Origin of the sequence: Variovorax rhizosphaerae (genome assembly GCF_037889975.1) — a bacterium.
In the GTDB taxonomy this organism is placed as follows: Bacteria; Pseudomonadota; Gammaproteobacteria; order Burkholderiales; family Burkholderiaceae_C; genus Variovorax; species Variovorax rhizosphaerae.
Genome location: NZ_JBBKZT010000006.1, coordinates 171,458 through 286,800, shown reverse-complemented (window position 1 = coordinate 286,800; position 115,343 = coordinate 171,458). Strand labels below are relative to the sequence as shown.

Sequence of the window (115,343 nt, the reverse complement as noted above, 5' to 3'; positions counted from 1 at the left end):
TCGCATGGCACGGCAACCTCGCGCCGGTGAAATACGACACGGCGCACTTCATGACGATCGGCTCGATCAGCTTCGACCATCCGGACCCGTCGATCTTCACCGTGCTGACCTCGCCGAGCGATACGCCCGGGACCGCCAACTGCGACTTCGTGATCTTCCCGCCGCGCTGGCTGGTGATGGAAGACACCTTCCGTCCGCCCTGGTATCACCGCAACCTCATGAGCGAGTTCATGGGGCTGGTGTACGGCGAATACGACGCCAAGCCCGGCGGCTTCAAGCCGGGCGGCGCGAGCCTGCACAACTGCATGGTGCCGCACGGCCCCGACGAGGAAGCCTTCACCAAGGCCAGCAACGCGGACCTGAAGCCGCAGAAGCTGGACAACACGCTGGCCTTCATGTTCGAAAGCCGCTACCGCTTCCTGCCCACGCAATGGGCGTTGTCAAGCAATTCACTCGACCAGGACTACGCCGACTGCTGGGCCGGCCTCAAGGACCAATTCAAATCATGACCGCCATCAACGAAACCCACGACCCGAAACTGCGAAGCTGGGTCGCCACGGCCAACGTGTCTGGCTGCGACTTCCCGATCCAGAACCTGCCTTTCGGGCGCTTCCGGCCTAAGGGCAGCAAGGAACCCTTCCGCATCGGCGTGGCCATCGGCGATCGCGTGCTTGATCTCGAAGCTGCGCACCTCATCGACCATGCCGACATGAACCTGCTCATGGCCGCCACGGCAGAGGAGCGCGCCGCCTTGCGCAAGAGCCTGTCGGAAAGCCTGCGCGAAGGCAGCCCGAAGGAGAAGGAGTGGCAACTCGCGCTCTACGCGCAGGCCGACGTCGAGATGACCGTGCCCTGCCGCATCGGCGACTACACGGACTTCTACACCAGCGTCCACCACGCGACCACGGTGGGCAAGCAGTTCCGTCCCGACAACCCGCTGCTGCCCAATTACAAATGGGTGCCGATCGGCTACCACGGGCGCGCCTCGTCGATCGGCGTGAGCGGGCAACAGTTCAAGCGTCCCAAGGGGCAGACCAAGCCGGCCGGCTCCGACCCGGCGGCTGCGCCGGTGTTCGGGCCGAGCCTGCGCCTGGACTATGAGTTGGAACTCGGCTGGTTCGTGGGCCGGGCCAATGCGCTGGGCGAGCCTGTGCTGATGGCGGACGCGGAGTCGCACCTGTTCGGCGTGACGCTGTTCAACGACTGGTCGGCGCGCGACCTGCAAGGCTGGGAATACCAGCCGCTCGGGCCCTTCCTGTCGAAGAACTTTGCAAGCACCGTGTCGCCGTGGATGGTGACGCTGGAGGCGCTGGCGCCGTTCCGTGGCTCATTCGAACGCGCTGACGGTGACCCGCAACCATTGCCGTACCTTGATGGGCCTGCGAACCGCGAGCGCGGCAGCTTTCACATCACGCTGGAAGCCTGGCTGCAGACGAAGAAGATGCGCGACGCGGGTGCGGCGCCGGTGCGGCTGTCGCAGACGGATATGCGCGACGCGGCCTACTGGACGCCGGCGCAACTGGTCGCACACCACACCGTGAATGGCTGCAACCTGCAACCAGGCGACTTGCTGGGCTCTGGCACCTTGTCCGGCCCGGCGCCGGATCAGGCCGGGTCGCTGCTTGAACTCACGGTGGGCGGCAAGCAGCCGATTTCGCTGCCGAATGGTGAAGTGCGCGCCTTCCTGGAGGACGGCGACACCTTGACCCTGCGCGGCTACTGCGAACGCAACGGCGCAGCGCGGATCGGGCTGGGCGAAGTCAGCGGGACGGTGGTCGGAAGCTGAGCGCGCGATCAGCAGTTGGCGCGGATGCTGCGGATCAGCGTCTTGTCCCCGATCACTTCGGTCTGGACGATGGCTGTGGCTTCGCAGGTGTTCTTGGTCGCGCGATATCGGTAGCGGGCTTCCACCCGCCCCGCGCCCAACGGTCGCACCGAACGCAGCGCAAGCGGGTCGCGCAAGGAGCGGTAGAAGCGCGTCATTCCCGCCTCACTGAAGGGTCCGACGCCGCGCTTGGCCGGCGTGATGAGCGCGGCGGCGGCTGATCCGTCGCCGACGGACAAGGCGATGTAGAACTTCTCGACCGTGCGCGCGGCTGCTTCGCCGGTAGGCGCGCGCGCGGGCAACGCAGAAGGTGTAGCACCTTGCGGCGATGGCGCGGACGCATTGGCCGGCGCGGGTGTCGGTGACGTCGCAATGGACGGTGTTGGCGGCGAGGTTGGCGCGGGCGGCGTGGCAACGGGTCGATCATCCAGCCGCGGCGCGGCGCTCGGTGAAGCAAGCGCCGGAGATGACGCTGGCGGACTCGCCGGGATGCCGGCCGCCGGAGTCGCGCGCTCCGAACTGCCGGTCGCAGGCCGTGCGATCAGGAAGAACCAGGCCATGAAGGCGCCGATCAGCGCCAATGCGCCCGCGCCCAGCCAGAGCCACAGCTTGCGCGGATCGTCGTGGCGCAAACCGCCAGCCGCATGGTCGGTGACCAGCGCTTCAATGGCCGGCTGCCTGGGCACCCGACCCCGAGCGGTCTCCAGCATCGACGGCCCGGTTGCCACGAAGCCAGGCAATCGGCGCGCACAGCCGATGCAGAACATGGCGGTGTCCCGATTTGTTGCCTTGCAGGCATCACAGACGACGGTCAAGGTGCAGGGCTTTGAAGAGATGAATGCTTCAAGGCTATATGACGGCGCCCTGTTGTATGTCGGACGAATTCGCTCCGGACCATGCTGCTGTCGATGCCGGGCGGGCCTCGTCGGCGGCTGAGTGGACAATTGCGCCCGCACAGTCCCCACGCACCCGAGATACCCCGCCATGTCCAAACTAGACGACCCCCTCCACGACGCCGAAGTCGGCTCCCGCGACAGCACCATCGACACCACCCGCATCGACGACGTGCGCATCGGCGCCGTTCGTCCGCTGATCACGCCCGCCTTGCTGCAGGAGCGCGTGCCGGTGCGCGACAACACGCTGGCCCTTGTTGAAAGCAGCCGCGCGAAGATCGCCGACGTGCTGCATGGCCGCGACGACCGCCTTGTCGTCGTGGTCGGGCCTTGTTCCATCCACGACCATGACCAGGCCCTCGAATACGCGCACCGCCTCAAGGCCGTCGCCGACGAACTGCAGGACGACCTGCTGATCGTCATGCGCGCCTACTTCGAGAAGCCGCGCACGACAGTCGGCTGGAAGGGCTACATCAACGACCCGCACCTGGACGGCAGCTTCGCCATCAACGAAGGCCTGGAGCGCGCGCGCCGCCTGCTGCTGGAACTGACCACGCTGGGCCTGCCCACCGGCACCGAGTTCCTCGACCTGCTGAGCCCGCAGTACGTGGCCGACCTGATCGCCTGGGGCGCCATCGGCGCGCGCACCACGGAGAGCCAGAGCCATCGCCAGCTCGCCTCCGGCCTGAGCTGCCCGATCGGCTTCAAGAACGGCACGGACGGCAGCATCAAGGTGGCGGCCGATGCCATCCTCGCGGCCCGCGCGCCGCATGCCTTCATGGGCATGACCAAGATGGGCATGGCCGCGATCTTCGAGACGCGCGGCAACGACGACTGCCATGTGATCCTGCGCGGCGGCAAGACGCCCAACTATTCGGCGGCCGACGTCGCGGCAAGCTGCGAGGCCTTGCGCGCCAACGGGCTGCGGGAACAGGTGATGGTCGACCTGTCGCATGGCAACAGCAGCAAGCAGCACCAGCGGCAGATCGTCGTGGCACAGGACGTGGCCGGGCAGATCGCTTCGGGCGACAAGCGCATCACGGGCGTGATGATCGAGAGTCACCTCGAAGAAGGGCGGCAGGACCTGGTCGCCGGCACGCCGCTGAAACACGGCGTGTCGATCACCGATGCCTGCATCAGCTTCATGCAGACGGTGCCGGTGCTGCATGAGCTGGCTGCGGCGGTGAAGACGCGCCGCAAGGGCTGAGCGGGACGTCAGCGAAAGAACTCGCTCGGCGTCTGCCCGAACTGCCGCTTGAACATCGTGGCAAACGCACTCGGGCTGTCGTAGCCGGCGGCCAGGGCCACGTCGACGACCTTCTCGCCGCTCGCAAGGCGCTCCAGCCCATGCAGCAGCCGCGCCTGCTGCCGCCATTGGCCGAAGGTCATGCCGGTCTCGCGGGCGAACAGGCGCTGGATGGTCTTGGCATCGACGCCAAGGCGCTGGCCCCAGTCGTCGAGCGTGGTCGGATCGTCGGGCGCTTCGAGCAGGCGCGTGCAGATGCGTTGCAGGCGGGGCTCGTCGGGCTGCGGCAGGTGCAGCGGCAGCACCGGCAGGGCGTGCAGTTCGTCGAGCAACAGGCGCATCACGCGGCCATCGCGAGACTGGTTCGCGTAGCCAGGCGTGATCGCGATCGCGGCCAGGATCAGTTCGCGCAGCAGCGGCGAAATGCCGACCACCGCACATTCGCGCGGCAGGTGGGGCGTGGCACCGGGCCGCACATAGACGCTGCGCATGTGGACCTCGCCGATGCAGCGGATGCTGTGGCGCACGCCAGCCGGCATCCAGATGCCGCGCGTCGAAGGCACGATCCACTGGCCGCCCTGCGCGCTGACCATGATCACGCCATGCGCTGCGTAGACGAGTTGTTCCTTGGCATGCGCATGCCAGCCGATGACGCGGCCGGGCGGATAGTCGTTGGGGTGGCAAGTGACCAGCGCCTCGCTGCGGTCGACGTCCGCGAGGAAATCCGGGTCCGGCATCGCGGGCGGGTATTTGCGGGAGCTTGCCATGTCCTTTTTGCGAAGAGCGGAGCCCGATTGGCGAGAGACAGGCATCGATCGTACCCCTAGCATCGCGTCTGCTCCAACTTTCAACTGCGCGCGTTCCGTGCGCGCGATCCAGGCTCTTCATGTCCAGCGTCCTTCCTCCCAGCGGCACGATTCCCGCGGCACCGGCGACCGCGCCCGCCGCCCAACGGACCGCCTTCCGCGTGCTCGGCGCCATCAGCGCGTCGCACCTCATCAACGACATGATGCAGTCGCTGATCCTGGCGATCTACCCGGTGCTCAAGGGCGAGTTCAGCCTGAGCTTCGGGCAGATTGGCCTGATCACGCTGACCTACCAGCTGACGGCTTCGTTGTTCCAGCCGCTGGTGGGTCTCTACACCGATCGCAAGCCGACACCGTATTCATTGCCCATCGGCATGACTTTCACGCTCTCGGGCCTGTTGCTGCTCGCCTTCGCACCGAGCTTCTGGGTTGTGCTGGTGGCTGCGGCGCTGGTCGGCACGGGTTCGTCGATCTTCCATCCGGAGTCGTCGCGCGTCGCGCGCATGGCCTCGGGCGGGCGGCATGGCATGGCGCAGTCGCTGTTCCAGGTGGGCGGCAACACGGGCAGTGCGCTTGGGCCGCTGGTCGCGGCCATCGTCATCGTGCCGTACGGCCAAACGAGCGTGGCCTGGTTCTGCCTGGCCGCGTTGCTCGGCATTGCGCTGCTGATCCAGGTGAGCCGCTGGTATGCCTTGCACCACGCTGCCGCCAAGGCCCGTGCGGCGCTGCGTCCTGCCGTGTCGCCGCTGCCGCGCGGCAAGGTCATCGGCGCGATCGGCGTGCTGTTGCTGCTGATCTTCTCGAAGTACTTCTACATCGCCGGCATCAGCAGCTTCTACACCTTCTACGTGATCGAGAAGTTCGGGCTCTCGGTGCAGAGCTCGCAGTACCACCTGTTCATCTTCCTGTTCGCCTCGGCGCTGGGCACGCTGATCGGCGGGCCGGTGGGCGACCGCATCGGGCGCAAGCCGGTGATCTGGGCTTCGATCCTCGGCGTGGCGCCGTTCGCGTTGCTGTTGCCGCATGCGGACCTGTTCTGGACCACGACGCTGACCATCCTGATCGGGCTGATCTTGTCGTCGGCCTTCTCGGCCATCCTGGTCTATGCGCAGGAACTGATCCCGGGCAAGGTGGGGATGGTGTCGGGCCTGTTCTTCGGCTTCGCCTTCGGCATGGGCGGGCTGGGTGCCGCGATGCTGGGCTTGCTCGCGGACCACACGAGCATCGACTACGTGTACCAGGTGATCGCGTACCTGCCGCTGCTCGGCATCGTGGCGGTGCTGCTGCCGAACATCGAGCGGAAGAAGGCCGCGCACTGAGGCGTCCCGCCGGTCAAATCGTTCAAGCGGGAACTGTGGCCTCGATGGCCGCGTCCCGCGATGGCCCTCGGCTCAGCAATCGCCCGTTCGCGCTGATCACAGCGACATCGACGAACTGGTTGCTTTCGCGGTTGCCGCGGCCGAAGTTGAGCTTCCCGCCGCCGAGGCCAAAGCCCTCGACGCGTTCCATCGATGCCAGCACGGCGGCGCGTGTCGGCGACGGCCCGGCGCGGCGCAGGCCTTCGCCGGGCACGCAGGCGTCGGCATGGCCTTCCTGGCTCTGCAGCGAGAACTCCTTGTCGCCGCTGGCCAGCATATCGGCCTGGTAGCGTCGCGCGAACGACCCGGCGTGGCATCAGCGACGAATACGGAAAACGGTGCGTCCATGAACGAAATCGAAAGTTCACAAGCCGCGCGCCGAGCACACCGCGATACTCGAATCTCGTTCGAGACAAAGGAAAAAAATGACTGGAGACATGACCCGCCAAACCCTTGGCGACCTGCTGCGCCGCACCAGCCGCCGCTACCCCGACAAGCTCGCGATCCAGTGCGGATCGACGGCCTGGACCTACCGCGAATTCGACGCCGTTTGCGCCCGACTGGCCAACGGCCTGGCTGCGCAGGGCGTAGAGGTGGGGGACCGCGTGGCGGTGCTCTCACGCAACTCGCATGCGTTCGCGGCTTTGCGCTTCGCCGTGGCGCGCATCGGCGCGGTGCTGGTGCCGGTCAACTTCATGCTCAATGCCGACGAGTCGCGCTACATCCTCCAGCACGCCGGTGCACGCATGCTGTGCGTGGATTCGGAAGGCGCGGCGTTGGCAAGGTCCGCCATCACCGACACGCAAGTGCAAAAGCTCGTGTGGCTGCCCGGCGAGCAGGTCTCACCGCCGGAGCCCGACATGCTGGCCTTCGACGACCTGCTGCTCGACGGCCCCGCGCCCGAGCGCGCCTTGAACGGCGCGATGCTCGCCCAGATCGTGTACACCAGCGGCACGGAGTCCCGCCCCAAGGGCGCGATGCTGACGCACGACGCGGTCATTTCCGAATACGTCACCTGCCTGGTCGACATCGAGCTCACTGCCTCGGACCGCCTGCTGCATGCGCTGCCGCTCTACCACTGTGCGCAGCTCGACGTGTTCCTCGGCCCCTCGGTGTACGTGGGCGCGACCAACATCATCACGAGCAAGCCTACGGCGCCGAACCTGCTGGCCATGATGGTTGCGAACGGCATCAATTCCTTCTTCGCGCCGCCCACGGTCTGGATCGCTTTGCTGCGGGCGCCGGAGTTCGCGCAGACCGACCTGTCGCTGCTGAAGAAGGGCTACTACGGCGCCTCGATCATGCCGGTCGAGGTGCTCAAGGAGATGCCGCAGCGCATGCCGCACCTGCGCCTGTGGAACCTCTACGGCCAGACCGAGATCGCGCCCGTGGCCACGGTGCTGAAGCCCGAGGACCAGCTGCGCAAGGCGGGCTCGGCCGGCAAGGCGGCGCTCAATGTCGAGACGCGCCTGGTCGACGACGACATGCAGGACGTGAAGCCGGGCGAGGTCGGCGAGATCGTGCACCGGTCGCCTCAGCTGCTGGCCGGCTACTTCAACGACGCGGAGAAAACCGCCGCCGCCTTCCATGGCGGCTGGTTCCACAGCGGCGACCTCGGCACGATGGACGACGAGGGCTACATCACCGTGGTCGACCGCAAGAAGGACATGATCAAGACCGGCGGCGAGAACGTTTCCAGCCGCGAAGTGGAGGAGGCGATCTACGGTGTGGAAGGCGTCTCGGAGGTCGCAGTGATCGGCGTGCCCGACCCGAAGTGGATCGAGGCCGTGACCGCCGTGGTGGTGCTCAAGCAGGGCGTGGACATGACCGAGGCCGACGTACTCGCAGCTTGCGCCGGCCGGCTCGGTGGGTTCAAGCTGCCCAAGCGCGTGATCCTGACGGAGGCACTGCCGAAGAACCCGACGGGCAAGCTGCTCAAGCGTGAGCTTCGGTTGATGTACGCGGGCGGGACCGGGGTCGCACAGTAGTCAGGTTGGCTCGGGGCGACCGGGTAAACTGCCCGGTTTTCTCCTCTGGCGATATGGTGCAAGTGTCACGGCGCCCAGGTGTCACCGGATCGGCGCTCATTCGCTTGCTGACTCGACTGACCGAGCACGGCGTCCCCGAATCGAAGCAAGCCTTCGCGGAGCGATTGAGCCAATGGCTCCGATGGACCGACGCCATCTCGTTGTCCTCCGCGTTGAACAGCCCCCCGGCGACCGCGCGCACCGGCGCACGCGCAGCCTCCGCCAGTGCGGAGGAGCGGGAATGCGCGCGCGTGCGAAGCGCGCTGACCAAGGCCATCACCGAAGGCACCGCCTTCTCGGTCGACGACTTCGCGCCGTACCGCCAGCGCTACATCGCGCGACAGCAGGCGATGGAGGCGGGCATCGCGCCCTTGCGCGGTCGGTTGCGGACGGTGCTGGCGGCCAGGTCGCCGGCGATGGCGCGGCTGGCGTCGGTGGATGCGGTGATGGAGCAGGCGTTGGACCCGCATGAGCAGCGCTTGCTGGCGACCGTGCCGTCGCTGCTGGATAAGTATTTCAAGCGTTTGCGGCAAGCCCATCAGGCGACGCAGGCGCATGAGACAGATGAGGCCGCGCAGGCGGTGGCTGGCGATGCGCAGGCGGCTGACGGGCCGGGCAAACAAACGAGTTCGCCCGTTCAAACCCAGCCCGCCGCGTGGCTGGACGCGTTCGGCAAGGACATGCAAGGCGTGCTGCTGGCTGAACTGGATATTCGATTTCAACCGGTCGAAGGGCTGCTGGAAGCCCTTCGAACATGACGAAGTGACCCTCCCGACATGAACAGATCTCTTCATTACGCCGCCTTCCTCGTGGGCCTGGCCGCAGTGTGCTGGGTCGGCGCCGGCTACATCGGCACCAACCATCTGGCGCTGGTGATCACCTTGCTGGTCGGCGCGTTCTACCTGATGGGCGCGCTGGAACTGCTTCACTTCCACCAGGCCACGGACACGCTTGCGCGCGCGGTTGCGGACAAGAGCGATCCTCCGGCGAGTCTGGGCTCATGGCTGGAGCAACTCCATCCGTCGTTGCAGAACCCGGTTCGCCTGCGCGTCGAAGGCGTCCGCGTCGGCTTGCCCGGCCCGGCCATGACGCCTTACCTGGCGGGGCTCCTGGTGCTGCTGGGCATGTTGGGCACCTTCCTCGGCATGGTGGTCACGCTGAACGGCACGGGGATCGCGCTGGAGAGTGCGTCGGATGTGAATGCGATTCGCTCTTCACTGGCTGCGCCGGTTCGGGGTCTGGGGCTGGCCTTCGGCACCTCGGTCGCGGGCGTGGCTGCGTCGGCAATGCTGGGGCTGGTTTCCGCCCTGTGCCGGCGTGACCGGCTGCGGGCAGCGCAAGCACTCGATACGCGCATTGCGACGAGCTTGCGCGTCTTCTCGCTTGCGCATCAGCGCGAAGAGTCTTTCAAGCTGCTGCAGCGGCAGGGCCAAGCGATGCCTGAGTTGGTGGACCGACTGCACGCCATGCTCGAGGCGATGGAGCGCCAGAGCCTGGCATTGAACGAGCGCATCGCTTTCAGCCAGGACAACTTTCATGTCAAGGCGGAGGCCGTCTACTCGGGCCTCGCCACCTCCGTAGGCCAGTCGCTGAAGGAAAGCCTGACCGAAAGCGCCCGCGTGGCCGGCGCAACGATCCAGCCGGTCGTCGAAGCGGCGATGGCGGGGATTGCGCGCGAAGTGACCGCCTTGCACGGCACGGTCGAGCACAGCGTGCAACAGCAACTCGATGGCTTGTCGACGCGCCTGGAAGCCACCACGGGCGCCGTGGCGGACATCTGGAAGACCGCGCTCGCCGAGCATCAGGGCGCCATCGCGGCGCAGTCCGGTGACTTGCGCAGCTCGCTTGAAGGCTTTGCCCAGGCCTTCGAGCAGCGTTCGGCTTCGCTGGTGGAAGGCGTCGCGGCTCGGCTGGAAAGCACGGCCACCAGCGTGTCGGACACCTGGGGCCAGGCGCTCGCGGAGCACCAGCGTGTCAGCGAGAAGCTGGCGGGCGATACACATCAGGCCCTGGCATCGGCCGCGTCGGGCTTCGAGCAGCATGCGGCATCGCTGGTAGACGGCGTCGCGGCACGCCTGGAAAGCACCGCGACCAGCGTGTCGGACACCTGGGGCCAGGCCCTCGCGCAACATCAGCGCGTGAGCGAGAAGCTGTCGGGTGAGGCGCAGCAGGCGCTGGCGTCGGCCGCGGCGGGCTTCGAGCAGCACGCGGTTTCGTTGCAGCGCACGGTCGACGAGGCGCATGCCCATCTGCAAGCGGAGATGGCGTCGCGTGACGAGCAACGGCTGGCCGCCTGGACCACCCTGCAGGCGGGGATCGCCTCGCGCGACGAACAGCGCTTGGCGGCCTGGACGCAAGCGTTGGAAGCGATGGCTGGTTCGCTGCAGCAGGAATGGCAACAGGCGGGCGCACGCGCCGAAAACCAGCAGCGCGAGATCTGCGACACGCTGGCCCGGACCGGCCGCGACATCTCCGCCCATTCGGAAGCCCACGCCAGCAAGACGATCGCTGAGATTACACATCTCATGCAGGCGGCCTCGGAAGCGCCCCGCGCGGCCGCCGAAGTCATCGGCGAACTGCGCCAGAAGCTGTCCGACAGCATGGTCCGCGACAACGCGATGCTGGAGGAGCGCAGCCGCATCCTCGAAACGCTGGAGACCTTGCTCGGCGCCGTGAACCATGCCTCCACCGAACAGCGTGCGGCGATCGATGCGCTGGTAGCGGCGTCGGCGGATGTGATGGAGCGCGTCGGCACGCGATTCACGGACAAGGTCGAGGCTGAAACCGCGCGACTGGCCGAGGTTTCCGCGCAGGTCACCGGCAGCGCCGTCGAGGTGGCAAGCCTGGGCGAGGCCTTCGGGCTGGCGGTGCAGTTGTTCAGCCAGTCGAACGACAAGCTGGTGACGCACCTGCAGCGCATCGAGAACGCACTGGGCAAGTCCCTTGCACGCAGCGACGAGCAACTGGACTACTACGTGGCGCAGGCGCGGGAGGTCATCGACCTCAGCATCATGTCGCAGAAACAGATCGTCGAAGACCTGCAGCAACTGGCCAGCCAGCGCACCCTCGCGGGCAGTGAAGCGTGATGAGCGAGGACGCGATCGACGCCGGCATCGAGCCGACGGTGCCGGTATGGGCGGTCTTCGGCGACCTCATGTCTGGCCTGCTGGGCGCTTTCGTGCTGATTCTGGTTTGCGTGCTCGGCATGCAACTGGACCTGGCGACGAAGCTGGAAGCCGAGGTCAAGCAACGCCAGGCCGAAGAACAGCGCCGCGTGGCGCTCGAGAAGGCGCTGGAAGGCCCACTCGCCGCCGGCCGAGTGACGTTGAACAACGGCCGCATCGGCATCAGCGGCAGCGTGCTCTTCGCTCTCAACTCCGCGGAGCTTCAACCCGAGGGCCGGCAGTTGCTGAAGAGCCTGGCCAGCCCGCTGGCCGCATACCTGAAGTCGCGCGACGAGATCCTGATGGTCAGCGGCTTCACCGACGACCGCCAGGTGCGTGGCGGCAATCGCCAGTTCGCGGACAACTGGGAGCTGTCGGCGCAACGTGCGTTGACGGTGACGCGATCATTGATCGAGGACGGGCTGCCGTCGGGATCGGTGTTTGCGGCGGCGTTCGGGTCCGAGCAGGCGGTGGCGTCGAACGCGGATGCGGATGGGCGGTCGAAGAATCGGCGCGTAGAGATGGCGCCGACACCGCGGCCTTCGAATGCGATCGTTGTCGACAAGCCCCGTGGGTAGCGACCTGTCGACCGGAAGTGTTGTGGCGGTGGCTGAGTTGGGCCTCGGCGCGACGTTGGAGGCATGGCGCAAGCAGGGTGCCCATCGGCTGGACCCCGTACGCTTCAAGTTCATCGAGGCGATGGCAAGGAGGACGGTTGCGCACAGCGGCGAGGTGCGGCGGCTGTTGGATGACAAGGTCGCCGGGCTGCTGCGGGCGTATGGCGAAGACCTTGCCAAGGCCGGCCCGCCGGCGCCGCGTTCCGCCTCCGTGCGTGCAAGTCCATCCAGCGAGCCCACGCGCGGCCCGCTTGCCGAACTCGTCCAGCACATCGGCCGGCAGGCGCCGTCCCCTGCGCGCAGCCCGACGGCAGTCGCCGGTGCTGTGCCCACGCCCGAAGGCGCGGGTGAACTGAAGTCACTCAGCTACTTCCGAAGCACCTGGTCCAGGCTCAGCGCCGACCGGCGGCTGACACAGTCACTGGCCAAGGTTCCTGAGAACGCGGGCCCCCTCAACTCGCAGCACCTCGTGCACCAGGCGCTGACGTTGATGCGCGACCTGTCGCCGGAATACCTCAACCGGTTCATGGCCTATGTGGACACCTTGCTGTGGCTGGAGCAGGCGAATGCGGGCGGTGGCTCTGCCGGGGCGGACAGTCCGCGGACCGACGCGCCCAGGAAGACCAGTCGCGCTCGATCCGGATGAACTTGCATTCACGGCTTCCATCACGGCTGATCGGGCGACAGGAAGCTTGTCAGGTCAGCTTCTCGATGCGTTCGATCCGGTTCGACTGAAGTACTAAGCCGTTTGGCACCCGGCGACGCGCGCAAACACCTGTACGCCCAGGGTCGCCATGCACCTATATTGGGTTCGTCGCAAAACAATCAGGGGATCCGGACATGCAACCCACGCATCGATCGCACACGGCCGTTGCCGGGCTGCAATGGCTGGTCCGGGCTCTCTTTTTCGGGGCCTTGCTGGCGCTGGCCGGCTGTGGTGGTGGCGGCGGTGGCTTTGCTGGCGTTGGCGGGAACCTCGCGGTGCCGCCCAAGATCATCATCGACAGCGACTACAACACGATGAGCGACGATGGCCAATTGGGCGTCATGGCCGCGCAACTGCAGGCCAAGGGCCAGCTCCAGGTGCTGGGCATCACCGTCGTTTCGGGAAACCAGTGGCTCAAGCAAGGCGTGGCCGATGCGCTCAAGTCCATGGAACGGCTCGGCATGGGCGACAAGATCGGTGTCTACGAAGGCGAGAACTACGCGCTGTCGCACGACTGGGCCACGATCCAGAAAGAGCTCGACGCTGGCGCGGCCAAAGATGGCTACTACGGCGCATGGAGCGCGAGCAAGACGGCGCCGACCGATGCCGAACTCGTGGCGCCGCCCGATGGCTTTGCCACTCGCACGAAGGTGCAGTCGCAGGGTGCGGTGGACTTCATCATCAGCACGGTGAAGGCGAACCCCAATGAGGTCACGATCCTGGCCATCGGGCCGCTGACCAACATTGCCAAGGCCATGCGCAAGAGCCCGGAGATCGTGCCCTTGATCAAGCAGATCATCTACATGGGCGGCGCTGTGCACGTGCCCGGCAACACCACGAAGACGGCGGAGTTCAACTGGTGGTTCGATCCCGAGGCCGCGCAGTACGTGGTGCGGCAGCCCGTGTCGCAGGCGGTGGTGCCGCTGGACGTGACCGACACCGTGCTGCTGACCAAGCCGGTGTACGACCGCATTGCGAATGCCGCCAAGCCGACCATCGTCACCGACTTGTTCAAGCAGATCATCGGCCCTGGCTTCAACGGCATCGGGTTCGAAGGCGATCCCTACTACACCTTGAACGTGTGGGACACGCTGACGATCGCCGTGATGGTCGATCCCTCGTTCGCCACGCAGTCCAGCGAAGAGTATCTCGATGTGGTGAACGAACCCGGCGCAGCCAACAACGGGCAATCCATAGGCTATCCCGCGCAGCCTGCCGGGCCTCGGCTGCAGAAGATGAAGATCATCAGCAAGTTCGACAATGCGCGCTTCTTCAACTTCTACGTGGACCTGCTGACGCGCCCTGTGCCGATCCCATGATGCGGGCTTGCCGGAACGGCTAGAACGCGACGCCGGCGTAGAGCAGCACGTTCATGTAGGGCGTGCACTCGCCCGTGCGGACCATGGCCTTGGCGTCGGCACAGAGTTGCTTGAACCGGGCATGCGGAAGCATCTCGATGTCGACTGGCTGCAGCGGTGCACACCATTCGGGCGGTTGCGAGCCGCCTGCCGCGCAAGCCTCCAGCGCAATGACCGCACGCTCGACCTGCAGTTCGCTCAGCACGGCGGCGAGCACATCGGCAAAACGCGGCACGCCCGGCGTGACGGCCAGGTCGATGCGCTGCGGCCCCGGCGGAATCGGAAGGCCGGCGTCGCCGATGACCAGCAGGTCACCGTGACCCATGCCGGCGATGACACGCGACAACTCCGCATGCAGCAGTGCAGTTCGTTTCATGACGGCAATGCGATCAAGCGAGATCCGACCAGGGCGGTGAGGGCGGCAATGCGTCGGCTTCCTGCGCCGTCGGGATCGACACCTGTGCGCCGATGCGCGTCACGCACACGGCGGCGGCGCGAATGCCTCGTTGCGTTGCCGCGGTCAGGTCCTGGCCTTGCGCCAGCCCGACTGCCACGGCACCCGCGAAGGTGTCACCCGCAGCGGTCGTGTCCATCGCCTGCACCTGGACGACCGGGTGGAATCGCTTGCGCCCTTGCTCCACCGTGACCACCCCGAGCGCACCCAGCGTGACGACGACGCGCGGCACGCCCCGTGCGTGCAGCATCTCGCCGGCCGCGGCAGCTTGGGCCGGGTTCGTGACGGCGCAATCGGCATAGGCGGCCGCTTCCACCTCGTTCACGACCACCGTGTCCAGCTGGGGCCAGAGTTCGTCCGGCAGTGGCTGCATCGGCGAAGGGTTGAACAGCACGCGGCAACCTGCGCGGCGCGCGGCGGCAACGGCTTGCAGCACCACCGGAAGGGGCGATTCAAGCTGGGTGACGAGATAGGCGGCGCCTTGCAGGTGACGTGACAAGTCATCGTCGTCCAACCGGAGGCGTGCATTGGCGCCAGCCAGCACGACGATGCGGTTCTGGGCCGAGTCCTCGAGCATGACGAGCGCGCGGCCCGTGGGCGCCTCGTCGTCCAACTGCAGCGCATCGATGGCGATGCCGTTCCACGCCAGCGCGTCGCTCATCGCTTGGCCCTCGGCGTCGCGACCGATGCGCGCCAGCATCTTCACCTTGCCGCCTTGGCGCGCGCAACTCACCGCCTGGTTGCCGCCCTTGCCGCCGGGCAGCATCGACAGCGAATGGCCGATCAGTGTCTCGCCGGCCTCGGGTGCACGCGGCACACGCAGCAGCAAGTCCATGTTCAGGCTGCCAAGCACGACAATGTTCGGCTGCGCGATCACCGTGACGTTCCTCGATAGGGCGCGGTCGAAGCGCGCACGCGCAGTTCCGGCTGCAGCATGACCTTGCGCGGACTCTGCCGACGCCCCTCGATGCGTTCGAGCAGCATGTCCACCGCCATCGTTGCAATGCGCAGCTTGGGCTGGGCCACGGTCGTCAGGGGAGGGCAGGTGAAGTGCGCCAGTTCGATGTCGTCGAAGCCGACCAGCGAGATGTCGTCGGGCACCGCCACGCCGCACTCGTGCGCCGCGCAGAGTGCGCCGATCGCCATCAGGTCGTTGGCGACGAACACCGCGCTCGGTCGCGGCTCCATGCGCAGCACCGCATGCATGGCGGCGTAGCCACTCTCGCTCGTGAAATCGCCTGCAAAAAGCAGCCCTGCGCTGGGCACGCCAAGCCCAGCCAGCGCCATGCGCCAGCCTTCGACGCGCTGGTCGGCCGTGACCACGCCCGCCGGCCCGCTGATGCAGGCAATGCGGCGGTGGCCCAGCGTCGTCAGGTGCTGGACGGCCAGCAAGGCACCGTGCATGTGGGCGGTCTCGACCAGGTCGCAGGGCAGCGTGTCGATCTCGCGGTCGACCATGACGGCGGGAACGCGCAGGCCGCTGAGCATGCCGGGCAGGGCGGGGTCTTCGCCGGAGGAAACGACGATCAAGCCATCGACCCGGCGCTCGGCCAGCACCTGCAGCACCTTGCACTGGCGAAGCGGCTCGTCATCGGTGTTGCACAGGATCAGGTTGTAGCCCGCGCCGAAGCAGCGGTCTTCAATGCCGCGCACGATCTCGGCGAAGTAGGGGTTGGAGCTGTTCGGAATCAGCATGCCCAGCGTGGCGGTGGCACTGCGTTGCAGGCTGCGGGCCACGGCGCTCGGCACGTAGCCCAGCTCGCGGATGGCTTGCTCCACGCGGGCGCGGCCCTTGTCGCTGACAAAGCGCGTCTTGTTGACCACGTGCGACACCGTGGTCACCGAGACACCAGCCTGGCGCGCCACGTCCTTGATGGTCGCCATGCTGCGTCAGCCCCGGTCTGCGCGCCGCTGGCGCAAGGTGTCGACGATCACGGCCACCACGATCACGCAGCCGGTGATGATGCGTTTGCTCGGCTCGCTGGCGCCGACCTGGGCCAGCCCCGCCTCGAGCACCGCGATGATGAGCACGCCGATGAAGGTGTTGATGACCGAACCGCGTCCGCCCATCAGGCTGGTGCCGCCGATCACGACGGCCGCGATCACGCGCAATTCCATGCCCTGGCCGGCATTGGGGTCGGCCGCTTCCAGGCGAGCCGCCTGCATCAGCCCGGCAAGGCCTGCGAGCAGCCCGGTCAGCGCGAACACGATGATGCGTACGGGTCGGGGATCGACACCTGCGAGGCGCATCGCTTCCTCGTTGGTGCCGATGCCGACGACGCTGCGGCCGAACACCGTCCGTGTCAGCACCAGTTGCCCGACGATCACCAGCACCACCGCGAGCACGAAGGACACCGACACGCCGCCAATCCACGGCGCGGCCAGTCCGGCAATGCGATCGCCCACGTACTGGGTTCGCGAGCCGGTGACCAGGTAGGCGCCGCCGCGCACGACCTCCAGCATGCCCAGCGAGACGATGAACGAGGGCAGCCGCCAGGCCACCGAGACCGAGCCCAGCAGCAGCCCGCACAGCGTGCCGGATGCGAGTCCCACCAGCGCGGCGGCCGGCGTGCTCCAGCCCCACTGCAGGATCGCCATGGCGCTGAGCGCGGCACTCAGCGCCAGCACCGAACCGACCGACAGGTCGATGCCCGCGATCATCAGCACGAAGGTCATGCCCACCGCCATGACCGCGAGCGCGGGAATCTCGTTGACGATGGCCACGAAGGTGTCCGTGGTGAAGAAATACTGGCTCAGGCTGCTGAACAGCGCGATCATGCCGACCAGCACCACGCCCAGGCCGAGATAGGTGCCAAGCTGCGCGTTGATGCCGTTGCGCGCGGGCAATGCTGCACTCATGCAGTGGTCTCCTTGATTGTTTTCTCGCTGGCGGCGCTGAATGCCGCAGCCAGCAGGGATTGTTCTGTCCATTCGCCGCGCTCGAACACCTGCACCAGGCGCCCGCCGCTCATCACGCCGATTCGGTCGCACATGTCCATCAGCTCGCGCAAGTCACTGGAGACCATCAGCAGCGCACGGCCGTCCGCCGCCATGCGCTCCAGCTCGGCATACAGGTCGGCCCGCGCGCCGATGTCGACGCCACGGGTGGGTTCGTCGAGCAACAGCACCTCGCAGTCGCGGTGCAGCCAGCGCGCGAACACCACCTTCTGCTGGTTGCCGCCGGACAGCGCGGACACCGCCTGCTCTTCGTCGCGGCAGCGCACGCGCAGCTTCTGCACCAGCGCCTTCACGGTGCCGCTCTCTTTGGCCGGCTGCAGCCAGCCCGCCTGCGAGACGGCGCGCAGGTCGCTCACCGTGGTGTTCACGCGGATGGGTTGCGGCAGCAGCAGGCCTTCCGACTTGCGGTCTTCGCTGACCAGGCCGATGCGCTGGCGCACCGCCTCGACGGGGCTGGACCATTGCGGCGCCGGCTTGCCTTCGCGCGTGAACAGTTCGACGGTGCCGCGGTCCGCCTTGTCGGCGCCGTAGATCAGGCGCAGCAGCTCGGTACGGCCGGAGCCGACCAGGCCTGCCAGCCCGAGCACTTCGCCGCTGTGAAGGTCCAGGCTCACGTCCCGCACCACCTGCGCGCGGCCCAGCCCGCGCACCTGCAGCCGCAGCGGGCCGGTGGGGCGCCGGGGTCGTTGCGCGCCGTCATCCACGGCGCGGCCGATCATGCGCTGCACCAGGTCGGCTTGGCTCACACCCGCCATCGGCCGGTCATCCACCAGCCGGCCGTCGCGCAGCACGGCGACCCGGTCGCAGATGCGGCGCAGCTCTTCGAGCCGGTGCGACACATAGATGAGCGCCACGCCCGCAGCCGCCAACTCGGCGATCTGCCCGAACAGGCGTCCGGTCTCGCGTGGCGTCAGCATCGCGGTCGGCTCGTCCAGGATCAGGATGCGGGTGTCGTCCTGCAGGTTGCGCGCGATCTCCACCATCTGCTGATGCCCGATGCCCAGGCGAGACACGGGCATGTCGGGATCGATGTCGGTCAGGCCGATGCGCGCGAGTTGGCGCTCCGCAAGTTCACGCAGACGGCCGCGTTGCAGCCAGCCGCCGCGGTTCGGCAGATGGCCCATCAGCAGGTTCTCGGCGACCGTGAGGTTCGACACCAGCCCCAGTTCCTGCATGACCATGCGAACGCCCTGCGCCTCCGCCTCGCGCCGTGAGCGCGGCGCGAAGGGCTGGCCACCCAGCTGCATCTGGCCGCGCGTGGGCGTGACCAGGCCGCAGATGATCTTGGACAGGGTGCTCTTGCCGGCGCCGTTCTCGCCGGTCAACGCCAGCACTTCCCCGGCACGGAGTTCAAGGCCCACGCCGTCGAGCACGGTCGCGGCGTAGTCCTTGCCGATGCCTTGCAGCGCCAGCACCGGCGCAGGCGAGGCGGCCATGGCCGTGCTACTTCGAATCGCGGGTGACCAGCACCACGTCGGTCTTCACTTCCGCCGGCATGCCCGATTGCGGGGTCTTGGCCGCCAGGGCCTTGAGAGCCGTCTCGATGCCGAACACCGCCTGCTTTGCGGCGAACTGGTCCGCTGTGGCGAGCACGCGGCCATCCTGGAGCATGGGCTTGATGGCGCTGATGTTGTCGTAGCCGACGACGGTCACCTTGCCGGTCTTGCCCGCCGCCTTGACGGCTGCGACGGCTCCCAGCGCCATGGAGTCGTTGCCGGCCAGCAGGGCCTTGAGGTCGGGGTGCTCGCGCAGCATGCTGGAGGCCACGCTGTTGCCCTTGTCGATTTCCCACTGGCCCGACTGCACGCCGAGCACGGTGACGTTGGCGGCCTTCATCGCGTCCTGGAAGCCCAGCGTGCGCTGTTGCGCATTGAAAGTGGTGGAGACGCCTTCGATGATGCCCACCTTGTCGCCAGCCTTCAGCGTCTTGGCCAGGGCATCGCCGACGAGCTTGGCGCCGGCGCGGTTGTCCGGGCCGACGAAGGGCACCTGCAAGCCCTTTTCCTTGAGCGCCGCGGGGTCGAGTTTGTTGTCGATGTTGACCACCAGCACGCCCTTGTCGACAGCCGCCTTGATGGCCGGTACCAACGCCTTGGAGTCGGCCGGGGCGATGACCAGGGCGTCCACCTTTTGCGCCACCATCTGCTCGACGATGCGGATCTGGGCAGCAGCATCAGTTTCGTCCTTGATGCCGTTGGCGATGAGGGTGTACTCCTTCGCATGCGCCTTCTGGTGGGCCTTGGCGCCTTCTTCCATGGTGAGGAAGAACTCGTTGGCCAGCGACTTCATGACCAGGGCCACCTTGGGAGGGTTTTGCGCCCATGAGGGGACTGCGGCCAGCGAACCTGCCAGCAAGAGTGCGGCGGTGAGCGTTCGACGCTTGAAGTCCATGTGTCTCTCCTTCCTGTGCTTTTTATTGAGGGAAGGCTCAATATAGAGACGCAAAAACGTTTGCGCAAACGTTTGCGGATGGGGGGTTTCCCGTAGTCGCCGGCAGGCGGCGGGTGGGCAGCGCTCACTCTCAATCAAGAGGGTCCCAAGCCGCGAACGGAGGGCGACTCGAACTGCGGGAAAAATCCACATAGCCCAAGTAGTTCGAACCGAGGTTCGCCCTACCGAATGAGGATCACTCTGCAAATACTTCTTGAAGCGTGGCCAACGTAGCCGCCAGGGTCTTAGCCGTTACGGCGCCCAACTTCTTCGCCAGGCGTACCTTGTCAACCGTTCGAATCTGATCCAGCAAGATCAGGCCCTTGGTGCCCCCGTGTGTCAGCGCAATCCGGAAGGGGGCGGTGAAGCCCTTGGAGGTCATCGGCGCCACGATCACGGTCCGCAGGTGATCGTTCAACTCAGAGGGTGAAATCACCACGCAGGGTCGTGATTTCTTGATCTCGCTGCCGACGGTGGGGTCGAGATTGACAAGCCAGATCTCCCCGCGCTTCACCAGGTCAGCTCCGCGTCATCGGCATTTCCGAATTCGCCCATGACCAACGCGTCGTCGCCCTTGGCAGCCAGCGCTTGAGCGGCTTCCGCCCATCCGGAGCGAGCCGGCCGAGGTGCCCTCCTCAAGACGATGGCGCCATCCTCCACCGTCATCTCCGCCGCATCCTCATCGGCGAGACCTGCTTGAGCAAGCAGTGGTTTTGGAAGGACGACGCCTTTGCTGTTTCCGAAGGGTCTGATGGTGACTTGCATGAAATTTCCTGTTGCAACAATGTTATTCCTTTTCGAGCTCCCAGGTCAAGTTATGACATTGTGTGGACGCAAGGCGTTCACGGCCCCCCCCCGCGCGCTTACCTCTTCCGTCTCATGTCCAACGTTTGTGCCACATGGTCTGGCGAAAGCGCGACTGCATGCCCATCTCGCGCCAGCCCAAAGAAATCAACCCCGCCGATCTGTCCGCCCTTGAGCACGATTTCCAGCCCGTCGCGAACCTTGGCGCTCGACCATGCGCGGCACAGCGGCGCACCGGGGGCCAGTCCCGCTGCCACGGTCAAGGCCTGGATGTCGAGGGCGCTGGCGACTTCGCCTGAACTGTCGCCACCGGCCACGACGACGCGCGTCAAGCGCACCCGGTCGAGCAACCGGCGCATGACCTCCGCAAGTGCGGTGCCCACTTGTCGCGCCGCGTCATGGCGGCCCAGGCCGGCTGCTACGGCAAGCTGGTTGAAGCCGGTGACGCTGGGGTCTTCAGGTCCCTCGGCGCTGAAGACGATCGCACTCGTGCCCCGCTCGATGGCCGTCGCTGCAACGGCGACAACGCGTTCGATCTCCGCTTCACGCGTGGCGCTGCCGAGCGCTTTGTCCAGTTGCAGGCGCTCTGTGAGGAAGCCATTCGTCCGGGCCCGCGCGATCTGCGACGCGGTGACGGGCGAGCAACTGCCGCTGACCACGGCAATGGCCGACGCGGCCTCGGCGCCCGGAAGCGAAGGCTCGCGGGGTATCAGGCCCAGTTCGCGCCAATGCGCCGCCAGCGCGTACTGCAGGCCGGAGGACGAGGCGCTGAAGAGCCCGTTGCCGCGGTTCTCCCAGACCAGCCGGCCTGCGGCGGCTAACGTGTGCTCATCCAGCACGTCGACAAATACAACTGGCACGTCGTCGGCCTGGAGCTTGTGCACCTGGCTCGCCGCTTCGCCGTTGCGCAGCTGCACCATGTCCACGAGCTCGATACGCCGCGGGGTCTGCATCGCCAGGTGGCGGCGCAGGTCGGACTCCGCCATCGGCGTGACCGGATGACGCGACATCGTGGGATGCCGGTCGATCCGGTAGCCCACGCCATCGACGGCCGCGAACAGATGGCCGAAGACCTGGTAGCGCTTCAAGCGCGGCGCCCCGACGATCGTGGGCGACCAGCGACCCGGCATGCAGTTCACGCCCAGGTCGATCGCGCACCCGATCGAGCCGATCGACGGGGAAGAGTCGAAGGTCGAGCAGACCTTGTACTGCAGCACCGGTGCCTTCAACGACGCCAATGCGGCAAACGCCTTCGGCAGTTCGCGCTGCATCCACTCGGGATCGCGGCCGCGCGATGAGCCCGCGATGCCGACGCACCGCGCTTGCGGAAAGCGGGCGAGCATGTCGGGCGTTGGCAGGTCGAGGAAGAGGACTGTCGGTATGCCGGCGGCCGTCATGGCCTCCATCGAATCGGTCGACCCCGTGAAGTCGTCCCCGTAGTACGCCAGCAAGGGCCCGTCTGGCAACTGTTGCTCGGCCTGCGTCATCGCCAGAACTCCAATGCGCCGGCCAACGCGGGCACGCGGGTGGCGCGCGCTGCGAGCGTCTCGCCGGCCACCGCGGCTTCCCAGGACGCACGCAAGGCTTCCACGCCGGCCGACACGCCCTGCGGGTGCCCGAAGATGCCGCCGCCGGCCGTGTGGATCAGGTCGGTGGTGCCGAGTGCCGCGTAGGTGTCGTGCGCCTGCAAACCCGTTTGCCCTGAGCTGAAGACCGGCATCGCCGTGAGGGCCGCGCTCGGCATGACCGGCGCGAGCACGGAGCGCGCCGCCGCGATCACGCTCTCGTCCGGTTCGCTGAACTTGTTGCGCAGCCCGTTCACATGCAGGTGGTCCGCACCCGCCAGGCGCCAGATCTTCTGCAGCGGCGCATAGTCGAATCCCAGCGCCGGCGAGCGCGACAGGTAACCCCAACCTGCCCGATGCGCGTGGATCGGCAACTGCGAATGGCGTCGCAGTTCATGCAGGCCGGTGATGCCCACCGAGTTGAGGCAGACCATCACGCAGGTACCGCCTTGTGCAACCACGTGGTCATGACGCCGCTGCATCTTGTCCAGATCGCCCGTCAGGTTGAAGGCCACCATGACCTTCTTGCCGGTGCGCTCGGCATGGTGGTTCACGACGCGCATGACCTGGGTTACGCGATCTTCGAAGGGGCAATGCGGACCGTCGGCCTGCAACTCATCGTCCTTGATGAAGTCGATGCCGCCCGCGACCAGTTCACGTACCTGTTGCGCCGTTTCGGTGGGCGACAGGCCGACGCTCGGCTTGATGATCGTTCCGATCAGCGGTCCCGTCGCGACGCCCGCGAGGCGCCGCGTGCCTTCGATGCCGAATGCCGGCCCCGGATATGCGGCGGCGAACGAGGGCGGCAATTGCAGGTCGAGCAAGCGCAAGCCCGTGACCGCGCGCAGTTCGTAGAGATTGCCCGCGATCGTCGCCATCAGGGTCGGCAGGCAGGCGCCGAGGTTCTCGATGGGCCACGACAGTTCCAGCAAGCACTGCGTGTAGCGCGCCGATGCCTTCGGCGTCGGCAGGCTCGGCGTCGTGGCCGTGCCGAGCAACTCGATGCGTTCGACGCGTGCGCCGGAGCGCGCCTTCAGTTCCGGCGTCTCCGTGGCCAGGGCCACGAAGGTGCCGCTGGACTGTTCCCCGGCGATGACCTCGGCGGCGCGCGCCGGGTCGTCGCTGGTTTCCAGCCAGTAGGTGGCATGGATGCGTTCGCCCATTTCGTTCTCGAGTTCAGGTGATCCGGCGGATGCTTTCCGCGATCTCTTCGCGGTCGAACACCTTGATCCAGTCGTCGCGCATCAGGCGCGGCTTGCCGAAGGTGATGGCCTTGTTGCAGGCATCCGAGAAAGCGCCGGGTATCTCGTTGAAGATCACCGCGCCAAGGATGTTCATGTGGCCCAGCAGGAAGTCGCGCGCGCATTGCTCGGGCACGCCGCGGCGGACGGTTTCGTCCATGGCATCGCGCATCACTTGCAGCAAGGTGGCGCACACCGTTTCCGACAGGCCCGGCTCCAGGATCGCCATCTGGTCGACCGTGAGGCGGTACGAGCGCAGGATCGGTTGGTAGATGGTCTTGGCCACGTCCTCGCCCAGGTCGAAGGCGGATTCGGGGCCCTGCATCAGCGCGCTGGTGATCGACTGCTTGGCCGCGCCGCCGCCGAAGTAGTCGCGGCGGGCTTCGGGCTCGGTCTCATCGTTGTAGATGAGCGGATGGCAGGGATGCGCGACGAAGTAGGTCAGGTCCTTGCGATCGGGCAGGTGGCCGGCGAAGGGCGCGGCTGCATCCAGCGTCATCACCATGGTGCCGGCCTTGAGCTTGGGCGAGATCTCGTGGGCGATCTTGCCGATGAGGGTGTCGGGAATCGCGAGGATCACGACGTCGGCCGCCTCCAGCGCGTCGTCCACGCTCACGCAGTCGATGCCGAGTTCGTCCTTCAGGCGCTTGCGGCCGGCCTCGCCGGGCTCGACGTGCTTGACGCGGTAGGTGGACTTCAGCAGGTTCTTCGACAGGCGCACGCCCATCTTTCCGCCGGCGCCGAAGAGGGCAATGGTTTCGTTCATGATGTTCAGGTCTCCAGGGTTGTTGAGGGAATGCCGCTCACTTGGCGTGAGCCTGTGGCTTCAGTGAAAGAGGGGAAGGATTGGCAACGGGCGATGAGCGCGCCGCACGGATGCTCATGACCAGCACGCCCGACAGCGCCATGAAGCCACCGACGGCGAACATCGGCACCTGGTAGCCACCCGTGGCGTCTTTGAGTGCACCGGTGATGAAGGGCGCGGCGAATCCGCCGAAGTTGCCGAAAGTGTTGATCAATGCAATGCCGGCAGCCGCACCCGCACCGGTGAGGAAGCGCGAAGGCAGGGCCCAGAAATTGGGCAGGGCCGCAAAGATGGCGCAGGCCGTGACCGTGACCACCGCCACCGTCGCCGCCGGCGACTGCATGAACAAGGCGCACGGAATGCTGACGGCGCCGATGAAGGCCGGGATGCCGACGTGCCAGTTGTGCACGCCATGCTTCGTCGAATGCCGGCTCCAGAAGAACAGCGCCAGGGCGGCGGGCAGGTAGGGAATAGCCGTGATCAGGCCCTTCTGGAACACGTTGAACTTGGTGCCGAACTGCGCCTCGAAGCCCCCGATGATGGTCGGCAGGAAGAAGGCGAGGGCGTAGAGGCCATAGACCAGCCCGAAGTAGATGAGCGCATAGGCCCAGACACGCGGGTCCAGCAGTGCCTTGCCGGCGTGGCTGCCGTGGCCATCGGCCTTGGAGCGGTCTTCCTTGGCCAGCTCGTTGCTCAGCCACTCGCGTTCGGCGGCAGTGAGCCACTTCGCATCGGCGGGCTTGTCCGTCAGGTAGAACCAGGCGATCACGCCGACCACGATGGCCGGCACGGCGACGCCGAAGAACATGATGCGCCAGCCTTCCAGCCCGAACAGGCCGTCGGCGCCGATCAGCAGCGCAGCCAGCGGCGCGCCGATAAGCGTGGTGAGCGGTTGCGCCAGGTAGAACAACCCGAGCACGTGACTGCGGTGCTTCGATGGAACCCAGAGGCTCAGGAACAGGATCGCGCCCGGGAAGAACCCGGCCTCCGCAACGCCCAGCAGGAAGCGCAGCCAGTACAGGCCCTGGACGCTGCTCACCCAGGTGAACAGCAACGCGATGACGCCCCAGGTGACCATGATCCGCGCCATCCAGCGACGGGCGCCGAACTTGTGCAGCGCCAGGTTGCTGGGTATCTCCAGCAGGATGTAGCCGACGAAGAAGATGCCGGCCGCGAAACCGAACTGCGCGGCGGTGAGCCCGAGGTCCTTGGTCAGCCCGTTGGGGCCGGCGAAGGAGATGGCGGTGCGGTCGAGGAAGTTGATGAAGAACATCAGGGCCACGAAGGGCACGAGCCGCAACGAGACCTTGCGGATGGCTGATTTTTCGATGTCGGGCGTGGTTGAGCGTTGATCCACGTTGTCTCCTGTTGATGGTTGAGTCGCTCGAGTTGCGTCATTGTTTTTTCGTGATCGCATGAGTTGGTGTGATGAGTACACCATAACAAATAGAAAATCCATCTAAGGGTTAGCCCGAAGCCACTTCATAACAATTCTTGCGCGCGGAAAAGCCCGTGATAAGGTCATCAGACCACGCCCCTCCGGGCGCGACGCGAGCCCCCAAGTGACCGAAACCATCCAACGCCGAAAGATCTACCAGGAGGTTCTGGACCGCCTGATGGAGCGCATCCGCTCAGGCGCGATCGCGCCGAACGCGCAACTGCCGTCTGAGCGAGAACTGATGGAGGAATACGGTGTCGGGCGGCCCGCGGTGCGGGAAGCGTTGCAGGCGCTGCAGCGCTCAGGCATCGTCGAAATCATTCACGGCGAGCGCGCGAGGGTGGTGGTTCCGACGGCCGAGCGGCTGTTGTCGCAGATTGCCAGCGGTGCGATGCACCTGCTGCGCACGCAGCCCGGGACACTGGAGCACTTGAAGGAAGTGCGCCTGTTTCTGGAGACCGGAACCGCACGGATGGCTGCCGAGCGGGCATCGGAGGAAGACGTCGCACGCCTGAGGCTCGCCATCGCGAAGCACCGGGCTTCCATGGTGGACCTGGAGCGCTTCATCGAACTCGACATGGCCTTCCACCGCGAGATCGCCGAGATCAGCGGCAACCCGATCTTCCCGGCCATCGTCGAGGCGATGTTCCGATGGGCCGGGGCGTACTACCAGTCGCTGGTGCGTGCGCCTGGCGCCGAGGAACTCACGCTCGCCGAGCATGAGCGGATCGTCGATGCGATTGCGGCAAAGGATCCGGCCGGCGCGGCGGATGCGATGCATGCGCATCTGAGCAGGGCGAACAGCCTTTACCAGCAGCTCATGCGGCCGGATGAGTTGGCGGGTATCGCCAAGGGTGCGAACAAAGCCGATGTTCGCGACCGCGCAGACCGCTATTGATGGCAGCGGTCTTGCTTACGCTCAGCCCCTGACCATCCCCACCACCTTCTCCCGCAACCGCCGCATCCCGCGGATCCAGCGGTCGTAGTCCGCAGTCTTTCGCTGCAGGAAGGTCAGCACTTCCGGATGCGGCAGCACCAGGAAGCGTTCCTCGCGCATCGCGTCGATCACCGCGCCAGCCACGGCCTCGGGCGACACCGCACCGTCACCGAGGAAGCTCTGGCTGCGCTGCGATCCGTCCGCGCCCATCAGCATCGGCGTCAGAACGCCTTGCGGGCACAGGCAACTCACGCGGATGCCCTGCGCGCCGTGCGCGATCGACAGCCATTCGGCAAAGCCGACAGCCGCATGCTTGGTGACGGAGTAGGGCGCGGCGTTCACCTGGCTCAGCAGGCCGGCGGCCGAAGCGGTCTGCACCAGGTAGCCTTCGCCGCGCGCCAGCATCTGCGGCAGCACGGCGCGCGCCGCGTAGACGTGCGCCATCACGTTCACGTCCCAATGGCGCTGCCAGTCGACGTTGGCCGTGTCTTCGTCGCCACGCACGATGATGCCGGCGTTGGAGCAGAACACGTCGACCTGGCCGAAGCGTTCGGTCGCGGCCTGCACCAGCGCCTTCATTTCCGCCTCGACTGCGACGTTGACGCCGACGCCCATGCCGCCGATGGCTTCGGCCACGCGCTTGGCACCCGCTGCATCGAGGTCCGCCACGACCACGCCGCGCGCGCCTTCCTGCGCGAAGCGTTCGCACAGTGCCTTGCCGATGCCCGACGCGCCGCCGGTGACGACGACGACCTTGCCCTGGATGTTCATTTGAATGCTCCGTCAGCAGGTCACGCCGCCGTCGATGACGAGGCTTTGCCCCGTCATGAAGGAGCCGGCCTGCGATGCCAGGAACACGGCCGCGCCGGCGATCTCGTCGGGCTCGCCGATGCGGCGCAGCGGCGTGGTGGCGGTGCGGTGCTTGAGGCCTTTAGGGTCTTCCCACAAGGCGCGTGCGAAGTCGGTCTTGATGAGGCCCGGCGCGATGCAGTTGACGCGCACGTTGTGCGGCCCGTATTCCACCGCGAGATTGCGTGCAAGCTGCATGTCCGCCGCCTTCGACACGCAGTACGCGCCGATGATCGGCGAGCCGCGCAGACCGCCGATGGACGATACGATGATGATCGCTCCGTCCTTGCGCTCGATCATCTGTGGCACCGCGAAGCTGATGAGCCAGTGGTTGGCGATCACGTTGTTCTCGAGGATCTTGCGGAACTGGTCGTCCTCGATGCCGGCTTGCGGGCCGTAGTAGGGGTTCGACGCCGCATTGCAGACCAGGATGTCGACCTTGCCGAACTGGCGGTTGGTTTCATCGACCAGGTTCTTGAGATCCTGCTTCGACGAGATGTTGGCCGGCACCGAGATGGCCGAGCCTTCACCATGCTGGCGATTGATGGCGTCGCGCACTTCCTCGCAAGGCCCGGGTTTGCGCGAGGAGATCACCACCTTGGCGCCGTGCTCGGCGAGCCGCTCGGCGATGGCGCGGCCGATGCCGCGGGATGAGCCGGTGACGATCGCCACCTTGCCCGTCAATGAAAACAGGGACATTCAGCTACTCCTGGAGGAAACATGAGGCCTGCGTGCGCGAGGCGTCGGGGACGATAGCAGAGGTCTTTCGCGCGGTCTTCCCCGGCATGCGGCCGGACAGTCTCGGAGGCGACGGTGGCTCGCGCGGTCCGCTGCGCTCGGTACTGAAGGTGTGAAGATTTGGTAGCAAGGGCGCCAGCCGGGAGGCCGGTTCGCGGAGCGGAACTACCCTCACGTGCAATGACAACCAAGTTGCGGCGAGGCTGACAATTGCGCGAAGCGCTTGCAATGCCGGAGCCAACACCGCAGGCCCGAGATCGGTGGCCGCAGTAGAAAAACTCACACCTTCTCAGACGAAGTGCTTTCTCAACGTGTGGACTTGCCCGCCGTCGCCGTGCCGTGCGCGCCTTTGCGCAGGTCGGACGACACGCCGGGAACGAGCAGGGGCGAGCCTTCGCCGACCTGGTCTTCCGTGACGATCAAGATGTTGTTGAACTGGGGCAAGGGACGCTCCGGTGTGCCAGACGATGGCCGCGGTGAGGGCTTGACAGCCGTTCTTCAGATCCCGATCGATGGGGGCCGTTGCCGCAAGCCGGCGCCGTCCAGGGATCACTCGCCTTCGTCGATCTCCAGCAGCCTGCCGCCGGTGTAGCGATAGAACAGATCCGACGCGACCGATTCCGCGGCACGCATGGCTGCGTCTTCTGCGACGCGGAACTCCATGACCAGGCGCATGACGCGTTGGAGGGTGCTCTGGTAGATGGCGCCTTCCGTGTCGAAGCCCACGGCAGCAAGCAGATCCATCGCGCGGACCAGCTCTGCATGAATGACGTTGAAGGGGCGAAAGTTGTGTTCCATGTCGTTCTCCTTGTCTGCCACTGAGTTGCAGCAAGGCCGGAACGGGTTCTCATTGATTGGATGCGACGCTTTGCGAACGTCCTGGCCAGACGGACACGCCTCGCCTTCCGTGCAGTTGTTCACGGCTTGTGGGAGACGCGCGACAGCATCGGCGCGCACCTCTCCGCAGGTGACGGCCGAGGTCGCCGCCTTCGGCCCTGACGCAGCGCGACGCCGCCATTCACCCCGCGCCCGCACTCCCATCCCGCACCGCAAACACATCCACCGGCGCCGACTTCCCATGAAACAGCGCCGGCCCCAGCGCCTCGACCGCAATACGCCCGTCGATCGCATGGCAGGTCGCCGGGTCGATCAGGATCGCGCGCTGCGCCAGCTTGGTGTGGGCTTCCAGCCGCGCGGCCAGGTTCACCGTGTCCCCGATGCAGGTGTACGTCGCGCGCTCCTGCGTGCCGGTGTAGCCGGCCACCATCTCCCCGGTGGCGACGCCCACACCGATCCGTATCTCCGACTTGTGCGTGGCGGTGCGTTCCAGGTTCAGCAGCCCGACCATCTCGACCATGTCCATCGCTGCGCGCACCGCGCAGCCGCCGTGGTCTTCCAGCGGTAGCGGGGCGCCGAAGATGGCCATGAGGCCGTCGCCGATCATCTGGTTGACCACGCCGCCGTGGCTGGTGATGGCCTCGAACATCAGCGTGTAGTACGTGTTCAGCAGGTCGATCGTTTCCTCGGGCGACTGCGACTCGACGATGGCGGTGAAGCCCCGGATGTCGGAGAACATGACCGTGCCCTGCACGCGTCGGCCGCCGAGCGCGAAGCCGGATTGCTGCAGGTCCTGCGCCACCTCCGAGGTGGCGAAGCGGCGCACCATTTCCTTCAACTGGTCCCGCAGCCGCTTCTTCTCCAGGCTGGCACCGATGCGCGCCTTCAGCAGCACCGCGTTGACCGGCTTGTGCAGGTAGTCCTCGGCACCCAGTTCGATGCAGCGCACGATGTCGGCCACGCCTTCGAGCGAGGAGGTGACGATCACCGGCAGGTCGCGCAGCCGGGTGTCGGCGCTCAGGTGCTCCAGCACCTCGAAGCCGGTCATCTCCGGCATCTCGATGTCGAGCAGCATCAGGTCGAAGGCGCCGTTGCGCAGCATGTCCAGGGCGATGCGGCCGTTCTCGGCGGTCTTGACGCTGTGGCCCTGCAGTTCGAGGCTGCGGGTCAGCAGCAGGCGGTTGACCTTGTTGTCGTCCGCGACCAGCAGGCGGGCCGCGGAGGGGTTCTGTTCAGACATGGCACAGCGCCTTGAGCGAGGCGTCGACGCGCAGGTATTCGAGCATCAGCGCATCGAGCGCTTCGGGCGGCTGCGCCGCTGGAAGGCCGCCGAGTTCCAGGTCCCGCGCCATCGCGCCCAGCGCGAGCGCACCGAAGGTGAGGCTGTTCGACTTGAGCGAATGCGCGGCCCGGCGGAAGGTGTCGGCATCGCCCGCGGCCTGCGACTCGCGCAGTTCCTTCAGCATCTGCGGCGCTTCTTCCAGAAAGGTCTGGACCAGCTCAGTCACGAACTCGGCGCCGGCGGCCTCTTGTAGTTCGGCGAAGGTGGCGGGGTCGATGGTGGGGTCACTCATGTCGGGGTTCCATCAATCGTTCTTGTGTACAAGGCGCGCGCCAATTCCAGATGTACCACCGGACCGGCTTTGGAGGACCATTGGTGTTGCCCCCCGCAGGAGGTTGGAGGAGCGACACGCAGTGCGCGGATCCTGGTGGCGAGCAACACGCGGATCCTGGGGGCGAGCAACATGTTCGTCATCGTCGGGGGACATTGTTCAGCGCCTCCACCAGCCTGTCGACGCGGATCGGCTTGGTCAGGTAGTCGTCCATGCCGGCGGCCAGGCACATCTCTTGGTCGCCCTGCATGGCGTTGGCGGTCATGGCCACGATGCGCGGGCGTTCGCCGGGTTGCATCAGGGCGCAGATCTGGCGCGTGGCGTCGAGGCCGTCGAGTTCGGGCATCTGCACGTCCATCAGCACCACGTCGTAGTCCTGCCGCTGCACCGATTCCACCGCCTCGATGCCGTTGGAGGCCAGGTCGGCGCGGTAGCCCATCTGCTGCAGCAGGCGCATCGCGAGCTTCTGGTTGACCGCGTTGTCCTCGGCCAGCAGGATGCGCAGCGGATGTCGCGTCGCCATGGTCGGGTCGATCTGCGGCTTGGCGGAGACGCTGGGGGCGGCCTTGGGGGCGGGCACGTCGTGGTGCGCGAGCAGGCCGACCAGCGTGTCGAACAGTTGCGACTGGTGAATCGGCTTCGACAGGTAGGCGTTGAAGAGCACATCGCCTTCGGCGCCCACTTCGCGACGGCCCAGCGAGCTGAACAGCACCAGCGGCAGCTTGGGTTGCCGGGGGCGGATGCGGCGGGCGAGGTCGGTGCCGTCCATCTCGGGCATGTGCATGTCGAGGATGGCCAGGTCGAAGTGCTCGCCCTGTTCCAGCCAGCGCAGCGCCTCCAGCGGCGACGCCGTGTCGCGTGCCTGCATGCCCCACTTGTCGGACTGCAGCGAGAGCACGCGGCGATTGGTCGCGTTGTCGTCGACGACGAGCACGCGCTTGCCCTGCAGCTCCGCCTGCACGCCGGTGAAGATGCGCCGCTTGCTCGGCGGCATCTCGGCCACCGGCGCCTCGATGGTGAAGTAGAAGGTCGAGCCGGTACCGGGCCCGTCGCTCTCGACCCACATGGTGCCGTTCATCAGCTCCGCCAGCCGCTTGCTGATGGCCAGGCCCAGGCCGGTGCCGCCGTACTTGCGCGTGGTGCTCGAATCGGCCTGCGAGAAGGACTGGAACAGCCGGCTCATGCCCTGCGGCGACAGCCCGATGCCGGTGTCGCGCACGGCGAAGGTGATGCCGGCCCGGTTGGCGGGCCGGGCGGTCGAGGTGACGGTCAGCACCACCTCGCCGGTCTCGGTGAACTTCACCGCGTTGCTCAGCAGGTTCAGCAGGATCTGGCGCAGCCGCGTGAGGTCGCCGCTGATGCCCAATGGCACGTCGCCCTCGAACACGTAGGCCAGGTCCAGGTGCTTCTCGGTCGCCCGCGTGCTCACCAGGTCCAGCGCCGACTCCACGCAGTCGCGCAGGTCGAACGGGTGGGCCTCGATGTCCATGCGGCCGGCCTCGATTTTCGAATAGTCGAGGATGTCGTTGATGATGGTCAGCAGCGCATCGCCGGAGTCGCGGATGGTCGACACATAGTCCTGCTGCTCGACGTTGAGCGGCGTGTCCAGCAAGAGGCCGCTCATGCCGATCACCGCGTTCATCGGCGTGCGGATCTCGTGGCTCATGGTGGCGAGGAAGGCGCTCTTGGCTTCGTTGGCGGCCTCGGCGGCGGCGCGGGCCTCCTGTGCTTCCTTGAACAGGCGCGCGTTCTGGATGGCGATGACGGCCTGGTCGGCGAAGGTCTCGAGCAGGCTGATGTCCTTGTCGGAGAAGGGCGTCGGCGGCCGTCGCACGACCTGCAGCGCGCCGACACCGGTGTCCTCCCACAGCATCGGCGCGACCAGGATGGAATAGCTTCCGACCAGCTCGGCTGTTGCACGCAGGCCCTTCGGCACGTCGGGGTCGTTCCGCACGTCCGGGTAGTGCAGCACCTTGCGCTTGTGGATGGCATAGCCGTGGATGGAGTCGCGCACCGGCCTCGGAAACTGGGCCCGGATCATGGCGTCGGACACCTGGTCGATGTGTGCGATCTCGGCGTCGAAGTGCATCAGCCCGTCTTCGCCGATCAGCGCGATGCCGACCTGGCCGTTGGTGAACAGCCGCTGGCAGCTGTGCAGGATCTCCTTGAACACGGGCCCGGTGTCCGACACGGAACTGCTGATCACGCGCAGCACGTCCGAGGTCGCGGTCTGCCGCTCCAGCGCTTCCTTCGTCTCGTTGAACAGGCGCGCGTTCTGGATCGCGATCACGGCCTGGTCGGCGAAGGTCTTCAGGAGCTTGATTTCCTTCTCGGCGAAGGGCTCCGACGGGTCGCGCGTGACATGGATCGAGCCGATGTTGCGGCTCTCCCAGATCAGCGGCGCGACCATGATCGCGTAATTGCCGACTTGCTCGGCCACCGCGCGCATGAACCAGGGCAGATCGGGCTCGGCCAGTGCATCGGGGATGTGCAGTACCTCGGTGCCGCCCATGACCAGGCCGATGGGCGAGCGGTCGATCGGCCGCGGATAGAACTTCTCCAGCACCTCTCGGGCCGCGCCGCGGTGCGCGCCCAGGTACACCTGCCCGTCGCTGCCGTTGAGCGAGATGCCCAGTTGCGAGCCGGAGAACAGGCGCTGGCAGCTCTCCAGGATCTTGTCGAACACGGGCTGCGCGTTTTCCATCGAGCCGCTGATGACCTGCAGCACGTCGGCGGTGGCGGTCTGTTGTTCCAGCGCCTCGGTGGTTTCGTTGAAGAGGCGCGCGTTCTGGATGGCGATGACCGACTGGTCCGCGAAGGTCCTGAGCAGGGACATCTCGACCGCCGTGTACGGCTTCGGCGACGTGCGGCAGACTAGGATCGAACCCAGGCCGTGGTCCTCCCAGAGCATCGGCGCCAGCAGCAGCGAGCGGATGCCGGCCTGGAGGGTCATCGCGCGCAGCGGCTCGGGCACACCGGGGTCGGTCTGGACTTCGGGGTAGTGCAGCACGCAGCGGTCGTCGATGGCGAGTTGCGTGCCGCTGCCTTCGAAGGCCCGCGTTTCCTCGGGGTCGCGGCTTTCGCCATAGGGGCCGATGGCGCAGGCCAGGTGAAGCTGGCCGTCGTCGCCGATCAGCATGGTCGCGAGTTCGTCGCTTGCGAGCAGGTCCCGGCAGCTCTCCAGGATCTTTCGGAACACCGGCTTGGCATCGGCCATCGAGCCGCTGATGACCTGCAGCACTTGGGCCGTCGCGGTCTGGCGCTCCAGCGCCTCTTGCGTCTCGTTGAACAGCCGCGCGTTCTGGATCGCGATCACCGCCTGGTCGGCGAAGGAGCGCAGCAGGGCCAGCTCCTTGTCGTTGAAGGGCCGGGGCGGCACCCGCACCACCGACAGCGACCCGATACCGCGGTCGTTCCAGATCATCGGCGCGAAGGCGATCGAGCCATTGCCGACCGAGCGCGTGGCGGCCTTCACGGGCTCCGGCACTTCCTCCGACCCGAGCAGGTCAGGGTAGTGAAGGATCTGCCGCCTGGCGATGGCACGCCCGGTGAGCGTGTTGGACAGCGGCTGCGGCAAGCCCCGGAACGCGCGTTCATAGAGCGTGCCCATGCGCGCGCCGGGATGCAGCATGTCGTCGTCGCTCACCAGGTAGATGGCGGCGTCCTCGATGGACAGCAGCCGGGCGCAGCTCTCCAGGATGCGCTCGAACACCGGCGTGGTGTCGTTCACCGAACGGCTGATGACCTGCAGCACCTCGGAGGTCGCGGTCTGGCGTTCCAGCGCCTCGCGCGTCTCGTTGAACAGCCGCGTGTTCTCGATCGCGATCACGGCCTGGTCGGCGAAGGTGCTGGCGAGCTTGGTTTCCTGCTCGCTGAACTTGCCGGTGGTCGCGCGCAGGATGCCGATGCTGCCGATGGCGCGGCCCTCTTTCATCAGGGGCACGAACAGGCCCGACTGGTAGCCCAGCGCCAGCGACAGGTCCTTCATGCGCGGGAACTCCTTGGCGCCCTCCCGCGTGTCGCCCACGTTGATGAGGCGCGCGTCCAGGATGCAGGCGCCGGCTGCGCTCTGGCGGTCCAGCGGCCACGGCTTCAGGAAGCCGCCCTCGCGCTCGCCGCGCGTGCCGTCATCGGCGAAGGCGACCACCTCGATCATGTCGTCGCGCGGCACCGCGAAGGCCACCCCGCGCCCGTCGAACAGGCGCTGGCACGCTTGCACGATGGCATCGAACACCGGTTGCGTGCGCGTGGGCGAACTGCTGATGACGCGCAGGATGTCCGCAATGGCAGTCTGCTGCTCCAGCGCCTCGTTGGTTTCGCGGAACAGACGCGCGTTCTGGATCGCGATCACGGCCTGGTCGGCGAAGGTTTCGAGCAGCGAGATTTCCTTGGCGCTGAAGCCGGTGGCCGGCTTGCGGATCACGTTGAGGTAGCCGATCGGCTGGCCCTTCCAGGCCATGGGCGCCACCAGCTGCGAATAGGCTCCGATGTTCAGCGTCTGCGCGATCTTGCGCACCGACCAGTGTGCTTCCGGGTCCAGCGCGTTGACGAAATGCAGCGTCTTTCCGGCGCGGATGCCGCGTTCGAAATCGGTCGACGGAATCTTCGTCGCGAAGATCTTCTGCAGCGTCGGCAGGGCAGGGCCATGGTGCGCGGCCAGTTCGACGAAGCCGTCCGCGCCCAGCAGCAGGATGCCTTGCTCGTTGCTGCTCAGCAGCTTCTCGCAGCTCGCCAGGATCTTGTCGAACACCGGCGCCGTGTCGGCCACCGAGCCGCTGATGACTTCGAGCACTTCGGAGGTGGCGGTCTGCTGCTCCAGCGCGTCCTGCGTCTCGCGGAACAGGCGCACGTTCTCGATGGCGATCACCGCCGGGCCGACGAAGGATTCGAGCAGGCCGATGTCCTTGTCGTCGAAGCCGTCCAGTTCCTTCTGCAGGACCGCCAGGCCACCGATGGCGCGTCCCTCGTGCAGCAAGGGCGCATAGAGGCCGGAGCGGAAGCCGCTGCCCAGGCCGAGTTGCTGCAGCATGGGATGGTGCGCGAGCGCGGCCAGCAGGTCGGGCAGGTGGATCACGCGCTTCTCTGCGACGCAGGTGCCGATAGGGCTGGTGCTGTCCACCGGCAGGACCAGGCTGGGGAGGCCGCCATTGCTGGCCCGGGCGTGCAGGCCGTCCGCCTCCACCAGCCACAGCACCACGCGGCTGTCGTGCAGCAGCTTGCCGCAGTTGGTCACGATGGCATCGAACACCGGCTGCGTGTCGGTCATCGAGCCGCCCAGCACGCGCAGCACGCGCGCGGTGGCGGTCTGCCGCTCCAGCGCCTCCTGCGTCTCGTTGAACATCTGGACGTTCTGTATCGCGATGACGGCCTGGTCGGCAAAGGTCTTGAGCAGTTCGACCTGGTGGCCGGTGAACGGCCCCGGCGCGACGCGGGTCACGCTGATCATGCCGATCGACACGTCTTCATGCACCAGCGGCACGTTGGCCTGGCCGCGCCAACCGCGTTGCTGCGCCAGCGCGCGCAAGGTGTCGGAAACCTCGGTGTTCGACTCGATGTCCTGCATCAGCAGCGGCTGGCCGGTGAGCAGCGGACCGTAGATGTAGTCCGAATCGACCGGCACCGGGAAATACGCTTTGAGCGCCTGGTCGCCTTCCTCCGTGGTGGCCGTGTAGGCCGAGAGATGGACCGAGTCGCCGATGCGCCGCAGCAAGGTCGCCGACAACCCGCCGACCAGTTGCCGCGCACTGTGCACGATGGCGTCGAACACCGGCCGCACGTCGGCTGGGGAGCTGGCGATGACCTTGAGGATCTCCGCCGTGGCAGTCTGGCGTTCCAGCGATTCGCGCGTGGCATTGACCATGCGTGCGTTCTGGATTGCGATCACCGCCTGGTCGGCGAAGGTCTTCAACAGCTGCGCTTCCTGCTCGGTGAAGGGCGCAGGCGGCCGGCGGATCACGCACAACGTGCCGATGCCGCGGCCTTCCCATTGCATCGGCGCGAACACCTGCGAGTAGTTGCCGATGCCGAGCATCGCGCAGACGTTGCGCACGCCCTTGGGCGTGTCGGCGCCGTCCATGACGTCGTCGTAGCGCAGTACCCGGTTCTCGCGGATCGACTGGTGCACGGGCTCGTCTCGCAGTTGCAGCGGGAAGATGCGCGCCGCCGCTGGTGCCGACTCGCCACGATAGGCGGCTATGCACAGCAACTGCCGTTCCTCGTCGATGGTCAGGACGCTGAGCTCCGAGCTGCGGAACAGGCGCGCGCAACTCTCCAAAATCTTGTCGAACACCGGCGCTGCGTCGGCCACCGAACTGCTGATGACCTGCAGCACGTCGGAGGTCGCGGTCTGGCGTTCCAGCGCCTCGCGCGTCTCGTTGAAGAGACGCACGTTCTCGATCGCGATCACGGCCTGGTCGGCGAAGGTCTGCACCAGCCCGATCTCGGCTGGCGAGAAAGGATGCACCTCGTTGCGCAGCAGCGAGATCACGCCGACGGCATGCCCGTCGCGCAACATCGGCACGGCCAGTACGGTGCGGAAGCCATTGCGCGCCTGCAGCTCGCGCACGTCGGGGTATTCGACATCGATCAGGGGCACGACGTCCTCGACGTGCACGGTCCGGCGTTGCGCGAACGCGCGGCCCGCGATCGAGCTGCTTCGAAGGGGTAACTCCATGCCCGCGCCATCGGCGTACTCCGGACCGTAGCTCGTCATGGCGCGCAGCTTGCCGTCGAACACCAGCCACACCCGGCTGCCTTCGGCGCGGCACAGCAGGCCGGCGCGCTCGGCCACGGTGTCGAGCACCGGCTGCACGTCGGTCGGCGACCCGCTGATGACCTTGAGCACTTCGGCGGTGGCGGTCTGCCGCTCCAGCGCCTCACGCGTCTCGTTGATGAGCCGCACGTTCTCGATGGCGATCACGGCCTGGTCGGCGAACAACTGCAGCAGGTCGATCTGCCGTTGCGGTGTCTTGCCGGGCTCCGGCCAGGCCGTGACGATCACGCCGACCGGCTCGCCGTCCTTCAGCATGGGCGCGGCGATCATGCGGCGCCGGTGGCCGGTGCTGGCGAGCGTGCGGTCGTAGTCCGGATCGGCCCAGGCGTCGTCGTTGCTCAGCGCCCGGCGCTCGAGGATGACCCGGCCGTTCATCTGGTGCAGGTCGGGCGGCGCCGGCCACATCGTGCGCGCCGCTTCCAGCGCCTCCGGGGTCCAGTTGCGCGTCGCGGCCAGACGGACCAGGCGGCCGTCGTAGGCGAAGATCGAGGAGGAGGGGCCGTCGAACAGCCACATGGTGCAGTCGAGGATGGCCTCGAACACCGGCATCACGTCGGTGCGCGATTCGCTGATGACGCGCAGCACGTCGCTGACGGCAGTCTGCGATTCGAGCGACTCGGTCAGTTCGGCGGTGCGCTCCTCCACCTTGTGCAAGGCCTGCGTGGTCTCGTTGAACAGGCGCACGTTCTCGATGGCGATGACGGCCTGGTCGGCGAAGGTCTGCAGCAGCGTGACCTGCTGCTGGTCCCAGGCATCGGGCTCGGCCCAGCCGACGGTGATGGCACCGATGGGCTCGTCCCCGCGCAGCATGGGCACCGTGACCTGGCTGCGCGTGCCCAGCGCCGCGATCATCTGCAGCGACAGCGTCGGCACGTCGTTGGGTTGCTGGATGTCCTTGACGAAGTAGGGCTTGCGGGTGCGGATGACGACGCCGGCAATGGTGTCGTCGCCGGCGTCCCGCGGAAAGATGCGGTTCAGCTTGCGCAGCTTGACCGGGCTGACGCCGCCCACGGCCACCATGTGGATGGTGGTGCCGTCGTAGCGGTAGACGCGGCCCATGCGCGCGTTGCACAACTGCACCGCGCGCTCCACGATCACGTCGAACACCGGTTGCACATCGGTCGGTGAACTCGCGATGACGCGCAGGATCTCCGCCGTGCCGGTCTGGCGTTGCAGGGCCTCCTGGGTCTCGTCGAACAGCCGCGCGTTCTGGATTGCGATCACCGCCTGGTCGGCAAAGGTCTTGAGCAACGCGCGCTCGCCCGGCGTGAACGGCCCGATCTCGCTGCGCTGCATGCTCAGCAGGCCGATGCCGCGGCCCTCCCACATCAGCGGGGCCGCCAGGTTCGCGAAGTTCTGGCCGAGCCGTTGCGCACTGAGGCGCAGCATCGGCGGCGCATCGAGGGCGGCCAGCACATCGGGAAACTCCACCACGTCGCCGGTGCGGAACGCGTGTTCGGCGGAGCTGTCGGCCAGCGGCATCGGATAACTGGCCTGCATCGCCAGAGCGAGTTGCGCGGCACGTTCCTCGCCGATCACCGCACGGCCGGCCGCGGTCATGTGCCAGCGCTTCAGGGCGAGCTGGCCCTGGGCGTCGACCATCGTCAGCGCGAAGGAACTGACGTCGAACAGGCGGTCACTGCACTCCATGATCTTGTCGAACACCGGTCCGGTGTCATGGACGGACTTGCCGATGACCTGCAGCACCTCGGCCGCCGCGGTCTGGTGGGCCAGCGTCTCCTGCGTCTCATGGAACAGCCGCGCGTTCTGGATCGCGATGACGGCCTGGTCGGCGAAGGTCTTGAGCAGCGCCCGCTCGCTGGGCTTGAACGGGCCGACCTCGCCGCGCTGCATGCTGAGCAGGCCGACGCCCTTGCCCTCCCACATCAGCGGCGCGGCCAGGTTGGCGAAGCTCTTGCCGATGAACTCTGCATAGCGGCGAAGTGCCGGCGGGGCGTTCGGATCAGCCAGCACATCGGTGTACTCGACCAGCGCGCCGGTGCGGAAGGAGGCCTCGGCCGCGGTGCCGACCAGCGACATCGGGTAGCTGGCCTTCATCATCGGCTCGATGGCGTCGATGCGTTCCTGCGCGAATTCGGCATGGCCGGCGGCCGTGACGACCCAGCGCGTGAGTTCGAGCTGGCCGTTGGCGTCGAGCATCATCAGGCCGAAGCCGCTGGCATCGAACAGGCGGTCGCAAAGCTCGAGGATCTTGTCGAATACCGGCCCGGTGTCGGCCACCGACTTGCCGATGACCTGCAGCACCTCGGCCGCGGCGGTCTGGTGGGCCAACGACTCCTGCGTCTCGCCGAACAGGCGCGCGTTGTGGATCGCGATCACGGCCTGGTCGGCAAAGGTCTTGAGCAGTGCGCGATCGTGCGGCTGGAACGGGCCGACCTCGGTGCGCTGCAGGCTGAGCATGCCCAGGCCCCGGCCTTCCCACATCAGCGGCGCGGCGAGGTTCGCGTAGTTGAGGCCGGCGATCTCCGCGTTGCGGCGCAGGGAGGGCGGCACGTCCGGGCCGTGCAGCACGTCGGCGATCTCGACCAGGTCGTTGCGCTGGAAGGCGAGCTCGGCGGAGGTGTCGGCCAGCGGCCGCGGATAGATCGCGCGCAGCTGCGCGGCGAGCTGGTCCGCACGTTCATCGCCGACCATGGCGCGGCCCTTGCTCGACATGCGCCAGCGCGTGAGGTTGAGCAGGCCCTGCGCGTCGACCATGTACAGGCCGAACGAGGATGCGTCGAACAGGCGGTCGCAGCATTCGAGGATCTTGTCGAACACCGGCCCGGTGTCGGCGACCGATTGGCCGATGACCTGCAGCACCTCGGAGGCCGCGGTCTGGTGGGCCAGCGCGCGCTGCGTCTCGGCGAACAGCCGAGCGTTGTCCAGTGCCGCACTCATGCTGCCGGCCAGCGTCTCCAGCAGGCGGATGTCGGAGGTGCTGAAGGCGTGTTCGCGCTGCATGTCGGCCAGCGAGATCATGCCGACCGCCTTGTCGGACACCACCAGCGGCACCAGCACCTGCGACTTGGGATAGCTGGGGTGGTAGGACAGCCGGACGGAGCCGACCTTCAATGCCTCGGCCTCCAGGTTCTCGTCGACCAGCAGCGTGCGCTTCGTGCGCAGCACCTGCGCCCCAAATCCGGCCGGCGCCATCGACTCCATGCGGAAACGTTCGCCGCGGCGGCCGATGAAGGGATAATGCAGCAGGTTGGTCGCGGCGTCGTAGATGCGGATGCCCACGTCGGCCTGCGGGAACACCTGGCTCAGCTTGTCGCCGACCGCGTCGTACACGCCTTGCAGGTTCAGTTCGCCGGCCAGGGTGTCCTGCACCGCGGCGATGATGGCCAGCTCGGCATTGCGCGCCTCGGTCTCCTTCAGCAGGCGCTGGGTTTCGTCGAAAAGGCGGGCGTTCTCCAGGGCACCACTCATGCTGGCCGCGACGGTCTGCAGCAGCCTGATCTCGTTGGGGCCGAAGGCGTATTCGCGCTCGTGGTTCTGCAGGCCGATGGCGCCGATCACGCGCTCGGTGCCGATGATCGGAACGCCGACGACGGAGTGCGCCCAGTCGGTGCCGGGCGAGGGGCCCATGCCGATGCGCGACTGTTCTTCACGCGTGTTCGCCACGCCGACCTCGCCGGCCAGGAAGATGCGCTCGACCGGATCGCCCGGCTTCATCACGCGCGGCGGCAGCAAGGGCAGTGGCTGGTTGTGCTCGTAGCGATAGAGCCCCTGGACCAGGCCGGTCTTCTCGTGGCGCCAGATGATGGAGATGTCGCCCGTGTGGAGCACCTCACGCAGCTTGTCGCCGACAAGGTTGATGATGTCCTGGAAGGGCATGCGGGCCGCCACGCCCTGCTGGATGGAGTGGATGAGCGCGAGTTCGCCGGCATGTTGGGCGAGTTGATCGGCGCTTTGGGCCAGGTTGCGCGCCTGGGTCTCCTGGCGGCGGATGTTGGCCAGCACGGTGGCGGCCTGGCGGGCGAGTAGGTCGAGCGCGTTGCGGTGCGTGGTGTCGAAGCGCCCCAGGGTGCCTTCGATGTCGGCATAGAGGTGGCCGAGCAGCTGGTCCTTGTTGACCAGCGGTGCGATGAGGCAGGAGCGCTGGTCGATGGGCTCGGCGCCCTCGGGGCCGTGCCGCAGGCTGGGCTTGCGCGTGCGGCGGGTTGCGGCCAGCCAGGGCTCGATGGCGGTCAGGAGGCCGCTGGCTTCTTCATCACCCGGCAGCTTCGCACCGGCGATGTGCAGGCTGTCCTTGCAATCGAGCACCAGCAGCACACGCTGCGCGCCAAGGAGCGCCATGGCCTCGTCGACCAGCGCATCGCGCCATTCGCCTTCGTCGCTGCAGGCGCCCAGTCGCAGGCCGCTCTCGACCAGGCGCGCATCCATCGAGGGTGGCCCCGACCGGGTCTTGGGCATGTTCAGGGGTCGCGTCCCGTGGTGAGGGGATAGCCGTTCTCACGCCAGGCCTTCATGCCGCCGTCCAGCGCGACCGCATGCGCGAAGCCCATCTCGCGCAAGGTGGCCGCGGCCAGCGTAGAGATGTAGCCCAGCTCGCAGCAGGCCAGGATGCGCCGCGTCGGGTCGGGCAGCTCGGTGTTGACGCGCAGTTCCAGCTGGCCGCGCGGCAGCAGGCGGGCGCCGGGGACGTGGCCGCCTTCGTAGGCATCGCGCTCGCGCACGTCGAGCACGATGAGGTCGTCCTCCTTCGCCTCCACCCGCGCCTTGAGTTCGCCGAGCGACATGAAGGGCACAGTGGCGGTGGCCGCGGCCAGAAGGTGCGCCACGGTCTTGCCGCCGCTCATGTTGGTGCGCAGCGCCTCGGTGATGTGGGTGGGCATCGTCAGGTTGAGCGTGTTCATCATCTCGACGAACTCGCTGCGCTCGCGCTTCTGCAGGCGCGGGTTGTTCGCCAGCTCGTCGGCGATGGTGGAGTGGCTGCGGCCCTTGTAGTCGTGTGCGGGATAGACCTTGAGCGCGGCGTCCAGCTTCAGCAGCTTGTTGAACAGGCTGTCGTGCAATTGCTCCGGGTCACCGCTCGGCAGGTCGGTGCGGCCGGTGCCGCCGATCAGCAGCGTGTCGCCGGTGAAGACGCGGTCGCCGACCTGCAGGCACATCGAGTCGGCCGTGTGGCCGGGCGTGTGTAGCGCGCGCAGGCGCAGCTTGCCGACCACCACCATCTCGCCATCGGCCAGCCGCATGTCGACGAAGGGGGCCGGACTCTTGCGGTGCATGATCACCGGCACGTTCAATTGCCGCGCCAGTTCCTTGGTCGCGGAGAAGTGATCGGCATGCGTGTGCGTGTCGATCAGGTAGCGGATGCGCACGCCGTCGCGCGAGGCCAGCGCGATGTAATGGTCGATCTGGCTCAGCTCAGGGTCGATCAGCGCGGCGGCGCAGGTGTCGTCGCAGCCGATGAGGTACGACTGGCAGCCGCCGGTCGCGATCTGCTCGAAGACCACGCCGGCTCAGCCCGGCTGTTTCACCACGCGCAGGTAGGGCTTGGGCGCCTTCCAGCCGTCGGGGAACAGCTTCTTCGCATCGTCGTCGGACACCGAGCCGGCAATGATCACGTCCTCGCCCTTCTTCCAGTTGGCGGGCGTCGCGACCTTGTGCGCGGCGGTGAGCTGCATCGAGTCCAGCACGCGCAGGATCTCGTCGAAGTTGCGGCCCGTGGTCATCGGGTAGGTCAGCATCAGCTTGATCTTCTTGTCGGGGCCGATGACGAAGACGGAGCGCACGGTGGCATTGGTGGCGGCGGTGCGGCCCTCGGAGGTGCCCGGCTCCTCGGCCGGCAGCATGTTGTAGAGCTTGGCGACGGCCAAGTCGGTGTCGCCGATCATCGGGTACTTCGGCCGATGGCCCTGCGTTTCCTCGATGTCGTTGGCCCAGCGGTCATGGGCGTCGACCGGGTCGACGCTCAGGCCGATGAGCTTGGCGTTGCGCTGGGTGAACTCCGGCTCGATCCCGGCCATGTAGCCCAGTTCGGTGGTGCAGACGGGGGTGAAGTCCTTGGGATGCGAGAACAGGACGGCCCACTTGTCGCCGATCCAGTCATGGAACTTGATCGGGCCCTGGGTGGTGTTGGCCGTGAAGTCGGGAGCGGTATCGTTGATGCGCAATGACATGCCGGTTCCTTCTGCAAGTGGTCTGGAAAAGTGAGGTCCGCAAACGGTGCCGATTCAGGCGTTTGGTGCGCTTGCACCGCCCGAGTAGAACGGAAGTACACCACTTTCCCGAAGCGGAAACAAGCGGGGTCATCCGCCCCGCGGGCGGCCCGGGCGCGGCCCGGTCCTGGGGCCTCAGCTGTTCAGCGCGGACCCGCCGAGAAGCTGGCCAGTTCGCCCGGCTTGCGCAGCATCTTGTCGACGTCGGCCGCATGCAGTTCCTCGACCTGCACCATCTGCCGCGCGAACTCTTCCAGCGCGACGGAGCGACCTTCCACCACCTCCAGCAGGTCGCGATAGAGTTGCAGCGTGCGGCTTTCGGCGGCCAGCGATTCGCGCAGCATGGCGCCGATGTCGGTCTGGTGGGAGTCGAGCAGCGAGCCGATCGCCAGCGAAGGATAGGCGCCCAGCGTGGTGATCCATTCGCCGACCTGCTGGGCATGAATCAGCGATTCGTCCGCCTGGCTGCGCAGCCAGGAGACGATGGGTATGCGGCCAAAGCCGAACACCAGGAAGGAATAGTGCGTGTAGCGCACCACCCCGGCCAATTCGTCTTCCAGGATGCGGTTGAGCACCGCGACCACTTTCGCTTGATCGAGCTGTTCCATGTCGTCACCGTTCGTCTCGTGTGGGGGCGAGATTATGCGCGGCGACTATCGGACAAGAGCCACGCGATGTGCAATGATTCCCTGCGCTGCTGCGATTTTCGCGCCGCACAATCACAAAAGGAGAGACGACATGGCAGAAGAGGCAAACAACCCTATGGGTGAGCTGAACAAGTTGCTGGAGCAGTTCAAGCTGCCGGGCGTGGACATGTCCGCACTGGTCGAGGGAGGGCGGAAGGATGTCGAGGCATTGGTCGCGGCAAACAAGTCGGCCTTCGAATCGATGCAGGCGATGGTGCAGAAGCAGACCGAGATGCTGCAGCAGGCCGTGGCAGGCGTGCAGGAGCATGCCAAGAACGCAGTCGCTGCCGGCCTGGATCCGGCAAAGCAAGGCGAACTGGTTCGCCAGGCCTTCGAGAAGACACTGGCGGACATGAAGGAACTGGCCGAGATGGCGCGCGACTCCCAGTCCGCCGCGATGACCCACATCACTCAGCGGGCCAACGAGCACATGGCTGAAATCAAGAAGCTGATGGGCTGAGTTCCCTGGCATACGCGGCCTGCTCGAAGGCCGCGTATGTCTGCATGAAGCGCGGGTCCGCAAAGGGCAGGGCCTGCGTCATGATCAAGCCCGCCAGGTCGGCGCTTCGGTCGAACCAGAAATGCGTGTTCAGCACGCCCGCCCAAGTCTGTGACCCGGCCGATCGGCCACCTGGCACATCCTCGTCGACACGCATGAAGGCCATGCTGTGCGACTTCTTCAAACCCGGAAACAGCTCCACATCCGCCGTAACCGCGGGGTTGGCTGACTTCAGGATCGGGATCTGCACCGAACCGATCTGGTTCTGCAATAGCGCGTCGATGGTTTCGCTGCGCAGGATGCGGCGGCCGTCCAGCTCCCCACCGTTGAGGTACATGCGCAGGAAGCGCAAATAGTCCGGCGCCGTCGAGTACAGCGCATGGCCCATGCCGTAGAACTCGGGCTTGGGCGGCGGCGCGATGTCGAAGTCGGCGAACTCGCCGTCGGCGCCACGGATCTTCACGCCGGCGAGCCTGCTGCCCCAGGCCGGGTCGGGCTCGAAGCCTGTGTCGCGCATGCCCAGCGGCTCCAGGATCTCCTCGCGAACGAACTGGTCGATCAGCCGGCCGTCCACCTTCTCGACCACCTGGCCCAGCCAGTCGATGCCGATCCCGTAGTCCCATTGAGTGCCGGGATCGAACTGCAGCGGATATTTGAGCGACCGCCTGAGGCCGGACAGGATCCCCGGAAACTGCGTCGCCTCCATGTACTTCGCGACCTTGGCATTCCAGAACTCGTAGGCCAGGCCCGAGGTGTGCGTGGCCAGGTGGCGCACCGTGGCCTTGGTCCTGGGCGCGCGGAAAACGGGACCGTCCGGGCCCACCGATTCCAGCACCTTCATCTCGGCGAACTCGGGCAGGATGCTCTCGACCGTGGCATCCGGGCTGAGCTTGCCGCGGTCCATCAGGATCATGGCGGCGGTGCTGCCGACGGCCTTGGTCATCGAGAAGATCCGGAACACCGTGTCGATGGTGGCCGGGTGTCCCGGGCTGGCGTCGCCGGCAGCGCCGCTCCACAGAACACCCTCGCGGTTGCCGAGGGTCGTGACCACGAAGGGCACGTCCTGGCGTGACACGGCATCACGAATGACGCGATCGAACTCACTCATGCTTTGTCTCCTGTTGTTGGGATGCGAACTTTGCGCCTCTTTTTGGTGTTTTGACAGGACTTGCCGAAAGCGCCAAAGGGCATGTCTCGAAGTGTTAACACCCCCGGCAAACCGCGTGGACAATAGCCCCCTCGAATTCCCGATCCACGCCTGTCCAACGTACCCTGAGGCCAACAATGACCGCCGGAAAATCCCGCATCATCTACACGCTCACCGACGAGGCGCCCCTGCTGGCGACCGCATCCCTCCTTCCCGTCATCCAGACTTTCGCAGCGCCTGCCGGCATCGAGGTCGTCACCAGCGACGTCTCGGTCGCAGCCCGTGTGCTCGCCGAGTTCCCCGAACGCCTGACCGAGGCCCAGCGCGTGCCCGACAACCTCGGTGAACTCGGCCGCCTGACCCAGTTCCCCGACACCAACATCATCAAGCTGCCCAACATCAGCGCATCGGTGCCGCAACTCGTGGCCACCATCCGCGAACTGCAATCCAAGGGCTACGACCTGCCGGACTTCCCGGAAGACCCCAAGACCGATGAAGAGCGCGCCATCCTGTCGAAATACTCCAAGGCGCTCGGCAGCGCCGTGAACCCGGTGCTGCGTGAAGGCAACTCCGATCGCCGCGCGCCGGCCGCGGTGAAGAACAACGTCCGCAAGAAGCCGCATTCGATGAGCAAGTGGAGCCCGGCGTCACGCACGCACGTCTCGCACATGCACGACGGCGACTTCTATCACGGTGAAAAGTCGATGACGCTCGACAAGGCCCGCGACGTCAAGATGGACCTGGTCACCAAGAGCGGCAAGACCATCCTGCTGAAGAAGAAGGTCGCGCTGCTGGACGCTGAAGTCATCGACAGCATGTTCATGAGCAAGAAGGCCCTCGTGAAGTTCTACGAGGACGAGATGGAAGACGCGCGCCAGACCGGCGTCATGTTCTCGCTGCACGTCAAGGCGACGATGATGAAGGTCTCGCACCCGATCGTCTTCGGCCACGCCGTGAAGGTCTTCTACAAGGACGCCTTCGCCAAGCACGGCAAGCTGTTCGAGGAACTGGGTGTCAACGTCAACAACGGCGTGAGCAGCGTGTACGAGAAGATCGAATCGCTGCCTTCGTCACAGCGCGACGAGATCCGCCGTGACATGCATGCCTGCCACGAGCACCGGCCTGAATTGGCCATGGTCGACTCGGCCAAGGGCATCACCAACCTGCATGCGCCCAACGACGTGATCGTCGATGCGTCCATGCCCGCCATGATCCGCCAGGGCGGCAAGATGTGGGGCCCGGACGGCCGTCCCAAGGACACCAAGGCCGTGATGCCCGAGAGCACCTTTGCTCGCATCTACCAGGAGATGATCAACTTCTGCAAGACCAACGGCGCCTTCAACCCGGTCACGATGGGCACCGTGCCCAACGTCGGCCTGATGGCGCAGAAGGCCGAGGAATACGGCTCGCACGACAAGACCTTCGAGATCCCTGAAGACGGCGTGGCCCGCATCGTCGACATCGACACCGGCGAGGTGTTGCTGGAGCAGAACGTGGAAGAGGGCGACATCTGGCGCATGTGCCAGACCAAGGACGCGCCGATCCGCGACTGGGTCAAGCTGGCCGTGAACCGCGCGCGCCTGTCGGGCATGCCGGCCGTGTTCTGGCTGGACGAATACCGTCCGCATGAACTGGAACTGATCAAGAAGGTCAAGACCTACCTGAAGGACCACGACACCACGGGCCTGGACATCCAGATCATGTCGCAGGTGCGCGCGATGCGTTATTCGCTCGAACGCGTGATCCGCGGCAAGGACACCATCTCGGTCACCGGCAACATCCTGCGCGACTACCTGACCGACCTGTTCCCGATCATGGAACTGGGCACCAGCGCCAAGATGCTGTCGATCGTTCCGCTGATGGCAGGCGGCGCGATGTTCGAGACCGGCGCGGGCGGCTCGGCACCCAAGCACGTCAAGCAACTGGTGGAAGAAAACCACCTGCGCTGGGATTCGCTGGGCGAGTTCCTGGCCTTGGCCGTGTCGCTGGAAGACCTGGGTCAGAAGACCGGCAATGCCAAGGCGCTGGTACTGGCGAAGACGCTGGACGCCGCCACTGGCATGCTGCTCGACAACGGCAAGGGCCCGTCGACTCGGGTCGGCGAACTCGACAACCGCGGCAGCCACTTCTACCTGGCGATGTACTGGGCCCAGGCCCTGGCCGCGCAGACCGAGGACAAGGAGCTGCAAGCCCACTTCGCCCCGCTGGCCGAGGCGCTCACTGCGGAAGAGCAGAAGATCGTCGACGAACTGAAGGCTGCGCAAGGCAAGCCCGCGGATATCGGGGGCTACTTCAAGCCGGACATGGAGAAGCTGGCGGCAGTGATGCGGCCGAGCGGGACGTTCAATGCGGCGTTGGAGGCGATGGGGGCCTGACGCCGCCTCGAATTCGGGAAACCGGAAGGCGCAGAAGACAGAAGATTAATCAGCCTCCAGTGACAAGACGAATGGATATTCGACATTGGAGGTTTAATTGCCAATCTTCTCGGGGAGTGTGATGTCCAGTTTGTATAAGATCCGGCCGGCGCCTGCCCGTACACAGGCGTTCCCGTGACTCCACCCCACAGTCCGATTTAATTTTGAGGCCCGTCGGCTTCGAGCAGTTACTCCGGCGGTGTCAAGCCAACATACCTAGCCCCCAAAATATCGGCAAAATCCTTTGCTTTGCGAACCCAGTCCTCAGGCGGGGCGCGAGGGTAGTCATGGTACACAGTGGCCAGACAAAAAGAAGATGAATCTTGTTTGCCATCTTCGGCCGACATCGCGACGGCAAGAAAGACTCGGAGAGATGAAGGAGAACTGTCTGCAATTTGGACCCAGGAGAAACCAATAACGAGGTCGCTCAATGGAGTTCGCACCAGCTGGTCCACATGCTCGTCATAGCGCATGCGGCATGCGGAGATCAACTCATTGGACCAGCCATTGATTATGGTGACACTTTGCTCGGCCATGGGCGGCTGTGCATCTGTGTATCGAATCGCTAGACCAAGTCCCGCCACGACACTCAATCCGAGCAACGCCATGCCGCCGGCATTGTTACCTTTGAGTAGGCCCGACATGAATCCGAGCAACATGCCAACGATCAAGCACCCGAGTGTTAAATATGTCCAATGCACAAAGAGTTCAGCGTGCCGCGCCCATCTTCCAAGCCAAAAATTTGTGTAGCTGACAACAATCGGGACACCTTGATTGAGCTGCCTTTTTAGATTACCCGTATTAGAAATTGAAATTTCCGAATAATTTAATAGCTTACGGTGCGGTTGCGGCAAGCGATCAGCCAAAGCATCAAACACGGCCGTCGCGGAAGAAATATCCGCATTCGAAAGATGACGTGGCGACATAGCCATCAATGTCGCTTGCATATATCCGGCGGCATGATGCGGATGTTCGAGAAAATAACCCTGCTCTCGATCTTCATAGGGTTCTCATGCAATTGAGTGATCTTGCAAGCGATGTGTGCTGTAGCGAATACGTGTCTCATCGAAAATGCTCAAAGTCTTTCAGTATGTTTGGGAACAGAATGATGTTGCAGGCGTTTAATCCCGCCGAAAAAATATCGAGGCCAATGGGCTTGCGTTCAGCCCGCTTTGCCTCTTACGCCTGTCGTTGAAACTTATTCCGTGCTCCGTCCATCGGTGCAAGGCACACCGAATTTTAGAGAGCCGTCCGCTCAGAAGTTGGCGCGTTCTCAGACTCGCAAGCTGTTCCGAATGCAGGTTGAACGCATTTCGCAACGACGACCACGTTTGCGGCGCTTTCGGCACCACCAACTGCCGCGCCGCCAAGTCGCGCTGAGCGCCGGGCTTGGTCCCTCAGCGATGCGAGGAGGCGTGTCTCAGCGGGACCAGGTTCACGCAATTCACAACGCCACCTTGATGACCGTGAAGTCATCCTCCAGCGCCCCCGGCTCATGCGCCTTCCGAGCAAAGTCCAGCAGGCTGTCCAACTCGGACTTTTCATTGAGCACGGGCTGCGCATGGATCTCGGATAGCTCGGAGAACGCCAGCATCGTCCCGTCCTGCCGCGTGAGCTCGTAGGCGCCGCCGCTGAAGATGAAGAGGCGGGCAGGGGACTGCAGTACGCACAAGTTCCGTGAAACGCGCTGCGGGCGAAATGCCAATGCAGGCGCCTGAAGCCTGCAAGGGTCGGGCTTCCCCCAGCGCATCACCATGCGGCGAGGTCGCTGTGGGCGCGCGTCAACTCCTGGTTGGCGGCTTCGAGCTGCGCGATGAGCCGGGCCTCGCGCTGGCTCAGCAAGGTCATGTCGTAGGCCTTCTGCTGCACCAGCCGGGTTTCCTCCCATTCAGTGGTCACGTCGAGCAGCAGCACCCAGACGGTGCCATCGCCGTCGTCCGCGAAGTCTCGACGCTGTTGCCGGTCTTGGCGCTGGTGCGTCGGAAGGTCCAGCCGGCAGACACCGGTTGCTCGACGCGCTCCGGCGGGATCGCCCAGAGGGCGCGGCGCCGATCTCGGCTGTGATGCGCGACTGGATCGATGCGGCCGTCTCCAGCGTTTCGGGCCGCGTGTCTTCGAAACGATCAGGTCTCCGATGGCGCCGAATAGCGCTTCGAGCCAAATATCCTGGAACTCGGACCAATGGCTGGGGCGGCTATCCGCGAAAGAAGTCGCAGTTCATTGGGTCGACTGAAATTAATTGTCAATTCGCACGTCTTCGTGTGATAGCCGTATCCGTCCCAGATTGCAAAATATTTCACGTACCGCCTATCTCTTGCACGAGCGGGGAGAGATTTTTCTCGTATTGAGGAAATTGATTGGAGTTGGAGGCAGTCGGTTGTTTCAAAATTCATGCAGCCGACTATTTTAATTCATCTTGAGAATTGTGAATTGAATGTGTCCATTGCGTCAATGTCGCATCCGATGCGACCGAGCGCATCGAACTGTCCAATCCATCGATTTTCAGGATATTACCTACCATGAACAAGAACCATCGCGTTGTCTGGAATGAGTCTGTCGCCGCCTATGTAGCGGTACAGGAAACGGCCAAAGGCCGGGGCAAGTCCAGTGTGAAATCCGGCATGAGGCGGGTCGCCTCGCGCTTCCTCAGCACCGCAGCCCTGATTTCGGGGTCGGCACTTGCAGCGGACGCCACCATTGCTCCGAACTGGGATACCAGTAACAGCAACGAGGTCGGTGCAGTCACGTTCAACACACCCGGTGAAAGCAATTTCACGGGCAATGCGGTTTTCGTGAACACGGGAAAGGCCGGTGCAACCGACATCGCCAATGCAATGGCAAATGGCTACGCCACAGGTCCCGATCTGAGTGGCCTGCAGCAATTGATCGTGGGCGGAAAGGATCGATCCATTTCTGTCCTTGATCCTGTCACCGGAAATATGACAGCAGTGCCGGTCTACAGCTCGACGGCGTTCGCCCAGGGTGCATTTGGAACCGCCTTCCCGGGGTCCAATACCGTCAACGCCGTTGTTATTTATCCCGCAGACTCGATTCCCTATATCGACGTACGCCTCGCCACCGTGACCAACGGCAAGCTCAACGTCGACCTTGGCACTACGAGCCTGGAACTGGGCGCCACCAAGCAAACCGCCTTGGTGCTGGTCGACGCCACGGGAGGCAACAAGGCCGACGCTGTCTGGAAATCCAGCCAGGTTCTCAACTTCGGCTCCAGCGCCTACACCACCGCGACTCCCGGCCAAACGGCCGGGTACGACAGGACGCGCGACGCCGCGAAATACAACGGTACGTTCTCGATCACCGACGTCAAGGGCAATGCGACGAATCACACGGTCACCGACCTCGCATCGCTCAACCAGTACAACGACTGGCTGATCGACGAGATGAAAGCCGGCCGCCTCGACTATTCGACGTACGAGGCCAACGTCAAGCGCGCCTACACGCTCACGCCTGTGACGGTGCGTATCTCCCCCATGGGCGTGGGTAACACCTTCCCTGCTGACCATCCCCTGTACCAGCCGGTTGGTGACCGCGCCCTGATGCAAGCGAAAGGCGCCCAGGCGACGGCAACGATCGATTCGGGTGCCAACATCACGCTCAAGCAGGGGACTGCGTTGCTCGCCACGGACGGAGGCGCCGTGGTCAACAATGGCCGCGTTGCTCAGACACTCGATGAAAGCGTCGCGTTCGACATTCGCAGCGGCTCCAATGGCGTCAACAACGGCGTCATGACGGTCGGCTACGGCTCGACAGATCCCGATGCCAAGGTCGGTACGGGGACGGTGTATTTCAACGCATCGAACAAGGTCACCGATGCCGGCTCGGTGTTGACCAACAAGGGCATCATCAATGTCGGTGCCACCAACCGGGACGCACGCAATCTCGGCTCGATCTTCGTCACCATCGAAGCATCCGAGAACGGAGAGTTCGTCAATGAAGGCGCAATGAATCTCGGCGTGAACGACTCGCCCCTGTTCAACCCCGTGCAGGGTGTACGCGTCAGCACCGGTGCAAAGGCGACCAATGCCGCGACGGGCGTGATCTACCTCGGTCGGGGTTCGAGCACCGACATGTCGGGTGGCAGCATGGCTGCCGGTGGCGCCGACACCACCATCAATGCAGGTGGCAACGCAATGATCGTGCGTGGTGGCGGCACGGGCATCAACGACGGCCGCATCGTCATCGGCAAGGGCATGCAGGATTCAACCGCCATGCGGGTCGATTTCGAATCGGGCGCTTCGAAAGTGCCCGCAGTCGCCATCAACAACGGCACGATCGACGTCAACGGTGCGCTGAGCGGTTCGCCTTTGCAGAACCGAGGCATGTGGGCGAACGCAAGCGGGGCTTCGGTCGTCGAAAACGTCGGCGTCATCAACCTGAATGGCGTCAATGGCGTCGGCATGAAAGCGAACGCCGGCGGCACGGCCACCAACACCGGAACCATCAACCTGGGCACGTCGACGAATGCCAAGCTGCCCAACTATGGCTTGTGGGCAGAGGGGGCGAACAGCGCTGTGACGCTGACCGGTTCCGTCAACATGAACGGCGACAACGCCATCGGCGTTCACGCACGCGATAGCGGAACGATCACGGTCGCGGGCGGTGACGTCAATTTCAACAATGGTTCGCGCCAGGTCGGCTTCTTCGCACACGGCGCAGGGTCGGTGGTGGACGTCACCAGTGCGCCGGTCAGTGGCGCGCTCGATGTGTCGACGAAGGATTCGACGCTGATTCGCGTCGAGGACGGCGGCAAGGTCAACGTGAAGGCCGCAACGCCGCTGGTTGCCTCTGGCGCCGGCTCGACTGCGATCCAGGCCACGGGTGTCGGCTCGACTGCGAATCTGGACGGCACGAACATCACCGTTTCGGGCAACGGCGCGACAGCGCTCAAGGTCGAAGGGGGCGCAACGGGGTCCATGTCGGGCGCAGCGCTGCTGACCCTGAAGGACGGATCGATCGCCGTGGCAGTGGACGACAACAAGTACGACCTGGCCGGCAACAAGGTCGCCACCGGTCAATCGACCTTCACCAACACAGCCAATGTCATGGTGGCCAACGCGAGGGATGTGACCGTCTTCCAGGTCAAGAACGGCGCCGAACTTGTCAACGCGGGCAACATCGACGTTGCGCACGGCACGGCCATCGAGATCACGGGCGCAGGATCGGTCGTGAGTCCGGACGCCAGCGGCAAGCGCGGCACGATCACCATGCATGACGGCAAGGCCGGCATCTGGGTGCACGACGGTGCCACGCTGACCACTTCCGACACCATCACGGTCGACAACGCCGCATCGGGCGTGCTTGTGGGCACCGATGCAGGCAAGGTCGTCCTCACGAAGGACGCGCAGATCATCGGCACCGGCACGGGCTTCGGCAACCTGGTCACCAACCAGGGCGCCGCAGGCAATACCTTGCTGGACGGCACTTTCCTTGAAATGCAAGGCAGCGGCGCTGCCCTGCTGACGGAGAACAACCTGGACGCTGCCTCGCACGGCACGATCCTCGTGAGCAGCGCGACGGGCGGCAAGGGCCTGGCCCTGACGAATGCCGACGGCAGCGCAACCTCGGGCAACCTGGTGGTCGGGAATGCCTTCGACATCAGCGTGACGGGCAATGGCTCAGGCGTCTATGCCAACACCACCGGCGACCTGACCGTGACGAGCAAATCGGTCAATGTCAGCGGTGCGGGCCAGGCGGTCCTGGTCAAGTCGGCCGGCACGGTCACGATCGACCAGGCCGCGACCCTCACGGCAACGAACCCTGGCGCGGTGCTGGTCGCGGGTGCGCCCCGGACCCTCATCAACCACGGAACGCTGCAGGGCGTGGCGGGCTCTGACGCGGTGCGCCTGGACGACAGCGGCCATGCCTTCGAGAACAGCAACGGCGGCAACATCACCGGCAACGTCGTGATGGGCAATGGCACCAATATGGCACTGCTCGCCGACAGCACGATCACCGGCAACTTCGTCGGTGGCACGGGGCAAGACACCGTGACCGTGCGAGGCAATGCGGCGACCGTTACCGGCGCTCTCGACGGCGGCAAGGGCAACGCGATCGACACGCTTGTCTTCGAGGGCTCGCAACGCACCATCGACGCCTCGAACAACATCGCCAACTTCGAGAACGTCAACCTGACGAATGGCTCGGTGCTCACGCTGAAGACGGCGATCAAGCTGGACGACAACCAGGCCGATACCGGCGTGGTGACGATCGACCCCACCAGCACGCTGGCAGTCGCAATGAACAGCGCCTTCGCGCTGAACAACAAGCTTGCCGGCACCGGCACGGTCACGACCGACACCGCCGGCCAGGCCTTCGACTTCACGTCGAACGTGGGCAACGCGTTCGCCGGTACCGTCAAGCTCGGCGACAGCAGCTTGGCGCTGGGCGGCGCCAACACCACCGCGCTGCAGAACGCCACGCTCGAACTCGGCGACAAGAGCATCACGGCCGTGGCCGATGGCGACCAGGCGATCGGTGGGCTGACCTTCAATGGCGGCACCGCGAAATTCAATGCCACGGCACCGGATTACCGGGTGGCCGCGTCGACCATCACGACCCGCACGCTGGACGCCAGCGGCGCCGGCAACGTGCAGATCAACGTGCCGGCACCGTATGTCGCCTCGACGCCCACGGTGGACACGCGCGCGTCATTGCTGGAGCAGGATGACGCCAACATCGGCATCAAGCTCATCAACGCGTCGACCACGGGCGGCAGCGGCGGTGCCCTGGTGCTGCAGGATCAGGACGGCCAGCCGATCTCGGTCAAGCGCAGCGTCGACATCGCGCAAGGCGGCCAGGTGGTTGCCAAGGGGGACTACGACTATCGCCTGACGACGCTGAAGGACGATGGCCTGTATGTCAATTACGGCCTGACGCAACTCGACCTCCAAGCCGGCCAGTTGCTCTCGCTGCAACAGCGCGCGGGCGCTGTCGACAACGCGGCGGACATGTCGGCCAGGATCACCGGCGCGGGCAACCTGGGGATCGACGCCGGCACGGGCACGGTCTCGCTGTCGAACACGACCAACGACTACACCGGCGTGACCATGGTCAGCACCGGCACCTTGAAGGCGGCTGCCAACAACGCGTTCGGCAAGACAAGTGCGCTGTACCTGACGACCGGCACGGCTGCCGAACTGGATCGCTACGAGCAGACCATCGGTACGTTTGCCGGTGAATACGGCTCCACGCTGGATCTGCAGACCGGCACGCTCAACATCATCGACGGCGGCGACGCCGACGGCATCCTGAAAGGCTCCGGCCGGTTCAACGTCAACGGTGGCACGCTGGCCGTCTCCGGCTCCAATGCGGAGCTGGCAGGCGCAACCTCGATTGCGAGCGGTGCGGCTGTGAAACTCAAGCAGGCCGATGGCCTCGGCAGCAGCACGATCGCCAATGCGGGCACGCTGACGCTGGACGGTGCGCAGGGCACGCTGGCGAACACGATCAGTGGCACGGGTCAGGTCGGCCTGGTCAACGCGGCCGCCGTCAATGTCGCCGGCGACAACAGTGCTTTCTCGGGCCAGTTCTCGACCGCGGCGGGCACACGGCTGACGGTCAGCGAAGGCGCGAACCTCGGTACCGCCAAGGTCGCGAACGCGGGCACCTTGGTACTCGACACGGCCAACGATTGGGCGCTGGCCAACGCCGTCGCCGGCAGCGGCAACGTCGTCAAGAACGGCGCGGGCACGCTCACCGTCGGCGACAACGTGCAGCACACGGGCGGTACGAACATCAATGCCGGCGCCCTGATCGTCGGCGGCACCCTTGGCGCAGTGGGCGCCGGCGCAGTGAACGTGGCGCAGGCCGCCGTGCTGTCGGGCACCGGCACGGTCAACGGACATGTGATGAACAGCGGCACGGTGGCCGCGTTCAACGCGCTGCCTGCATCGGCAGGCGCTCCCAACAGCACCTTGACGCTGGCCAGCGGCTTGACCAGCAACGGCATCGTGAACCTCGCCGGCCCGGCCAGCACGACGCCTGGCAACGTGTTGCTCGTGAAGGGCGATTACGTGGGCAACAACGGCCGGTTGGTGATTCGCACCGTCATGGGTGACGACGCGTCGGCGACCGACAAGCTGGTGATCGATGGTGGCAATGCCTCCGGCTCGACTGGCGTGGTGGTGAAGTCGGCGGGTGGCATCGGCGCGCAGACGCTGCAGGGCATCCGTGTCGTGGAAACGCGCAATGGCGCGACCACGCAAGCCAACGCCTTCTGGCTGGACGCGAGTTCCAGCGGCTATCGCCAAGGCGTGGGTACGCTGGCCGTGGGCGCCTTCGACTACGGGCTGGTGCGCGGCGGCAATGGCGGCAAGGCGCAGGACTGGTACCTGAGTTCGGCGAAGCCGCCGGCCCCGGTCATCGAGGGTCCGGGCTTCGAGCCGCCGGTCGATCCGGTTGGGCCCGGCGTCCCTGTCGAGCCACGCAACCCGCGGGAGCCGGTCGCCGGGGGACCGATTCCCGAGCCCGTGGCAGCCCAGGTGGCGGCGCCGGCCATGCCGGTCTACCGCCCCGAGGTCGGTGCCTACCTGGCCAACCGCCAGGCCGCCATGCAAATGTCCGTGCACACCCTGCACGAACGGCAGGGCCAGGCGCCGGGCATGGAAGGCAAGGACCTGAAACAGTCCAGCGACAGCAACGGATGGCTGCGCGTGGTGGACACGTACAGCAGCCGTGACGGCCTGAACCCGTCATCCACGCTCGCCGACCGCACCTATCTGCTGCACGGCGGCGCCGATGTGGCCCGTTTCAGCGACGGTGGCGAGGGCAGTTTCCGCGTCGGTGCGATGGGCATGTATGGCAGGACCGACAACACGTCGACCAATGCGAACCTCATGTCTGCGACGGGTTCCGTCAACGGAGGGAGCCTTGGCGTGTATGGCACCTGGTACGGCAAGCAGGACATCCTGTCGGGCCCGTATGTGGATGCCTGGATCCTGGGCGGGCACTACAAGAACAAGGTACGGGGCCTGGGCCTGGCGCAGGAGTCGTACAGCGCGAACAGCATTTCCGCATCGCTGGAAGCGGGCTATTCGTTCAAGATTTTCGACGACGGCAAGAGCCAGATGTACGTGGAGCCGCAAGCCCAGGTCATCGTGCAGAACTACCGGGCCAGCAACCACACCGAAGCCACCGGCACCATCGTGTCGGGCATGAAGGACACGAGCGTGACAACGCGCCTGGGCGTCCGCGTGCATGGACACACGGAGAACGACAACGGCAACAAGATGATGAGGCCCTTTGCCGAAATCAACTGGTGGCACGGCAATGGCTCGGACGCATCGATGATGTTCAATGCGGATCGTGTGGTCGATGGCATGCCGTCCAATCGTTTCGAGGCCAAGGTGGGCCTGCAGGGCAACCTGACGAAGAACATCAGCGCATGGGGCAGCATCGGCGGTGAGGTCGGCGCGAAGAACTACCAGGCAGCGAAGGCGCAAGTCGGCGTCAAGTACAGCTGGTAAGCGCACGCCGGCCGGGGCAGCCGAGCGAGTGAGTCCGGCAAGAGTGGCTGGAATCCGCAGCTGGATACGCGATGTGTGCCTTGTGGGGCGTGGCTGAAAGGCTGGAGGCGCGCATCCGGCGATGCTTCTTTCAGCGGCGGCAAGGTGGTGCAGCTTCGGCATGCTGCAGCGTGCTCCCAGGGCAGTCGCTGCGGTTGCGGGTTGCGGGCTGCCGGGCAAGGCCAAGGCGAGGGCCAAGGCCTGCGGGTCACAGTGCCAGCTTGATGATCGTGAAGTCGTCTTCCAGCGCCCCCGGGCCATGGGACTCCCGCGCAAAGTCCAGCAGGCTGTCCAACTCGGACTTTCCGTTGGGCACGGGCTGCGCAAGGATCTCGGCGAACTCGGAGAACGCCAGCATCGACCCGTCCGGCCGGGTGATCTCGTAGGCGCCGTCGCTGAAGACGAACAGGCGGGCAGGGGACTGCAGCACGCATTGCTGTTCCTGGAAGCGCGCCGCTGGCGAGAGGCCGATGCAGGTGCCTGAAGCCGGCAAGGGCCGGGCTTCCCCCAACGCTTCGCCATGCCCGCTCACCGCGATGGCCGGCGGGTGGCCGGCGGAGGCGTAACGCAGGGCGCCCGTCGCGCGGTCGTAGACGCCGTACCACACGGTGCTGAACAACTCGCCGTGCCGCTCCATCTGGTAGGCCTGGTTGAGCGCGGTCAACACCTCGGCGGGGCTGCGGAAATCCGTCTTCTGCAGCGCTTCGGAGCGCAGCGTGTCGGCGACCGCCACCGAGAGCAATGCCGAACCGACGCCGTGGCCGCAGACGTCGATCAGGTAGATCGCCAGGTGCTCCGTGTCGATCCAGTGGTAGCCGAAGGAGTCGCCGCCCAGCTCGGTGGATGGAACGAAGCGCCAGTCGACCGTGAAGGGTTCCGTCAGCGGATCCGGCAAGACGGCGCGGACGTAGCGCTCGGCATCGCGCAGTTCCAGTTGCAGCCGGTCGTGCGTGAGTTGCAGGGCTTCGCGGGACGCGGCGAGGTCGTTGTGGGCGCGCTTGAGTTCCTCGTTGGCGGCTGCGAGCTGTGTGTTGAGCCGGGCCTCGCGCTGGCTCAGCAAGGTCATGTCGTAGGCCTTCTGCTGCACCAGCCGCGTTTCCTCCCATTCGGCGGTCACGTCGAGCAGCAACACCCACACGGTGCCGTCTCCGTCGTCCGCGAAGAAATGGATGTCCGCGATGCGCCCGCTGGGCATGGCCATGGAACGGATCAGGAAGGGTGTCTCCACCAGCGGCAACATGCCTTCGAGCAACGGGATCTGGTCGCCTGCGGGAAGGCCGAATTCGAGGCCGTCCAGCCCATAGTGCGCGAGGTGGCCGCCGGCCTGCACCAGGGTTTGCGTGTCGTCGACGACCAGGTGAGCGAGCATGCGCTGCGCATCGATCAACAGCAGCAGCGAGTCGGAGATCCGCGCGGGGAGGTCGAGCATGTGACCCGCTATTTCGCCAGGCGAGCCGCCAGTTCCTGGAAGGCGTCCTCGACGCTGTCGCCGGTCTTGGCGCTGGTGCGTCGGAAGGTCCAGCCTGCAGACTCCAGTTGCTCGACGCGCTCTGGCGGGATCGCCCAGTCTTCCACCAGGTCGGCCTTGTTGAGCAGGGCGAGGAAGGGCACGGCACCGATCTCGGCGGTGATGCGCGACTGGATCGATGCGGCCGTCTCCAGCGTTTCGGGCCGCGTGCCATCGATTACCAGCAGATAGCCGGCCGCGCCGCGCAGGTAGCTCACGCGCACGGCCGCGACGGCGTCTTCGCCGGCGATGTCCCACAGGATCAGGGCCATTTCCTCGGCGCCCACCGTCATGACCTTCTTGTCGATCTTCACGCCGACGGTGGTGAGGTAGGTGTCCGAGAAGATGGTGTCGACGTAGCGGCGCACGAGGCTGGTCTTGCCGACGCCGAAGGCGCCGAGGAGGCAGATTTTTTTCTGGAGCATTGGGTTCCGATTGACTGCCGTTTCAAAGGTTCTATTCGCCTGTGCTGACGACAAAAGACACGCGCCGGTTCATCGACAGTTCGTCCACGCTGGCGCCGGGCTTCAATGGCTCCAGCGGACCGGCGCCGCGCACCGCGAGCAAGAGTGGATCGACGCCGCGTGCCCGCAGCATGGAGCGCACGACTTCGGCGCGGCCCAGGCTCAGCGCCAGGTTGGAGTTTTCCTTGCCGGTGGCGTCGGCGTGGCCGACGATGGTCACCTTCACCGGGAAGCCGTGGGTGCGCGACACCTGGATCAGCTCGCGCATTTCCTCGGCGGCGCCGTCGAGCATGCCTTCCTGGCTGCCTGACGGGCGCGCCACGTTGTTCTCGAAGTGGATCAGCCGCGCCTCGATGGCGTCATGCAGGCGCAGGTAGTCCGGGTCTTGCACGTCTTGCAGCGCGCTCAGGTCGACCTTCGGCGCGCCGGCCGGCAGGGTGAGCAGGAAGGCGCGCGCCTTGTCCGTCCAGTATTGGGGCGCTGTGCCGCTGGCGCGCACGCCAGTGGCGTCCTGTGTCAGCGTGACAGTCGGCGGTGGATTCAGGGTCGCCTGCATGCGCTTGAGGATGATGGCCGGATGCAGCGCCTGGTACGGCTCCCAGCGACCGGCGACGCGGGTCGGGTCCAGCTTGGTCTTGGCGAGCAAGTCTTCGGGCTGGGCGGCGAGCGGGTCGCGCAGGCCGGACACCAGCCACTTGCCGCCGCGGCGGTCGGCATTGGTCACGACGATGCCGGGTTGGGCCTGCAAGGACTCGACATAGCTGTCCACGCGCCGGCCCTCGATGACGCGCAGCGTGAGCCAGTAGCCCAGCGCAATCAGCAGCGCCAGCGGGATGATCCACAGCAGCGGGGAGAATTTCCGTTGATGCTCGGCTCCCTGCGAGATCAGGCAAGGCCGCAGCCGCTCGCCCGCTTGCTCGAGGGGCTCGGTGTCGCCTTCGAATTCCTCGAGCGGTGCCGCCCATTCGGCATGCACCGCGGCCAGCGATTCGCGCAGCCGCACCCGCAGCGATGGCGGCGGATTGCCATGCACCACCGCAGCGAGGAAGGCCGAAGGACCTTCCTCGATCCACAGCAGCATGTCGCCGAGGCGGAGCGTGTCGATGCCGCCGCTGTTGGTGCCGCCGCTGGCCGATTCGTCGAAGGAATCGCGTACGAAATCCTGGATGGCGGAGAGCATCGCCGAGACCAGTTGCGGGTCTTGCGTCGACGCATCGTCGCGCGACACATGCGAGATCAGCAGGCCCGTCTTGCGATGGATCATGAAGATGTGGTCGACCCGGTACACGGCCGTGTGCTTGAGCACCACGTCGCCGAAGGTCGTGCCGCTGCGCCAGGCCTCGATGCGCCACTTGAGTCCGCGCCAGGACAGGCTGTACTTGAGCGCCTGGTTCAACGACTGGAGCGAACCATCCAGCGTCTCGGCAATGGCCTTGCGAATGGCCGGCCCCATCACCGGGTACAGGATGTCGACCATGGTGCGCGGGTTCTTGCGGATCGATGCCTGGGTGGCCCGCTCGACCGTCGGTGCGATGACCTGGCCCAGGTGGTCGCTGCGCGACGCGGCCAGCGTGAAGGCGGCCGGAAGCACCGAGCCCACCGCATCGGCGAACTCGCGCGGATCGTCGAACTTCTGCTGCAGCCGGGCCAGCGCCGCCTTCTCGCGCTCCATGAGCACGTCGCGCAGCGCGTCCATGCGCGGGTCGTCCTCCAGCCGCGCGGGCGGAAGCTCGATCGCGATGTCGGGGTTGACGCAGCGCGCCAACTCCAGCAAGAGGCCGGCCAAGCGCCGGCTCTGGTCCTGTTCCGCCGCGCTGCGGTGTGCGCTCGTCGCGGCAAGCGACAGGCGCGCGTTCACGGCGCAGCCGCCCCTGCGTGCAAACGTGCGGTGTGAATCAACCGCCGCCGTTGGCGCCCTTCGGCGACACGTCCTGGTTCAGGCACTTGGCAATCTCGACGAACAGCCCGGCGAGCAGGTTGCGATCGGTTTTGACGTTGCTGAGCTCGGAGAACATGCGTTCCATGGTGGCGCGGGAGTCGTCCTGGCGCTTGCGCATCTCGTCGCGCAGGCCCTGCACCTCGTGGCTCAGGCGGTCCGTGAAATCGCGCTCATGACGCGCGAGCTGGTCGGACAGCTGCGCCAGGCGCTTTTCCAGTGCCTGGGTGTGGTCGCGCAGGCTGCGCTCCAGTTCCTTGTCGGCATCGGCGCGCAAGTCCTTTTCCTCGCGGAACTGGCCGGCGACGGATTCGAGCTGCTTCTTGATCGTGGATTCGAGGTTGCTCAGGCTGCGCGACGACTCCGCTTCCATGTCGCGCAGGCGGAGCTGGAAGCGCTCCTCCATGATCGAAAAGCGCTTGTCGTAATCCTGCATCTGGTTGCCGAACAGCAACTCGCGCATCTTGTCGACACCGGACGTTTCGCCGCCGCTGCCGTTGGTTTGGCCACCCATCGCGGCCTGGGCCGCCAGGGCGCCTTGCACGTCGATGGTGGGTAGTGGTTTGCCTGCTTGTCCCATTTTTAAAGACTCCTCGGTTGGTGGATTGGTTACGCCGTGTGCGCCGGCGCCGCGATGCGAATGGGGTCGGGCTTGTCAGGAGGGCGGTGCCGTCGGCCGGAACAGGAGCGTCAGGCAATTGCGACCGTCTTCGTAGCGGTACTGCACGCCGTCCGAGAACTGGCGCACGATGGGGATGCCCCAGCCGCCGATCCGTGCGTCCTGCAGGTTGGTGGCGTGCGAGGGCGTGGCAACCTGCCGTGGATCGAACTTGCTGCCTTCGTCTTCGACTTCCAGGGCAACGTCGTCGCCCTGCCAACCCAGGCGCAGCAGGATGCGCTGTGCGCCGTCGCCGCAGGCGTGGGTCACGATGTTCGTGACCACCTCGGTGGAGCAGAGGTCGATGCAATGGGCGATCTTTTCCGGCAGGTGCTGGTGCTCGGTCCAGTCGTGCACCCAGGCGTTGACCCGCGGGAGTTCGCGCAGTTCGCTGTCGACGATCAGGGAAGCCTCCGGCTCCCCGCCGTTCGTGGACATCAACGGCTTTCGGAGGAGGCCATCAGCGCGCTGAAGGCGGAATCGACGTCGGGGTAAACCGGAATGATCGTGTCGATGCCGGCCATCTTGAGGACCTCCGCCACGAGCGGTTGCGGGCTCGCGAGGACCATGCCGCCGCCGCGCGACGACTGGGCCCGCGCGTTGATGACGAGCGTGCGAATCCCGATGGAAGCCAGGAACGACACCTCGGACATGTCCACCACGGCAAGAAGCTTGCGGGATGCGACCATCGCCTTGAAGCGGTTGTCGATGTCGTGCCCGCCAATACTGTCCATGCGCCCAACCAGGCTGATCTTCTCGATGCCATCAGCCAGTTGTTCCCGTCTCAGGTCCATACGATCTCCGCAGTGGATGTCGATGTCGAACGTTGAGCCAGCAGGAGCCTCCGACACAAGAATCGCCTGATCCGTCGGTCTTCTTGTACAGAATAAAAACCGGGATTTGTGCGTCTTGCGATCAACAAGCAGGATCGTCGTCAAGCATACGCGCAAAGTATTACTACGTCACTAACTTGGTATCCCCAAAATGGACGAAAGCGGTTCGTAAGGGCGGTACTGCTTTCGCGCCGATCCGGTCGCGCGACACGATGGTTGCGGGAACGGGGCGACGCGAGGCAAGGGTCGACGGGCAAACCCCGATGAGAAGGCGGCAATGCGCCTTTGAGAATGCATCGACCCACCACCGGAACGTTCATGCCAGCCCCCCGCCTCACGCGTCGCGCCTTCAACCTGTCCGCAGCCGCTGCGGCCGCTGCCGTTGCGGCGCCATCCTTCGCGCAACCTGCCTGGCCCGGCAAGCCCATCCGCATCATCGTGCCGTACACGCCGGGCGGCTTCACGGACCAGATGGCGCGTCTCGTGCAGCCGGGCCTGCAGGCGCAGTTGGGCCAGAGCGTCATCATCGACAACAAGCCGGGCGCCAATAGCCTGATCGGCGTGGATGCGGTGGCCAAGTCGCCGCCGGACGGCAGCACCTTCGGCGTGGTGATCGCGGCCTATGCCGCCAACACCACGCTCTATCCCAAGCTGCCCTACGACCCGGGCAAGGACCTGGTGGGCGTGTCGCTGATGGGCGTGTCGCCGCTGCTGGCGGCGGTCAACAACAACGCACCTTTCAGGAGCGGGAGCTGATCGACTACGCCCGTGCGAACCCGGGCAAGGTGAGCTTCGGTTCATCGGGCAACGGGTCGGCCGCGCATCTCACCACCGAGTTGTGGAAGTCGCTGACACAGACCTACATGATCCATATCCCGTACCGCGGCGCGGTGCCCGCGTTGACGGACTTGATGGGTGGGCAGATCCAGTTGTTCTTCGACGCGCCGACGGGTCTCATCGCGCAGGGCAAGGCAGGCAAGGTGCGCCTGATCGGGGTGGCGAGCGAGCGGCGCCTGCCCGTCGTGCCGGACGTGCCAACTTTCATCGAGCAAGGCTTTGCGGGTTTCACAGGCAGCACCTGGGCCGGCATGCTGGCCCCGGCCGGCACACCGCGCGAGATCGTCAAGCGGATGTCGGACGCCGTGGCGCGCATCATCAAGTCAGACGAAACCAAGGCCAAGCTCGACGCGATGGGCACCTTCCCCGGCGGCGGCACCCCGGAGGAGTTCGACGCCTTCATCACTGCCGAAACGCGCAAGTGGGGTGGGGTGATCCGGACGGCGGGTGTGAAGGCGGATTAGGGCGCGTCGACGCCCAAGCTCGACAGTGTGCCGGGCGGGCCGGTTCGCTTCGGCGCGTCGAGCCCCCTAGAGACTGAACGTCACAAGCCTGAATTCCGGGTCTTCCGCAAAGAGCTTGACGGTGAACCCCATGTGCCGCATGAGTTTCAGCATGTCGTGGTTGGTGGTGAGCACCAGCCCGTCCATCTCGGACAGGCCCTTGTCCCGGGCCACGTCCATGATGCCTTCCATGAGCCGCGAGCCCAGGCCCTTGCGCTTGTAGGCCTCCGCGACGACCAGCGAAAACTCGCAGCTCGCCTTGTCCGGATTGGTGGCGTAGCGCGACACGCCGACGATGTATTCCATGTCCTTGGACGTGCCGTCGTCGGCCAGGATGCGTTCCTGCACGACCGCGACCAGGGCCATGTCCCGGTCGTAGTCGATCAGCGTGAAGCGCGACAGCATGGTCGGCGGCAACTCGTGGAACTGCGAGACGAAGCGGAACCACCGGCTCTCGGGCGAAAGCTCCCGCACGAAGTTCTGCAGCATGTCCGCGTCGTCCGGATGCACGGGCCGGAGCGTGCAGGTGCCGCCGCCGCGCATGACGAACTCGCGTTGGTAGCGGGCCGGGTAGGGCAGGATCGACAGGTGCTGGTAGCCGCGTGCGTAGCCGCTGACCGCCTGCGGCGTGTTGCCCACGACGATGCGGGCATCGACCGCGATGGCGCCGGCTTCGTCCACGATGATGGGGTTGATGTCCATCTCGCGCAGCTCGGGCAGTTCGCAGACCATTTCCGACACACGCAGCAGCACGTGTTCCAGCGCTTCCATGTTGACCGGGCTGGCGCCGCGCCATTCGCGCAGGGTCTGGGCCACGCGGGAGCGCTCGATCAACCGGCGCGCGAGGAACTGGTTGAGCGGTGGCAATTCCATCGCACGGTCGGCCAACAGCTCGATCATGGTGCCGCCCGCACCGAACACGATCACCGGGCCGAACGGGTCGTCGGTGACCAGGCCCACGTAGATCTCGCGGCCGCGCCGGGCCGCTGCCATCTTCTGCACGGTCACGCCATGGATGCGCGCGGCGGGCGCCAGGCGCTTCACACGGTCCATCAGCTCGTTGAACATGTCGCGCGCGCCGGCGCCGTTCATGATGTTCAGCGCCACACCCTCGACATCGGTCTTGTGGCTGATGTCGGGCGAGTCGATCTTGAGCGCCACCGGAAAGCCGATCTGCGTCGCCAGCATCATGGCCTCGTTGGCGGAGCGCGCGAGCACCGTGCGGGTGATCGGGATGTGGAAGGACGAGAGCAGGGTCTTCGACTCCATCTCGGTGAGCACGGTGCGACGTTCGGCCAGCACGCTGTCGATCAGCAGGCGGGCGCCCTCGATGTCGGGCTTGGCTAGCGGTGACAGCGGCGGCGGCGTCTGCTGCAGCAGCATCTGGTTCTGATAGAACGACGCGATGTTGCCGAACGCGCCCACCGCCGCCTCGGGCGTGCGGAAGGTGGGTATGGCCGATTCGACCAACACCTTGCGGGCGTCGCCGACGGACGCGTCCCCCATCCAGCAGGCCAGCAGCGGCTTGCGCATCGGACGCGGGAACTCGGCCAGCGTGCGCGCGACGGCGGCCGCGTCCTCTCCGGTCTTGGGTGAATAGATGGCCAGCACGCCGTCGACCTGCTTGTCGGCCGCGGCAACGTCGATGGCAGCCCGGTAGTGATCCGGCCCGGCTTCCTCGGACACGTCGATCAGGTCCGTCAACGTCGCATACGGTGACAGCAAGGGTTTCAGCTTGTCGATCGATTCGGTCGAGAGCTTGCCCAGCTCCAAGCCGATCTCGTTGACCCAATCTGCGGCCAGCACACCCGGCCCACCGCCGTTGGTGACGATCGCCAGCCGCTGCCCCACCGGCCGATAGCGCGAAGCCAGGCACTTGGCCGCCGAGAACAGTTCGACGAACGAGCGCACCCGGACCGCACCGGCACGCCGCAGCGCCGCGTCGAACACATCGTCGCTGCCCACGGTGGCACCGCTGTGGGTGTGCGCTGCCTCGTTGCCCGCCGGCTTGCGGCCCGCCTTCAGGACCACGACCGGCTTCGCATGCGAGGCCGAGCGAAGCGCACTGATGAAAGGGCGGGCTTCCGAGATGCCTTCGAGGTACACGACGATGCTGTGTGTGGCGCTGTCGTCGGCCAGGAAGTCCAGCACGTCCGCGATGTCGAGCGCGGTATGCGGCCCGAGCGACACCACGTTGGAGAAGCCCACAGCGTTCTGGCGCGCCCAGTCGAGCATCGCCGCGGTCAGGGCGCCGGATTGCGAGACCAGCGCCAGCGGGCCGGCGGATGCGAGCGGGCCGACCGTGCTGGCATTGAGGCGCAGTGCGGGCCGTTGGATTCCCAGCGAGTTGGGGCCCAGCAGGTGGATGCCCTCGCGGATTGCAACCCTGCGCAGTTCAGCGGCGCCATCCGGACCGATGCCGGACGAGACGACCAATGCGGATCGGCAACTCAATCGCCCGGCGATGCCGAGTGCCGCCGGAATGTCGTGGCAGGGCAGGGCGATGATCGCCAGGTCCGCGCGCGCTTGCACCAGGTCGCCCAGCGTTCCGCTGGTGTGTACGTCCAGGTATTCCAGCGACCCCTCGAAGCCGCCCGCTTGCAGCGCACGGCGGATCGCCGTCGAATGCCAGTGGTCGTCTTCCGCTTGCCGGATCGCCCCGGCGAACACCACGATCGATTCGGGAGCGAAAAGTGGTGTGAGGTAGTGCTTTTGCATGAGTGCGCTGCGCCAGTTTGCGTCCGGGGGAACTGAGCATATACCGAGCCTTTGGCGCCCGGTCATCAAACGGCTGCAGCGACTGGTCTGTGGCGCTACTTCAGATGCGTGGCGACCGAGTCCGGCACGAGGACCGTCATGTCGAGCAGCATCTGCGCCATGCCCTTGCCGAGCGGGTCCATGCGCATGGAGGACGGGCCGCCGCCATCCAGCGCGTCGTGCAGCAGCAAGTTCATCGAGGCTGTGCCGGGCAGGTGGAAGCGCTCGACCTTGCCGTGCACCATGTGGGCGAAGTAGCTCCCGACGGCCGACTCGCTGACGCGATCCCACAGCAGCGGCAGCCACTCGGGCTTGCGCGCGACGATGCCGATGTTGGAGAGGTTGCCCTTGTCGCCGCTGCGGGCCCAGGCCAGGTCGATGAGGCGCACTTCGCGCATCGGCTCGCCGGCGTCATCCTTCCATGCGGCCGGCGCCGTGCCGCCGGGTGCGAGGCCATCGCTCGTGCCGCTGGCGACCGTCACCGGATGGCGCACCTCGTCCATCACGAAGGCCACCCCCACCGCCTGCTTGTCGAGCGTGAACGAGAAGGGCTTGATCAACGGCGACACCGCGGCCCGGCCGCCGCCGGGGCCGGTGGTGCCGGGCGACCATGAGGTGCCGGCCGGCGAGATCTCGCGCGCGAACATGGCCAGCGCGGCCTTCTGCGGATGGTTCGCCACCACGCGCATCATCACTTCGCGGGCCTGGTGCGCGCGCGAATGCGGACCGTAGAGCGTCTCGGCGCCGAGGACTTCGATGTAGGTCGAGGTGAAGGGCGGCATGCCGAGCTGGCGCAGGATGTTGCCGGTGCGCTCGACGATCGCCTCCGCCGTGCGGCGTGCCTTCTTCTCGGCATCGATGCCGATGATGACCATGCTGGCCGCGCAGCGGAATCCGTCGAGCTGCGTGGCCGAGACCTTGTAGAAAGGCGTGGCTGCGCGACCCTTGGCTGGACCCACGCGCACGCGGTTGTCGCCTTGCTGCTCGATGACCACGTCGCGGAAGTCGCAGCTCACGTCGGGCAGCAGGTAGGCGCCGGGGTCGCCGATCTCGTAGAGCATCTGCTCGACGATGTTGGCGCGGATCACCTTGCCGCCGGTGGGCTCCGGCTTGGTCACGATGAAGCTGCCGTCGGCATGGCATTCGATGACCGGATAGCCCATGTTGGCCCAATCGGGGATGTCCTCCCAATCGGTGTGCAGGCCGCCGGTGGCCTGGCAGCCGCATTCGATGATATGGCCAGCGAGGCTGCCCGAGGCAAGTTGGTCGTACTGGTCGGGGGCCCAGCCGAACTCGTGCATCAGCGCACCGAGCGTGACGGCGCTGTCCACGCAGCGGCCGGTGATGACGACCTCCGCGCCGGCCGCCAGCGCCGCGGCGATCGGCGTGGCGCCGAGGTAGGCATTGGCGCTCAGTACTTTCTCGGGCAGCGACTCGCCGGTGAACATGTCCTTGGCGCCGCTGGCGCGCAGTTCGGGCATGCGGGCGGACACGTCGTCGCCCTCGACCACCGCGATCTTCAGCGAAATGCCTTCCGCTGCAGCCAGCGCCCGCAGCGCGTCCGCACAACCGTGCGGGTTGATGCCACCGGCATTGCTGATCACCTTGATGCCCTGGCGCTTGACCTCGGCCAGCACGGACTTCATCGCGATGTCGACGAAGTCGGTGGCATAGCCCATCTCCGGCTTCTTGGCGCGCGCGGCGGCAAGAATGGCCATGGTCGTCTCGGCCAAGTAATCGAACACGAGGTAATCCAGCCGGCCCAGCTTCACGAGTTGCGGCGCTGCGACCATGCTGTCGCCCCAGAAGCCGGAAGCGCCGCCGATGCGCACGACCTTGGCGGGGGATGGGTCTTGGATGGAAGAGGGGGAGGCCATGTGGTTGTCTCGTCGATGGGGGTGTTGCGCAGCAGCTTAGCCAGCGCCGTGCGCAGCGGCTTGCGCCAACTCGCTGGGGGAGGCGTCGCGCAAAATCTGTGGGGCGCGCAAATCGTCGGGTTCGATGGGGTCGGCGGTGTTGCAAATCCTCGCCATGGCCTGCGATGGCTACCGCTGGCGCCTGCATTCCATGCCGCGTCAGCGTCGTGCACCCTCGCGGGATGTGCTCGGAGCGGTCCTAGCCACTGGGCACAAGACGGCCCGGGACGGCGGCACTAGCCTCGCCGCGAACCAAGGAGTAAGTGCATGGAGTTTCTTGACGCGCCGCCGCTGCCGTTCTATTTCACCCCGGAGCATGAGCAGTTCCGTTCCAGCCTGCGCGATTTCGTCTCGCGCGAGATCCGGCCCTTCGTCAACGAGTGGGACGAGGCCGAAACCTTCCCGCGCTCGCTGTACGCCCGCGCGGCCGAGGTCGGCGTGCTCGGACTGGGCTATCCGGAGGAATATGGCGGCACGCCGGCGGACACTTTCTACGGCTTGATCCTTGCCGAGGAATTTGCGCGCGCCGGGTGCGGCGGCATGCAGGCCTCGTTGCTCTCGCACAGCATCGGGCTGCCGCCGATCCTCAAGGCCGGCAGCGAGGCCATCAAGCAGCGCGTCATCCCGCCCGTGCTGCGCGGCGAGAAGATCGCGGCGCTGGCTGTGACCGAGCCCTCGGGCGGGTCCGACGTTGCCAACCTGCGCACCACCGCCGTGCGCGATGGCGACCACTATGTGCTGAATGGCGAGAAGACCTTCATCACCTCCGGCATGCGCGCCGACTTCCTCACGGTTGCCGTGCGCACCAACCCCGCGGTGAAGGGCGCCAGCGGCATCTCCGCGCTGCTGGTCGAGGGCAACACGCCGGGCCTGACCCGCACCGCGCTCAAGAAGATGGGCTGGTGGAGTTCCGACACCGCGCACCTGCACTTCGACAACTGCCGCGTGCCGGTGTCCAACCTGATCGGCGAGGAGAACAAGGGCTTCAAGACCTTCATGCAGAACTTCAACAACGAGCGGCTGATGATGGCTGCGCTGGCGTACGGCTATGCCGAGGTATGCCTGGAAGAAGCGGTCGACTGGGCGCGCCAGCGCACGATCGGGGGAAGCCCGCTGTCGGAGCGGCAGGTGGTGCGCCACAAGCTGATGGACATGACGCTGCGCATCGACGCCGCCAGGGCGCTGGTCTACGACTTGGCCTATCGCATCGAGCACAAGCTCGCCGACCCGGCGCAGTTGGTGGCCCGGGTCTGCCTGGCCAAGGTGCTGGCCACGCAGGCCATGCAGTTCTGTGCCGACCAGGCCGTGCAGTTGCTCGGCGGCATGGGCTTCATGCGCGGCACGCGGACCGAGCGCATCTACCGGGAGGTCAAGGTGATGATGATCGGTGGTGGCTCGGAAGAGGTAATGAAAGACCTCGCTGCGCGGCAACTGGGGGTTTGAGCAGCGGCGAGATCGGCTGGTGCGATTGCAGATGGCGCAACTTGATGTTTCAGCGCTGCGAAAGTAACCCGTGGAGAAAGAGGGCAGACCGGGGACCGCGCGCGAAACCGACGACCGGCCATCGGGCAGTCGCTTGCCGACCATTGGAAGCGTGGCAGTTCGGTGCCCGCGAAATCCGCGAGCTCCATCCCGCCGGCATGCTTCGATCTCCCTGGTCGGGGATGGTCGGATGGCTGGTCGACCCCGCACAGCCCTCGAACCGGGCATCCTGTCCTGCCGCCGGATCCTGGTTGCTGGCCTGCCCTCTGATCTTTTTGCATCACCCCGCCTTCATGACCTCCGCCAGCCGCTCCCCGATGATCACGCACGGCGCCATCGTGTTCCCCGTGGTGATGTGCGGCATGACCGACCCGTCCGCGATGCGCAGGTTCTGGATGCCGTAGACGCGCAGCTTCGCGTCGACCACCGACATCTTGTCCTTGCCCATCTTCGCGGTGCAGGTCGCGTGAAAGTACGACACGGCCGCGTTGCGGATGAAGTCATCGAGTTCCTTGCCCTTGATCGGGCCGGGCATGACCTCGCGCTTGACGAAGGGCTTCATCGGCGCGGAGTTGCCGATCTCGCGGCACAGTTCGATCGCCTTGCGCATCGCCTTCATGTCGTCCGGATGCTCCAGCACCTTGGCATGGATCTCGACGCCGGCCTTCGGGTCGGTGGAGGTGAAGCGCAGGAAGCCGCGCGTCTTTGGCTGGACGATGCCGGGGCCGATGGTCCAGGCTGTCGGCACGGCCTGTTTCGAGGTGACTTCGGAGGAGAAGGGGATCTCGATCTGGAAGGGCTGCAGGTCGGGCGTGGGCAGCTTCGGGTCGCTCTTCCAGAAGAAGGTGGCCTCGGCCGAGTTGTTGCGCGCCGGCGCCTGTTCCGGCGGCTCCCACATGCAGGCCGCGACCATGGTGTGGTCCTGGAAGTTCTGGCCCACGCCGGGGAGGTTGGCCACGACCGGCGTGCCCAGTCGCTGGAGTTCCTTCGCATCGCCGATGCCGGAGGCCATCAGGATGCGCGGCGTGTTGATGGCGCCGGTGGACAGCACCACCTCGCGCACGACGCCGATCTTGCGCACCTGCCCGTCCCATTCGAACTCCACGCCGACCGCCTTCTTGCCCTGCAGCGTGACCTTGTGGACCAACGCCTGCGTGAGGATGGTCAGGTTGGGCTGGTCCATGATCGGGTAGAGGTAGTGCGAAGGCACGTTGCGGCGCCGGCCGTCCTTGCCGATGCACAGGTTGGCGATGGCCGCGCCGCCCGCGCCTTCCATCATCGCGCCGTTGTGGTCGGCGAAGGCCGGTATGCCGATGGCCGCGCAGCCCTGCACCATGGCCGGGGCGAGCGGGCTGGGGTCTGGTGCGGGCTGCATGAAGACCAGGCCGCCCTTGCCGCGCCGGGCGGGGTCGGGCTCGCCCTGCCAGTCTTCGATGCGCTTGAAGATTTCCAGCACATGCTGGTAGCCCCAGGCCGGGTCGCCGGTCTCGCGCGCCCAGCGGTCGTAGTCGTTCTTGTGGCCGCGGGCCCAGACCGTCGCATTGATGCTGCTGCCGCCGCCGATGGCCTTGCCCATCGGCATCGCGATGGAGCGGTTGTTGAGGCCGGGGCGTGGCATCGTCTTGTAGCCCCAGTCGAAGGGGCCGCCGATGTTGGTGTACCAGACGGCCGGGTTCAGGATGCTCGGCGCATCGGCCGCGCCGCCGGCTTCGAGCAGCAGGACCTGCACGCGGGTGTCTTCCGCGAGCCGGCGCGCCACCACCGAGCCGGAAGAACCGCTGCCGCAGACGATGTAGTCGTAGCGCGGTTGCAGTTCGCGCTTCAGCTCGGCCTGATTGGCGCCGATGGCCAGTGCCTTGTCGGCCATCGTCGTGGCGGCCAGCGTGCCGATGCCGAGCATCGTCGCCATTCGGATGAAGCCGCGCCGGTCGAGGTGGCCGGCCAGGAGGCGGGCCTCGATGTGGTCCAGTTGCTGGCCGATGGCTTGCGCGCGGCGGGCGGGCGTGTCACTCGTCATGAGGGCTCCTCGTCGTGGGTCGGGTCATTGTTCGAGCCGGCCTGTGGAGCCGCTATCCACGAAGCGCCGCGTTGTCCGGTTTGCGAAACCGGTGATTTAAGGGTTATCACGAATCGTTGGGGGCAACGCGTCGGCAGACGATGACCCGGCTGCCGTTGGCGCACGGGCAGTGGCATGAAGAATGCGTGCGCCCCCGGTATCGGATTGCCAGGAAAGAGCTGTCCACGCATGGCCCTCGCGCACGTCCACACTCGCGATCTCGACGAAGCCATCCAGGCCGTCGGGGAGGTGTATTGCGAGCATGAACTGGCCTTGGACCGAAGGGCGCGCGCCATCGACACCACGCTCGACGTGAGCGCGCCGATCGTGCGCCTGCGTTACGGCGCGCCGGTGCATGTCGATGCCGGCAACTTCCCGGACCTGTTCCTGGTGATGCGCTGCCTCGATGGCGCGGGCAGCGTCCGCCAGGGTGGGCAGCGCGCAATCTGGCAGCCCGGGCAGACGGTGCCGGTGTCGGCCAACGTAGGCACCGATTTCGACTTCGGCGCGACCTTTTCACAGGCGACGATCAAGCCGGACGCGCAGAAGCTCGAGGCGCTGTGCAGCGGCTGGCTGGGGCGCCCGCTCGACGAATCGCTGCGCTTCGAGTTGCGGCCTTTCTCGGAAGGGCTCGAGCGCATCTGGGGCTCGACGCTGGCGCTGCTGGAGACGACGGGCAGCGTGCCCCTGCCGCCGGTGGCAGAGGCATCGCTGCAGGAATTCCTGCTGACGCTGCTGTTGCAATGCCATCCGCATAACTTCAGCGAGGAACTGGCACGTCCCCCGCAGCAGGGCCCGATGCCCTCGCGCCTGGTGCGCCGGGCCGAGGCCTACATGCAGGAACACGCGCACCGGCCCTTGACCATTGCCGAGGTGGCGCGCGAACTGGGTGTGAGCGTGCGGGCGCTGCAGTTCGCGTTCCAGAGCGCGCGCAGCAGCACACCGATGGCAAGTTTGCGCAAGGTGCGCCTGGAACGTGCGCGGCAGGCGCTGTTGCAGGCGACGCCGGCCACCACGGTCACGGACGTTGCGCTGCAGAACGGCTTCTTCCACCTGGGGCGCTTCAGCGCGCTCTACAAGTCCTCATTTGGCGAGAGCCCGAAGGCTACGCTGGCACGGGTCATGCGCCGGGCCGGCGCAATCACTTCCCCAGCTTGTTGACTTCGTGATGTGGCCGCTGACGAGCCTCAGCGCGCGTCAGGCACGCGCCGCGTCTTCATGAATTCCTCGAAGCTTTCGCCACGGAAGATGGCGTAGACCTCGAGGTTGGTGGTCTTCGACACGCGCGCGAACTTCTCAAGCACGAAGAAGTTGGCGCCGTACTGGATCAAGCCCAGCCAGTCGCGCTTGCGCACGAGTTCCTTCTCGCGCTCGTTGAGGCCGGCCTCGGTCATCAGTTGCTCGGGGTCGGCCTCGAAGCGGTCGCGCCAAGGCTTGCCGATCATTTGCCAGAAGAAGCGGTTGAGCTTCAGCGTGCGGTTGCTGGTGCGGATGTCGAAGATGTACGTGCCGGGGATGTCCTCGACGCCGGCGAGTTGCGGGTTCATGCCGTCACCTCGTCGGTCTTCTCACTGGTGGCCGTGGTCGTCACGCCGTCCTCGAACAGCACGACTGTCATCGCGGTGGTGGTCGCCAGGTAGTAGTTCTGGTGGAGCTTGCGCACTGTCGGACCCATGGCCCCGCGCATCGCCAGCCACATGATCTGCTCGACGCTTTCCGCGCCGCCCAGGCGCACGAAGTCCGCGTGCTTCATCCGCGTGAGCTGCTCCGGGTCGTGCTCCAGCAGGTCGAGGAACTTCATGTCCCATTCCTCGTTGTTGAAGCCGGTGCGCTCGCCATGCACCTGGTGCGACAGGCCGCCGGTGCCGACGACGACCACGCGCAGGTCCTCCGGGTACGACTCGATCGCGCGGCGCAGCGCCTGGCCGAGCCGCCAGCAACGGCGGGGCGTCGGCAGCGGGAACTGCAGCACGTTGATGGCGATCGGCACCACGGTGCCGGGCCAGTCGGGCTTGTGCGGCCAGAGCAGGGGCAGGGGGGAGGCGCAGCCGTGGTCGATCGGCTTGTCCTGGAAGATGGTCATGTCGAATTCGTCATTGACCAGCGACTCGGCGATGTGCGCCTGCAGGTCGACGTTGCCCTTGATCGTGGGCAGGTCGCGCAGGCCTGCGCCTTCGTCGGCGACCTGGAACTCCTTGCCCACGCCGATCGCGAAGGTCGGGTAAAGGTCGAAGAAGAGGCTGGTGCAGTGGTCGTTGTAGAGCATGACCAGCACGTCGGCCTTCTGTTCCTCCAGCCACTTGGCAACGGGCAGGTAGCCGTCGAAGAGCGGCTTCCAGGCCGGGTCTTGCTGCTTGCCCTTGTCGTAGGCGACGCCGATGGTGGGCACGTGGGAGGTGCCGATGCAACCGATGATCTTTGCCATGGTGACGTCTCCTCAGTCGATGTAGCGCAGGCCGGCTTGTTCCAGCGGGCCGCGCATGTTGTACATGTCCAGCCCCAGCACGCCGGCGGCGAGTTTGGCGCGCTTCGCGGCCTCGTTGTCTTCACGAGCCTGCGCGGCATCGGCCACCTGCCTGGCAAGCGCAGCCGGCACCACCACCACGCCGTCGTCATCGGCCAGCACCACGTCGCCCGGATTCACCACGGCGCCGGCGCAGACCACCGGGATGTTCACCGAGCCCAGCGTCGCCTTGATCGTGCCCTTGGCGCTGATCGCCCGGCTCCACACTGGGAAGGGCATGGCGGTCAGCTCCTTCACGTCGCGCACGCCGCCATCGATGACCAGGCCGCGCGCACCGCGTGCCATGAACGAGGTCGCGAGCAAGTCGCCGAAGAAGCCGTCGGTGCTCTCGCTGGTGCAGGCCGCGATGACGATGTCACCGGGCTTCAGTTGCTCGGCGGCCACGTGCATCATCCAGTTGTCGCCGGGCTGCAGCAGCACGGTGACGGCCGTGCCGCAGGCCTGCGCGCCGACGAAGATCGGCCGCATGTACGGCTTCATGAGGCCGACGCGGCCCATGGCTTCATGCACGGTGGCCGAGCCGAAGCGCGACAGGTGTTCGACGGCGTCCGCGTCGGCGCGCACGATGTTGCGCTTGACGATGCCCAGGTTGTTCATGCTCATGCCTGCTCCGTGACTGTTTCGGCCGCGCGTGTGTTGAGCAATGCGTCCAGGCGAGGAAACACGCGGCGCGCATTGCCTTCGTAGATCTTCTGGCGCGATGCCGCATCCAGCGAGGACGCTGCGATGTAGCGCTTGGTGTCGTCGAAATAGTGGCCGGTCTCGGGGTCGATGCCGCGCACCGCGCCGATCATCTCGCTCGCGAACAGGATGTTGTCGACGGGAATCACCTTGGTCAGCAGGTCGATGCCGGGCTGGTGGTAGACGCAGGTGTCGAAGAAGATGTTCTTGAGCAGGTGCTCCTGCAACGGCGGCTTCTTCATCTCCTGCGCGAGGCCACGGAAGCGTCCCCAGTGGTAGGGCACCGCGCCGCCGCCGTGCGGAATGAGGAAGCGCAGCGTCGGGAAGTCCTTGAACAGGTCCGAGGTCAGGCACTGCATGAAGGCCGTGGTGTCGGCGTTCAGGTAGTGCGCGCCGGTGGTGTGGAAACAGGCGTTGCAGCTCGTCGACACATGGATCATCGCGGGGATGTCGTGCTCGACCATCTTCTCGTAGATCGGATACCAGTGCCGGTCCGACAGCGGCGGCGAGGTCCAGTGGCCGCCCGACGGGTCGGGGTTCAGGTTGATGCCGACGTTGCCGTATTCCCGCACGCACTTTTCCAGCTCGGGGATGCAGGTGGCCGGATCGACGCCGGGTGATTGCGGCAGCATCGCGACCGGCACAAAGTGGTCCGGGAAGAGTTGCGACACACGATGGCACAGCTCGTTGCAGATGGCAGCCCAGGTCGCCGAAACATTGAAGTCGCCGATGTGGTGCGCCATGAAGCTGGCGCGCGGCGAGAACAGCGTGAGGTCGAGCCCGCGCTCCTTCATGAGGCGCAGCTGGTTGGTCTCGATCGATTCGCGCAGCTCGTCGTCGCTGATGCGCAACTCGCTCGCCCTGGGCATCAGCGTGGGGTCGGCGATGCCCTTGATCTGGCGATTGCGCCAGTCTTCCAGCGCCTTGGGGGCCGTGGTGTAGTGGCCGTGGCAGTCGATGATCATGTGGTGACTCCGGTGGTTCTTTTGACGAGATGGTCGGATGTCCGAACCATGGATGCAAGTGTGCGCAGGCCCGTGCGATCACGGCGTCAGTTCTTCTTATCCTGCGTTCTGATTTATTGATTGAATAGGGTTTACCCTTAACTTGTTGCAGCGTAGCGGCCCCGGACGCTGACGTAAAAACAAGTCTCCATGCCGCCAAGGAAACTTATCGACAACCCGCCGACCGTGGACGCCACGGTGGCGCGTATCAACCTGCGCCATTTGCAGGCTTTCTCCGCCGTCGCGTTGCATGGCAGCGTGACGCGTGCGGCTGACAGCCTTTTCCGCGTCGCCTCCGCCATTACGCGTGCGGTGGCGGAACTGGAGGAAAGCCTCGGCACGCCGCTGTTCGAGCGCAAGGCACGCGGCATGTTGTTGAACGCATTCGGCGAGGCCGTGCGCGCGAGGGCGCAGCGCGTCGAAGACGAATTCGCCGCCGCGTGCCTCGAACTCGCGCCCTCGGAGCCGTCGCAGCGTGGCGCCAATGCCGCGCGGCTCGACGCCAGGACGCTCATGGCGGCCATGTTCAGCGGTCGTCGCATGGCGGTCTTCTCGGGCTTGTCGGAAATGCAGAACATGCCAGCCGCGGCGCGTGCATTCGGGATCACCCAGCCGGCGATCAGCACCCTGGTCGGTGACCTGGAGGCGCGTTGCGGTCGCGAACTGTTCGTGCGTTCGGCCCGAGGTGTCACGCCAACCAGGGCCGGGCTCGCCCTGGCCTTCCGGTTCAAGCGGGCCTTGGCGGAACTGCGTAGCATCGATTCCGACATCGCCGCCATTGGCGGGGTGGTGCAGGGCAGGGTCGTGGTCGGCGCCTTGCCGCTGGGCCGGACGCTGATCCTGCCGTCGGCCATTGCCGCGTTGGTCCGGCAGCATCCGAGACTGCATGTGAGCACCGTCGAGAGCCCTTACGAGGCGCTCGCGGCCCAACTGCGAAGCGGAGACGTCGACTTCATACTGGGTGCATTGCGGCCGGCGGGGCGTGAAGCGGACCTCACGCAGGAAACCCTGTTCGACGATTGCATTTCATTGATCGCACGCGCGGGTCATCCGCTCGCGCAGCGGGCTGCCATCGGCTTCGACGACCTGCGGCAGGCGCAATGGGTGCTCTCCCGGCCGGGCTCGCCGACGCGCGAGCTGCTGGAGCAGTCGTTTCGCGAATCTGCGCAGCCTTCTCCAGTGCCCACGGTGGAGACGGGTGACCTGGCCATCCTGCGTGGTCTGCTGCTGCAGAGCGACATGGTGACCGCCATCTCGGCGCATCAACTGCACTATGAGATCGAGGCCGGCACACTGGTCGTTCTGAGTCGTGCGCTGGAGAAATCCGAACGCAAGATCGGCATCACGCTGCGCAGCGGCGCGCTGGCATCGCCGGGCGCGCGCGCATTGATGGCGGAAGTGCGGCGGGTGGTGGTCGACCAAGGCCTGCCGGGTCCTTGACGTGGCACGTTCGACGCAAAATCCGTGGAATCGACGTCCTGACGAGGGACGTGCCGGCGGGCAAACCAGGAGCAACAGCGCACATGAGCAAAACCATCATCCATCGCGTCGCCGTGACCTTCGGCGATTGCGACCCGGCGGGCATCGTCTTCTTCCCCAACTTCTCGCGCTGGATGGACGCGGCCTCGCACAACTACTTCATGCAGTGCGGCCTGCCGCCCTGGCATTCGATGGCCGAATTGCCCGGTTGCATCGGCTGTCCGTTGCTGGAGATCCACACGCGCTTCGTGACCTCGGCCACCTATGGCGAGCACCTCGACATCGAAACGCAGGTCGAGGAATGGCGCGGCAAGGTCTTCGTCCAGCGTCATCGCGTGATGCGCGGCGACACCCTGATCTGCGAGGGGCGCGAGACGCGTGCGCTCTGCGTCAAGCAGGAGAGCGGCCGGCTGAAGGCCATTCCCGTCCCCCAATTCATCCTCGACGCCTGCGCCTGAGACAAGGTTGAAGAAGCAAGGGAACTGATTCGCTGCGGGAATCCACCAAGGATTCACGCCGACCGCCACGGCGCATACTGGCGGCCGAAACCGCGCCGATCCCCACGTGCAGGACGCGGTCGGGAGTCAGGAGAAATCTTTGCAGAAAACAAACATTGCCGAACCCACCTATTTCCACAAGGTGGTCGATTGCCAGTACGCGTGTCCGGCCCACACCCCCGTACCGGAATACATCCGCTTGATCGCGCAGCGCCGCTATGGCGATGCCTACATGATCAACTGGGTTTCCAATGTCTTTCCCGGCATCCTCGGGCGCACCTGCGACCGGCCCTGCGAACCGGCCTGCCGGCGCGGGCGAGTCGAGCAAAGCAACGCGCAGGACCCGGAGCCGGTGGCCATCTGCCGGCTCAAGCGCGTAGCCGCGGACATGAAGGAAGACGTGCGCTCGCGCATGCCCAAGGTCGCGCCGAAGAATGGCAAGCGGGTCGCCTGCATCGGCGCGGGGCCGTCGTCGCTCACCGTCGCACGTGACCTGGCGCCGCTGGGCTACGACGTGACCGTGTTCGAAGGCGATGCCAAGGCCGGTGGCTTCATCCGCACGCAGATCCCACGCTTCCGGTTGCCCGAATCGGTCATCGATGAAGAGACCGGCTACATCCTCGACCTGGGGGTGAACTTCCGCGCCGGCGAGCGCATCGAGTCGATGAAGGCGCTGATGGCACAAGGCTGGGACGCGATCTTCGTCGGCTGTGGCGCACCGCGCGGGCGCGACCTGGAACTGCCGGGCCGGCAGGAGGCTGCGGCCAGCATCCATATCGGGATCGACTGGCTCAGTTCCGTCTCCTTCGGCCACGTCACGAAGATCGGCCAGCGCGTGATCGTGCTGGGTGGCGGCAACACCGCCATGGACTGCTGCCGCTCGGCGCGCCGGCTCGGTGGCACCGACGTCAAGGTCATCGTGCGCAGCGGCTTTGAGGAGATGAAGGCCTCGCCTTGGGAAAAGGAAGACGCGCAGCACGAAGGCATCCCGATCATCAACTTCCATGTGCCCAAGGCCTTCGTGCACGAGGGCGGCAAGCTGGTCGGCATGAAGTTCGAGATCGTCGAGGCGCATTACGACGACAAGGGCAACCGCAAGCTGGTATCGACCGGCGCACCTGACGCGTTCTTCGAATGCGACGATGTGCTCGTGGCCGTCGGCCAGGAGAACGCCTTTCCCTGGATCGAGCGCGACTGCGGCATCGACTTCGACAAATGGGGCCTGCCCAAGCTGGACAAGAACACTTTCGAGTCCAGCGTGCGCAACGTGTTCTTCGGCGGCGACGCGGCCTTCGGCCCGAAGAACATCATCACCGCCGTGGCCCACGGGCACGAGGCGGCTGTGTCCATCGACAAACTGCTGCACGGGGAGGCGATCTACGTGCGCCCCGCGCCGATGACCAACCTGGTGTCGCAGAAGATGGGCATCCACGAGTGGAGCTACGACAACGACACCTCCAACGACCTGCGCTACAAGGTGCCCTGGGCAAAGGCCGAGAAGGCGCTGGCCAGCATCCGCGTCGAGGTGGAACTGGGCTTCGACGCCGCCACTGCCTTCAAGGAAGCCGAGCGCTGCCTCAACTGCGATGTGCAGACCGTGTTTGCGGAAACCGCCTGCATCGAATGCGACGCCTGCGTCGACATCTGCCCGATGGACTGCATCACCTTCACCACCAATGGTGAGGAAGCGGAGGTGCGGCCACGGCTGAAGGCGCCGGCCCTGAACCTGGCGCAGGACCTGTACGTCTCCGGCGGACTCAAGACGGGCAGGGTGATGGTCAAGGACGAGGACGTCTGCCTGCACTGCGGCCTCTGTGCCGAACGCTGCCCGACCGGCGCTTGGGACATGCAGAAATTCCTGCTGAAGATGACGCCGGCGGGTCCGGCTTGCCGCGACGCGAAGCCGGTGCCGCAAGGAGTTCCAGCATGAGCGCGACCTTGCCTCCGAAGGGCGCTCCCGAACCGTTGGACCGCGCCGTCGCAAGGCCGGCCATCGGCCGCATCGACGCCGTCAACGACTTCGTCATCAAGTTCGCCAACGTCAACGGCTCGGGCTCCGCCTCGGCCAACGAACTCTTCGCCAAGGCCATCCTGCGCATGGGCGTGCCCGTCAGCCCGCGCAACATCTTCCCCAGCAACATCCAGGGCCTGCCGACCTGGTACGAGGTGCGCGTGACCGAGAAGGGCCACCTGGGCCGGCGCGGTGGCACCGACATGATGGTCGCGATGAACCCGCAGACCTGGGATGCCGACGTGGCCGAACTGGCGCCCGGCGGCTACCTGTTCTACGACAGCACGCGCCCGCTGCCGCCGTCGAAGTTTCGCGACGACATCCATGTCATCGGCATGCCATTGACCGAGATCTGCAACGCGGTCTACAACGACCCGCGCCAGCGGCAGTTGTTCAAGAACATCGTCTACGTCGGTGCGCTGGCCATCCTGCTCGGCATCGATCCGGCCGTGGTCGAGAAGCTCTTCAGCGAGCAGTACAAGGGCAAGGAAAGGCTGCTCGCCTCCAACGTCCAGGCGCTGAATCTCGGTTGCGACTTCGCACGGGAAAACCTTGCCGACAGGCCCGTGGGCCTCAAGGTGCGCCGCGCCGACCGCGTCGGCAACCAGATCTTCGTGGACGGCAACAGCGCCGCTGCGCTCGGTTGCGTGTACGGCGGCGCCACGGTGGCGGCCTGGTACCCGATCACGCCGTCGTCCTCCGTGGCCGAGGCCTTCCAGAAGTACTGCGCCAAGTTCCGGGTCGACGCCAACACCGGCCAGCACCGCTTCGCCATCGTGCAGGCGGAGGACGAGATCGCCTCGATCGGCATGGTGGTCGGGGCCGGGTGGAATGGCGCGCGGGCCTTCACCGCCACCTCGGGGCCGGGCGTTTCGCTGATGACGGAATTCATCGGGCTCGCCTATTTCGCGGAGATACCCGTCACGCTCATCAACGTGCAGCGCGGCGGCCCGTCGACCGGCATGCCCACGCGCACGCAGCAGGCCGACATCCTCTGCTGCGCCTATGCCTCGCATGGCGACACCAAGCACGTGCTGCTGTTCCCGGAAGACCCGCACGAATGCTTCGAGCATGCGGCGGCGGCGCTGGATCTGGCCGACCGGCTGCAGACACCGGTGTTCCTCATGACCGACCTGGACATCGGCATGAACCAGCGCCTGTGCAAGCCCTTCGAATGGGACGAGACCAAGGCCTATGACCGCGGCAAGGTCATGACCGCCGAGGAACTGGAGGCGGGCAAGGACTTCGGCCGCTACAAGGACGTCGATGGCGACGGCATCCCCTGGCGCACGCTGCCGGGCACGCACCCGACCAAGGGCAGCTACTTCACCCGCGGCACTACGCGCGACCCGTATGCCCGCTATTCGGAGCGCGGTCCCGACTACATCTACAACGTGGAGCGGCTGCTGAAGAAGTTCGCGACCGCCGCGACGATGGTGCCGCAACCCGTGGTGCTGCAAGCCAGGCAGCCGACGGACGTCGGCGTGATCTACTTCGGCTCCACCAGCCCGTCGATGGACGAGGCGCTGGCGGAACTGGAGGAGGGCGGCATCCACCTCGACGCGATGCGCCTGCGCGCCTTCCCGTTCCCCGACAGCGTGCCGGCGTTCCTCGCAGCGCACAAGCGCGTCTACGTCGTCGAACAGAACCGCGACGCCCAGATGCGCAGCCTGCTCGTCAACGAACTGGAGATCGATCCTGCCAAGCTCATCAAGGTGCTGCATTTCGACGGCACGCCCATCACCGCACGCTTCATCGTCCAAAGCATCAGCACGCATGTCCGCGCGCAAGCCACCGAACCGAAGGGGATTGCATGACCTACATCGCCAAGCCCCGGCTGCGCCATCCCACGCTGGCCACCAACAAGGTCGGCTACACCCGCCGCGACTACGAGGGCAAGATCTCCACGCTGTGCGCCGGCTGCGGCCACGATTCGATCTCGGCCGCCATCATCGAGGCCTGCTGGGAACTGGACATCGAGCCGCATCGCGTCGCCAAGCTCAGCGGCATCGGCTGCAGTTCCAAGACGCCGGACTACTTCCTTGGTGCATCGCACGGCTTCAACACGGTGCACGGCCGCATGCCCAGCGTGCTCACCGGCGCCAACCTGGCCAACCGCGACCTGCTGTACCTCGGTGTCTCCGGCGACGGCGACTCCGCCTCCATCGGTCTGGGCCAGTTCGCCCATGCGATGCGGCGCGGCGTGAACATGGCCTACATCGTGGAGAACAACGGCGTCTACGGCCTCACCAAGGGCCAGTTCTCCGCCACCGCGGACCAGGGCTCCAAGAGCAAGAAGGGCGTCATCAACTCCGACAGCCCGGTCGACCTGGTGGCGATGGCCCTGCAACTGGGCGCCACCTACGTCGGACGCGGTTTCTCGGGCAACAAGGCGCAACTCGTGCCACTGATCAAGGGGGCCATCAGCCACGGCGGGGCCGCCTTCATCGACGTCATCAGCCCCTGCGTCGCCTTCAACAACCACCCCGGCAGCACCAAGAGCTATGACTATGTGCGCGAGCACAACGAGGCAGTCAGCCGCATCGACTTCATCAGCAGCCGCGACGAGATCAGCGTGAGCATGGCGCCGGGCGAAGTGATGGACGTGCGCCAGCATGACGGCACCCTCTTGCGCCTGCGCAGCCTGCACCCCGGCTACAACCCCGGCGACCGCTATGCCGCCATGGCCCACATGCAGGAGCACCAGCAGATGGGCGAGGTGGTGACGGGCCTGCTCTACGTCGACCCGCTGGCCACCGACCTGCACACGGCGCTCAACACCAGCGACGTGCCGCTCAACGCGATGGGTCCGGCGGAGCTTTGCCCGGGCGCGCGGGCGTTGGAGCGGCTCAACGCGTCCTTGCGCTGAAAACGAACCGGCCGCAACATAACGCTGATCGAGGAGGCTTCCCATGGCAGAACGAACCGTTTTCCAGTCCATCCCCCGCAAGCACGTGGTCAGCATCGGCCCGCAGGCCAGCGTGCGCGATGCCGCATGCATGATGACGCGAGCCAACTGCGGCAGCGTGCTGGTCATGGAACCGCCCGACCTGTTGCTGGGCATCCTCACCGAGCGCGACCTGATGACGCGCGTGCTGGCCAGGGGGCTCGACCCCGAACGCACGCTTGCGCGAGAGGTCATGACCCCCAACCCGATCTGCGTACCACCGGAGACGCTGGTGTCCGACGCCGTGGTGTTGATGCTGGAGCGGGGTTTCCGGCACATCCCCCTTGTCTCCGGCAAGAAGATCCTGGGCGTGTTCTCGGTGCGCGACGCGCTGCCGCGGGAACTCGGCACGGCGCTGAGCCAGACCGAATTCCACGAGCAAGTCAACGACGCGCTCGGGTAACAGCGGCGCCCGCGTAGGCCCGGGCGCTTCGCAGCGCTGCCGAGGCCTTTCCTCGCCTGAATCCCGGCGGCAAACCACCGCACGCGCCTTGTCGGCCCCGGCCTACACAAACGCGGGCCGGTTGGCCCCAAGCTTGCTCCTGCCCGAGTCATTGCTGCCCCTGGGCAGCCGCCGCCACTGGTTCCCCGTTCCTGGAGAGATATGGCCAGCTTGATCCTGACCATCGACGGTCAACCCCTGCGAACCGTGCGCTTGCTGGAGGGCGAGACCCTCATCGGGCGCGACCTCGATTGCAACCTTGTCCTCGAGCTTCCGGCCGTCAGCAAGCATCACGCCGTCATCATCTGTCGTGGCGATGCGGCAGCGGTGCTGCGCGACCTCGAGAGCACCAACGGCACGCTGGTGAACGGGAAGGCAGTGTCTGTGACGCCCCTCACGCTGGGCGACATCGTCAAGATCGCCGATATCGAAATGCAGTACGTACCCAGAGTCCTGCCCGAGGCGGAAGATTTGCCCCAACCGCCGCCTGCCGAGCTTGTGGAAGACGATGCAGCGACGCAGCCGGCCGCCCTGCAATCGCTTGGCCGCGCGACTCAACGCATCGGCGGTCCCGCCGGGGCTTCATGGGTGGGCGATGCGGTCGCCTTCACCATCGCCGCCAGGGGGCGCGATGTCCAGGCGTTCATCTCGGCGGATGCGCTCCTGGCGCACTTCGACGTGCTGGTCTACGGCGCTGACGGGGCGATGCGCGCAGTGCAAGGGTACGAGGAGAACCACGTCGCGATCAACGTCGTGGCCTGGAAGATCTTCGACGAAACGGGACGCGAGCCCATCCGGATCCGGAACTCGGACTTCGAAGCTTGAGAGCGGCGGCTGCCCGCCGCGAGAACGCTCTGATCGCGGCTCGGCTGGCTTCAGGGTTGGGCAGGTTTCACTGCCTCGCGTTGGGCAGTCTGCCTGTCATATCAAAGGCCGAACAGTCCGACATGCAACCAGAACGCGAGCCAAAAGGACAGTACCCCTGCGGCAAGCACCAGCAACACAAAGGCAACAAGGTAGATGGCGCGCCGCGTTGCCGTCGCGCCGCGTGGCACCAGGAACCAGTAGATCATGCCGGCCCACACCAACAGCAGCACCGCCATGGTGGCCGCTGCTGTTCCAGATGATGCCCACTCCCAGCCTCGCCCCAGCGCCGTTGTGCCGGCATTGAAGAGGGGGAATGCGGCGAGCCAGGCAATCAGATTCGCTGGCAGTTGCCATCCGATCTTCATCGGAGGGCTTCCCCCTTGTAGAAGTGCAGAGGCATGGGCGACTCCCAGCCCGGCGCCTGATAGCCAGGGGTCGAGATGTGTGGCACGCGTCCCATGACACTCTGCAGCAGTCCCGCAATGTATGAACTGCTGTTGTACTCGCCCGGCCTCATGCGCGATCCGCGGATGTGCTCTGGAACAGCGATGCGCCCAAGAGCATGAAATCTGGGGCGGAATGCTGAGCCCTCCCCACTGAACTGGTTGCCATGTGTACCCCCCTTTTGGATGCATCAGGCGGCTGATCCGCTGTTGCGAATTTAACTTGAGCCGGCGAAAACAAGCCTGGCGTGTCGCTTCGGAGGCAAGCAGTCTTGTTGCGGGCTCTTGCCGCATGACTTGCGCCCTGCCTGGCACAGCGCAGATGCAGAATCCTCCAATGCATCCATCCAGTTCCCCGCTGCTCCGCCTGACTCGCCTCCTGTTGACAGCGCTCGCGACAGCGGCCCTGTCGAGTTGCGCTTCGGCGCCTTCGTCATCGCCTGCGACATCGAGCACAGGCGCTGCACCAACCCTGCAGTCCCCCGCCCTTGCCGGCGCCGACGAAGCAGCACGGCGGCAAGCCTTCGCGCGCTGGGTGGCGGACTTCCGCGCCAAGGCCAGCGCGAGCGGCATCGGCGAGGCGACCTTGCGCACCACGCTGGACAACGCGCAATTCCTCCCGGACGTTATTGCGCTCGACCGCGCACAGCCCGAGTTCACGCGCACCGTCTGGGCGTATCTCGACACCGCGGTGTCGGCGCAGCGCATCGCCACCGGCCAGGACAAGCTGCAACTCATTCGCCGCGAGGCCGATGCCGCGGCCGCGCGCTACGGCGTCCCCGCCAGCATCGTCGTCGCCATCTGGGGCATGGAGAGCAACTACGGCAGCAACTATGGCAACACGCCGACCGTCGATGCCTTGGCCACGCTCGGCTTCGACGGCCGCCGCGAGGAATGGGCCCGTGGCGAGTTGCTGGCGGCGCTCAAGATCATCGACAAGGGCGACATCGACAGCGCGCGCATGATCGGTTCATGGGCCGGCGCCATGGGACAGACCCAGTTCATGCCGTCGAACTTCCTGGCCTACGCGGTGGACGCCGACGGCGACGGTCGGCGCGACATCTGGGGCAGCATGGCGGACGTGACCGCCTCGACCGCCAATTTCCTGGCGCGCTCCGGCTGGCAGGCCGGCAAGCCCTGGGGTGTCGAGGTCCAGTTGCCCGCCGGATTCGACTATGCGCGTGCCGATCCTGCCGTGCGGCAATCCACGTCGCAATGGGCTGCCGAGGGTGTGCGGTCCGCGGATGGACAGCCGCTGCCAGAACTTGGAGACAGCTCGATCCTGCTGCCGGCGGGCGCGCGCGGACCGGCCTTCCTCGTTGGCGCCAATTTCCGCGCCATCCTGCGCTACAACAACTCGACCAGCTATGCGCTGGCGGTCGGACTGCTGTCCCAGCGCCTGGCCGGCGGCCCCGGCTTCCAGGCGCCCTGGCCGCGCGACCTCACGGGCCTCACGCGCAGCGAATTGATCGAAATGCAGACGGCCCTGAACCAGCGCGGCTTCGACGCCGGCACGGCCGACGGTGTGATGGGCCCGGCCACCCGACAGGGGCTGCGCAGCTACCAGCGCAGTGTCGGATTGCCCGCCGACGGCTATCCGACCGCAGCGGTGCTGCAGCGCCTGCGGGAGTCCCGTTGAGCCGGCTCCCTCGAGCCCGCGCGCCTCCTGGAGGGGCCCATTGCCACCGGCGCGCTACAGCCTGCGAACCTCCACCCGTTGGCGCGACCAGTAAGGACCGTCCAGCCGATCCATCCGCACTTCGCCGCCCGTCGAGGGCGCATGCACGAAGCGCCCACCGCCCACGTAGATGCCCGCATGCGTCGGCCTGCCCCCACCGAACAGCACCAGGTCACCCGCGCGAAGTTCCCCGATCGTCGTGGGCTGCCCGAAGCCGGCAAGCTGCGCCACCGTGCGCGGCGGCGCGGCGCCCATGCGCGCCCTGTACACGTAGCCGATGAGCCCGCTGCAATCGAATCCGCCGTCGGGCGTGTTGCCGCCGTAGCGGTACGGCACGCCCACCAGGCCGAGGGCATGAATGGCGATGTCCTCCGACTGTTCCGCTGAAAGCGTCGAATAGGCGGCCGGCGTGGCGGGCACCACCGCAGGGCGATTGGCGCAGCCGCCCGCGAGCAGCAGGGCGCACACCAGGGAGAGACGAGTGATCCGCGTCATGGGACAGGTGCATCGAGGCGAAGGGCCGGGCCGCGGGAATCGATTGAAGGCATTTCGCACGCGCCTACCGATCCGGCTTCACTTGAGGTGCCTGGCCACCTGCTGGCGAAGCGCTTCGTCCGTTGCCAATGCCGCTGACCTGCGGCATTCGATCCAGCCACTGCGGGAACGGGGCCGCGGCCGGGGCGAACATGGTCGACAAGAAACTGCCGGCACCGGGCGTCAGGGATTCGGTCTTCGGCTCGGTTCGCGCTCGGCGAGGCGCGGGATGCATTCATGATTGCCTTCCTGCGTGCGGTGGGGTTGAACGTTGCCGCCCCTGCAGGCTCTTGTCCTACGCCAGGACGCGATTATTCAGGGTAGCGGCACAGCACTGCCGATCCATTCTCGAAGTTTGCGAGGCGATCGGGCAAGCCCTCTGCATTGTTGTTGCTGCAGCGCTCGGTTCAGGCACTTCGGCGGACGTAGCCGCCAAAGCGACGAAACGTGTCTTGGAAAAATGCAAGTTCCGGAGCCAAGTGCGGCTCAAGTCCCTGCCTCTCCAAAGCAGGACCATCGACTCAGGCCCCGTCAAGGCAGGACCCCGTCAAGGCGTCACGTCGAACCGTGTGGTGGAACCTTCCGACGAACCTTTGGCGACGCCGGACGGATTGCGTCATTCACGTTCGAGCACAATTGCATCCTTTCGTACCATTCGCAACTACGCAGCCCGATATCGAAGTGGACAAGCCAGTCATGCAACCCGTACGCGATGTCGCGACATTTTCCGAACTGCTCTCGCAGGAGGAAGGCCTCTCTGCGGCCCTGGCGTACCTGAACAGTGGCGTCTCGCATCGCTACACCGCGATCTATCGCTTCGAGGGGGAGTTGCTTCGCAACGTTGCCCTCTACGACAAGCTCGACCAGGTGCGCCCCGACTTCCTGCTGGTCGTCCCGTTCAAGCACAGCTTCTGCCAATTCGTGGTGCGGGACCAAGCCTTCCAGACCGAGGACTCGCGTCTCGACAAGCGCCTTGACGGCCATCCGTACCAGGGCGTGGTGATCTCGTACCACAGCGTGCCGTTGACCAACGAAGAGGGCGCCTTGTGGGGCACCATGAGCCACTTCGACATGGTCGGCCATCGCTTGCCCGACGAGGAGTTCGATTTGCTTCAGCAGGCTGCGCTGGTCATGCGCGGCCATTTGAAGAAGTTGGACCCTTGAACGCGGCTCCCGGTCGGTGTGGCGTTTCGCCGCCGGACGTTTTTTCCTCGCGCAGGTTTCGACAGCTGCTACTGATGGATGCGGGCGCTGTCGCACCAGGCGTCAGCGGCGCAGGCTGGTTCGTGCGGAGGCAGGCTGTCAGTGGCTGCGTGTCGGCCGGGCGACGGCAGGTAGCTGCGCCTCGCTGGCTTCCCGGTCGATCAGTTCCCGAAGGGATTCATCGAGCACCGGGATCTTGCCGCTCTTCAGTCGACCTTCAACCGAGTCCAGGATCGACGCGAGGATCGCGTCGGGCAATTGACGTCCGTTGAGGTAGCTTCCGACGAGCGCCTGAGCGGCAAACAGTGAGAGGGCCATGATGGGGTCCATCGTAGACCGTTGTTTGCTGCGTCGCAGCATAAAAGCCGGCTCCGATCTGCGTTTTAGAGGAATACGCCCATTTCCGTGTCCCCCAAACGGATTCACCGGGCCTGGGTGTGTCTGAAATGCTGCAATGCACCATTTGCCCATGGCATCATTCCATTTTCTGGTCCCGTTCTGTGACCAGAAACCGGGCCCTGCCCACCCTACATCACGATTTCGGCCATTCTGTTGGCCGATCTGGAACATTCCATGACGCAACAACAACCCCCTTCTTCAGGTGACGCCAAGCCTTCGCTGCTGCGCCGCATTCCCCTCGCATTCGGCGCCTTGTTCGGCTTGCTGGCCGATGCCGACCTGGCAGCACGGTATGTCGCATTGCGCGATGGCGCCGCGCCGGCTCCCGCGCCGGCTCCTGTGGCGCCGCCACCGGCCGCACCCGTATTGAAGGAAGCCGGCCCCGAAGCGGCTTTGCAACTGCTCGCCTTGCTCCAGCGTGAAGCACGCCTGATCGATTTCGTCGGCGAGGACATTGGCGCCTATGGCGACGCCGATGTCGGCGCCGCGGCGCGGCTGGTGCATGAAGGCTGCGCCAAGGTGCTGCGCGAGCATTTCAGCATCGTGCCCGTGCGCGAGGAGGCCGAAGGCGCCCGCGTCACCTTGCCGGCGGGATTCGACGCCGCAGCGGTCCGCCTGACCGGCAATGTGGTCGGCCAGCCGCCCTTTGCCGGCAACCTGACGCACCGCGGCTGGCGCGTCACCGACGTGCGCCTGCCCAGGACGGCCGAGCAGCACGATGCCCGCGTGGTCTCCCCCGCTGAGGTGGAGCTGTGAGCGGCGGGTCGGGCCGCTCCAGGCAAGCGCGGGGCCCTTCGGGGGAGGAAGGACATGAAGTGCCGAGCGAGGGGGCAGCAATGAGCGGTCCCCGCTTTGCCATCGGCATCGATCTCGGCACCACCCACAGCGCGCTGGCCTGGGTCGACATCGCCGGCAGCGATGGCGAAAGCACCGTGCACGGCACGCTGCCCATTCCGCAGCTCACCGCGCCGGGTGCGGTCGAGTCGATGGACTTGCTGCCGTCCTTCCTCTACCTGCCGCATGCCGACGAGATGCCGGCCGGCGCGCTGGCGCTGCCCTGGTCGGCGGAAGGCCGGGAGGCGGTCGGCGAACTGGCCCGCAGCCGCGGCGCGACGACGCCGATCCGGCTGGTGTCCAGCGCGAAAAGTTGGCTCTGCCACCCCGGCGTCGACCGGCGCGCCGCCATCCTGCCGCACGACGCGCCCGCCGAAGTGGCCCGGGTGTCTCCGCTCGCGGCCTCGACGCACTACCTGGAGCACGTCCGCAACGCCTGGAACCATGCGCACCCCGAGGCGCCGTTCGCCGAGCAGGATGTGACGGTGACCATCCCGGCCTCGTTCGACCCCGCCGCGCGCGAGCTGACGGTCGAGGCCGCGAAGACGGCTGGTTGCGCGTCGCTCACCTTGCTGGAGGAGCCGCAATCCGCGCTGTACAGCTGGATCGAGGCCAGTGGTGGCCATTGGCGCAAGCAGGTGCAGCCGCGTGATGTCATCCTGGTCATCGACGTGGGCGGCGGCACCAGCGACTTCTCGCTGATCGCCGTGCTGGAGCATGAGGGCAACCTGGAGCTGCGGCGTGTCGCGGTCGGCGAGCACATCCTGCTGGGCGGCGACAACATGGACCTGACGTTGGCCCACGTCGTGGCGCGCAAGCTGGCCGCTGCCGGCACCACGCTCGATGCGTGGCAGATGCGCGCGCTGACCTACGCCTGCCGCGGCGCCAAGGAAAAGCTGCTGGGCACCGCAGGCACGCCGGCCGGCGACGCAGCCCAACCCATCGTCGTGCCGAGCCGCGGCAGCAAGCTGATCGGCGGTTCGATCCGCACCGAGCTGACGGCCGAGGAAGTGGCGGCGACGATCGTCGAGGGATTCTTCCCGCAGGTCGAGGCCTCGGCCCGGCCGGTGAGCCGGGTGCGCGCCGGGCTGGCGCAACTGGGCCTGCCGTATGCGCAGGATGCCGCCGTCACGCGGCACTTGGCGGCGTTCCTCGGGCGGCAGCTGGGCGCGCTGGCGGAACTGAACGGCTTTGGCGACAACCAGGGCGCGGAGGGCGCGAGCTTCCTGCATCCGACGGCGGTGCTTTTCAATGGGGGTGTCTTCAAGTCGCCGCTGCTGGCGGATCGCACGTTGGCGACGGTCAATGGATGGCTTGCGGGCGAGGGCGCGGCACCGGCACGGTTGCTGGACGGCGCCGACCTCGACCTGGCCGTGGCGCGCGGCGCCGCGTACTACGGCTATGTGCGGCATGGCCGTGGCGTGCGTATTCGTGGCGGTACCGCATTCGCGTACTACCTCGGCGTCGAATCGTCGATGCCTGCCGTGCCGGGGATGGAGCCGCCGGTGGAAGCGCTGTGCGTGGCGCCGTTCGGCATGGAGGAGGGCACCGAAGCGGAATTGCCGGCGCTGGAACTCGGCCTGGTGGTCGGCGAGCCGGTGCACTTTCGCTTCTTTGCCTCGTCGGTGCGGCGGCAGGACGCGGTCGGCACGCTGCTGGACACCTGGGCCACCGAGGAACTGCAGGAACTCGATCAGCTCTCCGCCACGCTGCCGCCCGAGGGCCGGCAACCGGGCGAGGTGGTGCCGGTGCGCCTGCAAGCCCGTGTGACGGAAGCAGGGACGCTGGAGCTCGATGCGGTACCGCGCAGCGGGGGAGAACGCTGGAAGATCGAGTTCGATGTGCGTGGTGAGCGCCAAGCCGCTTAGGGGCGACGCCCGAATCGACCTGGCTTTGCCATCTCGACGGGGTCGCCCTCGGGGGGCGGGCCGGTCGCGGCGCGGTGCCGGGGGCTTGCCCTTCGATGGGGTCTGGCCAGCTCGATTTGATCCGCCTCGGGGGCTGGGTCGGTCGCGGCCCGGCCCTGATGGCCCGGCACGCGTCCCGCGCATGGCACGTGGGCACGCCCCACGTTGCCTCGCCACCTTTCACTGGCGGCCGACGGCAAGCGCATGAAAGCGGCCTGGACCGTCGGCATCGACCTGGGCACGACGCACTCTGTCGTCGCCTATGCGCCGACGCAGGGCCGCGTGAGCGACGATTCCATCCGCCTGTTCGATGTCGATCAACTGGTCGCACCGGGGGAAGTGGCGGCGCGGCCGCTGCTGCCGTCGATGCGCTATCACCCGGCGCCGGGCGAACTGGCGCCCGGGGACCTGACACTGCCCTGGGCGCCGCCCGGCACCGCTTCCGACGTGGTGATTGGCGCCTTGGCGCGGCGGCTCGGCGTTCAAGTGCCGGGGCGCATCGTGACCAGCGCCAAGAGCTGGCTGTCGCATGCGGCGGTCGACCGGATGGCGCCGATCCTGCCTTGGGGCGCGGCGGCCGAAGTCCGCAAGGTCTCGCCGGTGGAGGCCAGTGCCAGCTATCTGGCGCATTTGCGCGCGGCCTGGAATCACCGGTTTCCGCAAGCCCTTCTCGAAGACCAGGAACTGGTGCTGACGGTGCCGGCCTCCTTTGACGACGCGGCGCGCGCCTTCACGCTGGCTGCCGCGACGGATGCCGGGCTGCCGAAGTTGCGCCTGCTCGAGGAACCGCAAGCTGCGCTGTACGACTGGCTGTTCCGCCACCGCGTGTCACTCGCCGACGCGTTGGGCGACGCACGCCTGGTGCTGGTGTGCGACGTGGGTGGCGGCACCACCGACCTGAGCCTGGTGCGCATCGACCGCGATGCCACCGGCGAGCCGTGCTTCGAACGCATTGCGGTCGGGCAGCACCTGATGCTGGGCGGCGACAACATGGACCTGGCGCTGGCGCACCTCGCCGAATCCCGGCTGCACGCGGCGGCGGGTGAACGCGCCGCACGGTTGCCAGCAGGCCAGTTCGCGCAACTGGTCGAGCGCTGCCGCGCCGCCAAGGAGCGGCTGCTGGCCGCGGACGCGCCGGACAGCGCGCAGGTCACGCTGCTCGGATCGGGTGCGCGGCTGATCGGCGGCGCGCGTTCGGTGACGTTGGGCCGGGAGGAGGTTGAGCGGCTCGTGCTGGATGGCTTCTTCCCGCAGGTGCCCTCCGGTGAGTTGCCAAGGCGCGAACGTGCGAGCGGGCTGGTGGCATTCGGCCTGCCGTACGCCAGCGATCCGGCCGTGACGCGTCACGTCGCCGGTTTCCTGCAGCAGCATGCTGCCGCCGGCTGGCCCGATGCGCTGCTGCTCAACGGCGGGGTGTTTCGCGCCGATGCCATCGCCGCACGCCTTCAAGCCACGCTGGGCGACTGGCGTGGCGCGACCCTGCGCAGCCTGCACAACGCCGACCCGGACGTGGCAGTGGCGCGGGGCGCGGTGGCCTTCGCGCTGGCGCGGCGAGGCTTGGCGCCGAAGATCGGTGGCGGTTCGGCGCGCAGCTATTTCCTGCCGCTCGACGACGGCCAAGGCCGCTCGGTTTGCGTGTTGCCGCAGGGCAGCGAGGAAGGGCGGGAGGTTCGCCTGGAGGGGCGGAGCTTCGAACTGCGCGTCGGTGAGCCGGTGCAGTTCCGCCTGGTGTCGACGACCGGCGGTTCAGGCGGGAGGCCTGCGCCGCTCGCTGGTGAACTGGTCGATCTCCATGGTCTGGATGTGCAGTCGCTGCCGCCTGTGGCGACCGTCGTGCGGGGTGGCGATGCCGGTACGCGACGCGGCATCCCGGTGCAGTTGGCTGCGACCCTGACGGAGGTTGGCACGCTGCAGATGCACTGCATCGCCGCCGACGATTCGTCGCAGCGCTGGAAGCTGGAATTCCGGTTGCGCAATGACGATTCCACGCAAGCTGCGGGCGTGGCTGGTGGCCTGCCGCCGCGCTTCGACGAAGCGGTGGAATGCATCGAGCGTGTGTTCGGCGCCCGCGACCGCGCGGTGGGGCCCAAGGCCGTCAAGCAGTTGCGCACGCAACTCGAAGGCTTGCTGGGCAGTCGCGAGCGATGGCCGACCAGTCTGCTGCGACCCTTGTTCGATGCGCTGATGCAGCGCGCGCGGGGTCGCCATCGCACGGCCGACCACGAGCGGCTGTGGTTGAGCCTGGCGGGCTGGTGCCTGCGGCCGGGCTTCGGCGCGGCACTCGACGACTGGCGCATCGGCCAGTTGTGGCCGCTCTTTGAACTGGGCGTGCAGCATGGGCGCGATCGCCAGGTCAACACGGAATGGTGGACGCTGTGGCGGCGCGTGGCCGGCGGGCTGGATGAGTCGGCGCAGCAACGGCTTCTTCAGGATTTCGCGATCAACCTGCGGGGCGCCGAAGCGGGCATCGAGGAAAGGCCGCCGCAGTTGGTGCAGGGCGGCTGGGACGACATGGTTCGCATGGGTGCTTCGCTGGAGCACATCCCGGCGGAGCACAAGGTGGAGATCGGCGATTGGCTGGTGGAGCGGCTGCAGCGATCGGTCTCGACATCCGGAGCCCCGGAGGCGAAGGACACCTGGACGCTATGGGCCATCGGCCGCATCGGCGCGCGGGCGCCGCTGTATGGCAGCGCACACGGCGTGGTGCCGGTTGCCACGGCCGTCGCCTGGTTGGATGCGCTGCTCGCGCTGGATTGGAAACGCATCGACGGCGCGGCAGCCGCGGCCGCGAACCTGGCACGGCTCAGCGGCGACCGTGCGCGCGACCTGCCGCTTGAACTGCGCGAAAAGGTCATGGCCCGGCTGAAGACCCATCGCGCGCCGCAAGCGTGGATCGAGCGCGTGCGCGACGTGGTGGCGCTGGATGAAGCCGGCGAGCGAGGCGTGTTCGGTGAAGCGCTGCCGCCGGGGTTGAAGCTGATCAGTTGAATCGGCCCGGCCAAGGGCTTTTCGCACCGGCCGTGAAAACACGCTCTTGAGATCGATGTGGCTTTGCCAAGTCGACTCAATCCCCCGCGGGGGGCGGGCGGGGCGCAGCCCGGCCCTGGGGGCTCTTGATTACTCCTCGACGACTTTCGACGTCTTCACGCCATGGACAACGAGGGCGACGGCCGCGCCGAGGACTGCGAAGAGGATCAGCATGCGAGGGCTTCAGGAGGGGAGATGGCGTCATTCTCGGGAAAACCCTTAATCGACGCGGAGTGCGTGCCGCATGTCCCTACGGCCGATCGGCTACCGGCGGGCCGGCAAGCCGGCCCGGAAAAATTGGCGCAGTGATTTGCGGGACCTTATTCCGTGAAGCGACCGGGCACTGTGACGCGATGCCACGGCCGCCCGGCGCGAGGTGTTCAACCTTGTAGCAATGCAACGGGAAAACCCGCGCGACTGCGCCGGCAAATCGGTCCGCCAGGGCGCAAACAAGGCGCCTGGTGCATGGCATGGCACTTGCCCCCTGGAACGCGGAGGGCGCGCTTCTTCGAGCGTGTCCGAGCCCCACGTTCCACCCCGAGGAGACACCATGCAATTGAAGCTCTTGACCGCGCTCATATCCATTGGCCTGGCGGCTGCCGGCGCCCAGGCGCAGGTCACCGACAAGATGATCCAGTCCGAGGCCACGGCCACCGGCAACGTCCTGACCTGGGGCATCAACACCCAGGGCCAGCGCTATTCGCCGCTGAAGCAGGTCAACTCGTCCAACGCGGCCAAGCTGCTGCCGGTGTGGGCCTTCTCCTTTGGCGGGGAGAAGCAGCGCGGGCAGGAGGCGCAGCCGGTGATCATGAACGGCAAGATGTTCGTCACCGCGTCGTACTCGCGCATCTTTGCGCTCGATGCGACCACCGGCAAGAAGCTGTGGAAGTACGAGCACCGGCTGCCTGAAGGGATCATGCCTTGCTGCGACGTGGTCAACCGCGGCGCTGCGCTGTACGACAACCTGGTGATCTTCGCGACGCTCGATGCGCAGCTCGTGGCGCTCGACCAGAACACTGGCGATGTCGTTTGGAAGGAGAAGATCGATGACTACGCGGCCGGCTACTCGGCAACTGCGGCGCCGATCATCGCGAATGGCGTGATGCTGACCGGCGTGTCGGGCGGCGAGTTCGGCGTGGTCGGCCGCGTCGAGGCGCGCGACCCGAAGACCGGCAAGATGTTGTGGACGCGGCCCACCGTCGAAGGCCACATGGGCTACACCTTCGACAAGGATGGCAACAAGAAGGAGAACGGCATCTCCGGGACCACCAACAAGAGCTGGCCAGGAGACCTGTGGAAGACCGGCGGCGCGGCGACCTGGCTCGGCGGCACCTACGATGCCAAGACAGGCTTGGCCTACTTCGGCACCGGCAACCCGGCGCCGTGGAACGCCCACCTGCGTCAAGGCGACAACTTGTACTCCTGCTCGACCGTGGCCATCGACGTGAAGACCGGCCAGATCAAATGGAGCTACCAGGGCACGCCAAACGACAGCTGGGACTTCGACGGCGTCAACGAGTTCGTGACCTTCGACATGGACGGCAAGCGCGTCGGCGGCAAGGCGGATCGCAATGGCTTCTTCTACGTCAACGATGCGAGCACCGGCCAGCTCATCAACGCCTTCCCCTTCGTCAAGAAGATCACCTGGGCCAGCGGCATCGACCTGAAGACGGGACGGCCCAACTTCATCCCCGAGAACCGCCCCGGCGATCCGATGGCCGGCGCCGATGGCAAGAAGGGCAGCTCCGTGTTCGCCGCACCGGGCTTCCTCGGCGGCAAGAACCAGATGCCGATGGCCTACAGCCCGGACACCAAGATGTTCTACGTGCCTTCGAACGAATGGGGCATGGACATCTGGAACGAACCGGTGGCCTACAAGAAGGGCGCGGCCTACCTGGGTGCGGGCTTCACGATCAAGCCGCTCAACGAGGACTACATCGGCTCGCTGCGCGCCATCGACCCGAAGACCGGCAAGATGGCCTGGGAAGTGAAGAACAGTGCGCCGCTGTGGGGCGGCGTGCTGACCACCGGCGGCAACCTCGTGTTCTGGGGCACGCCCGAGGGCTACCTGAAGGCCGCGGACGCGAAGACCGGCAAGGTGGTCTGGGAGTTCCAGACCGGCTCCGGCGTGGTCGCGCCGCCTGTGACCTGGATGCAGGGCGGCGAGCAGTACGTGAGCGTGGTGTCGGGATGGGGCGGCGCCGTGCCGCTGTGGGGTGGCGAGGTGGCCAAGAAGGTCAACCTGCTGGAGCAGGGCGGCATGGTCTGGGTCTTCAAGATCCCGGGTGCAGGGGGTGGCACCACGCGCTCGGCGCAGGCGGGCGGCGCGACCAAGGTCGCATCCAACTGAGGCCGGCGTCATGAAGCAGATCAACGAAGGCGTGGCCGCCGGGGTCACGCGGAGGGTGTTCGCCGGGCGCATGGTGGCGGGTACCTGTGTCGTGGCTTTGGCGCCGGTGACCGCATGGGCCGCACCGCATGCCGAGGAGGCCGACGAAACATCGATCGCGCTTGGCTACAAGCACGACACCAAGAACGTCGACAAGAAGAAGTACCCGAAGCACGCCGCGACGCAGCGCTGCGTGAACTGCGCGATGTGGCAGGGTTCAGCCACCGACGCGTGGGCCGGCTGCGCCATGTTCGGCCGCAAGCACATCGCGGCCGAAGGCTGGTGCATGGCATGGGCACCCAAGCCAGGCTCGGCCTGAGGCTGAAGAGAGGGTCGAACGCCGCGCCCGAGCCCTTGTGGCTCGAGTGGCTGGCGTTGGCTGGCGTGTTCGGCTTCGCGACCTGGCTGCTGGGCGCGCGCGGCGTTTGGGCGCTGCTGCTGAACTCCGATCCGACCGGCATCACGCTGGTCATCGTGATCGTGTTCGCGGCGGCGACGCTGTGGTGCGGGGCGAGGGCGCGGGTGTTGCAGTCGCAGCGCAATGCGTTCAGCGCCGTGCGGACGGCGCCGGGCTGGGCCGCCGACTATTGGGCCGCGTTGTCGCAGGACAAGGCCAACGCCGACACCGCGCTCGACTTGCTGATGGAGCACACGCACGGCCCGCACGGCACGGCCTGGTGGGTCAACGCGGTGCAACTCAAGCTTGGGCTGCTCGGCAAGGTGATCGGCTTCTCGATCCTCGCGCTCGAGATCGGCCACATGCAGAGCTTCGACGCGAGCCAGTCGCAGGACCTGTTGCGCAGCCTCACGACCGGATTGGGCGTGGCGCTGCTGACGACGATGGTGGGGCTGGTGGGCAACATTCTGCTGGGGCTGCAGTTGACGCGGCTGGACCGCTATGCGGATCAGCTGGTGGCCGACATCCAGCGCATCGGACTCTCGCGCTGTCAGGGCGCCGTGGTGCAGTGAATGCGCCGCCGCCACGTCCGCCGCGAGCCCGAGGTCGACCCGTTCTACGACATGTTGTTCAACATGCTGATCGCGTTCGTCTTCTGTTTCATCGTCGCGCTGCTGGCGATGAACCCGAAGGCGCTCAAGGCCGGCGACGTGCGTTCCAAGGCGGAATACCTCATCACTGTCGACTGGCCCGATCGCAATCCGAACGACATCGACACCTGGGTGCAGGACCCCGCCGGCAACCTGGTCTGGTTCCGCCAGCGCGAGGCTGGTCTGATGTACCTCGACCGCGATGATCGAGGCGATGCCAATGCCTCGACGCTCGTCGATGGTCACCGCATCATGAGCCCCTTCCGCGAGGAGGTGGTGACGATCCGCGGCATCGTGCCGGGCGAGTTCGCCGTCAACGTCCAGTACTACCAGTCGCGCGACGGGCGGCCCGTCGAGGTCACGGTGGCCGTCACCAAGGTCAACCCTCGCGCCGAGATCGTCTTCAACGGCAAGGTCACGCTCGCGCGTCCCGGCGACGAAGCCACGGCCGCGCGCTTCACCATCCTGCCCGACGGCAGCGTGACCCACATCAACACCTTGCCGAAGAAACTGGTGCAGCGACTATGACCTTGAGCCTCGTGTTGAGCTTCACTGCGCTGGTGCTGCTGGCGGCCATGTCACTGCTGTGGTCGCGCTGGCCCGCATGGCTCAAGGGCCTGCTGGTGGTGAGCGTGACCTGCTTCTACTTCTATGCTGACGACGTGGTGCATCGCATGTGGGGCTGGCCCAGCCCCGATGCGATGCCGGAGCGATTCGTGCTGCTCGCCGTGGTGATCGATGAGCCGACGAGCAAGCGTGTGGGCGGGCTCTACGTGTGGGTCAACGCGATTGAAGACGGGAAGCCCGCTGTGCAGCCGCGTGCTTACAGCCTGCCTTACAGCAAGGACCTGCATTCGCTGTTGAACGACGGCATGAAGAAGGTTCGCGAAGGTGTGACGCAGCTTGGCACCACCGAGCCCAAGGCGCGCAAGGAAGGGCTGGCCTGGCTGCGGCCCGGCAATGATGAGACAGCGATCAAACTACGCGACATGCCGGTGCCGCAGTTGCCGGAGAAGTGATGCTGCGATTCAGTCTTGCCACGCTTCTCGTCTTCGTCGCGGGCTGCCATTCCAGCGGCCCGTCGAGCCCGTACTTCCCGCTGGAGTCCGGCCACCGCTGGACCTACCGCGTCACCACCCAGGGCGAGGATGGCATCACCGAGCGCGAAACGCTCACCCTGCGCACGCTCGGCTCGTCATCCGACGAAGGACTCGAAGGCGGCCCGGCTTGGCGCCGCCGCAGCGACAGCGGCGTCGACTACTGGCTCCGCGCCGACGACACCGGCATCTACCGCGTCGCCAGCAAGAGCGACCTCGACGACGCACCCAAGCCCGACAAGCCCCAGCGCTTCGTGCTGCGCGCGCCTTTCACCGCGGGCACGCAGTGGCAGGCCAGCACCACCGCCTACCTGCTGATGCGACGCAACGACTTCCCGCGCGAGATCCGCCATGAACATCCGAGCATCCCGATGAGCTACCAGATCGAGGCAGAAGACCAATCCGTCGACGTGCCCGCCGGCCACTACGACCACTGCCTGCGCGTGAAGGGCACCGCCATGCTGCGCCTCTATGCCGACCCGGTGCGCGGCTGGCGCGACATGCCGCTCACCAGCACCGAGTGGTACTGCCGTGGCGTCGGCCTCGTGCGTGTGCAGCGCGATGAGCCGGCGGAGCGACTGGCCTATGTCACCGGCGGCACGCGCACGCTGGAGCTGGAGTCGTGGCAATGACTTCGGCAAGGCCGCGAATCAGCTTCCCGCCTTGGCCTGCTTGCTGCGCAGGGTTCATTCCGGGAAACCGACGATCGGTTCAATGCGCGTGAACAAAAGTCGCTGACGCGAGTTGGCGCCACGCGCTACCAGAAGCTGTCGTCCTTGCGCTCCCGCACGACGCGAAGGCGATGCATGGCGATCGTGCGGATCAGGTCTTCCGGCAAGGGCTGCTTGTACGGCACCTGGAGCATGTTCTGGGTGGTCTTGTGTTTCTCCAGTTCCTTGCGGAATGGAAGCAAACCTTTTTCCGTCGGCGTGAAGTTGAGATGTGCCTTGGTCGCGGAGAAGGCAAACAGGAAGCGCGGCTCGACGAAGAAGGGCGTGCCCCACTTGATCGCTTCCTGGGCCTCCGGCGCGACCTCCTTGAGGATCTCGTACAAGCGGCGCAGATGCGGCTGGCCCTCGGGCGGGGCAGCCTGGATGTATTCGGCGATCGTGGTCGGGCGAGGGTGGCTTGGCATGTCGCGCACTGTACGGCGGGCGACCCTGTCGGTCCAAGCCGGTCGTCGCTTGCCAGTCCACAAGTCGACTGACTGCATCGACCGCAACACGGAGATGGCGCGGCGCGACGAATCGCGCCACACTGGTGACGGCGCGATTCGCGCTGCAATCCGACTGATCCGAACAGGGGAATACATATGGCCGACAACCCGATTCGCTGCGTGGTGACTTACGGCCTGGGCCCGGGTCAGTTGGCGGCCGTGAAGCCGATCGTGGCCGCCATCGAGGCCGTTGCGGCGGCTACCCCGGTGGGCGCGTTCACCCCGGTCTACAGCGCCGACGGCGACTCCGTGGAACTGACCTTCGCCTTCGCGAGCCATGATGACCTCGACACCTCCGTGAGCCGGCTGGGTCCGCAGATCGAGGTGCTGGCCGGGCTCACGCGCCTTCAGGCGCTGCATGTCTACGGCGAGCTCTCCGCGCCAGCGCTGGCGGCATTCCAGCCGTTCCAGCCGGTGGTGCATGCCTACGCTCCCTAGACTTTCCGTCGCCTGGCACCCGCCACATGCGACGGGCGCGGTGTTGCTGGTTCACGGGTTGGGAGCCGACTCCGATGAGACCTGGGGTCCAGGTGCAGGAGGTGACGGATTCCTCGCGCGGCTTATCGAGACGGAGCCTCCTTATGCGCTGCTTTGTGTCGACTATCCGTCGCGCCTCGGGCTGCCGCGCAGCGCAGCGTCGCTGCTACCGCTGTCGTCCCTCTCGGCGGGGTTCGCGACAGCACTGCGCGAATCGTTGCTGCCCGCCTTCGAGAAGCTCGTGATCGTGGCCTACTGTCTCGGCGGGCTGGTCGCACGCTTCGCGCTGGCCGATCTGCTGAACCCCCAGGGCCGCGCCGCGTTCAGCCCGCCGTCGGTCGCGGACGGCGGCCTGATGCTGATCCTGCTCGACGCACCCGAGGACTGGCCTGACAGCCCACTGGACGGTCCGATGTCCGCGATCACCCGGATGCTCCAGGTCGATGCGCCGGCAATGCAAGCCAACGCGGCCTGGTGGCGGGACCGCTTCGGGCCGGCGTCTCGAATCGACGCCTACGCCGTGCTCAGCCGCGATCACTGCTGGGTCACTCCCTTCAAGCCGGGGTCGACGGTGCCGCAAGAACGGGTGCTCCGATCGAGCGTCGCCCACCTTGACCTTGTCCGCCCGTCGGCGGGAGGCTCGCACGAGGTCTGCGACCACGTCGCCGCATTGCTTGCCGCACGCCTGGGCCGTCGTTCACCCGCGCTCGCCGAGGTGCGGCGTGAAGCTTGACGTCGCGGTCGCCACCTTCAACGTCGTGCCGGCGCAGAACCTCACGGCCAAGTACGACCGGCTGGGCGAGATGGGCCTGGTCAACCGACGGATGTGGTGCCGGCGCCATGGCTACCCGCTCGTCGACTCGGCGCCGCTCCCGGGCGGAAGACCTGCCTGCTGGGGCAAGCTCGCACTGCTCGCGCAGACCCTCGGCCGGCACGAGTGGGTGTTGTGGGCGGACTCCGACGCGCTGGTGCTGGAACTCGACCTGGGCATCGAACGATTCTGTGACGGCGACTTCGACCTGGTCACCCAGTCGATGGACGGCGTTCATGCCGCCGCCGGCGTGCCCATCGAAATGGGCCGGGCTCGGTGGCCTGTCAACACCGGTGTCTTCCTCCTGCGTTCGTCCGATTGGACGCTCGACCTGCTGCGTCGCGCAGATGCGAAGACGCACCTCGTACAAGCACCTGCGAGAGGTCCGTGGGACATCTGGGATGGCATCGGCGACCAGGAGGCGTTGATCGAGGCGTTGCAGGAACGACCCGACGATCTGCGGCGGGTCTCGGTGGTCGACGGCCTGCAGGCACATCCCCGCCTGTACCGGCCCGGGCGCGATCTCTTCGTGCACTTCTGGGGCAACCATGCGGCACATCGGATCCCCCCGGCAGAGGCGGAGCGCACGCTAGACATGTGGGAGCTTGCGGTGCAACGGGGCGGGCCTTTTCCGGCTGACTTGCCGACCTTCCACTGGGCCTGCATCCAGAACCGCGCCGCCGACGTGCCGTTCAACCGCGGCGGCCCTGAGCGCTTCCTCTATGGCGTGGCGTCGGACGGTCGGCCTTGTGGGTGGCCCGCTCAAGACCCGCCACCAAAGTGCGGCGTGCCACCCATCTGCAGCGAATAGTTCAGCGCGACCTGGTCCAGCGTGAAGTCCTTCTGGTCGCTCCATTGAAGCGGATCGACCGCGTTGAAGGCGAGCAGGCTGACCGAGGGCGCGGCGTCGGTATTGGCATCGGCAATGATGTCCGGCACCTTGGAGGCCACACCCGCCAGCACGCCCAGCACGGCTGCGGCGATGACGAAACCGGCCCCGTCCGTCAGCACCCCGACGGCGACCGTGATGAGCGCGGCTGCGATGCCCTCGAAGATCTTGGTGAGCTTCACGCCCTCGCTTTCCTCGGTCCAGTGCTCCGTCGTCACCTTGCCGGATTGGACGTAGTAGATGGTCTGCACGGTCGGGCTCGTCTTGTGCAGTTCCATCGTGTAGGACGCGACGTTGTGGGTGAAGGCCTGGATGCCGGGCGAGACCTCGGTCTGCGTCGTGGCGTCGATCGTCAGCGTCGCGTCTGCGGTGGACAGTTCGAAGTTCTGCAGCACGGTCGTGTGGGGCGCGCCGCTGGAGTCGACCATGTCTTTGATGGAGACCGGACCTGAAGCGAGGGTCAGGCCCGTGCCATCGCTTCGCGGTGTGAAGTCGGTCGTCGCGGCGCCGGAGTAGACGAGCGGCATCGAGGGCCACAGCATCTCGTTGACGAAGCGCTCCGGCGCGATGAGGAAGCCGGCCCGCGAACCGCCTGGAATCGCGTTGGGGGACACCTCCTGGTCCAGCCCGGTGCCGTCGCGGCCGCCGGTCATGCAGAGGATGCCGAGGATGCTGGTGTCGAGCGTGGCGCCGTCGATGTAGGCATAGCTGGAGTACGTCGGCAACAACCAGGCGAACTGGCCCTGGTCGGCGTCGCGACCGAGGTTGACTGTCGCGAAGACGTGCTCGAAGTCGCCGAGGTTGGCGTTGAACCAGGTCTGCATCGCCGCGATCACGTCGTCGGACACGGACGCGAAAGGCAGGTGCTGCGGATCGGTGCTGTTGCCGAACCCGTAGCCGCCAAGGACGGTAACGACCTGCTGCTGGGGCGCCGGCGGTGTGGCCTTGACGATGAGCTTGTGGAAGGTGCCCGTCGCGCCGGGCGGCGGCGGGTCGGTGTGCGGCACGTACTCCAGTTCCACCTCGATCTCTAAGCTCCCCGCGCCGTAGGTGAAAGTCACCGGCTGGCCGTTCACGGTGCCGGCCGCGACGAGCGACGTGACCGGCGTGCTCATGTGCAGCAACTTGCCGCTGCCGCCCAGCGTGATGGCCCAGTCCGAGAAGGTGCCGCTGACCTGGATGGTGGCCTGCGTGTGCGGGTCGGTCGTCGAGGCGCTGAAGGTCTTGGGGGATGTCGCGAGGTTCTTGATGGCGGCGTTGACGTCGTCCGCGCGGATCGCGAAGACGGTGTCCCAGCCGTAGGTGTCGGCCATGAGGCCGGTGTTGGTGCTGGCGGCCGGCGCGGAGCTGGGACTCGGGGTGGGCGCGGCAGGTGGAGCAGCGGTTGGTGCGGTGGTAGTCATGACACACCCTTCGTGGCGACAGGAAACAAGACGGGGTCGTGGACCGTGCAAGCGGACGCGGAACTCCCTGGCAGGTTGACCGCGGACGCTGCGCCGTTCACGAGTTGCTGGAGCACGTCGGCGCTGACGAGGAGGGCGGTATCGCTCGCCGCGACGGCGTCTGGCGACACCTCCTGCAAGAGCTGCGCGCCGGACGTCGCACCGCTGATGACGCTGCCGAGGATGCCCAGCACGCCGCCGCCACCGGTCGCGTCCACATAGGCATAGGTCGCGCTGACGGGCGCCAGCACGGCGCCGAGCCCGCTGGCGCCGGGGTCGCGCAGCGCCACCGTCGCCAGCACATAGGGCAGCGATGCTTGCGCGTCGAGCCAGGCCTGCAGCGCCGACGTCGCATAGGCCGCATACGCCTCGAAGCCCTGCTGCGGGAAGGTGGCAACGAGAACCGTCACCGCACCCGGCCCCGTGCTGATGACGAGCTGCTGGCTGCCGCCATCGGCCGGCCTGAGCTCGAGGCGACCCTGCACCTCGAACTGCCCGCTATCGAACTGCACCGACTTGTTCCCGCTGCTGAGGGTGATGGAAGTGCAGGGCACGCTGAAGTTGACCAGCGCGCCGCTTCCTCCCACGGTCACCTGCCAGCGCCCCGTGGTGCCCACGGCATGCACCGAGGTTCCGCCGTGCACGACGGTCTCGTCGAAGGGCTGCGGGCCGGGATCGACCAACCCGGCGTTGATGACGCTCGTCCGGGTGGCGTAGACGATGTCCCAGCCGTAGGTGGAGGCAGGCGCAGCCATGATCAGGACTTCTTCGCGGTCAGACCGAGCTGCAGCGAACTGTTCAGCGCCGCCGAGGTGAGCGTGAAGCTCGCTCCCTGCGCCCATTGCGTGCTGCCGATCGCCTTGGCCGCGAACGCGTCGAGGGTGGGCATCTTGTCCTTGTCGTCGTCGGCGTAGCCATCGAGGATCGCGGGGATGCTGCCGACGCTGCCGCCGATTGCTGCGCCGATCGCTGCGCCGAGCAGCTTGAACGCATTGGCCCTGAAAAAGCCTGCGAAGCCCACCGCGGCGTCCGCGTTCTTCAACTGCGTGACGGCCGACCTCAAGGCGGCGATGTCCGCCTGGATCTGCTCTTCGGGGGTCAGCACGTTGACGACGGTGTCGAGTTCGATGTCCACGAGTCCGTCCACGCTGGCGTCCACGCCGGCAGTGATCGCGTTGGCCGCGGCGCGCGCCGCTAGCCCGGCCTCGGCCACGCCGCCGATCACCGCACCGACGATGGCCGCGGCGATGCTGATGCCGATGCCTTCCCAGATCTCCTTCCACTTCTGCCCCGAACTCTCGGAGATGCTCATCGACACGGTCGGCGCGCCGGTCGGCGTCAACTGCAGGTGGCCGTCGCTGTCGATCGCCATCGCGTTGACCGACCGGTAGTTGACCGTGACGGTGTAGCCCGGCTTGTAGGTGAAGGTCAGGCCGGTGAAGGAGATGACGACCGAGCCCGTCCCGATCGCCAGGTTGAAGCCATCGGCGTCGATCGATGCATCGGTGACCTTGTGGCCGTCGGACAGGGTGAAGTCGGGCAGCCCGAGGGGCGTGGTGTTGTAGAGCGTCATCCCGGCGTCGAGGTAGTCGAAGCTGGCCGGCGTGTCGCCCTTGAAGAGGTTCTCCACATGGGGCTCGAACATCTGCTGCATGACGCTGGTGGGTGAGATGAGGAAGCCGGCGTCCGACCCGGCGGGAATGATCCCCGGATCGAGTTCGGGAGACAGCCGCGAGCCGGTCCTGTTCTCGGTCATGGCCAGCACGCCGAAGAGGCACTCGTCCACGCTCGAGAAGTTCTCGGTGTAGATCGCGTAGCCGAGATAGGTGGGCTTGAGCCAGGCGAAGTCACCCGTGTCGACCGAGGTGCTGAGGTCCACTGCCGCGAAGACATGGTTGAACTGGTCGAGGTTGCCGTTGAGCCAGTCGCCCAGCGCGCCCTTGATGGCATCCGATGCAGTGGCGGGCCCGGAGGAGAGCGTGAGGCTGAGCACCGACGCGGGCGCCTTGGTGTCGACCTTGAGATCGTTCGTGGTCTGACCCGGTTGCGGGATGAAGCCCAGGCTGATCTGGATGACGGCGCTCCCGGCATACGGCGCCTGTGCCTGGCCTGCGCCGGACACCGTGCCGGCCGTGATCGGGACATTCATTTGCAACAACGACCCCGACCCGCCACTCAATTGCCAGTCGCCGAAGGTGCCGGTCACGTTGACCGACCCGCCGACCACGGAGTGGCTGCCGGTGAAGGACGCGGGCGAGCTCTTCTGGGCAACGATGGCCGCGTTGGCGTCCTTGAACTTGGTGCCGAAGGCGGTGTCCCAGTTGTTCGTGCTGATGCTGGTCATGATGTGGCTCCTCAGGAAGATGCGATCTGGACGTTGAGACCCATTTGCAGGGACTCGTTGAGTGCGAGGTTTTCCAGCGTGTAGCCGGTCTGGCCCGGCCAGCCGACCGGGGCGACCGAGTAGTCGACGAACTCGTCGAGCGTGGGCATGTTGGCGAGGTCGTTCTCGGAGTAGGCCTCGAGGATGTCGGGCAACTTGCCCACTGCGGCGCCGACCGCGCCACCGATCGCCATGCCGAGGATCTTTCGCCAGTTGCGACGAAAGAAGCCTTCGAACTTGGACTTGTACGACTCGTTGTCGGCGTTCTCCACCTCCTCGGAGGCATCGGAATCGGCGTCGGCGTTTTCCTGGTCGAGGTTGGTGATGTCGTCGTCGGCTGGCAGGTCGCCGCTGAACTCCAGCGCGTCGCCGGTGTCCTCGACCGCGTCGGCTGCCGCACTGCCGCCTTCTTCGATGGCCTCCCCGGCGCCTTCGGCAACCGGACCGAGCGCTCCGCCGATCGCCGCGCCGACGACCGCGAAGGCAATGCCTTCGACGATGCCCACGATGAGGTCGGTCCACTTGGACGCCGAGGACTGCGTGACCGTCACGGCCAGGCTCGGCTTGCCGACCGTGCATGCCTGGAAGTGCTTGCCGGAATCCATGTACAGCTCGGACTCCCCGGTGTAGTCCATGTGGACCGTGTAGTCGCCGCCGTTCCACGGGAAGTTGAGGTCGGTGAAGTTGATCGAGATGGTGGTGACGTTGGCGATCAGCGTGAACTTGCCGACGTCGAGGTTTGCGCCCGTGATGTTCACTGTCTCACCGGACTTGCTCGCGCTGGTGAAGTCGTGGAAGGTCACCTTGTTGAGGTTGGTGATCGTCGAGCCGTCGGCCGTCACGTTGAAGTCGCTGTTGTTCGCGTTGAGGAACAGCTTCTCGATGCCAGGCAGCATGATCTTGTTGAGGAAACGCTCCTGCGAGATGAGGAAGCCGGCGTTGCACCCCGTGGGGATGATGTTGGGCGAGATGTCGTGCCCGAGGTTGACGCCGGTGCGGCCCTCGGTCATCGCCAGCACGCCGAAGATGTAGTCGTCCGGCTTGGCGCCCACCGGGTTGTTGATGCCGTAGCCGACCGTGGTCGGGTTGAGCCACTGGAACTGGTCCTTGTCGGCGACGGCGCCGAGGTCGATGGCGGCAAAGGTGTGGTTGAAGCTGCCGAGGTTGGCCAGCAGCCAGGCCTCCAGCACGTCCGACACGGCATCCTTGGCATCGGCCGCCTCGGGGTTGAGGGTGAGGCTGATGATCGAGACGATCGGCTGCGTCACCGGGTCGGTCGTCGTGAGGTTGGGCTTGAGCGCGTTGGTGGTGCCGCCGGTGGCATTGCTGGTCGGTACGCTGGCGCCGGGCTGTGGCAGGTACTGCAGCGAGATCTGGATGACCGCGGAGCCGTTGAAGGGCAGGGCCACCGGCGGCGTCTGCTGTGCCGTGGCTGTGCCGGAGATGGGCAAGGTCAGCTCCGCGAGCGAGCCGCTGCCGCCGCTCAGTTGCCAGTCGCCGAAGGTGCCGGCGACGTTGATCGCCGGTCCGCTGAAGCCCCCGCCCGGCTTGGTTCCCGTGAAGGAGGGCGGCGAACTCTTCTGCGCCTTGATCGCCTTGTTGGCATTGGCGAAGTTCAGCGCGAAGGCCGTGTCCCAGTTGTTTGTCGATGCGCGTCCCGCCGCCGGTGGCGTGGGGTTGGCGGCGCACTGGGTGGGTGTGGTGGTCGTAGTCATCTCTACCTCTCAAACAAGGCAAGTCATCGAGTCAAGGCTCCGGCAACAACCGGTGGGATCACGCCAGGCGGCCGCGCCGCGAACGCACTGGCGATGTGGATCAGGCGACGTTCGCCTGCAGCATGAAACAGTCGTTGAGGGACCCCGCGGCGACCGTGATCTGGTCCAGTCCCTGCCAGGTCACCGAGGTGGCCGGCGCCTCCGACAGGCTGCCGGCCAGGGCCGATCCGGACAGGCTGCCCGCCAGTCCCGACTCCACCGCGGCCAGCACGATGGCCGTGATGGCGGCGCCGATCGCGCCCAGCGTGAGGAGGTAGTCGTACCAGGGCACGCGATCGTTGGTGCTGGTCGAAGGGTTGGGGTCCTTGGCGAACGCGAAAGTCCTGGTCGACGCGTCGTAGGTCAGCACGTTGTTCGTGGTGGACGAGAAGTCCAGGTAGGCGTTGGGCATGTCGAGGTAGACGCTGCCGCCCGTGACGTTCTTCAACGCGTTGGCGTTGATGGTCACCACCATCGACTTGACGTTCGGCGTGTACCAGATCGCCCCGGACTTCACCTTGTCGAGGTCGAACCCATGGGCCATGGTGATCTGGCCGTTGGCATACGCGAAGGTGCTGGCGTTGGCGCCGGGGAAAGCCTTGGTCAACGACGGCAGGATGACGTACCGCAGGAAGAGGTCGCCGGAGATGACGAAGGAGAGCGGGTACGCAGTCGAGGCGATGCCGGCATCGATGTTGGAACTGAGCTTGGAGATGTCGCGGTCGTCGACGACGCTGAGGATGGCCAGGTACTGGTCGTTGCTCCCACCGGGCTGGTGGAAGCTGTAGGTCGACTGCCTGGGCGCGAGCCAGGTTGCGGTCGACAGATCGACGACGCCGGTCTGCGCAAAGATGAAGGTGATCTTGTCCTTGTTGTCGAGCAATGCATTGGCAATGCCGCTGCCCACCTCGGCGCCAAAGCCGGTGTTGTGCGGGTCGCTGACCGACTTGACGTAGATGCCGCCGGGCTGCCTTGGCGTGTTGGGCGCGGTCACGGAAGACAGCGCGAACTGCAGGCTCTTGCCTTGCGGCGTGACGATGGCGGGCACCCATTCGAGGTTGACGATGACTGTGACCGACATGCCGCTGATGTCGGTCGGCTTGGCGGTGGAGCCCTGCGCTTGCAGGCTGCCGGATGTGATCGGCAGCGTCAGATAAATGTCGGAGCCCGAGCCTCCCGTGATCGACCAGGGGCCGAAGCTGCCGGTTGCCGTGTAGGTGCCCGAGAAGCCATCGACCCACGAGGTGTCGAAGGTCATGACCAGCGCACCCAGCCGCGTGTTGAGCTGGGTGTTGACCTGCTGGATGTTGAGAACCGAGATGGTGTCCCAGCCGTTGGTGTCCATGGCACGCTCCTTCATGTTCGAAAAACGTTGAACGAACTGATCCCCGGGCACCTCGATGGAGATGCCCGTTCAGGCTGACTTGGTCTCAGGTTGGCTCAGGGAGGCGGGATGGTCCGCGACCGCGGGGATCGGGTCGCGGCAAGATGGCATCCGGCGACAGCGGCGTGCTGGCAATCCAGGACAGGGCGCGAAATGGATGTCATGACAGTCCTCCGTATGGCGTCAGGTTCGTGTTCCCAATGTGGTGAATCTATAAGCAATTGTTTCTATGGAGCAGTGTGCAAGTGCAATGCATGGAAGTGCGCTTTGTCACTTTCAACTGCTGTCGACAAGGCGTATCCTCGCGCCCCTTTTATTGGGGTTGGCGCGAACTCAGGCTGGCTGACCTAGGAATCCTGTTGGATGCGAAGACCGGGCGTGGCCTCCCAATTGCCAGCCTTGTCGACCCACAACGCATCGACCTTCCACCGATGCGCCAGCACCCGCGCCTGCGCAGGCCCCGCAACGAAGAACACCTTGGTCAGCGCATCGGCCATCGCGCCGGTCTCCGCCACGACGGTCACGGATGACAGCGCCGGTGGCGAGTAGCCGGTGCGGGTGATATCGCGGCAAGCGCCGCACGCTTGGGCGGAATAGCCTTTGGGGACAAGTCGCTCCGCCCGCCTGTCCATCGCTTCACCCTTTCGCGACGTACATCCCGCAAACACCATGCGTCGCCGCACGTCGCTTTCCAAAGAAGAAAGACCTCGGTCGAAAGACCGATGGATCTCGGTTTTCTACGGAAATGAGCTACTCATTCTTGGTGATGCCCCATGTTCGGAAGAAGGGGACCATTGCACGCACCAAGGGAGTCGAGAGCGGACGGCGGCAAGCGTCGCGAGGGTCAAGAACCTCCGCCCTGTGTTTTTGCAAAGAAAGTAAAGCACATGGTCAACCGCGGAATCATCTGTGCAGGAGCCTGCTGGATTCACGAAGCGCCTGGATGGCGATTGGCATTCGCTGCATACGAGCCTTCGATGTCAGCGCCCCCCTGTCAGTTGCTCGGCACTTCGGACTCGGACCGCGCAAGTAGCGGTGAGCGGACCGCAGTGGCCCACGCCGGGGAAGTCAAATGCAATGGCTGACAAGCCTTGAGCGGCATACGCCGTCGTGCTGGCACGGCAGGGCCAGGTGGGCCGTGCCCGTGATCGCCACCGCGTTGCTCGGCATGCCCTGGGCCACGGCCCAGACCCCGCGCCAGCAACCTGCGCGCGACGCCGAAGCCATCGCCGCCCAGCAGGAGAAGGCCCGCCTCGCCGACACCGACACCATCCTTGCGCTGAGCAACGATGGTGCCGTGCTCTACGCGAACGACAACATCAAGCTCTCCGGCTACCAGTACTGCAGCCAGGCCGTGGCGCTGGCCGACAAGGGCGAGTTCCGCCAGAGCGTGCGCGCGGCCAGCAAGGCGCTGCACCTGGCGCAGGCCACCAACAACCCCGACCTCCAGGCCATGGCCAACCGCGACCTGGCCATCGTCTACAGCTACTCCGGCCAGCTCGACAAGGCCGAGGAATTCGCGCGCGAATCGCTGCGCTACGAATCCAGGGACCCCAAGCTCGTCGTCGGCCCGGCCCACAAGGTGATCGGCGACGTGCAGACGCGCCGCGGCAGCTATTCCGCCGCCGTCGGCAGCTACGAGACCGCGCTGGCCAACAGCTCCGAGCGCTATGCGCCGCTGGTGCAATCCTCGCTGGTCAACGCGCTGATCGAGTCTGGCGACACTGCACGTGCGCGGCAACTCTTCGACCAACTCACACCGCCGGCGGACCCGCAGCTCGCGGCCCAGGTCGACCGCACCCGCGCGCGCCTGCTGCTGGCCGAGAAGAAGCCCGACGAAGCCGTGGCGCTGTACCGCCAGCTCACCACCCGCCCGGTCGGCACCGACTCCGGCTACTACCAGCTCTGGGCCTGGGACGGCGTGGCGCGCGCCGAACAGGCACGCGGCGACAAGGCGGCAGCCTCCGTGGCCGTGGGCAAGGCGCTCGCCAGCGTCGACGGCGTGCGCTCCAAGTTCCGCAGCGAGGAATTCAAGATGGGCCTGTTCTCCGACCTGCAGCAGGTGTTCGAGCGCGGCGTGAACATCTACAGCGACGTCGGCGACACACGCGCGGCCTTCGAGGTCAGCGAGCGCAGCCGCTCGCGCGCACTGCTCGACGCGGTGCGCGGACGGGCCCGTGTCAGCGACGAGGCCACCGCCACCGCCGACCTGCCCACGCTGCAGCGCGCACTCAAGCCCGATGAACGCGTGGTCGAGTTCCACTCACTGCGCGACCGGCTGCAGGTCTGGGTGGTGGGTCCGAACGAAATCAAGTCCTTCAGCGTGGCCGTCACGCGCGACGAGCTGAACGAACTGGTCGACGGCTTCCGCAACCAGGTGCTGCGCGCGCGCCGCAACACCGTCGTCAATGCCGAGAAGCTGGGCACCGCGCTGCTCGCCCCGCTCAACCTGCCACCGGGCGTGCGCCTGATCTTCGTGCCGCACGGCCCGCTGCACTACCTGCCGTTCCAGGCGCTGCGGCTCAACAACCAGTACGTGATCGAGACGCATCCGGTGTCGGTGGCGCCCTCGATGAGCATCGCCGTGCAACTGGCGCAGAGCACGCCGCCGCGCGTCGATGCGCAACTCACCGCCTTCGGCAATCCGCGCATCGACGACCAGCACGAGTTGCCGGGCGCCGCCGCCGAGGTCAAGGTGATCGCCGCCGCGTTCCCGCGCAACAACGTCTACATGGGCGCCGCCGCCACCAAGACGCAGTTCCGCGAGGCGGCCGGCCGCTCGCCCTTGATCCACGTCGCCGCGCATGCCGAGGCCGACCAGATCGATCCGCTGTACTCGCGCATCCTGCTGGCCAACGAGGGCGGCAAGCAGAACTTCCTGGAAGCGCACGAGATCCTCGACCTGCCGTTGCAGCGCAGCGCGCTGGTCACGTTGTCGGCCTGCGAGTCGGGGCTGGGCCGTGTGGAAACCGGCGACGAGGTGCTGGGCTTCACGCGCTCCTTCCTCTCGGCCGGCACCTCGAGCCTGATTTCCTCGCTGTGGTCGGTGTCCGACGACGCGACCGAGGTGCTGATGACCGCGCTCTATGCCGAGCTGGCCAAGGGCCGCGACATCCAGCGCGCGATGCAGGCCGGGCAACTGGCCGTGCTGAAGAACCCCAGCATGTCGCACCCCTTCTTCTGGGCCCCGTTCAACCTCATCGGCAATTGGCGCCTGACTGTCGGAAGCTGAGCATGCAAGTCCAGGACAACAACAAGATCGCCGCCTCGCCTGCTTCGCTCCCCTTGCGCGCAAAGCGCCGGCAGGTGGCCGTGGCCTGCAGCCTTGTCATCGGCGCCGCACTGGTGTTCGTGGTGCAACGCGTGCATGCCGAGGAGGCGACCACCGTGGCGGCAGCGGGCCCGGCGGACACCGAACTGCTGCCCACCAGCGATCCCTGCGGGAGTTGTGGCAACAGCGGCAACAGCGGCGACAGCGGCGACAGCGGCAGCAGCGGAAGCAGCGGCAACAGCGGCAACAGCGGCGACAGCGGAAACAGCGGCAACAGCGGCAACAACAGCACCCAGGTCGCGCAGGCCGCGCGCCCCCCGGCCGGCGCGGCGATACCGCAGAACCTGCCGCGCACCCCCGCCCCGGCGCCGACCTTCCGCCTCAACGACATCCACTTCAACGGCGCGAACGCGCTGTCGGCCGATGAGCTCAAGTCCGCCACCCAGCCCTACATCGGCCGCGACGTGGCGCTGGCCGACCTGGAGGCGCTCGCCAAGACCATCACCGACCTGTACCGCGCGCGCGGCTACTTCCTGGCGACCGCCGTGGTGCCGGTGCAGACGGTGCGCGAAGGCGTGGTCGAGATCAGCGTCATCGAAGGCAAGCTGGGCACGGTCGACGTGCTGGTCGCCCCCGATGCGCCGATCAGCGAGGCGCGCGTGCGCGGCTTCCTGGCGGGACTGGTGCCCGGCCAGGCCGTCAATGCGCAAAGCTACGAGCGCGCGATGCTGCTGCTGTCGGACCAGCCCGGCTCGCGCGTGGGCTCGGGCCTGCAGGAAGGCCTCACGCCCGGCACCAGCGACCTGACGGTGGAGGTCACGCCGGCGCGGCGCTGGGCCTTCCAGGCCGAGGCCGACAACCACGGCACCGAGGAGTCGGGCCGCTACCGCATTGGGGGCACGGTGCGCTGGCTCAGCCCCTTGGGCATCGGCGACAACCTGGATGCGCGCGTGCTGCTGTCCAACAGCAACGAGCTGCAGTTCGGCCGGCTGTCGTACGAGGCGCCGATCGGCACCAGCGGCGTGCGTGCCGGCCTGGGCATCGCGCGGGTGAACTACGAGCTCGGCGGGCAGTTCGAGCCGCTGGACGCGCATGGCGTGGCCAACGTGTACGACTTCTCGCTGAGCTATCCGCTGATCCGGCAACGCCAGCAGAACCTGTTCCTGCGCCTGTCGGTGGACCGCAAGGACCTGACCGACGAGTACCGCGCCGTGGACGTCACCTCGCACAAGCACATCGAGGGCTTCGGGCTGGGCTGGACCTGGGAGCGGCGCGACGAGCTGTTCGGCGGCGGCTACACGGCCAGCTCCGGCAACCTCTACATGGGCGACCTGAGCCTGCGCGATCCGACCAGCAAGCTCAACGACAGCCTGGAGGCCGGGCACCGCACCGAGGGCAACTTCACGAAGCTCACGGCGCAGATCTCGCGGCTGCAGGCGATCATTCCGCGGCATTCGTTCTACATCTCCGTGGGCGGCCAGTTCGCCAGCAAGAACCTGGACGCCTCGGAGAAGCTGGCGCTCGGCGGCGCCCGCGCGGTGCGGGCCTATCCCTCGGGCGAGGTGCTGGTCGACCAGGGTTTGATCGGCACGGCCGAATGGCGCTGGTCCTTCAACGACGAGATCACGCCCTTCCTGTTCTACGACGCGGCGCGCGGCAAGACGGTCAAGGGGCCGACCCTCTTCGACGGCCGCACCTGGCACAGCCTGCGCGGCGCCGGCTTCGGCGTGTCGTGGTCACGGCCCGGCAACTTCTCGATCAACGCCACCCTCGCATGGCGCGACGGCACGCCGCGCGCCACCACCGACGGCGGCAAGCGCGACCCGCGCTTCTATGTGCAGGCGCAGAAGAGCTTTTGAGCGCCCTCGAGAAATGTCTT

The 115,343-nt window shown here is 66.3% G+C and carries 91 protein-coding genes and 2 pseudogenes (1 of these 93 cut by a window edge); 41 read left to right on the top strand and 52 right to left on the bottom strand.

Annotated features, from left to right (window positions below):
- A protein-coding gene (gene hmgA, locus WKW82_RS14875) for a homogentisate 1,2-dioxygenase (RefSeq protein ID WP_340343073.1) crosses the window boundary here: on the top strand, nucleotides 1–509 show its 3' portion. It extends 787 nt beyond the left edge of the window; only the last 509 of its 1,296 coding nucleotides appear in the window; the start codon falls outside the window, past its left edge; it ends in the stop codon at nucleotides 507–509.
- Nucleotides 506–1,786, top strand: coding sequence for a fumarylacetoacetase (gene fahA / locus WKW82_RS14870; RefSeq protein WP_340343072.1), 1,281 nt, complete (start codon nucleotides 506–508; stop codon nucleotides 1,784–1,786). The genes hmgA and fahA overlap by 4 nt, the downstream gene beginning before the upstream one ends.
- 8 nt (nucleotides 1,787–1,794) lie before the next feature.
- On the opposite strand, the gene WKW82_RS14865 is transcribed toward fahA, so the two are convergent.
- Entirely contained in the window at nucleotides 1,795–2,592 is a 798-nt protein-coding gene (locus WKW82_RS14865) for a hypothetical protein (protein ID WP_340343071.1), read from the bottom strand.
- Between the two features lie 217 nt (nucleotides 2,593–2,809).
- Here WKW82_RS14865 and WKW82_RS14860 point away from each other — a divergent pair, with 217 nt between their 5' ends.
- A complete protein-coding gene (locus tag WKW82_RS14860; protein ID WP_340343070.1) occupies nucleotides 2,810–3,925 on the top strand; it encodes a 3-deoxy-7-phosphoheptulonate synthase in 1,116 nt (371 codons plus the stop codon).
- A gap of 8 nt (nucleotides 3,926–3,933) precedes the next feature.
- Here WKW82_RS14860 and WKW82_RS14855 read toward each other — a convergent pair whose 3' ends face one another.
- Nucleotides 3,934–4,731, bottom strand: a complete 798-nt coding sequence (locus tag WKW82_RS14855) for an AraC family transcriptional regulator (protein ID WP_340343069.1) — start codon at nucleotides 4,729–4,731, stop codon at nucleotides 3,934–3,936.
- 119 nt (nucleotides 4,732–4,850) lie between these two features.
- On the opposite strand from WKW82_RS14855, the gene WKW82_RS14850 reads away from it, so the two are divergent.
- Nucleotides 4,851–6,089 carry an MFS transporter gene (locus WKW82_RS14850; protein ID WP_340343068.1) on the top strand — a complete coding sequence of 413 codons (1,239 nt, stop codon included), beginning with the start codon at nucleotides 4,851–4,853 and terminating at the stop codon, nucleotides 6,087–6,089.
- Nucleotides 6,090–6,111: 22 nt separating this feature from the next.
- On the opposite strand, the gene WKW82_RS14845 is transcribed toward WKW82_RS14850, so the two are convergent.
- The gene (locus WKW82_RS14845; protein WP_340343067.1) at nucleotides 6,112–6,405 is read right to left on the bottom strand and encodes a type 1 periplasmic-binding domain-containing protein; all 294 of its coding nucleotides are present in this window, start codon (nucleotides 6,403–6,405) and stop codon (nucleotides 6,112–6,114) included.
- A 160-nt stretch (nucleotides 6,406–6,565) separates the two neighbouring features.
- Between WKW82_RS14845 and WKW82_RS14840 the strand changes: the two genes are divergently transcribed.
- The 6 genes from WKW82_RS14840 to WKW82_RS14815 all read left to right on the top strand — a co-directional run bounded on the left by WKW82_RS14840 (nucleotide 6,566) and on the right by WKW82_RS14815 (nucleotide 13,961).
- Nucleotides 6,566–8,116 (top strand): acyl-CoA synthetase, encoded by a 1,551-nt coding sequence (locus WKW82_RS14840; protein WP_340343066.1) that lies wholly within the window; start codon nucleotides 6,566–6,568, stop codon nucleotides 8,114–8,116.
- Between the two features lie 53 nt (nucleotides 8,117–8,169).
- On the top strand, nucleotides 8,170–8,913 hold the full coding sequence (locus tag WKW82_RS14835) for a DUF3348 domain-containing protein (protein WP_340343214.1): 744 nt from the start codon (nucleotides 8,170–8,172) through the stop codon (nucleotides 8,911–8,913).
- 18 nt (nucleotides 8,914–8,931) lie between these two features.
- Nucleotides 8,932–11,241 carry a DUF802 domain-containing protein gene (locus tag WKW82_RS14830; protein WP_340343065.1) on the top strand — a complete coding sequence of 770 codons (2,310 nt, stop codon included), beginning with the start codon at nucleotides 8,932–8,934 and terminating at the stop codon, nucleotides 11,239–11,241.
- Nucleotides 11,241–11,897 carry an OmpA family protein gene (locus WKW82_RS14825; protein WP_340343064.1) on the top strand — a complete coding sequence of 219 codons (657 nt, stop codon included), beginning with the start codon at nucleotides 11,241–11,243 and terminating at the stop codon, nucleotides 11,895–11,897. The genes WKW82_RS14830 and WKW82_RS14825 overlap by 1 nt, the downstream gene beginning before the upstream one ends.
- Nucleotides 11,898–11,925: 28 nt before the next feature.
- On the top strand, nucleotides 11,926–12,582 hold the full coding sequence (locus WKW82_RS14820; RefSeq protein WP_340343063.1) for a DUF2894 domain-containing protein: 657 nt from the start codon (nucleotides 11,926–11,928) through the stop codon (nucleotides 12,580–12,582).
- A 194-nt stretch (nucleotides 12,583–12,776) separates the two neighbouring features.
- A complete protein-coding gene (locus WKW82_RS14815; protein ID WP_340343062.1) occupies nucleotides 12,777–13,961 on the top strand; it encodes a nucleoside hydrolase in 1,185 nt (394 codons plus the stop codon).
- 19 nt (nucleotides 13,962–13,980) lie between these two features.
- Here the strand turns inward: WKW82_RS14815 and rbsD are convergent, their stop codons facing one another.
- The 12 genes from rbsD to WKW82_RS14755 all read right to left on the bottom strand — a co-directional run bounded on the left by rbsD (nucleotide 13,981) and on the right by WKW82_RS14755 (nucleotide 25,530).
- Entirely contained in the window at nucleotides 13,981–14,376 is a 396-nt protein-coding gene (gene rbsD / locus WKW82_RS14810; RefSeq protein WP_340343061.1) for a D-ribose pyranase, read from the bottom strand.
- 13 nt (nucleotides 14,377–14,389) lie between these two features.
- On the bottom strand, nucleotides 14,390–15,331 hold the full coding sequence (locus WKW82_RS14805) for a ribokinase (RefSeq protein ID WP_340343060.1): 942 nt from the start codon (nucleotides 15,329–15,331) through the stop codon (nucleotides 14,390–14,392).
- Nucleotides 15,328–16,338 (bottom strand): LacI family DNA-binding transcriptional regulator, encoded by a 1,011-nt coding sequence (locus WKW82_RS14800; protein WP_340343059.1) that lies wholly within the window; start codon nucleotides 16,336–16,338, stop codon nucleotides 15,328–15,330. The genes WKW82_RS14805 and WKW82_RS14800 overlap by 4 nt, the downstream gene beginning before the upstream one ends.
- Nucleotides 16,339–16,344: 6 nt before the next feature.
- On the bottom strand, nucleotides 16,345–17,313 hold the full coding sequence (locus tag WKW82_RS14795) for an ABC transporter permease (RefSeq protein ID WP_340343058.1): 969 nt from the start codon (nucleotides 17,311–17,313) through the stop codon (nucleotides 16,345–16,347).
- Nucleotides 17,310–18,848 (bottom strand): sugar ABC transporter ATP-binding protein, encoded by a 1,539-nt coding sequence (locus tag WKW82_RS14790; RefSeq protein ID WP_340343057.1) that lies wholly within the window; start codon nucleotides 18,846–18,848, stop codon nucleotides 17,310–17,312. Before WKW82_RS14790 ends, WKW82_RS14795 begins: the two co-directional genes overlap by 4 nt.
- A gap of 7 nt (nucleotides 18,849–18,855) precedes the next feature.
- The gene (locus WKW82_RS14785) at nucleotides 18,856–19,803 is read right to left on the bottom strand and encodes a sugar ABC transporter substrate-binding protein (RefSeq protein ID WP_340343056.1); all 948 of its coding nucleotides are present in this window, start codon (nucleotides 19,801–19,803) and stop codon (nucleotides 18,856–18,858) included.
- A 235-nt stretch (nucleotides 19,804–20,038) separates the two neighbouring features.
- A complete protein-coding gene (locus tag WKW82_RS14780; protein WP_340343213.1) occupies nucleotides 20,039–20,359 on the bottom strand; it encodes a type II toxin-antitoxin system PemK/MazF family toxin in 321 nt (106 codons plus the stop codon).
- Nucleotides 20,353–20,607 carry an AbrB/MazE/SpoVT family DNA-binding domain-containing protein gene (locus WKW82_RS14775; RefSeq protein ID WP_340343055.1) on the bottom strand — a complete coding sequence of 85 codons (255 nt, stop codon included), beginning with the start codon at nucleotides 20,605–20,607 and terminating at the stop codon, nucleotides 20,353–20,355. Before WKW82_RS14775 ends, WKW82_RS14780 begins: the two co-directional genes overlap by 7 nt.
- Nucleotides 20,608–20,705: 98 nt before the next feature.
- Entirely contained in the window at nucleotides 20,706–22,133 is a 1,428-nt protein-coding gene (gene oiaK, locus WKW82_RS14770) for a 3-oxo-isoapionate kinase OiaK (protein ID WP_340343053.1), read from the bottom strand.
- On the bottom strand, nucleotides 22,130–23,374 hold the full coding sequence (locus tag WKW82_RS14765) for a ribulose-bisphosphate carboxylase large subunit family protein (protein ID WP_340343052.1): 1,245 nt from the start codon (nucleotides 23,372–23,374) through the stop codon (nucleotides 22,130–22,132). Before WKW82_RS14765 ends, oiaK begins: the two co-directional genes overlap by 4 nt.
- A gap of 13 nt (nucleotides 23,375–23,387) precedes the next feature.
- The gene (locus WKW82_RS14760) at nucleotides 23,388–24,218 is read right to left on the bottom strand and encodes a phosphogluconate dehydrogenase C-terminal domain-containing protein (protein ID WP_340343051.1); all 831 of its coding nucleotides are present in this window, start codon (nucleotides 24,216–24,218) and stop codon (nucleotides 23,388–23,390) included.
- A gap of 37 nt (nucleotides 24,219–24,255) precedes the next feature.
- Nucleotides 24,256–25,530, bottom strand: a complete 1,275-nt coding sequence (locus WKW82_RS14755; RefSeq protein ID WP_422823497.1) for an MFS transporter — start codon at nucleotides 25,528–25,530, stop codon at nucleotides 24,256–24,258.
- A gap of 289 nt (nucleotides 25,531–25,819) precedes the next feature.
- Here WKW82_RS14755 and WKW82_RS14750 point away from each other — a divergent pair, with 289 nt between their 5' ends.
- A complete protein-coding gene (locus tag WKW82_RS14750) occupies nucleotides 25,820–26,593 on the top strand; it encodes a transcriptional regulator NanR (protein WP_340343049.1) in 774 nt (257 codons plus the stop codon).
- Nucleotides 26,594–26,614: 21 nt separating this feature from the next.
- Here WKW82_RS14750 and WKW82_RS14745 read toward each other — a convergent pair whose 3' ends face one another.
- From WKW82_RS14745 to WKW82_RS14700, 10 genes are all read right to left on the bottom strand, one after another.
- Complete coding sequence (locus tag WKW82_RS14745) at nucleotides 26,615–27,403, bottom strand: SDR family oxidoreductase (protein WP_340343048.1); 789 nt, start codon at nucleotides 27,401–27,403, stop codon at nucleotides 26,615–26,617.
- 12 nt (nucleotides 27,404–27,415) lie between these two features.
- The gene (locus tag WKW82_RS14740) at nucleotides 27,416–28,180 is read right to left on the bottom strand and encodes an SDR family oxidoreductase (RefSeq protein WP_340343047.1); all 765 of its coding nucleotides are present in this window, start codon (nucleotides 28,178–28,180) and stop codon (nucleotides 27,416–27,418) included.
- A 345-nt stretch (nucleotides 28,181–28,525) separates the two neighbouring features.
- On the bottom strand, nucleotides 28,526–28,663 hold the full coding sequence (locus WKW82_RS14735; RefSeq protein ID WP_340343046.1) for a hypothetical protein: 138 nt from the start codon (nucleotides 28,661–28,663) through the stop codon (nucleotides 28,526–28,528).
- A 105-nt stretch (nucleotides 28,664–28,768) separates the two neighbouring features.
- Nucleotides 28,769–29,017 carry a hypothetical protein gene (locus WKW82_RS14730; RefSeq protein ID WP_340343045.1) on the bottom strand — a complete coding sequence of 83 codons (249 nt, stop codon included), beginning with the start codon at nucleotides 29,015–29,017 and terminating at the stop codon, nucleotides 28,769–28,771.
- 220 nt (nucleotides 29,018–29,237) lie between these two features.
- Entirely contained in the window at nucleotides 29,238–30,296 is a 1,059-nt protein-coding gene (locus tag WKW82_RS14725) for an adenylate/guanylate cyclase domain-containing protein (RefSeq protein WP_340343044.1), read from the bottom strand.
- Nucleotides 30,289–30,630 carry an Hpt domain-containing protein gene (locus tag WKW82_RS14720; protein WP_340343043.1) on the bottom strand — a complete coding sequence of 114 codons (342 nt, stop codon included), beginning with the start codon at nucleotides 30,628–30,630 and terminating at the stop codon, nucleotides 30,289–30,291. Before WKW82_RS14720 ends, WKW82_RS14725 begins: the two co-directional genes overlap by 8 nt.
- Before the next feature lie 178 nt (nucleotides 30,631–30,808).
- Nucleotides 30,809–41,860, bottom strand: a complete 11,052-nt coding sequence (locus WKW82_RS14715; RefSeq protein ID WP_340343042.1) for a GAF domain-containing protein — start codon at nucleotides 41,858–41,860, stop codon at nucleotides 30,809–30,811.
- A gap of 2 nt (nucleotides 41,861–41,862) precedes the next feature.
- The gene (locus tag WKW82_RS14710; protein WP_340343041.1) at nucleotides 41,863–42,903 is read right to left on the bottom strand and encodes an MBL fold metallo-hydrolase; all 1,041 of its coding nucleotides are present in this window, start codon (nucleotides 42,901–42,903) and stop codon (nucleotides 41,863–41,865) included.
- Nucleotides 42,904–42,909: 6 nt separating this feature from the next.
- The gene (locus WKW82_RS14705) at nucleotides 42,910–43,569 is read right to left on the bottom strand and encodes a peroxiredoxin (protein ID WP_340343040.1); all 660 of its coding nucleotides are present in this window, start codon (nucleotides 43,567–43,569) and stop codon (nucleotides 42,910–42,912) included.
- A 182-nt stretch (nucleotides 43,570–43,751) separates the two neighbouring features.
- Nucleotides 43,752–44,216: a ferritin-like domain-containing protein gene (locus WKW82_RS14700; protein WP_340343039.1), complete on the bottom strand. Its 465-nt coding sequence runs from the start codon at nucleotides 44,214–44,216 to the stop codon at nucleotides 43,752–43,754.
- A gap of 130 nt (nucleotides 44,217–44,346) precedes the next feature.
- Here WKW82_RS14700 and WKW82_RS14695 point away from each other — a divergent pair, with 130 nt between their 5' ends.
- A complete protein-coding gene (locus tag WKW82_RS14695) occupies nucleotides 44,347–44,754 on the top strand; it encodes a phasin family protein (RefSeq protein ID WP_340343038.1) in 408 nt (135 codons plus the stop codon).
- On the opposite strand, the gene WKW82_RS14690 is transcribed toward WKW82_RS14695, so the two are convergent.
- Nucleotides 44,735–45,901 carry a serine hydrolase domain-containing protein gene (locus WKW82_RS14690; RefSeq protein WP_340343037.1) on the bottom strand — a complete coding sequence of 389 codons (1,167 nt, stop codon included), beginning with the start codon at nucleotides 45,899–45,901 and terminating at the stop codon, nucleotides 44,735–44,737. The genes WKW82_RS14695 and WKW82_RS14690 overlap by 20 nt on opposite strands.
- A gap of 176 nt (nucleotides 45,902–46,077) precedes the next feature.
- Here WKW82_RS14690 and WKW82_RS14685 point away from each other — a divergent pair, with 176 nt between their 5' ends.
- Nucleotides 46,078–48,315 (top strand): NADP-dependent isocitrate dehydrogenase, encoded by a 2,238-nt coding sequence (locus tag WKW82_RS14685; protein ID WP_340343036.1) that lies wholly within the window; start codon nucleotides 46,078–46,080, stop codon nucleotides 48,313–48,315.
- 227 nt (nucleotides 48,316–48,542) lie between these two features.
- Here WKW82_RS14685 and WKW82_RS14680 read toward each other — a convergent pair whose 3' ends face one another.
- From WKW82_RS14680 to WKW82_RS14670, 3 genes are all read right to left on the bottom strand, one after another.
- On the bottom strand, nucleotides 48,543–49,301 hold the full coding sequence (locus tag WKW82_RS14680) for a hypothetical protein (protein ID WP_340343035.1): 759 nt from the start codon (nucleotides 49,299–49,301) through the stop codon (nucleotides 48,543–48,545).
- A 497-nt stretch (nucleotides 49,302–49,798) separates the two neighbouring features.
- Entirely contained in the window at nucleotides 49,799–50,110 is a 312-nt protein-coding gene (locus tag WKW82_RS14675) for a hypothetical protein (protein ID WP_340343034.1), read from the bottom strand.
- Entirely contained in the window at nucleotides 50,104–50,253 is a 150-nt protein-coding gene (locus tag WKW82_RS14670) for a hypothetical protein (protein WP_340343033.1), read from the bottom strand. Before WKW82_RS14670 ends, WKW82_RS14675 begins: the two co-directional genes overlap by 7 nt.
- Before the next feature lie 620 nt (nucleotides 50,254–50,873).
- On the opposite strand from WKW82_RS14670, the pseudogene WKW82_RS40620 reads away from it, so the two are divergent.
- Together WKW82_RS40620 and WKW82_RS14665 are read left to right on the top strand one after the other, a co-directional pair.
- Nucleotides 50,874–51,002: pseudogene (locus WKW82_RS40620) on the top strand (ESPR-type extended signal peptide-containing protein); the annotation flags it as partial.
- A gap of 291 nt (nucleotides 51,003–51,293) precedes the next feature.
- Nucleotides 51,294–57,839, top strand: coding sequence for an autotransporter outer membrane beta-barrel domain-containing protein (locus WKW82_RS14665; protein ID WP_340343032.1), 6,546 nt, complete (start codon nucleotides 51,294–51,296; stop codon nucleotides 57,837–57,839).
- A gap of 247 nt (nucleotides 57,840–58,086) precedes the next feature.
- Here WKW82_RS14665 and WKW82_RS14660 read toward each other — a convergent pair whose 3' ends face one another.
- The 6 genes from WKW82_RS14660 to WKW82_RS14635 form a co-directional block, all read right to left on the bottom strand.
- Complete coding sequence (locus WKW82_RS14660) at nucleotides 58,087–59,307, bottom strand: PP2C family protein-serine/threonine phosphatase (protein WP_340343031.1); 1,221 nt, start codon at nucleotides 59,305–59,307, stop codon at nucleotides 58,087–58,089.
- 8 nt (nucleotides 59,308–59,315) lie between these two features.
- Nucleotides 59,316–59,810, bottom strand: coding sequence for a Rab family GTPase (locus WKW82_RS14655; protein WP_340343030.1), 495 nt, complete (start codon nucleotides 59,808–59,810; stop codon nucleotides 59,316–59,318).
- 31 nt (nucleotides 59,811–59,841) lie between these two features.
- Nucleotides 59,842–61,707 (bottom strand): OmpA family protein, encoded by a 1,866-nt coding sequence (locus WKW82_RS14650; protein ID WP_340343029.1) that lies wholly within the window; start codon nucleotides 61,705–61,707, stop codon nucleotides 59,842–59,844.
- 37 nt (nucleotides 61,708–61,744) lie between these two features.
- Nucleotides 61,745–62,365, bottom strand: coding sequence for a hypothetical protein (locus tag WKW82_RS14645; protein ID WP_340343028.1), 621 nt, complete (start codon nucleotides 62,363–62,365; stop codon nucleotides 61,745–61,747).
- Nucleotides 62,366–62,440: 75 nt separating this feature from the next.
- Nucleotides 62,441–62,881 carry an ATP-binding protein gene (locus tag WKW82_RS14640; RefSeq protein WP_340343027.1) on the bottom strand — a complete coding sequence of 147 codons (441 nt, stop codon included), beginning with the start codon at nucleotides 62,879–62,881 and terminating at the stop codon, nucleotides 62,441–62,443.
- On the bottom strand, nucleotides 62,881–63,381 hold the full coding sequence (locus WKW82_RS14635) for an STAS domain-containing protein (protein ID WP_340333458.1): 501 nt from the start codon (nucleotides 63,379–63,381) through the stop codon (nucleotides 62,881–62,883). Before WKW82_RS14635 ends, WKW82_RS14640 begins: the two co-directional genes overlap by 1 nt.
- Nucleotides 63,382–63,594: 213 nt before the next feature.
- On the opposite strand from WKW82_RS14635, the pseudogene WKW82_RS14630 reads away from it, so the two are divergent.
- Nucleotides 63,595–64,577, top strand: a pseudogene (locus tag WKW82_RS14630) (tripartite tricarboxylate transporter substrate binding protein).
- Nucleotides 64,578–64,643: 66 nt separating this feature from the next.
- Here WKW82_RS14630 and WKW82_RS14625 read toward each other — a convergent pair.
- Together WKW82_RS14625 and WKW82_RS14620 are read right to left on the bottom strand one after the other, a co-directional pair.
- The gene (locus WKW82_RS14625; RefSeq protein ID WP_340343026.1) at nucleotides 64,644–67,334 is read right to left on the bottom strand and encodes a bifunctional acetate--CoA ligase family protein/GNAT family N-acetyltransferase; all 2,691 of its coding nucleotides are present in this window, start codon (nucleotides 67,332–67,334) and stop codon (nucleotides 64,644–64,646) included.
- Nucleotides 67,335–67,429: 95 nt separating this feature from the next.
- Nucleotides 67,430–69,250: an acyclic terpene utilization AtuA family protein gene (locus tag WKW82_RS14620; protein WP_340343025.1), complete on the bottom strand. Its 1,821-nt coding sequence runs from the start codon at nucleotides 69,248–69,250 to the stop codon at nucleotides 67,430–67,432.
- A 306-nt stretch (nucleotides 69,251–69,556) separates the two neighbouring features.
- On the opposite strand from WKW82_RS14620, the gene WKW82_RS14615 reads away from it, so the two are divergent.
- Entirely contained in the window at nucleotides 69,557–70,732 is a 1,176-nt protein-coding gene (locus WKW82_RS14615) for an acyl-CoA dehydrogenase family protein (protein ID WP_340343024.1), read from the top strand.
- Between the two features lie 319 nt (nucleotides 70,733–71,051).
- Here the strand turns inward: WKW82_RS14615 and WKW82_RS14610 are convergent, their stop codons facing one another.
- Nucleotides 71,052–72,788: a GMC family oxidoreductase gene (locus WKW82_RS14610; RefSeq protein ID WP_340343023.1), complete on the bottom strand. Its 1,737-nt coding sequence runs from the start codon at nucleotides 72,786–72,788 to the stop codon at nucleotides 71,052–71,054.
- 228 nt (nucleotides 72,789–73,016) lie between these two features.
- Between WKW82_RS14610 and WKW82_RS14605 the strand changes: the two genes are divergently transcribed.
- Nucleotides 73,017–73,988 (top strand): AraC family transcriptional regulator, encoded by a 972-nt coding sequence (locus WKW82_RS14605; RefSeq protein WP_340343022.1) that lies wholly within the window; start codon nucleotides 73,017–73,019, stop codon nucleotides 73,986–73,988.
- A gap of 26 nt (nucleotides 73,989–74,014) precedes the next feature.
- Here WKW82_RS14605 and WKW82_RS14600 read toward each other — a convergent pair whose 3' ends face one another.
- From WKW82_RS14600 to WKW82_RS14585, 4 genes are read right to left on the bottom strand one after another with little or no spacing between them, the layout of a single operon-like run.
- Nucleotides 74,015–74,374, bottom strand: a complete 360-nt coding sequence (locus tag WKW82_RS14600) for a protocatechuate 3,4-dioxygenase (RefSeq protein ID WP_213956599.1) — start codon at nucleotides 74,372–74,374, stop codon at nucleotides 74,015–74,017.
- Complete coding sequence (locus WKW82_RS14595) at nucleotides 74,371–75,252, bottom strand: gallate dioxygenase (protein WP_340343021.1); 882 nt, start codon at nucleotides 75,250–75,252, stop codon at nucleotides 74,371–74,373. The genes WKW82_RS14600 and WKW82_RS14595 overlap by 4 nt, the downstream gene beginning before the upstream one ends.
- 12 nt (nucleotides 75,253–75,264) lie before the next feature.
- The gene (gene ligK, locus WKW82_RS14590) at nucleotides 75,265–75,948 is read right to left on the bottom strand and encodes a 4-carboxy-4-hydroxy-2-oxoadipate aldolase/oxaloacetate decarboxylase (RefSeq protein ID WP_340343212.1); all 684 of its coding nucleotides are present in this window, start codon (nucleotides 75,946–75,948) and stop codon (nucleotides 75,265–75,267) included.
- Between the two features lie 2 nt (nucleotides 75,949–75,950).
- A complete protein-coding gene (locus WKW82_RS14585) occupies nucleotides 75,951–76,997 on the bottom strand; it encodes an amidohydrolase family protein (protein WP_340343020.1) in 1,047 nt (348 codons plus the stop codon).
- Nucleotides 76,998–77,186: 189 nt separating this feature from the next.
- Here WKW82_RS14585 and WKW82_RS14580 point away from each other — a divergent pair, with 189 nt between their 5' ends.
- The 7 genes from WKW82_RS14580 (at nucleotide 77,187) to WKW82_RS14550 (ending at nucleotide 85,237) form a co-directional block, all read left to right on the top strand.
- Nucleotides 77,187–78,476, top strand: coding sequence for a LysR family transcriptional regulator (locus WKW82_RS14580; RefSeq protein WP_340343019.1), 1,290 nt, complete (start codon nucleotides 77,187–77,189; stop codon nucleotides 78,474–78,476).
- Nucleotides 78,477–78,559: 83 nt separating this feature from the next.
- Nucleotides 78,560–78,973 carry an acyl-CoA thioesterase gene (locus WKW82_RS14575; protein ID WP_340343018.1) on the top strand — a complete coding sequence of 138 codons (414 nt, stop codon included), beginning with the start codon at nucleotides 78,560–78,562 and terminating at the stop codon, nucleotides 78,971–78,973.
- 139 nt (nucleotides 78,974–79,112) lie between these two features.
- Nucleotides 79,113–80,942, top strand: a complete 1,830-nt coding sequence (locus WKW82_RS14570; protein ID WP_340343017.1) for an FAD-dependent oxidoreductase — start codon at nucleotides 79,113–79,115, stop codon at nucleotides 80,940–80,942.
- On the top strand, nucleotides 80,939–82,840 hold the full coding sequence (locus WKW82_RS14565; protein WP_422823483.1) for a 2-oxoacid:acceptor oxidoreductase subunit alpha: 1,902 nt from the start codon (nucleotides 80,939–80,941) through the stop codon (nucleotides 82,838–82,840). Before WKW82_RS14570 ends, WKW82_RS14565 begins: the two co-directional genes overlap by 4 nt.
- Nucleotides 82,837–83,892 carry a 2-oxoacid:ferredoxin oxidoreductase subunit beta gene (locus WKW82_RS14560; protein ID WP_340343016.1) on the top strand — a complete coding sequence of 352 codons (1,056 nt, stop codon included), beginning with the start codon at nucleotides 82,837–82,839 and terminating at the stop codon, nucleotides 83,890–83,892. The genes WKW82_RS14565 and WKW82_RS14560 overlap by 4 nt, the downstream gene beginning before the upstream one ends.
- Nucleotides 83,893–83,935: 43 nt before the next feature.
- On the top strand, nucleotides 83,936–84,373 hold the full coding sequence (locus tag WKW82_RS14555; RefSeq protein WP_340343015.1) for a CBS domain-containing protein: 438 nt from the start codon (nucleotides 83,936–83,938) through the stop codon (nucleotides 84,371–84,373).
- A 201-nt stretch (nucleotides 84,374–84,574) separates the two neighbouring features.
- Nucleotides 84,575–85,237 carry an FHA domain-containing protein gene (locus WKW82_RS14550; RefSeq protein WP_340343014.1) on the top strand — a complete coding sequence of 221 codons (663 nt, stop codon included), beginning with the start codon at nucleotides 84,575–84,577 and terminating at the stop codon, nucleotides 85,235–85,237.
- Nucleotides 85,238–85,338: 101 nt separating this feature from the next.
- Here the strand turns inward: WKW82_RS14550 and WKW82_RS14545 are convergent, their stop codons facing one another.
- On the bottom strand, nucleotides 85,339–85,644 hold the full coding sequence (locus tag WKW82_RS14545) for a hypothetical protein (RefSeq protein ID WP_340343013.1): 306 nt from the start codon (nucleotides 85,642–85,644) through the stop codon (nucleotides 85,339–85,341).
- 415 nt (nucleotides 85,645–86,059) lie between these two features.
- Here WKW82_RS14545 and WKW82_RS14540 point away from each other — a divergent pair, with 415 nt between their 5' ends.
- Nucleotides 86,060–87,361 carry a lytic murein transglycosylase gene (locus tag WKW82_RS14540; protein ID WP_340343012.1) on the top strand — a complete coding sequence of 434 codons (1,302 nt, stop codon included), beginning with the start codon at nucleotides 86,060–86,062 and terminating at the stop codon, nucleotides 87,359–87,361.
- Between the two features lie 54 nt (nucleotides 87,362–87,415).
- Here WKW82_RS14540 and WKW82_RS14535 read toward each other — a convergent pair whose 3' ends face one another.
- Nucleotides 87,416–87,895 carry a C40 family peptidase gene (locus WKW82_RS14535; protein ID WP_340343011.1) on the bottom strand — a complete coding sequence of 160 codons (480 nt, stop codon included), beginning with the start codon at nucleotides 87,893–87,895 and terminating at the stop codon, nucleotides 87,416–87,418.
- A 735-nt stretch (nucleotides 87,896–88,630) separates the two neighbouring features.
- On the opposite strand from WKW82_RS14535, the gene WKW82_RS14530 reads away from it, so the two are divergent.
- A complete protein-coding gene (locus WKW82_RS14530; RefSeq protein ID WP_340343010.1) occupies nucleotides 88,631–89,098 on the top strand; it encodes a GAF domain-containing protein in 468 nt (155 codons plus the stop codon).
- Nucleotides 89,099–89,236: 138 nt separating this feature from the next.
- Here the strand turns inward: WKW82_RS14530 and WKW82_RS14525 are convergent, their stop codons facing one another.
- Complete coding sequence (locus WKW82_RS14525; protein ID WP_340343009.1) at nucleotides 89,237–89,455, bottom strand: hypothetical protein; 219 nt, start codon at nucleotides 89,453–89,455, stop codon at nucleotides 89,237–89,239.
- Nucleotides 89,456–89,710: 255 nt separating this feature from the next.
- Here WKW82_RS14525 and WKW82_RS14520 point away from each other — a divergent pair, with 255 nt between their 5' ends.
- From WKW82_RS14520 to WKW82_RS14480, 9 genes are all read left to right on the top strand, one after another.
- Nucleotides 89,711–90,292, top strand: a complete 582-nt coding sequence (locus WKW82_RS14520) for a DUF2760 domain-containing protein (RefSeq protein ID WP_340343008.1) — start codon at nucleotides 89,711–89,713, stop codon at nucleotides 90,290–90,292.
- A gap of 80 nt (nucleotides 90,293–90,372) precedes the next feature.
- On the top strand, nucleotides 90,373–92,238 hold the full coding sequence (locus WKW82_RS14515) for an Hsp70 family protein (RefSeq protein ID WP_340343007.1): 1,866 nt from the start codon (nucleotides 90,373–90,375) through the stop codon (nucleotides 92,236–92,238).
- 243 nt (nucleotides 92,239–92,481) lie between these two features.
- On the top strand, nucleotides 92,482–95,265 hold the full coding sequence (locus WKW82_RS14510) for an Hsp70 family protein (RefSeq protein WP_340343006.1): 2,784 nt from the start codon (nucleotides 92,482–92,484) through the stop codon (nucleotides 95,263–95,265).
- 589 nt (nucleotides 95,266–95,854) lie between these two features.
- Nucleotides 95,855–97,654, top strand: coding sequence for a PQQ-dependent methanol/ethanol family dehydrogenase (locus WKW82_RS14505; protein WP_340343005.1), 1,800 nt, complete (start codon nucleotides 95,855–95,857; stop codon nucleotides 97,652–97,654).
- A 10-nt stretch (nucleotides 97,655–97,664) separates the two neighbouring features.
- Nucleotides 97,665–98,012 (top strand): high-potential iron-sulfur protein, encoded by a 348-nt coding sequence (locus WKW82_RS14500; RefSeq protein ID WP_340343004.1) that lies wholly within the window; start codon nucleotides 97,665–97,667, stop codon nucleotides 98,010–98,012.
- Nucleotides 97,985–98,662 carry a MotA/TolQ/ExbB proton channel family protein gene (locus tag WKW82_RS14495; RefSeq protein ID WP_340343003.1) on the top strand — a complete coding sequence of 226 codons (678 nt, stop codon included), beginning with the start codon at nucleotides 97,985–97,987 and terminating at the stop codon, nucleotides 98,660–98,662. Before WKW82_RS14500 ends, WKW82_RS14495 begins: the two co-directional genes overlap by 28 nt.
- Nucleotides 98,663–99,268, top strand: coding sequence for a hypothetical protein (locus WKW82_RS14490; protein ID WP_340343002.1), 606 nt, complete (start codon nucleotides 98,663–98,665; stop codon nucleotides 99,266–99,268).
- The gene (locus WKW82_RS14485; RefSeq protein WP_340343001.1) at nucleotides 99,265–99,759 is read left to right on the top strand and encodes a hypothetical protein; all 495 of its coding nucleotides are present in this window, start codon (nucleotides 99,265–99,267) and stop codon (nucleotides 99,757–99,759) included. Before WKW82_RS14490 ends, WKW82_RS14485 begins: the two co-directional genes overlap by 4 nt.
- On the top strand, nucleotides 99,759–100,469 hold the full coding sequence (locus WKW82_RS14480; RefSeq protein WP_340343000.1) for a hypothetical protein: 711 nt from the start codon (nucleotides 99,759–99,761) through the stop codon (nucleotides 100,467–100,469). Before WKW82_RS14485 ends, WKW82_RS14480 begins: the two co-directional genes overlap by 1 nt.
- Before the next feature lie 125 nt (nucleotides 100,470–100,594).
- Here WKW82_RS14480 and WKW82_RS14475 read toward each other — a convergent pair whose 3' ends face one another.
- Entirely contained in the window at nucleotides 100,595–100,972 is a 378-nt protein-coding gene (locus WKW82_RS14475) for an iron chaperone (protein WP_340342999.1), read from the bottom strand.
- A gap of 177 nt (nucleotides 100,973–101,149) precedes the next feature.
- Here WKW82_RS14475 and WKW82_RS14470 point away from each other — a divergent pair, with 177 nt between their 5' ends.
- Genes WKW82_RS14470 through WKW82_RS14460 form a run of 3 tightly spaced genes read left to right on the top strand, consistent with a single transcriptional unit; the run spans nucleotide 101,150 to nucleotide 103,152 of the window.
- A complete protein-coding gene (locus WKW82_RS14470; RefSeq protein WP_340342998.1) occupies nucleotides 101,150–101,491 on the top strand; it encodes a hypothetical protein in 342 nt (113 codons plus the stop codon).
- A 40-nt stretch (nucleotides 101,492–101,531) separates the two neighbouring features.
- Nucleotides 101,532–102,263 (top strand): hypothetical protein, encoded by a 732-nt coding sequence (locus WKW82_RS14465; protein WP_340342997.1) that lies wholly within the window; start codon nucleotides 101,532–101,534, stop codon nucleotides 102,261–102,263.
- On the top strand, nucleotides 102,253–103,152 hold the full coding sequence (locus WKW82_RS14460; RefSeq protein ID WP_340342996.1) for a glycosyltransferase family protein: 900 nt from the start codon (nucleotides 102,253–102,255) through the stop codon (nucleotides 103,150–103,152). The genes WKW82_RS14465 and WKW82_RS14460 overlap by 11 nt, the downstream gene beginning before the upstream one ends.
- Here the strand turns inward: WKW82_RS14460 and WKW82_RS14455 are convergent.
- From WKW82_RS14455 to WKW82_RS14430, 6 genes are all read right to left on the bottom strand, one after another.
- Nucleotides 103,104–104,633, bottom strand: a complete 1,530-nt coding sequence (locus WKW82_RS14455; protein WP_340342995.1) for a TULIP family P47-like protein — start codon at nucleotides 104,631–104,633, stop codon at nucleotides 103,104–103,106. The genes WKW82_RS14460 and WKW82_RS14455 overlap by 49 nt on opposite strands.
- Complete coding sequence (locus tag WKW82_RS14450) at nucleotides 104,630–105,427, bottom strand: TULIP family P47-like protein (RefSeq protein ID WP_340342994.1); 798 nt, start codon at nucleotides 105,425–105,427, stop codon at nucleotides 104,630–104,632. The genes WKW82_RS14455 and WKW82_RS14450 overlap by 4 nt, the downstream gene beginning before the upstream one ends.
- A 2-nt stretch (nucleotides 105,428–105,429) precedes the next feature.
- Nucleotides 105,430–107,016 carry a TULIP family P47-like protein gene (locus tag WKW82_RS14445; RefSeq protein ID WP_340342993.1) on the bottom strand — a complete coding sequence of 529 codons (1,587 nt, stop codon included), beginning with the start codon at nucleotides 107,014–107,016 and terminating at the stop codon, nucleotides 105,430–105,432.
- An 11-nt stretch (nucleotides 107,017–107,027) separates the two neighbouring features.
- Entirely contained in the window at nucleotides 107,028–108,770 is a 1,743-nt protein-coding gene (locus WKW82_RS14440; RefSeq protein ID WP_340342992.1) for a TULIP family P47-like protein, read from the bottom strand.
- A 100-nt stretch (nucleotides 108,771–108,870) separates the two neighbouring features.
- The gene (locus WKW82_RS14435) at nucleotides 108,871–110,154 is read right to left on the bottom strand and encodes a TULIP family P47-like protein (protein ID WP_340342991.1); all 1,284 of its coding nucleotides are present in this window, start codon (nucleotides 110,152–110,154) and stop codon (nucleotides 108,871–108,873) included.
- A gap of 386 nt (nucleotides 110,155–110,540) precedes the next feature.
- The gene (locus tag WKW82_RS14430) at nucleotides 110,541–110,825 is read right to left on the bottom strand and encodes an FAD:protein FMN transferase (RefSeq protein WP_340342990.1); all 285 of its coding nucleotides are present in this window, start codon (nucleotides 110,823–110,825) and stop codon (nucleotides 110,541–110,543) included.
- A gap of 440 nt (nucleotides 110,826–111,265) precedes the next feature.
- On the opposite strand from WKW82_RS14430, the gene WKW82_RS14425 reads away from it, so the two are divergent.
- On the top strand, nucleotides 111,266–113,425 hold the full coding sequence (locus WKW82_RS14425; RefSeq protein WP_340342989.1) for a CHAT domain-containing protein: 2,160 nt from the start codon (nucleotides 111,266–111,268) through the stop codon (nucleotides 113,423–113,425).
- Nucleotides 113,426–113,427: 2 nt separating this feature from the next.
- Entirely contained in the window at nucleotides 113,428–115,323 is a 1,896-nt protein-coding gene (locus tag WKW82_RS14420; RefSeq protein ID WP_340342988.1) for a ShlB/FhaC/HecB family hemolysin secretion/activation protein, read from the top strand.
- Nucleotides 115,324–115,343 lie beyond the last annotated feature (20 nt).

Bases quoted from the DNA above. Each gene is read 5' to 3' on its own strand.
- WKW82_RS14785 (WP_340343056.1), bottom strand. From the start codon at position 19,803: ATGGACTTCAAGCGTCGAACGCTCACCGCCGCACTCTTGCTGGCAGGT.
- WKW82_RS14795 (WP_340343058.1), bottom strand. From the start codon at position 17,313: ATGAGTGCAGCATTGCCCGCGCGCAACGGCATCAACGCGCAGCTTGGC.
- WKW82_RS14640 (WP_340343027.1), bottom strand. From the start codon at position 62,881: ATGTCCACGAACGGCGGGGAGCCGGAGGCTTCCCTGATCGTCGACAGC.
- WKW82_RS14520 (WP_340343008.1), top strand. From the start codon at position 89,711: ATGACGCAACAACAACCCCCTTCTTCAGGTGACGCCAAGCCTTCGCTG.
- fahA (WP_340343072.1), top strand. From the start codon at position 506: ATGACCGCCATCAACGAAACCCACGACCCGAAACTGCGAAGCTGGGTC.
- WKW82_RS14530 (WP_340343010.1), top strand. From the start codon at position 88,631: ATGCAACCCGTACGCGATGTCGCGACATTTTCCGAACTGCTCTCGCAG.
- WKW82_RS14620 (WP_340343025.1), bottom strand. From the start codon at position 69,250: ATGGCCTCCCCCTCTTCCATCCAAGACCCATCCCCCGCCAAGGTCGTG.
- WKW82_RS14760 (WP_340343051.1), bottom strand. From the start codon at position 24,218: ATGAACGAAACCATTGCCCTCTTCGGCGCCGGCGGAAAGATGGGCGTG.
- WKW82_RS14445 (WP_340342993.1), bottom strand. From the start codon at position 107,016: ATGACCAGCATCAGCACGAACAACTGGGACACCGCCTTCGGCACCAAG.
- WKW82_RS14680 (WP_340343035.1), bottom strand. From the start codon at position 49,301: ATGCAAGCGACATTGATGGCTATGTCGCCACGTCATCTTTCGAATGCG.
- WKW82_RS14715 (WP_340343042.1), bottom strand. From the start codon at position 41,860: ATGCCCAAGACCCGGTCGGGGCCACCCTCGATGGATGCGCGCCTGGTC.
- WKW82_RS14655 (WP_340343030.1), bottom strand. From the start codon at position 59,810: ATGCTCCAGAAAAAAATCTGCCTCCTCGGCGCCTTCGGCGTCGGCAAG.
- WKW82_RS14685 (WP_340343036.1), top strand. From the start codon at position 46,078: ATGACCGCCGGAAAATCCCGCATCATCTACACGCTCACCGACGAGGCG.
- WKW82_RS14470 (WP_340342998.1), top strand. From the start codon at position 101,150: ATGGCCGACAACCCGATTCGCTGCGTGGTGACTTACGGCCTGGGCCCG.
- WKW82_RS14625 (WP_340343026.1), bottom strand. From the start codon at position 67,334: ATGCAAAAGCACTACCTCACACCACTTTTCGCTCCCGAATCGATCGTG.
- WKW82_RS14705 (WP_340343040.1), bottom strand. From the start codon at position 43,569: ATGTCATTGCGCATCAACGATACCGCTCCCGACTTCACGGCCAACACC.
- WKW82_RS14725 (WP_340343044.1), bottom strand. From the start codon at position 30,296: ATGTCTGAACAGAACCCCTCCGCGGCCCGCCTGCTGGTCGCGGACGAC.
- WKW82_RS14720 (WP_340343043.1), bottom strand. From the start codon at position 30,630: ATGAGTGACCCCACCATCGACCCCGCCACCTTCGCCGAACTACAAGAG.
- WKW82_RS14645 (WP_340343028.1), bottom strand. From the start codon at position 62,365: ATGGGACAAGCAGGCAAACCACTACCCACCATCGACGTGCAAGGCGCC.
- WKW82_RS14555 (WP_340343015.1), top strand. From the start codon at position 83,936: ATGGCAGAACGAACCGTTTTCCAGTCCATCCCCCGCAAGCACGTGGTC.
- WKW82_RS14665 (WP_340343032.1), top strand. From the start codon at position 51,294: ATGACAGCAGTGCCGGTCTACAGCTCGACGGCGTTCGCCCAGGGTGCA.
- WKW82_RS14495 (WP_340343003.1), top strand. From the start codon at position 97,985: ATGGGCACCCAAGCCAGGCTCGGCCTGAGGCTGAAGAGAGGGTCGAAC.
- WKW82_RS14610 (WP_340343023.1), bottom strand. From the start codon at position 72,788: ATGACGAGTGACACGCCCGCCCGCCGCGCGCAAGCCATCGGCCAGCAA.
- WKW82_RS14765 (WP_340343052.1), bottom strand. From the start codon at position 23,374: ATGGGCGAACGCATCCATGCCACCTACTGGCTGGAAACCAGCGACGAC.
- WKW82_RS14425 (WP_340342989.1), top strand. From the start codon at position 111,266: ATGCAATGGCTGACAAGCCTTGAGCGGCATACGCCGTCGTGCTGGCAC.
- WKW82_RS14800 (WP_340343059.1), bottom strand. From the start codon at position 16,338: ATGGCGACCATCAAGGACGTGGCGCGCCAGGCTGGTGTCTCGGTGACC.
- WKW82_RS14700 (WP_340343039.1), bottom strand. From the start codon at position 44,216: ATGGAACAGCTCGATCAAGCGAAAGTGGTCGCGGTGCTCAACCGCATC.
- WKW82_RS14825 (WP_340343064.1), top strand. From the start codon at position 11,241: ATGAGCGAGGACGCGATCGACGCCGGCATCGAGCCGACGGTGCCGGTA.
- WKW82_RS14595 (WP_340343021.1), bottom strand. From the start codon at position 75,252: ATGGCAAAGATCATCGGTTGCATCGGCACCTCCCACGTGCCCACCATC.
- WKW82_RS14440 (WP_340342992.1), bottom strand. From the start codon at position 108,770: ATGACTACGACCACCACACCCACCCAGTGCGCCGCCAACCCCACGCCA.
- WKW82_RS14860 (WP_340343070.1), top strand. From the start codon at position 2,810: ATGTCCAAACTAGACGACCCCCTCCACGACGCCGAAGTCGGCTCCCGC.
- WKW82_RS14430 (WP_340342990.1), bottom strand. From the start codon at position 110,825: ATGGACAGGCGGGCGGAGCGACTTGTCCCCAAAGGCTATTCCGCCCAA.
- WKW82_RS14695 (WP_340343038.1), top strand. From the start codon at position 44,347: ATGGCAGAAGAGGCAAACAACCCTATGGGTGAGCTGAACAAGTTGCTG.
- WKW82_RS14515 (WP_340343007.1), top strand. From the start codon at position 90,373: ATGAGCGGTCCCCGCTTTGCCATCGGCATCGATCTCGGCACCACCCAC.
- WKW82_RS14815 (WP_340343062.1), top strand. From the start codon at position 12,777: ATGCAACCCACGCATCGATCGCACACGGCCGTTGCCGGGCTGCAATGG.
- WKW82_RS14490 (WP_340343002.1), top strand. From the start codon at position 98,663: ATGCGCCGCCGCCACGTCCGCCGCGAGCCCGAGGTCGACCCGTTCTAC.
- WKW82_RS14485 (WP_340343001.1), top strand. From the start codon at position 99,265: ATGACCTTGAGCCTCGTGTTGAGCTTCACTGCGCTGGTGCTGCTGGCG.
- WKW82_RS14605 (WP_340343022.1), top strand. From the start codon at position 73,017: ATGGCCCTCGCGCACGTCCACACTCGCGATCTCGACGAAGCCATCCAG.
- WKW82_RS14600 (WP_213956599.1), bottom strand. From the start codon at position 74,374: ATGAACCCGCAACTCGCCGGCGTCGAGGACATCCCCGGCACGTACATC.
- WKW82_RS14745 (WP_340343048.1), bottom strand. From the start codon at position 27,403: ATGAACATCCAGGGCAAGGTCGTCGTCGTCACCGGCGGCGCGTCGGGC.
- WKW82_RS14550 (WP_340343014.1), top strand. From the start codon at position 84,575: ATGGCCAGCTTGATCCTGACCATCGACGGTCAACCCCTGCGAACCGTG.
- WKW82_RS14565 (WP_422823483.1), top strand. From the start codon at position 80,939: ATGAGCGCGACCTTGCCTCCGAAGGGCGCTCCCGAACCGTTGGACCGC.
- WKW82_RS14775 (WP_340343055.1), bottom strand. From the start codon at position 20,607: ATGCAAGTCACCATCAGACCCTTCGGAAACAGCAAAGGCGTCGTCCTT.
- WKW82_RS14835 (WP_340343214.1), top strand. From the start codon at position 8,170: ATGGTGCAAGTGTCACGGCGCCCAGGTGTCACCGGATCGGCGCTCATT.
- WKW82_RS14435 (WP_340342991.1), bottom strand. From the start codon at position 110,154: ATGGACACCAACGGCTGGGACACCATCTCGGTTCTCAACATCCAGCAG.
- WKW82_RS14660 (WP_340343031.1), bottom strand. From the start codon at position 59,307: ATGCTCGACCTCCCCGCGCGGATCTCCGACTCGCTGCTGCTGTTGATC.
- WKW82_RS14840 (WP_340343066.1), top strand. From the start codon at position 6,566: ATGACCCGCCAAACCCTTGGCGACCTGCTGCGCCGCACCAGCCGCCGC.
- WKW82_RS14535 (WP_340343011.1), bottom strand. From the start codon at position 87,895: ATGACGCGGATCACTCGTCTCTCCCTGGTGTGCGCCCTGCTGCTCGCG.
- WKW82_RS14475 (WP_340342999.1), bottom strand. From the start codon at position 100,972: ATGCCAAGCCACCCTCGCCCGACCACGATCGCCGAATACATCCAGGCT.
- WKW82_RS14690 (WP_340343037.1), bottom strand. From the start codon at position 45,901: ATGAGTGAGTTCGATCGCGTCATTCGTGATGCCGTGTCACGCCAGGAC.
- WKW82_RS14675 (WP_340343034.1), bottom strand. From the start codon at position 50,110: ATGGTGATGCGCTGGGGGAAGCCCGACCCTTGCAGGCTTCAGGCGCCT.
- WKW82_RS14480 (WP_340343000.1), top strand. From the start codon at position 99,759: ATGCTGCGATTCAGTCTTGCCACGCTTCTCGTCTTCGTCGCGGGCTGC.
- oiaK (WP_340343053.1), bottom strand. From the start codon at position 22,133: ATGACGCAGGCCGAGCAACAGTTGCCAGACGGGCCCTTGCTGGCGTAC.
- WKW82_RS14830 (WP_340343065.1), top strand. From the start codon at position 8,932: ATGAACAGATCTCTTCATTACGCCGCCTTCCTCGTGGGCCTGGCCGCA.
- WKW82_RS14615 (WP_340343024.1), top strand. From the start codon at position 69,557: ATGGAGTTTCTTGACGCGCCGCCGCTGCCGTTCTATTTCACCCCGGAG.
- WKW82_RS14845 (WP_340343067.1), bottom strand. From the start codon at position 6,405: ATGCTGGCCAGCGGCGACAAGGAGTTCTCGCTGCAGAGCCAGGAAGGC.
- ligK (WP_340343212.1), bottom strand. From the start codon at position 75,948: ATGAACAACCTGGGCATCGTCAAGCGCAACATCGTGCGCGCCGACGCG.
- WKW82_RS14500 (WP_340343004.1), top strand. From the start codon at position 97,665: ATGAAGCAGATCAACGAAGGCGTGGCCGCCGGGGTCACGCGGAGGGTG.
- WKW82_RS14740 (WP_340343047.1), bottom strand. From the start codon at position 28,180: ATGTCCCTGTTTTCATTGACGGGCAAGGTGGCGATCGTCACCGGCTCA.
- WKW82_RS14850 (WP_340343068.1), top strand. From the start codon at position 4,851: ATGTCCAGCGTCCTTCCTCCCAGCGGCACGATTCCCGCGGCACCGGCG.
- WKW82_RS14455 (WP_340342995.1), bottom strand. From the start codon at position 104,633: ATGACTACCACCGCACCAACCGCTGCTCCACCTGCCGCGCCCACCCCG.
- WKW82_RS14560 (WP_340343016.1), top strand. From the start codon at position 82,837: ATGACCTACATCGCCAAGCCCCGGCTGCGCCATCCCACGCTGGCCACC.
- WKW82_RS14450 (WP_340342994.1), bottom strand. From the start codon at position 105,427: ATGGCTGCGCCTGCCTCCACCTACGGCTGGGACATCGTCTACGCCACC.
- WKW82_RS14575 (WP_340343018.1), top strand. From the start codon at position 78,560: ATGAGCAAAACCATCATCCATCGCGTCGCCGTGACCTTCGGCGATTGC.
- WKW82_RS14510 (WP_340343006.1), top strand. From the start codon at position 92,482: ATGAAAGCGGCCTGGACCGTCGGCATCGACCTGGGCACGACGCACTCT.
- WKW82_RS14580 (WP_340343019.1), top strand. From the start codon at position 77,187: ATGCCGCCAAGGAAACTTATCGACAACCCGCCGACCGTGGACGCCACG.
- WKW82_RS14865 (WP_340343071.1), bottom strand. From the start codon at position 2,592: ATGTTCTGCATCGGCTGTGCGCGCCGATTGCCTGGCTTCGTGGCAACC.
- WKW82_RS14855 (WP_340343069.1), bottom strand. From the start codon at position 4,731: ATGGCAAGCTCCCGCAAATACCCGCCCGCGATGCCGGACCCGGATTTC.
- WKW82_RS14540 (WP_340343012.1), top strand. From the start codon at position 86,060: ATGCATCCATCCAGTTCCCCGCTGCTCCGCCTGACTCGCCTCCTGTTG.
- WKW82_RS14790 (WP_340343057.1), bottom strand. From the start codon at position 18,848: ATGGCCGCCTCGCCTGCGCCGGTGCTGGCGCTGCAAGGCATCGGCAAG.
- WKW82_RS14585 (WP_340343020.1), bottom strand. From the start codon at position 76,997: ATGATCATCGACTGCCACGGCCACTACACCACGGCCCCCAAGGCGCTG.
- WKW82_RS14505 (WP_340343005.1), top strand. From the start codon at position 95,855: ATGCAATTGAAGCTCTTGACCGCGCTCATATCCATTGGCCTGGCGGCT.
- rbsD (WP_340343061.1), bottom strand. From the start codon at position 14,376: ATGAAACGAACTGCACTGCTGCATGCGGAGTTGTCGCGTGTCATCGCC.
- WKW82_RS14730 (WP_340343045.1), bottom strand. From the start codon at position 29,017: ATGGAACACAACTTTCGCCCCTTCAACGTCATTCATGCAGAGCTGGTC.
- WKW82_RS14545 (WP_340343013.1), bottom strand. From the start codon at position 85,644: ATGAAGATCGGATGGCAACTGCCAGCGAATCTGATTGCCTGGCTCGCC.
- WKW82_RS14525 (WP_340343009.1), bottom strand. From the start codon at position 89,455: ATGGCCCTCTCACTGTTTGCCGCTCAGGCGCTCGTCGGAAGCTACCTC.
- WKW82_RS14755 (WP_422823497.1), bottom strand. From the start codon at position 25,530: ATGTTCTTCATCAACTTCCTCGACCGCACCGCCATCTCCTTCGCCGGC.
- WKW82_RS14420 (WP_340342988.1), top strand. From the start codon at position 113,428: ATGCAAGTCCAGGACAACAACAAGATCGCCGCCTCGCCTGCTTCGCTC.